The sequence below is a fragment of the Pseudomonas abietaniphila genome (assembly GCF_039697315.1).
Classification (GTDB): domain Bacteria; phylum Pseudomonadota; class Gammaproteobacteria; order Pseudomonadales; family Pseudomonadaceae; genus Aquipseudomonas; species Aquipseudomonas abietaniphila_B.
In genome coordinates, this window is sequence record NZ_CP155619.1 from 2,128,743 (window position 1) to 2,240,999 (window position 112,257).

116 protein-coding genes, 1 tRNA gene, 3 pseudogenes and 1 riboswitch (1 of these 121 cut by a window edge) are annotated in these 112,257 nt (G+C 58.1%); of the genes and pseudogenes, 60 read left to right on the plus strand and 60 right to left on the minus strand.

The annotated features are described in order from the left end of the window. Positions 1–38 precede the first annotated feature (38 nt). Both ABDX87_RS09380 and ABDX87_RS09385 read left to right on the plus strand, forming a co-directional pair. Positions 39–368: a DUF3509 domain-containing protein gene (locus ABDX87_RS09380; RefSeq protein ID WP_346832611.1), complete on the plus strand. Its 330-nt coding sequence runs from the start codon at positions 39–41 to the stop codon at positions 366–368. Between the two features lie 216 nt (positions 369–584). Beyond that, entirely contained in the window at positions 585–920 is a 336-nt protein-coding gene (locus ABDX87_RS09385) for a YXWGXW repeat-containing protein (protein WP_346832612.1), read from the plus strand. Positions 921–996: 76 nt separating this feature from the next. Here ABDX87_RS09385 and ABDX87_RS09390 read toward each other — a convergent pair whose 3' ends face one another. Further along, entirely contained in the window at positions 997–1,485 is a 489-nt protein-coding gene (locus tag ABDX87_RS09390; protein ID WP_346832613.1) for a phosphate-starvation-inducible protein PsiE, read from the minus strand. A gap of 254 nt (positions 1,486–1,739) precedes the next feature. On the opposite strand from ABDX87_RS09390, the gene ABDX87_RS09395 reads away from it, so the two are divergent. Continuing rightward, positions 1,740–2,000: a YebG family protein gene (locus ABDX87_RS09395; protein WP_074753647.1), complete on the plus strand. Its 261-nt coding sequence runs from the start codon at positions 1,740–1,742 to the stop codon at positions 1,998–2,000. A gap of 185 nt (positions 2,001–2,185) precedes the next feature. On the opposite strand, the gene ABDX87_RS09400 is transcribed toward ABDX87_RS09395, so the two are convergent. The 10 genes from ABDX87_RS09400 to ABDX87_RS09445 all read right to left on the minus strand — a co-directional run bounded on the left by ABDX87_RS09400 (position 2,186) and on the right by ABDX87_RS09445 (position 10,569). Continuing rightward, entirely contained in the window at positions 2,186–2,977 is a 792-nt protein-coding gene (locus ABDX87_RS09400; RefSeq protein WP_346832614.1) for a DNA-binding domain-containing protein, read from the minus strand. Then, positions 2,974–3,816 (minus strand): MNIO family bufferin maturase, encoded by an 843-nt coding sequence (gene bufB / locus ABDX87_RS09405; RefSeq protein ID WP_346832615.1) that lies wholly within the window; start codon positions 3,814–3,816, stop codon positions 2,974–2,976. The genes ABDX87_RS09400 and bufB overlap by 4 nt, the downstream gene beginning before the upstream one ends. A 139-nt stretch (positions 3,817–3,955) precedes the next feature. Further along, positions 3,956–4,231, minus strand: coding sequence for a BufA2 family periplasmic bufferin-type metallophore (gene bufA2, locus ABDX87_RS09410; protein ID WP_346832616.1), 276 nt, complete (start codon positions 4,229–4,231; stop codon positions 3,956–3,958). Between the two features lie 68 nt (positions 4,232–4,299). Continuing rightward, positions 4,300–5,076, minus strand: a complete 777-nt coding sequence (locus ABDX87_RS09415; protein WP_346832617.1) for an alpha/beta fold hydrolase — start codon at positions 5,074–5,076, stop codon at positions 4,300–4,302. Positions 5,077–5,137: 61 nt separating this feature from the next. Then, complete coding sequence (locus tag ABDX87_RS09420) at positions 5,138–5,578, minus strand: DoxX family protein (RefSeq protein ID WP_346832618.1); 441 nt, start codon at positions 5,576–5,578, stop codon at positions 5,138–5,140. Next, entirely contained in the window at positions 5,578–5,853 is a 276-nt protein-coding gene (locus ABDX87_RS09425) for a BufA1 family periplasmic bufferin-type metallophore (RefSeq protein ID WP_346832619.1), read from the minus strand. Before ABDX87_RS09425 ends, ABDX87_RS09420 begins: the two co-directional genes overlap by 1 nt. 369 nt (positions 5,854–6,222) lie before the next feature. Beyond that, a complete protein-coding gene (locus ABDX87_RS09430) occupies positions 6,223–7,329 on the minus strand; it encodes a dihydrolipoamide acetyltransferase family protein (protein WP_346832620.1) in 1,107 nt (368 codons plus the stop codon). An 18-nt stretch (positions 7,330–7,347) separates the two neighbouring features. Further along, entirely contained in the window at positions 7,348–8,352 is a 1,005-nt protein-coding gene (locus tag ABDX87_RS09435) for an alpha-ketoacid dehydrogenase subunit beta (RefSeq protein ID WP_346832621.1), read from the minus strand. Then, on the minus strand, positions 8,342–9,442 hold the full coding sequence (pdhA, locus tag ABDX87_RS09440; RefSeq protein WP_346832622.1) for a pyruvate dehydrogenase (acetyl-transferring) E1 component subunit alpha: 1,101 nt from the start codon (positions 9,440–9,442) through the stop codon (positions 8,342–8,344). The genes ABDX87_RS09435 and pdhA overlap by 11 nt, the downstream gene beginning before the upstream one ends. A 104-nt stretch (positions 9,443–9,546) precedes the next feature. After that, positions 9,547–10,569: a Glu/Leu/Phe/Val dehydrogenase family protein gene (locus ABDX87_RS09445; protein WP_346832623.1), complete on the minus strand. Its 1,023-nt coding sequence runs from the start codon at positions 10,567–10,569 to the stop codon at positions 9,547–9,549. Positions 10,570–10,775: 206 nt separating this feature from the next. Here ABDX87_RS09445 and ABDX87_RS09450 point away from each other — a divergent pair, with 206 nt between their 5' ends. Next, positions 10,776–11,579, plus strand: a complete 804-nt coding sequence (locus ABDX87_RS09450; RefSeq protein ID WP_346832624.1) for a SirB1 family protein — start codon at positions 10,776–10,778, stop codon at positions 11,577–11,579. A gap of 14 nt (positions 11,580–11,593) precedes the next feature. Here the strand turns inward: ABDX87_RS09450 and ABDX87_RS09455 are convergent, their stop codons facing one another. From ABDX87_RS09455 to ABDX87_RS09485, 7 genes are all read right to left on the minus strand, one after another. Further along, entirely contained in the window at positions 11,594–15,112 is a 3,519-nt protein-coding gene (locus tag ABDX87_RS09455; protein ID WP_346832625.1) for a dermonecrotic toxin domain-containing protein, read from the minus strand. Positions 15,113–15,367: 255 nt separating this feature from the next. Beyond that, positions 15,368–15,892, minus strand: coding sequence for a hypothetical protein (locus tag ABDX87_RS09460; RefSeq protein ID WP_346832626.1), 525 nt, complete (start codon positions 15,890–15,892; stop codon positions 15,368–15,370). Between the two features lie 190 nt (positions 15,893–16,082). After that, entirely contained in the window at positions 16,083–16,994 is a 912-nt protein-coding gene (locus ABDX87_RS09465) for an SDR family oxidoreductase (RefSeq protein WP_346832627.1), read from the minus strand. Positions 16,995–17,119: 125 nt separating this feature from the next. After that, positions 17,120–18,094 carry an alpha/beta fold hydrolase gene (locus ABDX87_RS09470; protein ID WP_346832628.1) on the minus strand — a complete coding sequence of 325 codons (975 nt, stop codon included), beginning with the start codon at positions 18,092–18,094 and terminating at the stop codon, positions 17,120–17,122. Beyond that, positions 18,094–18,855 (minus strand): class II aldolase/adducin family protein, encoded by a 762-nt coding sequence (locus ABDX87_RS09475; protein ID WP_346833478.1) that lies wholly within the window; start codon positions 18,853–18,855, stop codon positions 18,094–18,096. Before ABDX87_RS09475 ends, ABDX87_RS09470 begins: the two co-directional genes overlap by 1 nt. A gap of 177 nt (positions 18,856–19,032) precedes the next feature. Further along, a complete protein-coding gene (locus tag ABDX87_RS09480; protein WP_346832629.1) occupies positions 19,033–19,719 on the minus strand; it encodes an LrgB family protein in 687 nt (228 codons plus the stop codon). Further along, positions 19,716–20,105: a CidA/LrgA family protein gene (locus ABDX87_RS09485; protein WP_346832630.1), complete on the minus strand. Its 390-nt coding sequence runs from the start codon at positions 20,103–20,105 to the stop codon at positions 19,716–19,718. Before ABDX87_RS09485 ends, ABDX87_RS09480 begins: the two co-directional genes overlap by 4 nt. A 141-nt stretch (positions 20,106–20,246) precedes the next feature. On the opposite strand from ABDX87_RS09485, the gene ABDX87_RS09490 reads away from it, so the two are divergent. Then, positions 20,247–21,119, plus strand: coding sequence for a LysR family transcriptional regulator (locus tag ABDX87_RS09490; RefSeq protein ID WP_346832631.1), 873 nt, complete (start codon positions 20,247–20,249; stop codon positions 21,117–21,119). A gap of 18 nt (positions 21,120–21,137) precedes the next feature. Here ABDX87_RS09490 and ABDX87_RS09495 read toward each other — a convergent pair whose 3' ends face one another. Beyond that, positions 21,138–21,593, minus strand: coding sequence for a flavodoxin (locus ABDX87_RS09495; protein ID WP_346832632.1), 456 nt, complete (start codon positions 21,591–21,593; stop codon positions 21,138–21,140). 99 nt (positions 21,594–21,692) lie between these two features. Here ABDX87_RS09495 and ABDX87_RS09500 point away from each other — a divergent pair, with 99 nt between their 5' ends. After that, positions 21,693–22,139 carry a PAS domain-containing protein gene (locus tag ABDX87_RS09500; RefSeq protein ID WP_346832633.1) on the plus strand — a complete coding sequence of 149 codons (447 nt, stop codon included), beginning with the start codon at positions 21,693–21,695 and terminating at the stop codon, positions 22,137–22,139. A gap of 82 nt (positions 22,140–22,221) precedes the next feature. Then, the gene (locus ABDX87_RS09505; RefSeq protein ID WP_346832634.1) at positions 22,222–22,827 is read left to right on the plus strand and encodes a hypothetical protein; all 606 of its coding nucleotides are present in this window, start codon (positions 22,222–22,224) and stop codon (positions 22,825–22,827) included. Positions 22,828–22,908: 81 nt separating this feature from the next. On the opposite strand, the gene ABDX87_RS09510 is transcribed toward ABDX87_RS09505, so the two are convergent. Then, the gene (locus ABDX87_RS09510; RefSeq protein WP_346832635.1) at positions 22,909–23,856 is read right to left on the minus strand and encodes a MerR family transcriptional regulator; all 948 of its coding nucleotides are present in this window, start codon (positions 23,854–23,856) and stop codon (positions 22,909–22,911) included. A 219-nt stretch (positions 23,857–24,075) separates the two neighbouring features. Here ABDX87_RS09510 and ABDX87_RS09515 point away from each other — a divergent pair, with 219 nt between their 5' ends. The 6 genes from ABDX87_RS09515 (at position 24,076) to ABDX87_RS09540 (ending at position 27,500) form a co-directional block, all read left to right on the plus strand. Next, positions 24,076–24,645 carry an antibiotic biosynthesis monooxygenase gene (locus ABDX87_RS09515; protein WP_346832636.1) on the plus strand — a complete coding sequence of 190 codons (570 nt, stop codon included), beginning with the start codon at positions 24,076–24,078 and terminating at the stop codon, positions 24,643–24,645. A gap of 338 nt (positions 24,646–24,983) precedes the next feature. Then, entirely contained in the window at positions 24,984–25,694 is a 711-nt protein-coding gene (folM, locus tag ABDX87_RS09520; RefSeq protein WP_346832637.1) for a dihydromonapterin reductase, read from the plus strand. Positions 25,695–25,715: 21 nt separating this feature from the next. Then, entirely contained in the window at positions 25,716–26,276 is a 561-nt protein-coding gene (gene folE / locus ABDX87_RS09525; RefSeq protein ID WP_074753603.1) for a GTP cyclohydrolase I FolE, read from the plus strand. A 4-nt stretch (positions 26,277–26,280) separates the two neighbouring features. Further along, positions 26,281–26,652: a dihydroneopterin triphosphate 2'-epimerase gene (gene folX / locus ABDX87_RS09530; RefSeq protein ID WP_074753602.1), complete on the plus strand. Its 372-nt coding sequence runs from the start codon at positions 26,281–26,283 to the stop codon at positions 26,650–26,652. A 217-nt stretch (positions 26,653–26,869) separates the two neighbouring features. Further along, complete coding sequence (locus ABDX87_RS09535) at positions 26,870–27,166, plus strand: DUF1244 domain-containing protein (RefSeq protein ID WP_166597198.1); 297 nt, start codon at positions 26,870–26,872, stop codon at positions 27,164–27,166. Then, complete coding sequence (locus ABDX87_RS09540) at positions 27,159–27,500, plus strand: HopJ type III effector protein (RefSeq protein ID WP_346832638.1); 342 nt, start codon at positions 27,159–27,161, stop codon at positions 27,498–27,500. Before ABDX87_RS09535 ends, ABDX87_RS09540 begins: the two co-directional genes overlap by 8 nt. 231 nt (positions 27,501–27,731) lie before the next feature. Here the strand turns inward: ABDX87_RS09540 and trxB are convergent, their stop codons facing one another. Both trxB and ABDX87_RS09550 read right to left on the minus strand, forming a co-directional pair. Further along, a complete protein-coding gene (gene trxB, locus ABDX87_RS09545) occupies positions 27,732–28,694 on the minus strand; it encodes a thioredoxin-disulfide reductase (RefSeq protein WP_346832639.1) in 963 nt (320 codons plus the stop codon). 175 nt (positions 28,695–28,869) lie between these two features. Next, a complete protein-coding gene (locus ABDX87_RS09550) occupies positions 28,870–29,469 on the minus strand; it encodes a peroxiredoxin (RefSeq protein ID WP_346832640.1) in 600 nt (199 codons plus the stop codon). A 261-nt stretch (positions 29,470–29,730) separates the two neighbouring features. Here ABDX87_RS09550 and cysZ point away from each other — a divergent pair, with 261 nt between their 5' ends. The 4 genes and pseudogenes from cysZ to ABDX87_RS09570 all read left to right on the plus strand — a co-directional run bounded on the left by cysZ (position 29,731) and on the right by ABDX87_RS09570 (position 34,264). Next, positions 29,731–30,486, plus strand: a complete 756-nt coding sequence (cysZ, locus tag ABDX87_RS09555; protein ID WP_346832641.1) for a sulfate transporter CysZ — start codon at positions 29,731–29,733, stop codon at positions 30,484–30,486. An 84-nt stretch (positions 30,487–30,570) separates the two neighbouring features. Further along, complete coding sequence (locus tag ABDX87_RS09560; RefSeq protein WP_346832642.1) at positions 30,571–31,866, plus strand: site-specific integrase; 1,296 nt, start codon at positions 30,571–30,573, stop codon at positions 31,864–31,866. A gap of 96 nt (positions 31,867–31,962) precedes the next feature. Continuing rightward, positions 31,963–32,163, plus strand: a pseudogene (locus ABDX87_RS09565) (site-specific integrase); the annotation flags it as partial. 736 nt (positions 32,164–32,899) lie between these two features. Beyond that, positions 32,900–34,264, plus strand: a complete 1,365-nt coding sequence (locus ABDX87_RS09570) for a hypothetical protein (protein ID WP_346832643.1) — start codon at positions 32,900–32,902, stop codon at positions 34,262–34,264. Positions 34,265–35,230: 966 nt separating this feature from the next. Here the strand turns inward: ABDX87_RS09570 and ABDX87_RS09575 are convergent. Beyond that, entirely contained in the window at positions 35,231–35,608 is a 378-nt protein-coding gene (locus tag ABDX87_RS09575) for a hypothetical protein (RefSeq protein WP_346832644.1), read from the minus strand. A 167-nt stretch (positions 35,609–35,775) separates the two neighbouring features. Here ABDX87_RS09575 and ABDX87_RS09580 point away from each other — a divergent pair, with 167 nt between their 5' ends. Both ABDX87_RS09580 and ABDX87_RS09585 read left to right on the plus strand, forming a co-directional pair. Further along, entirely contained in the window at positions 35,776–35,934 is a 159-nt protein-coding gene (locus ABDX87_RS09580; protein ID WP_431061246.1) for a helix-turn-helix domain-containing protein, read from the plus strand. A gap of 560 nt (positions 35,935–36,494) precedes the next feature. Further along, entirely contained in the window at positions 36,495–37,217 is a 723-nt protein-coding gene (locus ABDX87_RS09585; protein WP_346832646.1) for a hypothetical protein, read from the plus strand. Positions 37,218–38,163: 946 nt separating this feature from the next. On the opposite strand, the gene ABDX87_RS09590 is transcribed toward ABDX87_RS09585, so the two are convergent. Continuing rightward, on the minus strand, positions 38,164–38,490 hold the full coding sequence (locus tag ABDX87_RS09590) for a hypothetical protein (RefSeq protein WP_346832647.1): 327 nt from the start codon (positions 38,488–38,490) through the stop codon (positions 38,164–38,166). Positions 38,491–39,172: 682 nt separating this feature from the next. On the opposite strand from ABDX87_RS09590, the gene ABDX87_RS09595 reads away from it, so the two are divergent. Further along, the gene (locus tag ABDX87_RS09595) at positions 39,173–39,799 is read left to right on the plus strand and encodes a recombinase family protein (protein ID WP_346832648.1); all 627 of its coding nucleotides are present in this window, start codon (positions 39,173–39,175) and stop codon (positions 39,797–39,799) included. A 361-nt stretch (positions 39,800–40,160) separates the two neighbouring features. Here the strand turns inward: ABDX87_RS09595 and ABDX87_RS09600 are convergent, their stop codons facing one another. Next, positions 40,161–40,688 (minus strand): hypothetical protein, encoded by a 528-nt coding sequence (locus ABDX87_RS09600; protein ID WP_346832649.1) that lies wholly within the window; start codon positions 40,686–40,688, stop codon positions 40,161–40,163. Further along, positions 40,685–41,635, minus strand: a complete 951-nt coding sequence (locus tag ABDX87_RS09605; protein WP_346832650.1) for a hypothetical protein — start codon at positions 41,633–41,635, stop codon at positions 40,685–40,687. Before ABDX87_RS09605 ends, ABDX87_RS09600 begins: the two co-directional genes overlap by 4 nt. A gap of 389 nt (positions 41,636–42,024) precedes the next feature. On the opposite strand from ABDX87_RS09605, the gene ABDX87_RS09610 reads away from it, so the two are divergent. From ABDX87_RS09610 to ABDX87_RS09625, 4 genes are all read left to right on the plus strand, one after another. Further along, positions 42,025–43,800 carry an NACHT domain-containing protein gene (locus tag ABDX87_RS09610; protein WP_346832651.1) on the plus strand — a complete coding sequence of 592 codons (1,776 nt, stop codon included), beginning with the start codon at positions 42,025–42,027 and terminating at the stop codon, positions 43,798–43,800. A 301-nt stretch (positions 43,801–44,101) separates the two neighbouring features. Beyond that, positions 44,102–44,365, plus strand: a complete 264-nt coding sequence (locus tag ABDX87_RS09615) for an EI24 domain-containing protein (RefSeq protein WP_346832652.1) — start codon at positions 44,102–44,104, stop codon at positions 44,363–44,365. 191 nt (positions 44,366–44,556) lie between these two features. Then, complete coding sequence (locus tag ABDX87_RS09620; protein ID WP_346832653.1) at positions 44,557–44,853, plus strand: hypothetical protein; 297 nt, start codon at positions 44,557–44,559, stop codon at positions 44,851–44,853. 36 nt (positions 44,854–44,889) lie between these two features. Continuing rightward, a complete protein-coding gene (locus tag ABDX87_RS09625) occupies positions 44,890–45,369 on the plus strand; it encodes a hypothetical protein (protein ID WP_346832654.1) in 480 nt (159 codons plus the stop codon). A 47-nt stretch (positions 45,370–45,416) separates the two neighbouring features. On the opposite strand, the gene ABDX87_RS09630 is transcribed toward ABDX87_RS09625, so the two are convergent. Further along, entirely contained in the window at positions 45,417–45,860 is a 444-nt protein-coding gene (locus tag ABDX87_RS09630; RefSeq protein ID WP_346833479.1) for a flagellar protein FlhE, read from the minus strand. A gap of 300 nt (positions 45,861–46,160) precedes the next feature. Here ABDX87_RS09630 and ABDX87_RS09635 point away from each other — a divergent pair, with 300 nt between their 5' ends. Continuing rightward, positions 46,161–47,327 carry a glycosyltransferase family 4 protein gene (locus tag ABDX87_RS09635; protein ID WP_346832655.1) on the plus strand — a complete coding sequence of 389 codons (1,167 nt, stop codon included), beginning with the start codon at positions 46,161–46,163 and terminating at the stop codon, positions 47,325–47,327. 196 nt (positions 47,328–47,523) lie between these two features. On the opposite strand, the gene ABDX87_RS09640 is transcribed toward ABDX87_RS09635, so the two are convergent. The 3 genes from ABDX87_RS09640 to ABDX87_RS09650 form a co-directional block, all read right to left on the minus strand. Continuing rightward, a complete protein-coding gene (locus ABDX87_RS09640; protein ID WP_346832656.1) occupies positions 47,524–48,627 on the minus strand; it encodes an NADH:flavin oxidoreductase in 1,104 nt (367 codons plus the stop codon). 291 nt (positions 48,628–48,918) lie between these two features. After that, positions 48,919–49,401, minus strand: a complete 483-nt coding sequence (locus tag ABDX87_RS09645; RefSeq protein WP_346832657.1) for a glutathione peroxidase — start codon at positions 49,399–49,401, stop codon at positions 48,919–48,921. A 134-nt stretch (positions 49,402–49,535) separates the two neighbouring features. Continuing rightward, positions 49,536–50,021 carry an FKBP-type peptidyl-prolyl cis-trans isomerase gene (locus ABDX87_RS09650; protein ID WP_062386835.1) on the minus strand — a complete coding sequence of 162 codons (486 nt, stop codon included), beginning with the start codon at positions 50,019–50,021 and terminating at the stop codon, positions 49,536–49,538. Positions 50,022–50,113: 92 nt separating this feature from the next. Between ABDX87_RS09650 and ABDX87_RS09655 the strand changes: the two genes are divergently transcribed. From ABDX87_RS09655 to ABDX87_RS09665, 3 genes are all read left to right on the plus strand, one after another. Then, a complete protein-coding gene (locus ABDX87_RS09655; protein ID WP_346832659.1) occupies positions 50,114–50,353 on the plus strand; it encodes a DUF3565 domain-containing protein in 240 nt (79 codons plus the stop codon). Between the two features lie 76 nt (positions 50,354–50,429). After that, positions 50,430–52,523 carry a phosphate acetyltransferase gene (gene pta / locus ABDX87_RS09660; protein ID WP_346832660.1) on the plus strand — a complete coding sequence of 698 codons (2,094 nt, stop codon included), beginning with the start codon at positions 50,430–50,432 and terminating at the stop codon, positions 52,521–52,523. A gap of 84 nt (positions 52,524–52,607) precedes the next feature. Continuing rightward, positions 52,608–53,507 carry an acyltransferase gene (locus tag ABDX87_RS09665; protein ID WP_346832661.1) on the plus strand — a complete coding sequence of 300 codons (900 nt, stop codon included), beginning with the start codon at positions 52,608–52,610 and terminating at the stop codon, positions 53,505–53,507. A 75-nt stretch (positions 53,508–53,582) separates the two neighbouring features. Here the strand turns inward: ABDX87_RS09665 and ABDX87_RS09670 are convergent, their stop codons facing one another. From ABDX87_RS09670 to ABDX87_RS09685, 5 genes and pseudogenes are all read right to left on the minus strand, one after another. After that, positions 53,583–54,281 (minus strand): OmpA family protein, encoded by a 699-nt coding sequence (locus tag ABDX87_RS09670; protein WP_346832662.1) that lies wholly within the window; start codon positions 54,279–54,281, stop codon positions 53,583–53,585. A 124-nt stretch (positions 54,282–54,405) separates the two neighbouring features. Beyond that, complete coding sequence (locus tag ABDX87_RS09675) at positions 54,406–55,050, minus strand: MBL fold metallo-hydrolase (RefSeq protein ID WP_346832663.1); 645 nt, start codon at positions 55,048–55,050, stop codon at positions 54,406–54,408. Positions 55,051–55,311: 261 nt separating this feature from the next. Beyond that, positions 55,312–55,719 (minus strand): CZB domain-containing protein, encoded by a 408-nt coding sequence (locus tag ABDX87_RS29160; RefSeq protein ID WP_431061247.1) that lies wholly within the window; start codon positions 55,717–55,719, stop codon positions 55,312–55,314. 9 nt (positions 55,720–55,728) lie between these two features. Beyond that, positions 55,729–56,397, minus strand: a pseudogene (locus tag ABDX87_RS29165) (methyl-accepting chemotaxis protein); the annotation flags it as partial. A 97-nt stretch (positions 56,398–56,494) separates the two neighbouring features. Further along, positions 56,495–57,307: a sulfite exporter TauE/SafE family protein gene (locus ABDX87_RS09685; RefSeq protein WP_346832665.1), complete on the minus strand. Its 813-nt coding sequence runs from the start codon at positions 57,305–57,307 to the stop codon at positions 56,495–56,497. A gap of 113 nt (positions 57,308–57,420) precedes the next feature. Here ABDX87_RS09685 and ABDX87_RS09690 point away from each other — a divergent pair, with 113 nt between their 5' ends. Next, positions 57,421–58,245, plus strand: coding sequence for an AraC family transcriptional regulator (locus tag ABDX87_RS09690; protein WP_346832666.1), 825 nt, complete (start codon positions 57,421–57,423; stop codon positions 58,243–58,245). Between the two features lie 256 nt (positions 58,246–58,501). Beyond that, positions 58,502–59,701: an HD-GYP domain-containing protein gene (locus tag ABDX87_RS09695; protein ID WP_346832667.1), complete on the plus strand. Its 1,200-nt coding sequence runs from the start codon at positions 58,502–58,504 to the stop codon at positions 59,699–59,701. Between the two features lie 49 nt (positions 59,702–59,750). Here ABDX87_RS09695 and ABDX87_RS09700 read toward each other — a convergent pair whose 3' ends face one another. From ABDX87_RS09700 to ABDX87_RS09725, 6 genes are all read right to left on the minus strand, one after another. Then, positions 59,751–59,882: a helix-turn-helix domain-containing protein gene (locus ABDX87_RS09700; protein ID WP_431061224.1), complete on the minus strand. Its 132-nt coding sequence runs from the start codon at positions 59,880–59,882 to the stop codon at positions 59,751–59,753. Between the two features lie 43 nt (positions 59,883–59,925). Beyond that, positions 59,926–62,691 carry a LuxR C-terminal-related transcriptional regulator gene (locus ABDX87_RS09705; RefSeq protein WP_346832668.1) on the minus strand — a complete coding sequence of 922 codons (2,766 nt, stop codon included), beginning with the start codon at positions 62,689–62,691 and terminating at the stop codon, positions 59,926–59,928. A gap of 419 nt (positions 62,692–63,110) precedes the next feature. Beyond that, entirely contained in the window at positions 63,111–64,475 is a 1,365-nt protein-coding gene (locus ABDX87_RS09710) for a DUF1329 domain-containing protein (RefSeq protein ID WP_346832669.1), read from the minus strand. A 15-nt stretch (positions 64,476–64,490) separates the two neighbouring features. After that, a complete protein-coding gene (locus ABDX87_RS09715; protein ID WP_346832670.1) occupies positions 64,491–66,413 on the minus strand; it encodes a DUF1302 domain-containing protein in 1,923 nt (640 codons plus the stop codon). Between the two features lie 377 nt (positions 66,414–66,790). Continuing rightward, positions 66,791–68,467, minus strand: coding sequence for a fatty acid--CoA ligase (locus ABDX87_RS09720; RefSeq protein ID WP_346832671.1), 1,677 nt, complete (start codon positions 68,465–68,467; stop codon positions 66,791–66,793). A gap of 293 nt (positions 68,468–68,760) precedes the next feature. Further along, positions 68,761–69,390 (minus strand): LysE family translocator, encoded by a 630-nt coding sequence (locus ABDX87_RS09725; protein ID WP_346832672.1) that lies wholly within the window; start codon positions 69,388–69,390, stop codon positions 68,761–68,763. Positions 69,391–69,478: 88 nt separating this feature from the next. Here ABDX87_RS09725 and ABDX87_RS09730 point away from each other — a divergent pair, with 88 nt between their 5' ends. The 3 genes from ABDX87_RS09730 to ABDX87_RS09740 all read left to right on the plus strand — a co-directional run bounded on the left by ABDX87_RS09730 (position 69,479) and on the right by ABDX87_RS09740 (position 72,355). Next, positions 69,479–70,444: a 2-hydroxyacid dehydrogenase gene (locus ABDX87_RS09730; RefSeq protein ID WP_346832673.1), complete on the plus strand. Its 966-nt coding sequence runs from the start codon at positions 69,479–69,481 to the stop codon at positions 70,442–70,444. A gap of 77 nt (positions 70,445–70,521) precedes the next feature. Then, positions 70,522–71,520, plus strand: a complete 999-nt coding sequence (locus ABDX87_RS09735) for a class I SAM-dependent methyltransferase (RefSeq protein ID WP_346832674.1) — start codon at positions 70,522–70,524, stop codon at positions 71,518–71,520. A gap of 39 nt (positions 71,521–71,559) precedes the next feature. After that, positions 71,560–71,681: riboswitch (yybP-ykoY riboswitch) on the plus strand. Positions 71,682–71,770: 89 nt separating this feature from the next. Further along, positions 71,771–72,355: a TMEM165/GDT1 family protein gene (locus ABDX87_RS09740; RefSeq protein WP_346832675.1), complete on the plus strand. Its 585-nt coding sequence runs from the start codon at positions 71,771–71,773 to the stop codon at positions 72,353–72,355. Positions 72,356–72,517: 162 nt separating this feature from the next. Here the strand turns inward: ABDX87_RS09740 and ABDX87_RS09745 are convergent, their stop codons facing one another. Beyond that, positions 72,518–73,336 (minus strand): M48 family metallopeptidase, encoded by an 819-nt coding sequence (locus ABDX87_RS09745; protein ID WP_346832676.1) that lies wholly within the window; start codon positions 73,334–73,336, stop codon positions 72,518–72,520. Between the two features lie 1,383 nt (positions 73,337–74,719). On the opposite strand from ABDX87_RS09745, the pseudogene ABDX87_RS29170 reads away from it, so the two are divergent. Beyond that, a pseudogene (locus ABDX87_RS29170) lies at positions 74,720–74,914 on the plus strand (HAMP domain-containing protein); the annotation flags it as partial. Between the two features lie 114 nt (positions 74,915–75,028). Continuing rightward, a complete protein-coding gene (locus tag ABDX87_RS29175; RefSeq protein ID WP_431061248.1) occupies positions 75,029–75,772 on the plus strand; it encodes a methyl-accepting chemotaxis protein in 744 nt (247 codons plus the stop codon). Positions 75,773–75,922: 150 nt separating this feature from the next. On the opposite strand, the gene ABDX87_RS09755 is transcribed toward ABDX87_RS29175, so the two are convergent. Genes ABDX87_RS09755 through ABDX87_RS09765 form a run of 3 tightly spaced genes read right to left on the minus strand, consistent with a single transcriptional unit; the run spans position 75,923 to position 77,055 of the window. Then, positions 75,923–76,552, minus strand: a complete 630-nt coding sequence (locus ABDX87_RS09755) for an SOS response-associated peptidase (RefSeq protein ID WP_346832678.1) — start codon at positions 76,550–76,552, stop codon at positions 75,923–75,925. 51 nt (positions 76,553–76,603) lie between these two features. Beyond that, the gene (locus tag ABDX87_RS09760; protein ID WP_346832679.1) at positions 76,604–76,864 is read right to left on the minus strand and encodes a DUF2007 domain-containing protein; all 261 of its coding nucleotides are present in this window, start codon (positions 76,862–76,864) and stop codon (positions 76,604–76,606) included. After that, the gene (locus tag ABDX87_RS09765; RefSeq protein ID WP_346832680.1) at positions 76,864–77,055 is read right to left on the minus strand and encodes a CPXCG motif-containing cysteine-rich protein; all 192 of its coding nucleotides are present in this window, start codon (positions 77,053–77,055) and stop codon (positions 76,864–76,866) included. Before ABDX87_RS09765 ends, ABDX87_RS09760 begins: the two co-directional genes overlap by 1 nt. 130 nt (positions 77,056–77,185) lie before the next feature. Here ABDX87_RS09765 and ABDX87_RS09770 point away from each other — a divergent pair, with 130 nt between their 5' ends. Beyond that, complete coding sequence (locus ABDX87_RS09770) at positions 77,186–78,349, plus strand: 1-acyl-sn-glycerol-3-phosphate acyltransferase (protein ID WP_346833480.1); 1,164 nt, start codon at positions 77,186–77,188, stop codon at positions 78,347–78,349. Between the two features lie 625 nt (positions 78,350–78,974). On the opposite strand, the gene ABDX87_RS09775 is transcribed toward ABDX87_RS09770, so the two are convergent. Then, positions 78,975–79,244 carry a hypothetical protein gene (locus tag ABDX87_RS09775; RefSeq protein ID WP_346832681.1) on the minus strand — a complete coding sequence of 90 codons (270 nt, stop codon included), beginning with the start codon at positions 79,242–79,244 and terminating at the stop codon, positions 78,975–78,977. A gap of 140 nt (positions 79,245–79,384) precedes the next feature. On the opposite strand from ABDX87_RS09775, the gene ABDX87_RS09780 reads away from it, so the two are divergent. Continuing rightward, a complete protein-coding gene (locus ABDX87_RS09780) occupies positions 79,385–79,588 on the plus strand; it encodes a hypothetical protein (protein ID WP_346832682.1) in 204 nt (67 codons plus the stop codon). Positions 79,589–79,657: 69 nt separating this feature from the next. Here the strand turns inward: ABDX87_RS09780 and ABDX87_RS09785 are convergent, their stop codons facing one another. Further along, complete coding sequence (locus tag ABDX87_RS09785) at positions 79,658–80,239, minus strand: YajG family lipoprotein (protein WP_346832683.1); 582 nt, start codon at positions 80,237–80,239, stop codon at positions 79,658–79,660. Between the two features lie 244 nt (positions 80,240–80,483). Between ABDX87_RS09785 and ABDX87_RS09790 the strand changes: the two genes are divergently transcribed. Further along, on the plus strand, positions 80,484–80,717 hold the full coding sequence (locus ABDX87_RS09790) for a hypothetical protein (protein WP_346832684.1): 234 nt from the start codon (positions 80,484–80,486) through the stop codon (positions 80,715–80,717). A 732-nt stretch (positions 80,718–81,449) separates the two neighbouring features. Further along, a complete protein-coding gene (gene mqo, locus ABDX87_RS09795) occupies positions 81,450–82,955 on the plus strand; it encodes a malate dehydrogenase (quinone) (RefSeq protein WP_346832685.1) in 1,506 nt (501 codons plus the stop codon). Positions 82,956–83,043: 88 nt separating this feature from the next. Here mqo and ABDX87_RS09800 read toward each other — a convergent pair whose 3' ends face one another. The 5 genes from ABDX87_RS09800 to ABDX87_RS09820 form a co-directional block, all read right to left on the minus strand. After that, the gene (locus tag ABDX87_RS09800) at positions 83,044–83,508 is read right to left on the minus strand and encodes a hypothetical protein (RefSeq protein WP_346832686.1); all 465 of its coding nucleotides are present in this window, start codon (positions 83,506–83,508) and stop codon (positions 83,044–83,046) included. Positions 83,509–83,759: 251 nt separating this feature from the next. Beyond that, a complete protein-coding gene (locus ABDX87_RS09805) occupies positions 83,760–84,047 on the minus strand; it encodes a PA4642 family protein (protein WP_346832687.1) in 288 nt (95 codons plus the stop codon). 68 nt (positions 84,048–84,115) lie between these two features. Continuing rightward, entirely contained in the window at positions 84,116–84,607 is a 492-nt protein-coding gene (locus ABDX87_RS09810) for a hypothetical protein (RefSeq protein ID WP_346832688.1), read from the minus strand. Positions 84,608–84,714: 107 nt separating this feature from the next. Continuing rightward, positions 84,715–85,167, minus strand: a complete 453-nt coding sequence (locus ABDX87_RS09815) for a hypothetical protein (RefSeq protein ID WP_346832689.1) — start codon at positions 85,165–85,167, stop codon at positions 84,715–84,717. A gap of 142 nt (positions 85,168–85,309) precedes the next feature. After that, complete coding sequence (locus ABDX87_RS09820) at positions 85,310–85,867, minus strand: hypoxanthine-guanine phosphoribosyltransferase (RefSeq protein ID WP_346832690.1); 558 nt, start codon at positions 85,865–85,867, stop codon at positions 85,310–85,312. 354 nt (positions 85,868–86,221) lie between these two features. Here ABDX87_RS09820 and upp point away from each other — a divergent pair, with 354 nt between their 5' ends. Both upp and ABDX87_RS09830 read left to right on the plus strand, forming a co-directional pair. Continuing rightward, positions 86,222–86,860 carry a uracil phosphoribosyltransferase gene (gene upp / locus ABDX87_RS09825; protein ID WP_074753556.1) on the plus strand — a complete coding sequence of 213 codons (639 nt, stop codon included), beginning with the start codon at positions 86,222–86,224 and terminating at the stop codon, positions 86,858–86,860. After that, complete coding sequence (locus ABDX87_RS09830) at positions 86,860–88,140, plus strand: uracil-xanthine permease family protein (protein WP_346832691.1); 1,281 nt, start codon at positions 86,860–86,862, stop codon at positions 88,138–88,140. Before upp ends, ABDX87_RS09830 begins: the two co-directional genes overlap by 1 nt. Before the next feature lie 116 nt (positions 88,141–88,256). Here the strand turns inward: ABDX87_RS09830 and hemH are convergent, their stop codons facing one another. Further along, the gene (gene hemH, locus ABDX87_RS09835; protein WP_346832692.1) at positions 88,257–89,285 is read right to left on the minus strand and encodes a ferrochelatase; all 1,029 of its coding nucleotides are present in this window, start codon (positions 89,283–89,285) and stop codon (positions 88,257–88,259) included. 14 nt (positions 89,286–89,299) lie between these two features. After that, the gene (locus ABDX87_RS09840; RefSeq protein WP_346832693.1) at positions 89,300–90,202 is read right to left on the minus strand and encodes a TIGR01777 family oxidoreductase; all 903 of its coding nucleotides are present in this window, start codon (positions 90,200–90,202) and stop codon (positions 89,300–89,302) included. Positions 90,203–90,502: 300 nt separating this feature from the next. Here ABDX87_RS09840 and ABDX87_RS09845 point away from each other — a divergent pair, with 300 nt between their 5' ends. From ABDX87_RS09845 to ABDX87_RS09900, 12 genes are all read left to right on the plus strand, one after another. After that, on the plus strand, positions 90,503–91,489 hold the full coding sequence (locus tag ABDX87_RS09845) for an NAD(P)/FAD-dependent oxidoreductase (RefSeq protein ID WP_346832694.1): 987 nt from the start codon (positions 90,503–90,505) through the stop codon (positions 91,487–91,489). Further along, the gene (locus ABDX87_RS09850; RefSeq protein WP_346832695.1) at positions 91,486–91,701 is read left to right on the plus strand and encodes a TIGR02450 family Trp-rich protein; all 216 of its coding nucleotides are present in this window, start codon (positions 91,486–91,488) and stop codon (positions 91,699–91,701) included. The genes ABDX87_RS09845 and ABDX87_RS09850 overlap by 4 nt, the downstream gene beginning before the upstream one ends. A 417-nt stretch (positions 91,702–92,118) precedes the next feature. Then, positions 92,119–93,099 (plus strand): YbgA family protein, encoded by a 981-nt coding sequence (locus ABDX87_RS09855; RefSeq protein ID WP_346832696.1) that lies wholly within the window; start codon positions 92,119–92,121, stop codon positions 93,097–93,099. Positions 93,100–93,111: 12 nt separating this feature from the next. After that, a complete protein-coding gene (locus ABDX87_RS09860) occupies positions 93,112–94,041 on the plus strand; it encodes a MerR family transcriptional regulator (RefSeq protein ID WP_346832697.1) in 930 nt (309 codons plus the stop codon). Positions 94,042–94,050: 9 nt separating this feature from the next. Then, a complete protein-coding gene (gene phrB, locus ABDX87_RS09865) occupies positions 94,051–95,496 on the plus strand; it encodes a deoxyribodipyrimidine photo-lyase (protein ID WP_346832698.1) in 1,446 nt (481 codons plus the stop codon). Next, the gene (locus ABDX87_RS09870; protein WP_346832699.1) at positions 95,489–95,914 is read left to right on the plus strand and encodes a nuclear transport factor 2 family protein; all 426 of its coding nucleotides are present in this window, start codon (positions 95,489–95,491) and stop codon (positions 95,912–95,914) included. Before phrB ends, ABDX87_RS09870 begins: the two co-directional genes overlap by 8 nt. After that, positions 95,911–96,687, plus strand: a complete 777-nt coding sequence (locus ABDX87_RS09875; RefSeq protein WP_346832700.1) for an SDR family NAD(P)-dependent oxidoreductase — start codon at positions 95,911–95,913, stop codon at positions 96,685–96,687. Before ABDX87_RS09870 ends, ABDX87_RS09875 begins: the two co-directional genes overlap by 4 nt. Then, positions 96,684–97,931 (plus strand): NAD(P)/FAD-dependent oxidoreductase, encoded by a 1,248-nt coding sequence (locus tag ABDX87_RS09880; RefSeq protein ID WP_346832701.1) that lies wholly within the window; start codon positions 96,684–96,686, stop codon positions 97,929–97,931. Before ABDX87_RS09875 ends, ABDX87_RS09880 begins: the two co-directional genes overlap by 4 nt. Then, positions 97,928–98,725: a DUF1365 domain-containing protein gene (locus ABDX87_RS09885; RefSeq protein ID WP_346832702.1), complete on the plus strand. Its 798-nt coding sequence runs from the start codon at positions 97,928–97,930 to the stop codon at positions 98,723–98,725. Before ABDX87_RS09880 ends, ABDX87_RS09885 begins: the two co-directional genes overlap by 4 nt. Further along, a complete protein-coding gene (locus tag ABDX87_RS09890) occupies positions 98,712–99,974 on the plus strand; it encodes a cyclopropane-fatty-acyl-phospholipid synthase family protein (RefSeq protein ID WP_346832703.1) in 1,263 nt (420 codons plus the stop codon). The genes ABDX87_RS09885 and ABDX87_RS09890 overlap by 14 nt, the downstream gene beginning before the upstream one ends. Beyond that, positions 99,967–100,482, plus strand: a complete 516-nt coding sequence (locus ABDX87_RS09895; protein WP_346832704.1) for a DUF2878 domain-containing protein — start codon at positions 99,967–99,969, stop codon at positions 100,480–100,482. Before ABDX87_RS09890 ends, ABDX87_RS09895 begins: the two co-directional genes overlap by 8 nt. Before the next feature lie 58 nt (positions 100,483–100,540). Continuing rightward, positions 100,541–100,858 carry a YkgJ family cysteine cluster protein gene (locus tag ABDX87_RS09900; RefSeq protein WP_074753541.1) on the plus strand — a complete coding sequence of 106 codons (318 nt, stop codon included), beginning with the start codon at positions 100,541–100,543 and terminating at the stop codon, positions 100,856–100,858. A gap of 111 nt (positions 100,859–100,969) precedes the next feature. Here the strand turns inward: ABDX87_RS09900 and ABDX87_RS09905 are convergent, their stop codons facing one another. From ABDX87_RS09905 to hemA, 6 genes are all read right to left on the minus strand, one after another. Further along, positions 100,970–101,488 carry an acyloxyacyl hydrolase gene (locus ABDX87_RS09905; protein ID WP_346832705.1) on the minus strand — a complete coding sequence of 173 codons (519 nt, stop codon included), beginning with the start codon at positions 101,486–101,488 and terminating at the stop codon, positions 100,970–100,972. A 113-nt stretch (positions 101,489–101,601) separates the two neighbouring features. After that, the gene (gene murI, locus ABDX87_RS09910; RefSeq protein ID WP_346832706.1) at positions 101,602–102,402 is read right to left on the minus strand and encodes a glutamate racemase; all 801 of its coding nucleotides are present in this window, start codon (positions 102,400–102,402) and stop codon (positions 101,602–101,604) included. 32 nt (positions 102,403–102,434) lie between these two features. After that, positions 102,435–103,187 carry a molybdopterin-synthase adenylyltransferase MoeB gene (locus ABDX87_RS09915; protein WP_346832707.1) on the minus strand — a complete coding sequence of 251 codons (753 nt, stop codon included), beginning with the start codon at positions 103,185–103,187 and terminating at the stop codon, positions 102,435–102,437. After that, positions 103,181–104,014: a peptide chain release factor N(5)-glutamine methyltransferase gene (prmC, locus tag ABDX87_RS09920; RefSeq protein WP_346832708.1), complete on the minus strand. Its 834-nt coding sequence runs from the start codon at positions 104,012–104,014 to the stop codon at positions 103,181–103,183. Before prmC ends, ABDX87_RS09915 begins: the two co-directional genes overlap by 7 nt. Further along, positions 104,015–105,097 (minus strand): peptide chain release factor 1, encoded by a 1,083-nt coding sequence (gene prfA / locus ABDX87_RS09925; protein WP_346832709.1) that lies wholly within the window; start codon positions 105,095–105,097, stop codon positions 104,015–104,017. After that, positions 105,094–106,371 (minus strand): glutamyl-tRNA reductase, encoded by a 1,278-nt coding sequence (gene hemA, locus ABDX87_RS09930; protein WP_346832710.1) that lies wholly within the window; start codon positions 106,369–106,371, stop codon positions 105,094–105,096. Before hemA ends, prfA begins: the two co-directional genes overlap by 4 nt. Positions 106,372–106,629: 258 nt before the next feature. Here hemA and ABDX87_RS09935 point away from each other — a divergent pair, with 258 nt between their 5' ends. The 7 genes from ABDX87_RS09935 to pth form a co-directional block, all read left to right on the plus strand. Continuing rightward, positions 106,630–108,357 (plus strand): tetratricopeptide repeat protein, encoded by a 1,728-nt coding sequence (locus ABDX87_RS09935; RefSeq protein ID WP_346832711.1) that lies wholly within the window; start codon positions 106,630–106,632, stop codon positions 108,355–108,357. 3 nt (positions 108,358–108,360) lie between these two features. Continuing rightward, the gene (lolB, locus tag ABDX87_RS09940) at positions 108,361–108,978 is read left to right on the plus strand and encodes a lipoprotein insertase outer membrane protein LolB (protein WP_346832712.1); all 618 of its coding nucleotides are present in this window, start codon (positions 108,361–108,363) and stop codon (positions 108,976–108,978) included. Between the two features lie 2 nt (positions 108,979–108,980). Next, positions 108,981–109,832 (plus strand): 4-(cytidine 5'-diphospho)-2-C-methyl-D-erythritol kinase, encoded by an 852-nt coding sequence (gene ispE / locus ABDX87_RS09945; protein ID WP_346832713.1) that lies wholly within the window; start codon positions 108,981–108,983, stop codon positions 109,830–109,832. Positions 109,833–109,867: 35 nt separating this feature from the next. Then, positions 109,868–109,942: transfer RNA gene (locus ABDX87_RS09950), tRNA-Gln, on the plus strand. Positions 109,943–109,989: 47 nt separating this feature from the next. Further along, on the plus strand, positions 109,990–110,931 hold the full coding sequence (locus ABDX87_RS09955; RefSeq protein WP_037018241.1) for a ribose-phosphate pyrophosphokinase: 942 nt from the start codon (positions 109,990–109,992) through the stop codon (positions 110,929–110,931). Positions 110,932–111,070: 139 nt separating this feature from the next. Next, positions 111,071–111,676 (plus strand): 50S ribosomal protein L25/general stress protein Ctc, encoded by a 606-nt coding sequence (locus ABDX87_RS09960; protein WP_074753531.1) that lies wholly within the window; start codon positions 111,071–111,073, stop codon positions 111,674–111,676. A gap of 75 nt (positions 111,677–111,751) precedes the next feature. Then, positions 111,752–112,257: the 5' portion of an aminoacyl-tRNA hydrolase gene (pth, locus tag ABDX87_RS09965; protein WP_074753530.1), read on the plus strand. Its footprint extends 79 nt past the window's final position; only the first 506 of its 585 coding nucleotides appear in the window; the start codon lies at positions 111,752–111,754; its stop codon lies beyond the right edge, outside the window.

Genomic DNA, 112,257 nt, shown 5'->3' on the forward strand with positions numbered 1-112,257 from the left:
CAGTCAATTCATGCAGATCGATAATCAGGTAACAGGCCATGGACAATCCTTTTCAACAGATCACCGATGCTTTTCACCCAGACTACCGGGTCAATCTGAGTATCCAGGGCCTCGACGGAACCATCATGCTGACACTCTCCAACGAGTCAGGTGTGGTCGCTAAACGCTTGATCAGCGCCGAACAACGTAATTCACCCAAGCGCCTGCGTCGCTTGATCGAAAGCGTGCAATTCGGCATCGCCATCGAACAAGGTCACAGCGCAATCAAGATCCTGGCCGCCATGACCGATGGCGACGTAAAACAACTGGCACCGCCGGCCGCCAACGCCCGCCTGCTCAACCGTTCAAATCAGGCAATAGGCCTCTGAGCAATGACGCGGACCTGACGGAGGCGACTCGATGAATCGCCTCCCCTTCGCGCCTGCTGTCCTGTCGCCATGCCGGTGATCGCTTCTCCGCTTTAACTTCCCGCCGATTCAGCCCTCAGACAGAAACGACCTGTTACAACAACTCTGTATCGAGCCCACACGCCCTGAGCAACGCAACGGGTGGTGGCCGGATGTGGACACGTTCGAGGTAGCGACATGTATTTACGATATTTAGCGCTGGCTGGCGTTCTGGTGATGGCCACCGGTTGCGTCGAAGAAAGGGTCGTGCATGAGCGGCGCGGACCGCCGCCGCGCGCCGAGTACGTCGAAGTCATCGCCCCGCAGGCGCCGCCGGAACGCATTATTGAAGAAGAACCGGCACCGCGCCCCGGCTACATCTGGTCCCGCGGCTACTGGCGCTGGAACGGCAACCGCTATGTCCCGGTTCATGGCCACTGGGAAGCTGTGCGGCCTGGCTATCGTTACCAGCATCCGTACTGGGAAAACCGGGGCGACGGCTGGCATTACCATGTCGGAGTCTGGGTGAATTGATCACCTGATCATCATGCAGAAAGAAAAATGCCCCGCATCGACGGGGCATTTTTCATTCAGGCCGGCAAAACGTCATTTATAACTCGCCCTTCTCGTCGATCACCGCCCCTTTCGTCTTGCCGTTAGGGTCCGGGACCTTCACCGACGGAAATTGTGAGGAGGCGTAACGCACCACAAGAATCGCGAACGCCAGCAGCAGAATCGCACCACTGAGGTACACAACACCCAGATCCGGCGGCGCATGGTGCGAAACGTCGGAGATGAGCAGACGGGTCAGCGCCGTGATCGCGACATAGATAAGGAAGCGCACGGGCATGTGGTTGGTCTTGAAATAGATCCCCACCATCGCACCCAACTCCAGGTAGATGAACAGCAGCAAGATGTCATCGACCGTGATGTGTCCTTTTTCCAGCATGCCCAGAAACGCCATGACCGCAGCCCACGCGGTGACCGCGCCGATGGCGAACAGCGCCAGGTAATGGAAGGTCTCGACGAACAGGTTGCCCAGCGACTCAGCGCAACTGTGTACGTGCTGACGAAGGGATTCGGCCCAGTTGATTTTCACGATGTACTTCCTTGAGTAACCCAGATCGGATGATGCCGCGTGCGCATGACGCTTGTGCGCACGCAATTGGCCAAGCATTTAAGGGGCCATTAGCTATGGTTGAGAACGTGACCGGATGTCGCAAGGCACAATCTGGCGTTAAAAATGCCTGTGAATTGCCACTACCCAAGCAGCATCGATTCCCTTATGCTGCGCACTGTATATAAACACAGTATCCGATAAAGAAACTATCGTGAAGGCATATGAGGTGGTAAATGGCCGTCGAAGTGGTATACCGCAGCAGCCGAGATCTGGAGCGCTTGTTCATGGATAAAGCCGAAGCTGACCGTCATGACAAAATGCTCGAACTCGCCGAGCTGCTGTCCAGCGTATTGAGTAAAGCCGTGCCTTCCCTGTCCGAAGCACAGGTCGAAGAGGCTGGCATCTACATGGCGAAGAACCGCGACGTCTTCGCGCGCGCATTCAAGAACCAACCCGATGCGTTGAATGAATTGCTGAGTGACGCGGCCGAGTAATCTGCTGCAATCCCGTGTGGGAGCGAACTTGGTTTGGGCCGCATCCGGACGAAGCCGCGGTCAGGACATCCGGATACGGCGGATGCACAGACCTCTTCGTCCAGATACGGCCCAGGCCAAGCTCCCTCCCACAGGTATAGGTTCCCTTACCTGGACCGTATTAACCCGGATTCCCCCTTCTCCCGTTACGCACCAACGCTGACGGCCTCGGCACACGCCTGCAGCACGTTGGGGCCAACACCAATGATCAACTCGCTGCCAAGCCAGCTCGCGAGCAACGCACCCGCCCTTGCCACGCCGTCCTGCTCACCCAGCCGAGCCACGAGCATCTCGCACAGGTCGATGAAGCTGCCGTTCTGCTGGAGCTGAACCAGCGCCAGGTATTCCAGGGCGTCGACCTCTTTCAGCCGCGACGTGAACCCACGCCGCCAGACGATCAGGCCACCCGCCTCTGCCAGCATTTCGCTGTCCGGTGGCGTACGCCCCTCACATAGCGCCGACCAGACCGCTTCGACGTTGGTGGTCATGACGTGTATCCGTAACGACGGCGTGAAACGCAACTGGGCGTGATCCCAGTCGACGGTCGCCAATGCGTCGGGGGAAAGCGGCGTGGCATCTTTCGCCACTAACGCCTCACTCAAGGCCTGTTCGATCCAGGCGAGCTCGTGGATGTCAGGGTTTTCGGGAAACCGTCGACGCAGGGTCTCGTCGAAATGCTCGGCGTAGGCATCAAGGGTCCAGGCGTAAGGAGGAAAGTGTTCGATATGGTCGATGGCCGTGTGACGGAAGGCTTCCTCGCCCAGCCAGCTGCGCAGTTGCGGGAAGGCATGTTTCAGGCAACTCACCAGCTGCGCCCGGTAGTTGTTCTGATACACCGCGAGGCCTGCAGCGGCGTGGACGCTCAAACGATCGGCCGCGTCTTCGGACGAATCGACCAGCCAGGACTGAAAATCACGCTGCATCTCGGCGAGATTCATGCGGCATCTCCTGCGCGGCGAACGGTTTCGGCAGTGCCCAATGCACGAGCGATGGACAGCTCCTGCAGCAGTTCGCCCAGGGGCGGAATATCGTCATCGCGTTCAATCATGGTGGCGACCGGCCCGAGCAACGAAATGGCTTTGGCGTACAGGTGCCAGACGTCGGTGCACACCGGGCTGTCGTGGGTGTCGATCAACAGATCGGGGCCCTGACTGTGTCCAGCGAGGTGAATCTGGCGCACGCGTTCGGCGGGAATTCCATCGAGAAACGCCAACGGGTCGAAGCCATGATTGCTGGCGCTGACGTAGACGTTATTGACGTCGAGCAGCAGTTCGCAGCCGGTGCGACGGGACATCTCGGCGATGAATTCCCATTCGGTCATGGCGGCGTCGGGAAAGCTCAGGTAGCTGGAGGGGTTTTCGAACAGCAGGGTCCGGCCCAACACGTCTTGAGCGTGATGAATGTTGGCGCATACCCGTTCCAGTGCTTCGTCGGTGTACGGCACTGGCAAAAGATCGTGAGAGTTGAAGCCGCCGATGCGCGACCAGCTCAGGTGATCGGAGACGAACAACGGTTCGATGTCGTCGACCAGGCTTTTCAGGCGTTTGAGGTAATCGGGGTTCAGCCCGTCCGCCGAGCCGATCGACATGGACACACCGTGCAGCACCACCGGATGACGCTCACGGACCTGACGCAGGATGTTGCGCGGCTGTCCGCCCTCGACCATGAAGTTTTCCGAGATGACCTCGACGAAATCCACCGGAACCTGGGTCTCCAGAAAGTCGCGATAGTGCTCGCGGCGCAGGCCCAGCCCGTACCCTGAAAAGACTGCTGACATGATGCGTACTCCGTTGAAGGGGCTGACGATGGTTGGCGTTCAGTCGACAGCGATGCAGCCGATCCAAAGCGACCGAACCGTCCCACGGCAGGTAAAAGGCAAAAAAGCCCGTCACACAGGACGGGCTCTGTCACCCGACTTATTTAGGCTCGGTCAGGGTGCCGCCGGCTTTCAGGCATTCGGAGGGGGTTTTGACGATCACGCCCTGGCCTTTGCAGCTGTTCAGGCCTTTGCAGTCGTTCTTGGCGGTCGCGCACAGGCTTTCGCCTTTGCACCCGTTGACGCCGTAGCAACGGCCTGGTTTTTCGGCGCTGGCATCGGCAGCCGATGCGCCAACGCTGAAGGAAGCCGATGCCAGGGCGATCAATGCGGCGGCGGTGGCGATGCTGAAGCGGGATTTGTTCGAAGCGATCATGGTGTTCTCCAGTTGCGGTCGGGATAAATCAATAAAGGTGTGTTGAATCGGTGGCGTAAACGCCGGCGTTACTTGACGGCCAGCGCGGCGTCTTCGATGACCTGAGCGACGGCTTCAGGCTGCGAGATGTACACGGAGTGGCTGGCCTTGATTTCGGTGACCCTGGAACCGGCGCGCTTGTACATCCAGCGCTGCAGATCAGGGCTTAGCGCGCGGTCGTCAGTGGCAACGATTGCGTAGGTCGGCTTGTTGTGCCAGGCCGCGGCCCAGGCTTGCGCACCGAAGGTGGCGGCGGTCGCAGCAGGCTGGGAAGCGGCCATGAAATCGGTGCGGTTGGTGGTCAGGTCCGCCGCGAAGTCGGCGTTGAATTTGGCGCGATCAAAAAACAGATGACCGTCGCGAGTCGGTCGCACGTCATCGCTTGGCGCCGGCATCGAGGCAATCAACTGGCCCATGCTCTCGCCCACTTCAGGTTGCAGTGCGGCCACGTAGACCAGTGCCTTGACCTTGTCGCGGATGCCAGCTGCGCTGATCACACCGCCGCCCGAGCTGTGACCGACCAGCACCACCGGGCCGACCTGCTGGTCAAGAATTTCGCGGGTGGCGGCAATGTCTTCGTCCAGGTTGGTCGCAGGCTGAGGCACTACGGTGACCTTGTAGCCCTTGTGAATCAGGATGTCGTGTACGACTCGCCAGCCTGAACCGTCAACGAAAGAGCCGTGGACGATCACGATGTTTTTCGCACCCGTCGGTCCTGCCGGTGCCGCAGCAGGCGTCGCCGCTGAGACAAAGAACGGAGCGGCCACGGCCATGACGCCGAGGGCAAGTTTGGAAACTGTACGCATGGTGACTCTCCGGGGGCTTGTGCAGCCCCGCTCAGGTTTCATTTTTTTGTGTGTTGCGAACTCAATGGCGGGCGGCGCGAGACCGTCCGAAAAACAGCTGATCCAACGACCAGCCACCGGCGCCATACACCACCAGCGGCAGGAGCAATCCGGCCCAGGTCAGGTGGGTTGGCCAGGCGTTCGGGTACACGAAAATCTCGATCACCGCCGTCATGCCCAACAGCGCAGCGGCAGCCGGTCGTGTCAGCAGGCCAAGCACCAGCAGCATCGGAAACAGGTGCTCGCCATAGGTCGCCAGGTGTGCTGCCAGATCGGTCGGGATCAACGGCAGCGCGTATTCGTACTGGAACAGCTGAAACGTCGACGGCTTGATCGTCAGCCAACCTGTGACCTTGGTGCGTCCCGACAGGAAGAACACCGATGCAATGCCGACCCGGGCGATCAACAGCAACGCACTGGGCATGGCGGCCCGCAGCGTCGGCGCCAGCATCGAGCTGCGCATCACTTCTGTTCCGTCAACGAGCCAAAGCCCTTGGGCGTCTTGATGGTGGTGCACGTGCCTTTGTCGACCAGCACCCAGGCATCGCCCTGATAGTCCGCGACCGCAGTGGCGGCGCACGACGTGCCTGGGCCGGCGGCGCAGTCGTTCTGACCGGCGAGGGACACGCCGTAGCATTTCTCCTTCGGGCTGGCCTGATCGGCGGCGGAAGCGGTGTCGGCCAGAGCGGTCAGTGACAAAGCAAGGGTCGCGGCAAGAGCGGCATATTTGGTGTTCATGGTCATCTCCAAAGCGTTAGGGATTGGGCCGAGTCCGGCATCCTTCTCGGGTTTCAACGTTGAAACCGGCGGCGCCTTTCGGTGAGGAGATTTAATCGCGGGCCTGTATCCCGTCTGTGTCGCCCTGCGCACTGAAGCCTGAGCAGATGTATCTGCCGGGCAGCCGTACACAGTCCGATACAAAGCCGGATGGAATAAAATCGAAATTGAGAAATGTTCGCGTAACGGGAGGGGGTGGATCACTGTAGGAGCGCGCTTGCCGTGATTGCCGTCTGCCTGAGCCACATCTATTGACTGACAGACCGCAATCGCGGGCAAGCGCGCTCCTACAAGGGTTTGCGGTGCGCAATACGTGCGCGGTACTTGTAGCTACTCCGGCTTTTCCAACTCATCCACCAACGCCCTGAAAAACCGTGCCGCTTCACCCCCGGTCACGGCGCGGTGATCGAAGGTGAGCGATAACGGCAGGATCGGGTGAACCACTACCTGCCCGTCCATGGCCACCGGCTCTTCACGAATGCCGCCTGCGCCGATGATTGCCACTTGCGGCGGCACCACGACCGGGTTGGCGTAACGGCCAAACAGCGTGCCGAAGTTGGACAAGGTGATCGTCGCCCCCATCATTTCCCGTGGCGGGATCGAGCGCGCCTTGACGTCTGCCCGCAGGCGCTTCATGCCCTCTTTCAAGTCAGCCGACTGACGATTTCCCACATCGCGCAGGACCGGCACGAACAAGCCGTCGGGCGTGTCCACGGCAATCCCCAGGTCCAGGTTGTCGTGATGCTTGATCGACAGCGACTTGCCGTCGAACCAGCTGTTCAATACCGGTTCCACCTTGCACGCCGCCGCCATCGCTTTGCCGATACGAATCAGCGGATCGCGCGCGGAACCCCAGCGATGCAGATCGGCGTCACCGAAAATCGTCACCGGGACCACTTCAGCGTGGGACTTGGCCATGTTCAGCGCCATGCTGCGCCGCACGCCGCGCAGTTTTTCGCCGCCAAACTTGTCGCGCTCCGCCTGGGAGGCGTTTTCGACATCGGCCCGGGTGATCAGGCCGTCACTGCCCGAGCCGCTCAGCGCGTTAAGATCGACACCCAGTTGCCGCGCCAGTTGACGGACCGCCGGTGTGGCGCGGGTCGACATGTGCTCACGGGTCGAAGGCGCAGCGCCGACGAAGAACTGGTCGTCCTGGCTGTTGCCCCCGCCCTCCAGACGGCCAACGACCGTGCCCGCATCGCCTTCGCCCTCGAACGCCATCAGCGGCTCACCGACATGCAGGATGTCGCCATCGCCGCCGTAGACCTTCGCCACCACACCGTCATACGGCGCGGGGATGTCAACGATGGCTTTGGCGGTTTCCACGGACACCACAAGCTGATCGGCTTTCACCGTGTCCCCGGCCTTGACGTGCCACTCGACGATTTCCGCTTCCTGCAACCCTTCGCCCAGGTCGGGCAGTTTGAAATATTTCATCGCAAGCCTCCTCGGCCGTCAGGCGAAATTCAGAGCGCTGTCGCAGGCATGAAGAATGTCTTCAACGCTGGGAATGTACAGCTGCTCCAACCGGTACAGCGGCGGCGGAATGTCCGGCGCGGTGACCCGTTGAATGGGCGCCTGCAAGTCCAGAAAGACACGTTCGTAAAGGCTTGCGGCAATGTCCCCGCCCAGCCCACCCGAGCGAGGCGCTTCGTGGACGATCACGCAGCGGCCGGTCTTGCGCACCGAGGCCTCCAGTGTGTCGAGGTCCAGCGGTTTGACGCACGCCACGTCGATCACTTCCGCCGACACGCCCTGTTCAGCCAAAGCATTCGCAGCCTGGAGGGTTTCGTGGACGCTCGCGCCCCAACTGATCAGGGTGATGTCGCTGCCTTCACGCAGGGTGAAACAGGTGTCCAGCGGCAGGCGCTTGCCATCGTCGACCAAGGTCTGCGGATTCATTCGGTAAAGCCGTGTGGGCTCCAGAAAAATCACCGGATCGGGATCATCGATGGCCGAAAGCAGCAAACCGTAGGCCCGGGCGGGCGACGACGGGATGACAACGCGCAAGCCCGGCACGTGGGCGAACATCGCTTCGGTGCTTTCGCTGTGGTGCTCCGGCGCACGAATCCCCGCGCCCATGGGTGAGCGCATGACCATGGGGCAACTCAGCCGACCGCGCGTACGATTGCGCATGCGTGAGGCGTGGGAAACCAGATGCTCCATGGCCGCATAGATAAAGCCCATGAACTGGATTTCCACCACGGGTTTCAGGCCTTGCGCGGCCATGCCGACGACCAGTCCGCCAAGCATGGTTTCCGCCAGAGGTGAATCGATTACGCGCTTGAAGCCGAAGGCATCGCGCAGGCCCTGCGTGGCCCGGAATACACCGCCGTTGACGCCGACGTCTTCGCCCAGCACCACGACGTTTTCGTCTTCGCTCATGGCCCGGTGCATCGCCAGATTCACAGCCTCCAGCAGGCTCAGCTTTTTATCGCCTGTGGGAATGTCATTCGCCATGACCGGCACCTCCATTGCGACGCGCCACGCGCTCAAGGAACCATTCACGCTGATCGGCCAGCGGCGCAGGCCACTTCGCGTACACGTGATCGATCACCGATTCGGGCGCCTGATTGCCTGCGCGTTCGAAGTTATCCACAGACTGCTGTACCAGGCCCTGGCATTCGGCGATCAGCGCCTGTTCGCGGTTTTCGTCCCAAACGCCCTGACTGGCCATGAACGACTGCAGACGTTTGATCGGTTCTTCCTGCCACGCCTGCTTCACTTCCTCGGCCGCCCGGTAGCGCGTGGCATCGTCGGCGGTGGTGTGATCGCCCAATCGATAACTCAGGCATTCGAGCAGCACCGGCCCTTTGCCCTTGCGTGCGCGCTCCAGCGCAACCTGCATGCGATCGTAAACGGCAAGGATGTCGTTACCGTCCACCTGCTCGCCATGAAAGCCGGCGCCAATGGCCTTTTGCGCCAGCGTCGGTGCGCCGCACTGAATACGCCGGGGCACGGAGATCGCCCATTGGTTGTTGTTGATCACGAACACGACGGGTAATTGCCAGGCGCCCGCCACGTTCAAGGCCTCGAGAAAGTCGCCCTTGCTGGTGGCGCCATCCCCGCAGGTGGTCACGGCCACGCGATGCTCGCCGCGAATCTTGAAGGCACTTGCTACGCCACAGGCATGCAGCGCCTGGGTCGCAATCGGGACACAGAGCGGGAAGTCCTGCGCCACGGCCGGTTCGGCGTAATCACTGCCGCGCTCGTCGCCGCCCCAATACAGCAGAATTTCTTCCATGCGCACGCCGCGCATCAACTGCACGGCCGTGTCGCGGTAATAAGGGATCAACACGTCTTCAGGGTGCATCAGGCTGCCGATGGCAACACCGATGGCTTCCTGGCCCAACGTCGGGGCGTATGTCCCGATGCGCCCCGTGCGCTGCAACGCGACAGCCTTCTGATCGAAGAGTCGGGTCAGCACCATTTGGCGATAGAGACGGGTGAGCAGGTTGAAGTCATCGGCCCAGGGAGGAAGTTCTCCGGTCAGGCGACCGTCGGGGGACAGATAACGGGTGTACGCAAGATCGATCTTGTTATTGGACATTGCACACTCCTGAGCACGCGGCGGCGCGTATGCGATGCACGCGTGATGGTCACCACTCGCCACTTGTGGTCGCGAGCTTGGTTCGAAAGGCGCCGGTAAGGCGCCTATTCGATATTCAACAGGCGTTCTGCCAATGCATCGGCTACCCGCGCGGGTGAGCGCTTCTCCGCCTGGGCATGGGCAAATACTTCAGTCAGCCGTGTCCCTATCTGGGACAGATGTGCGGTGATGGTGTTCTGGTTTTCTCCTTGATGTTGCAACGCGACGTAGATCAATCCACCGGAATTGATCACATAGTCGGGTGCGTAGAGGATGCCGCGAGATTCGAGCTGGTCGGCGATGGCAGGGCAGCTCAGTTGATTGTTGGCGCCACCGGCCACGGCCGCGCAGCGCAACTTGGTGACACTGTGGCTGTTGAGCACACCGCCCAGTCCGCACGGCGCCAGAATGTCGCAAGGCGTGCTCAGCAAGGCCTCGCTGGAGATGGGCTTGGCGCCCATCTGCTCCATCGCCAGTTGCACCTTGCCGCTGTCGAGATCGGCCACCAGTAATTCGGCGCCCGCCGCATGCAGTTGCTCTGCCAACGCGTAACCCACGTGACCCAATCCTTGAATCGCCACGCGCAACCCTTCCAGGTTATCGCTGCCCAGCCGCGCCATGGCGGTGGTGCGAATACCGGCGTACAAGCCCATGGCGGTGTAAGCCGAGGGATCGCCCGATTCAGTGGTGCTGGTGACGTGCTGGGTGTATTGAGCGATGCAATCCATGTCTTCGCTGGACGTGCCGCTGTCCATCGCCGTGATGTAGCGGCCATCCAGCGTCTGGATGAACCGCCCAAAGGCTTCGAACAACGCGGCGCGATCAGGTACATGCGCAGGCCGCAGAATAACGGCCGTTCCACCGCCCAGTGACAAGCCAGCCAGAACCGCCTTGTAGCTCATGTTCCTGGCCAATTGAATAGCGTCCTCGATGGCGCTCTCTTCATTTGGATAGGAAAGGTAGCGACAGCCACCCAGAGCAGGGCCCTTCCGGCTGCTATGGATCGCGACCACGGCTTTAAGGCATGTGTGTGGATCGACGATCATGTGCAGCGATTGAACGCGTGAGCTTTGCATGAGAGCGAACATAGGCAGTGCTCCCGTTTTTTTGTATTGCGAGTATAGGCGCTGGCAGAAAAAACGACGGGGCTTGTCGGACATATGCAGACAATCTGTCGGCATACGTTCGGCCGAGTGCTTCAGCCAACATTCGGCACTGGACGAACGTCGCCGCCAGGGCTACAACGGAGCATCCAGGATACTGTTTCAGACGCCTTATCCAATCGGAGAAGTCGATGAATCCACGCCAACACTGCCTCGACTGCCTGCAGCGCACGCCCCCGTCGACATTCGACGCAGCGCTGTGGATATCGGTCGAGCACGACGCCAGGGTCGACCCAAACGAAACACAAGAACTGATCGCTCAATTGCAGCGCAGAATCAGTGCCTCGCTGCCATTATTACCGGCTGCCGAACTGGCTCAGCCCCTGCTGCGGCAGATGGCGATGATCGGTTTTCAACAGGACGACGTTGCCCAGCCCAAACCTCAGGTGGCGTTGCTGAATAAGGTGGTGGAACGTCGGCGTGGACAGCCCTTGGGCCTGGCGATGGTTGCGCTGGAGTTGGCCCGACGTATGGAGATTCCGCTGGAAGGTGTGAATTTTCCGGGGCATTTTTTGCTGCGCGTACCCGGCGCCGACCATACGCTGGACCCATGCGATGGCCGCAGGCTGTATCCAAAGGATTGCCGCGAATTATTGCTGCGCCAGTTTGGACCGGACATGCCGCTCAAGTCCGAACACATGCGCAGCGCAACGCCTCAAGCCATGCTTCAGCGTCTGTCGCGCAATTTGCGGCATCTGCATCAGCTCAATGACGACTTGCTCGCGTCGCTCAAAGATGCAAACCGGGTGCTGGAACTCGGCCCGGCCAACACCAGCGATTACCTCGCCCGCGCCAGCCTGTATCAAAGCCTCGAATGCCCGCAGGCCGAGCGTTTCGACCTGGAGCATGCGTTGTTGTTGAGTGACGATCCTGTGCAGCGCCTGAGGCTGGAACAACGCCTCAAAACGCTGCCGTCGGCCAATGCGCTGCATTGACCACACGGGACCAGTCAGCGCACTACCGGGTTGAGCACGTCGATCACCGAGTTGAACTTGCGCTCCGCGCGTGCGGCGTTTTTCGCCTCAATCCTGGTTTTTCGCCATTTGATGTACTTGCGGGTGTGTTTCTGAGCCGCGAACGCTTCACTCGCAGCGCTGACCAGCAGCGCAAGGGCTTTATAGGTATACCCTGCGTCATAAGCCCGCTTGGCCCGTACGAGATCGACTGTCATGTGAGCCAGGTGCCAGATGACTTTCAACGGCAAAAACGGTGCGGGCAGGATTTTCACTACCCTTCCACCCCATTTCCTCACGTCCAGATACAGGTTGAGTGCGAACCGTTCCTTCACGGTTTCCGTCAAACGGTCTACGTCATCATGAATTTGCTGCAGGTAGTTGGTGTATGTCCAACTCCAACTGTCCCGGTAGCTGTTGTTTTTAAGGTCACTGACTTTGTGCACTTCATCGACCGGCACAGGCAGGCGGTCCCCCATCCTGGGCTTGCCTTGTCTTGAGTCCACAGATCCATGAGTCGCGATGTCGTGAAGCTTGCGAGCCATGGCCCCCCACTGACCAGATTCGGTCCTGTGATGGAAATAGGTCCTCATCTGCCCGCTGCGCAAGGCAATGATCACATCGCTGCCCCGCCGGATTTCAACGCCGTCTGGCGCGTCGGGCGTATAGGCCAGCGAAAAATCGGGATCTTTTTCCCCTTCGATGCTCAACAGATAGCAACCCGCGACCGGTACGCCTTTCACCAGACACAAAGGGGCGATGCGAGAGCCTCGGCGAGTCTGCGCGATGGAAGGGTCAGCGTCTTCGGAAAGGGTTCCGGTGAGCATACTGATCCATTCAAGCTGACTGGGTTTCAACCGCCCGGAAATATGCTCGGCCAGCGCGGCACGTTTAAGTTTGAATTTGAGTGATTGTACAAATATCGATTGTCTCTTTTGACTCGCCAACAACGTGAGATTCTGTTCGCCCTCGACAACACGCAGATAGTCGCTGCCGAAATTCGACTCGCGAATCATTTGATCCACAAACGTCGTCGACAAGTAGGAAAGGTCCTGCCCTACCGCCGAATACATGATGGCGTCGGTATTAAAGATGTAGTTGTCGCGTGAGAAACCCTCCATAAAGAGATCCGTTAGCGTTCGGTAATTGCCGTCGCTCTCGGCCGCCGGATCGTCTACGCGCGTTGCGCCTTTCCTCAGATCGAAGAACACGGTATCAGGGTCTATCTCGGTGGTGCCCCCTTGTTCCTCTACGTGCCTGTTAACCAGTTCCATGCACTTCTTGTGGGCCTGAACGGCGTAAGGGCGAACACTGGAGTGCCTCGAATACAAGGACTCCAGCCCCTCGATACGGTTATCGAGGGTAATCAACTCCTGGATAATCGACGGGCGCAGGACATAGAGTTTCGACGCAGAGACGTAACCACCCCGCTCGACCTGGCGGCTGATCTTGTGACGGGCGACATCGAGCAGGATGCTGTCGATATCACTGCCCTCAAATGGCTCGACAACCAGACGGTCATCGGTCCAGTCCGTGCGCGGCGTTGAAGTACGGCGCCTTAGATAGCCTGGCAGGTCGACCGTACTGACAGTGGTCTGGGCCCTCATGTAATCCGCGCCTTCGGTGTGTCGGGTCCAGCGAAAAACCGTACGCGACACCTGATTGAAATCGGAAAGCTCGAAAACACTTCTTTCCGGCGCGCCCGGTGCATAGAGAATCCATTGGCCCTGACCTTTAAGTTCTATGGTCAACACATCCTCAAAACGTTCGTCGCTCTGTTTCAGCCTCAACTTGCCCAGCACGATACTTTCCGGCATCACTTTGTCCTGAAACGCTCGCGCGACCTGCTCATAGGAGGACTCGGAGAGCTGTCCTTGCATCCTCGCCGCCAGCAGCGCCGACACCAGACCTCGACCGAAGAAATGGCCGATCGCCTGTTCTACTTCAGGTTTGCGATAAAGCGCCTCGAGTGCAGCGCCATAACGAACAGGAATATTTACTTTGCGCAGAAGATCTATGAAGAAACCGCCGTCAAACGCTGGATGCTCGTGACCTTCCGGCAACGTGACGCCCACGCTGCCGGGCGTCATGTAAGGCATTCCGTTTATTGCCAAGTCCAGCAGCGAAGCTTTACGAACGATCGCTTCCATACGAGGCTTCTCATCGCCCTTGCCTCTGAAATCAAACGTTTCCCTTAATTCGACAATGACCTCTGCCGGCTCCACCGTGTAATACAACGCGTTGTACATCCCCTGCATAAGCTGATGCCGCGCATAGTCCTGAATATGACCGACCTCTGCGAACAGTTCACTCATACCGGCTTCGGCGAGATCGTTTTGCTCGTCCAATTCGAAGTACTGCTTACGCAAGTCGTTGTCGGCACCCTTCAGCCATTCGGGTTCATTGTCGGATTGTGTTTCGCCGTACAACTTCGACATACGGCAAAAAACAACGTCTTCCAGGTCGCCCAGCTCGATCGCGTGATCGATCCGCGCCCACAGTGCTTCCAGCTCCTCGTCATCCGCCGTAGCCAATTCGTACTGGATGTCCGCTCGTTGTTTTTTGATGACCGTATCCAGAAACACATGATGAAACTCGTCTTCAAGCGGAATCAATTCCACTGCAATAGACGATTCATCGGCAGCCTCCAGAGCGGCAGCCGCTTGCGTAGGCAACGCGTTCATCAGGGCCTCGTGCAGTTCGTGGCCGCTCGAACAGTACTCCAGGACGGCCTGGATGAGCGCTTGACTGGACGGGTAACGTTTCCACCCGTGTGAAAGTTGAAACAGATAAACAGGCCCCGTCTCATCGGGCGCACACACCAAAGCGCCCATGACCCGCGAGCCTCCCGCATCGGCTATCCGCAGTTCAAGCGACGAGAAGCCGTCGATGCCGGAGCCTTTCAGCATTGTGGAACAGTGCTCGGCGTCTGCTTCATCAAACTCCCTGCGATCAAGAGCAATATCGATTTCCTGAAACAGGACTTGCACGTAGAGCCGTTTCAACACGCCACGCCGTGAGCCGGCCCAGTCATCCTGTTTATCCAAGGGTGAAAGGACGGTCACCGACTCGTCCCAAGTCCTCCCCACCGCATCCTTTATGCGCGCCCCGATGCGGGCGTACACGTCCTGCAGTTTCGCCAGATGGAAGTCGGGCTCCTCATCAATGCCACGTTTTGAATCCGGTCGCAGCGCAACTACCAGGTCAGAACGGTTGAGATAAGTGGGACCCTTGAGCAACGTCCCCATTAGCGCCTGCGTCGCCGTCATGGACGAAACCACATTGCCCTGAGCATCGAATTCATTAACAAACAATGCATCAGGATTTGACCGTTTTGCGGCCATCTGCATCTCTTCATTCAGAAAACGCCGAGCGATTTTGAACAGGGAGGGCGTACTCCGGATGATATCTATCATCGTGGCATGAAGCCTGCCCATAGTAGCGTCCGCGGTGACCTCCATTTTAATGTCAGGGGTCAGGTCGTGATCGGCAGGCAACCTGTATTTTTTAAGCACGTTAACATCTCCAATGTAACGACCACTGCGCTCGAAGGCATCCAGCCTTTCGACTTAATACGCCAGTGATCTAATGAATCCTCATTGGATACTGTGCACACTCGACAAGAGCGATAAATAATTATTCATCCTGTTCATCTACAAAGCACTGCCTGTAGGCTCATACAGTTTCGGCATGAAGGAAATTTTCTAGCGAGCAAGGACCACCGTGGCGCCACGTCATGGCGCCTTGCTGCATGGGTATAAATTGACCATTCACACTCGAATGTTCACCAACGATCGCTCCCGAGGCGCCTTGGCGTACTTCTCAAGTGCCATCAACACAGAGAGCGACGCATTGATCTCAATCAATTCGCCCTCTGCTGTTTCATTTCCTTTATAAACAGAGTCCGTCAATCGCTCGAACTGCGACGTCAAATAGTCATAGGCGTTCAATGCCGTATCCATAGAGATGTTTTCCCCGGACGCATCAAACTTTGCATTTAGATTGGAGAGTGAACGCACAAGATCGGTATCGATCAATCCTTGCTCAGCCAACAGCGTTCCGACTTCGAGCAATTGTCTGTTACTGGTGTTCCGCGGATCAAACCCGCTCAAATCGATGTTCAAACCTTCGAGCTTTTTGGATTCCGGTATGCTCTTGTCCGCCCAATACTGACGCACCCGCTGCTTCACCGCCTCTTCCTGAGGACTCAATCCCGACTTCACCTCAAAGCGTTTGTCTGGAACCGCAAAGTACGTTTTCAGCCGTTGATCAACCTTGCTCAAATTACCGATCATGCTGCCTCCCGAAGATAAATGTGGTCTTCAGGGATGTCGGACACGGGGGCAGGCAAGTTGAACGGTTGTTCTCGAAGACGGAATCATTGCCTTATTTAGAGAACAATCCTACAACCAACAAAATAAAACACTTACAAAAACGGCCAGATCGATCACTCGAACTGGCCGCTATCAACCACTCAGAAATGAATCAGCCGCCAAACTTCTGCAAGTTCGCCATCATCTCTTTCAAGGCCTCGACGTTGTCCGCCGGATGTGCCGCGTCGGTGAAGTCACCGATGGTGCCCCATTGCGCAGCAACGTCTTCCGGGGTGAAGCCAGTATGCGGGTCGAAACCGGCGCCGAGGCTGCGCTCCCAACGCACCTTGCCCATCCAGCCGCCGCCGACTTCGTAGAGGCCGGCACTGTCCTGGCACTGCTCGCTGCCCAGGTACACCACCAGCGGGCTTACCAGTTCAGGTTTGAGCAACTCGAAGACGCTGGCCGGAATCAGGCCTTCGGTCATGCGCGTGCCGCCGGTGGGCGCGATGGCGTTGACCAGGATGTTGTTCTTGCGGCCTTCAAGGGCCAGCGTGCGGGTCAGGCCGTAAAGCCCCAACTTGGCCATGCCGTAGTTGGACTGACCGAAGTTGCCATAGATGCCGGAGGTTGAAGACGTGAAGATCACGCGGCCATAGTTTTGCTCCCGAAGGTGCGGCCACGCGGCGCGGGTCACTTTGTAGGCGCCCTCGACGTGAACGCGGTAAACCAGGTCCCAGTCGGCGTCTTCCATCTTGGCGAAGCTCTTGTCGCGCAAGATGCCGGCATTGTTGACCACGACATCGATCCGCCCAAACGCATCCAGCGCGTTCTGTACGATCTTGTCGCCATCGGTGACTGAATCATGGTTGGCAACGGCTTGACCGCCCATTTCGCGAATTTCCGCCACGACACGATCTGCCGCCGAGGCATTGGCCCCCTCTCCATGCGCCGAACCGCCCAGGTCGTTGACGACAACGCGTGCCCCGTGTCGAGCGAACAACAGCGCGTGCGCGCGCCCCAGCCCGCCTCCGGCGCCAGTCACAATCACGACCTTGTCTTCGAAACGTACGGATTCACTCATGTTGCTCTCCCCGATGGTGGTGCTCGTTCTCCGCGCCCGGCTTGCGAGCGCGCTCTGGCTTGGCAGATGGATCAGGAACGCGCGAAACAGTCATCGAGTGTCAACCAGTCATGCGCTGGTCACAATCAACACGAGGCACTCTGAATGGTGCTCGATAACGCAACGGGATGATCGGGGGCTTTATTGGTCTGTACGGCACGAGGCGGCACGGTGCAAGGCCTGCGCTCGGCGATGTCTGCACGGAAACGCTGGTAATGACGCAGCACCAGCGCCGGTGCTTCGGTGTGTGGGTAGCGGCCGATATCAGGGATGGACACGGTATCGGGATCGGCAATCAGCTCGCGGTAACGCTCGACCATGTGCTCCCCGGAGACCGGGTCCGAGGCGCCGTTGATGAAGCGCATCGGCACCTGACTGCTCTGCATGGCCTGTACCCAGCGTTCGCGCCGAACAAGGCGTTCGGGGATGTAGCTGATCAGCCGATACATGATGTGGTGACCGCGATTGTTGGAGATCAGGCTCCAGAAATCATCCAGTTCGCTTTCGCTGGGGCGTGTCTTCGGCCCGAAAATACGGCTGAAGTCGCGGTCCAGGCTGCAGCGGTCAAATGTCCGCCCCACCAGCCAGCCCACGGGACTGAGCAAAAGCTTCTGCACCCACAGCGCGCGATGGGTTTCCGGGAACAGGCCGCCGTTGAGAAACACGCAACTGGCCATCGCGAAGCTGTTTTCACTGTGCCTGGCCATAAGCTCCTGGGCCACGCTGTCGCCGTAGTCATGGGCCAGAACATGAACCGGCTGCTGCACCTGCAAGTGCTCCAGCAACGCCTGTTGCAGGTCGGCCTGTTCCACGAGGTTGTAATCGTGATCGCGGGGCTTGGCTGAGTCACCGAAGCCCAGCATGTCGCAGGCAATGACCTGATACTGGCGGCTCAGCGGCTGCCACAGATAATTCCAGTCCCAACTGGCGGTAGGAAAACCGTGAAGCAACAACAACGGCTCGCCCTGCCCGGCCACCCAATAACGAATGGTCTGCCCGCGAAACACGAAGTCGTGCCCCTGCGTGCGCCAGACGCTGAGAGGGATCTCCGCCGGCCTCATTACTGCGAATACCCCGGCGAGCACTGATCGAGCTTACGCAACAGAGCAGGCCAGGCCAACGCTCCTCCCATGCCCTCGGCGCTGCGGGTCACGCCGGCGATCATCGCTTTGGCCCCGGCCAGGATCTGCCCGTCGATAGGGATCAGTTCAGCACCGCCGCCTTGGGCAAGCACCTGGATTTCGCAGGCACGCTGAAAGGTGAACATCATCAGAAAGGTATCGGCAATGCTGGAACCACAGGTCAGCAAGCCGTGGTTATTGAGCATGAGGAAGTTGCTGTTCCCCAAATCCGCTTGCAGGCGCGCTTTCTCTTCATGATTCAACGCCACGCCTTCATAAGCGTGATACGCCAGGCTTGCCAGCACGAACAGCGACTGTTGACTGATCGGCAACACGCCCTGCTTTTGCGCCGAAACCGCGACACCTGCGGCCGTGTGGGTGTGCATGACGCACACCACGTCGTGGCGAACTTCGTGCACCGCGCTGTGGATGGTGTAACCGGCGGGGTTGATGTCGTAAGGGCTGTCCATGAGCTTATTGCCCGACTGATCGACCTTGACCAGGCTCGACGCGGTGATCTCATGGAACATCAAACCGTAGGGGTTGATCAGGAAGTCTTCGGTGCCGGGAATCTTGGCCGAGATGTGCGTGAAAATCAGATCATCCCAACCATGCAGGGCGACCAGCCGATAACAGGCGGCAAGATCGACACGCGTCTGCCATTCAGCCGGGCTGACCTGATCTTTGACAGTGGAATTGATGGGGCTGACGGTATCGGCGACTGCCTGTGCGACTTTCACGTTAGGCGTTCCTCGGCGGTTATTCTGCTCTAGTTGATCAGCAGTCTAGACAGCCCTCGCCGTCGCGGTACTTGCCTTGGCAGCCACCTTAATGGCCCGGCGAGTCAGCAGCGCCCTGAAGGCTCTGGAACAGGGTTCTCAGAGCATCCAGACCAACAGCGGCGCTGCAAACAGATTCAACAATCCCGTCAGCACCATGACCAGTCCGGCCACTGAACCTTCTTCGCCGCCCACCTCCCGCGCCCGGCTTACGCCCGCGCCGTGCGCCCCCACGCCGAACAGAGCGCCGCGGGCGAGCGCAGTGCGCAATGGCAGCCATTTGAGCAACACACCACCCAGCGCGGCACCGAACACGCCGGTGCACATCACGAACACGGCGGTCAGCTCGGGAACCCCACCCAGATCATGCGCCAGCGGCATGGCAAAGGGTGTGGTAATGGAACGCGGCACCAGCGACATCGCCACCGAGGTGTCCAGGGCAAACACCCTGGACAGACCGAACGAACTGGCGATCGAGGCCGCGCTGCCGGCGAGCATGCCGATCAACAGCGCAGGCCAATGACGCGCCAGCAACGCGCGCTGCTGCCAGATGGGGATGGCAAACGCCACCGTGACCGGCCCGAGGACGAGCATCAGCCAATGGGTGTTGGTGGAATATTCGGCATAAGCGGTGTGCATCGGCAAGGCAATCGCCAGCAGCACGGTGGGCACCAGGATCAGTGGCGACAGCAGGTACCGGCCTGTGCGGCGATACAACCAACGGCTGGAAACGTAGGCGAGGACGGTGATCAGCAGCCAGAAGATTGGCATCGGCTCGAATCTCATGCCTTGCCCTCCTCTGAACGATCTCTGAGACGACAGACCATTTCGACGGTGAACGCCGTGACCACCATCACCATCAACGTGCTGAAACCGATCACCAGCATGATGCGCCAGCCCTCGGTGCGCACCAGCGCCCCGTAGTCCAACAGACTCATCAGCGGCGGAATGAAGAACAGCAGCATCTCGGCGAGCAGCAAGCCCGCACCGGTTTGCAGCGTTGAGGGTTTCACCAGGCCGCTGGCGAAAATCAGCAGCAACAAAGCGAGTCCGATCACACCGCCCGGGATCGGCCAGTTCAGCCAGGACGCGATCTCGCAGCCGACCTGATAAATCGCCAATAAGGCAACGAGTTCGACAGTAACGCGAGCGAGACGAGCTAAACGGTTCATGAGCTTTCAGTCCTCTGAGGATTGCAGTCTATCGAGCCCGCTTCCATCCCAAAAACGAATTGTCAGACTTTCAACTATTCCAATACGGAATTTCAAACGTCATACTCGCGCCATAACCATTACAAGCAGGCGCTCGATCCCATGGAATTCAAACAGCTGCGCAGTTTCGTCGAAGTCGTGCGCGAGGGCGGCTTCACTCAGGCGGCACGGACGCTGTTCATCAGCCAGTCTGCAGTGAGCAAACAGGTAGCTCAACTGGAGGAAAGCCTGGGCGTGACGCTGCTGGATCGGCACGGCTCACAGGTCACCCTCACGGCGGCAGGCAAGGTCGTGCACCACCGGGCAGAGGAAATGCTCATGTTGCGCAATGGCTTGCTACGTGAGCTGGACGATTTGAGCAACCTGGCGCGCGGCGAACTGCATCTGGGATTGCCCATGCTGGGCAGCGACACGTTGTTTGCCAAGGCGTTTGCCGAATACCGTCGGCTTTATCCCAATGTCACGATTCATTTGCTGGAAGGCGGCAGCCGGGCCATTGAACAGGCCGTGATGACGGGCGAACTGGAGTTGGGGGCAAGCCTCACACCGGATGATCCGGCGTTCGCGTCCCAGCCTTTTTGTGATGAACCGCTCGATGCGCTGTTACCCGCCGATCATCCGCTGGCTCATCTGAAGGAAGTCGAATTGAGCCAACTCGCCGACACGCCGTTTCTGCTTTATCAGCGCAGTTTTGTGCTCAACGACCGGTTGTTGCAGGCCTGCCAGCAAGTCGGCTTCACCCCCAAAGAAGGCGGGCGCAGTGGTCAGGCCGACTTTCTTGCCGCACTGGTGGCGGCGGGTCAAGGCGTGGTGCTGTTGCCTCAGGTGGTTGCCAAGGCGCTGGTCAGGCCCGGCGTCGTGCATGTCACCTTGAAGGCGCCGACCCGTCTTCGCTGGGACATCGCTTTTATCTGGCGTGATGGCGCTTATCTGTCCAAAGCCGCCCAGGCTTGGCTGGCGCTGCTGAGACAGTAAGCAGCGCCATCAGAGGCGTCAGGCGCCGAGCTTGCTGACGAAGTCAGCCAGCCAGGGTTCGGCGTCGCCTTCAGGGTTGACGGTTTCGCTGGCGTCCAGACGCAACATCTCCAGCACTTCGCGCAGTCCCAGCTCCATGAACAGCTCGCGCATTTGCTCGCCGCCACCACAAAAGGTATCGCCATAACTGGCGTCGCCCAGCGCAATGACACCGCCCGGCAAGCCGCGCCACGCGGCAGGCAATACGTCACGGATCTGCGAATACAGCGGCTGAAGGTTGTCCGGCAACTCGCCCAGGCCGGTCGTCGAGGTCACGGCCAGAAAGGCCTCCGGGGCGAACGCTTGCAGATCAGCCAGACTCGCGCGCGGATTGAACAGGACGTCGTGACCGGCGTCCTTGATGATCTGCTGGGCGTGTCGGGCAACTTCTTCGGCCGAGCCGTACACCGAGCCCGAAACAATGGCGACTTTCATTCTCTGATCCTGTGACTGAGTAAAATCGTGCGGCATTATGCCCCAAAAGGGCGCAATGTCTTAGAATGCCGGCTTTTCGATGCCCGCAGGGAGCGCCTCATGATCAACGCAAAACTGATGCAGCTGGTGGTCGACGCGTCGAGCGACGGCATCGTGATTGCCGAGCATGAGGGTGACGATAACATCGTCATCTATGCCAACAAGGCCTTCGAGGATCTGACGGGATTCAGTGCCGACGACATTCTTTATCAGGACTGTCGCGTTCTACAGGGCGATGACCGCGACCAGGTTGCACGTCGGGCGATTCGCGAAGCGCTGAAGAAAGGCCAGCCTTGCCGTCAGGTTCTGCGCAATTATCGCAAGGACGGGACGTCTTTCTGGAATGAGCTGTCGATCACACCAGTGTTCAACGATGCCGAAAAACTCATGTATTACATTGGCATCCAGAAGGACGTGACCGAGCAGGTGCTGATGCAACAAAAAGTTGTCGAATTGCAGGCCGAACTGGCGCAAGCTCGCACTGAACTGGCTGCGTTGAAGCGGTAACATCCCGTAACTGACGAACGGCAGCAACCAAAATCCGAATTTACTGTCTGCTTTTTTAATAACCGGTTAATCGAGCTTGACCATGCAGCGCGACACAATCCTCACGCAGGATGAGCTGGACTTCATCCAGAACATGCAGCACAACCCCAAGCTGAACCTGCGCGACAGCTCACGCAGCCTGGTGGTCAACGGAGGCGTTCAGATCCAGGATCTGCTGACGCGACTGGCCGCGCACGAACAAGTGACGATTCAAGCTCAGTTCGACAATCAACAGATGACCTTCCCGCTGCACCTGGTCGAAGACGAGTTTCACGCGCTGCACCTCGAATTGGGTGCGCCCAGCATCTTCGAAGAAGGCCCTCGGATTCGCCCATGGCGTCTTACCCTGCCAGAGCCCGTCGCCCTCGAAACCGAGAAAGGCTCACTGACCGCCTTGTGGGTGCACGAAATTTCGTTCAAGGGCATCCTGCTGGAAATCCGCAAGCAGACCAAACCGCCAAAATACTTCTCAGCCTGGTTTACACCGACCGGCCTTGCGCCCATCGCGTTGCGCGGTACGTTCGAACGCCTGACCGAGCAAGGCCTGGCGGCTTATCGCCTGAGTCAGAACAGCAAAGAAGACACCGAGCGCCTGCGCCAGTACATCCTTCAGGAACACCGCAAGATTCATCCTTCGATGCATCTGTAAAGCAGCGGCCCGTGCTGTAAGCCTCAGGCTGGACATCAGAGCTGTGGCGCCTTCACCTGCAGCTCAGGTTCGCAACGGCCTCTAGGTATCCATCCGCCCTGCCAGAAACTGCTGCAAGCGCCGCTGCATCACCAGTCCTTCGCTGCCTAGACATCCAATCGCCGACCCCGCCAGACTGTCCTGAATGACGTCAGCCATTTCGCCTGCCACCAGCAATGGGCACTCAAGACCCAGCCCGAGCCGTATCAACCGCTTGGGCACATCGTTCGCCGACACCTGAGTGGAGAACAGCACCAGCGCGTCGGGCTTCATTTTTCCGCAGACCAGACTCAATTCTTCCAGCGGCTGTCCCGGTGCCAGCACACTGACCGCTATCTGCGGTGTGGTCATCAAGACGCCGGCCACCCACAACTCCAGCTCGCGGCACCCTTCCGGCATGGCGGCCAGCAAGACGCGCTGTTGCGCCGCACTTCGCGTGAGCTGTACGCGCTGGAGGGTTCGCGCGCGCAGGAAACTGTCGAGGAATAACCACTCGCTGGTCTGACCGAACGCGTCGTGGCGCACCGTGAATTCACGCCAGACCGGCATGACCACATCTTCGAACACGACCGGCAGCGGATACGTCGAAAAAATCTGTCCATAGAGCTGATCGAGGCAGCGCTCGTCGAAATCGTTGACCGCCTGACGCAGTTGCTTCTGCCACGCTTGCTGCTCTGCACCGTCGATGACGCTGTGGAGCCCGCGCATGCTGCCGTCGAGGTCGCGGGTCCCGGCCAGAATCTTGCCGACCTTGCCTACGGCCACGCCACGGTCAATCCAGCCCCTGATGCTGTGCACGGTTTCGATATCAGCTGCGGAGTAAAGGCGGTGACCGCTTTCCGTGCGCGTCGGCACGATCAGTCCATAACGACGCTCCCAGGCCCGCAGCGTGACCGGATTGACGCCGGTCAGCCGTGAAACTTCACGGATGGGGAACAACGCTTGCTGATGGCCTTCGACGACCGAGGAAACGGGGAGCACGTGAGACATCGGGAAAAGCCTGTCGCCAAATCGAAAGAGGTGGTGATTGTACAACTGCCGCTGGGCGTCTGAGAGGGCTTGAGGGCCAAAGACTTCTGGCTTTATACACGGATTCAGGAATAATCCTTGCTTGCTTTTCTCAACGAAGCTGACGCGACGCCATCACCCCGGCGTCACGCCATGTGATTTCCCTACCCGGGAACCTCACTCGTTTATCGGAGATACACAATGTCTACCTCACCCGTCACGCTGATGGTTGCCCGTCGCGTCGCCCACGGCCGCTATCAGGAACTGATTGCCTGGCTGCATGAAGGCGAACAACTCGCTACCGACTTCCCCGGCTACCTGGGTTCAGGTGTGCTCGCACCGCCTCCGGGTGACGACGAATTCCAGATCATTTTCCGCTTTGCCGACGAAGCCACCATGCACGCCTGGGAGCATTCGGCCTCCCGACGCTCATGGTTGGTGCGCGGCAGCGGCCTGTTCGCAAAAAATTCCGTGCACCGCGTACGTGGCATGGACGGCTGGTTCGGCACCGTCGGTCAGCGCCCTCCTCGCTGGAAACAGGCAGTGGCCATCTGGCTCGCGTTCTTTCCCGTGTCGCTGATCTTCAACTATGTACTGGGCCCGCTGCTTGCGCAGTTCGATTTGCTGCCGCGGATCATGATCAGCACCCTGATTCTTACGCCGTTAATGGTCTTCTGGTTCATTCCGCTCTCAACGCACTTGTTGTCCGGCTGGTTGAACAGCAGCACACCTGCCACCACGCCACCTGCCGAATCCGCTTCGACCCGATGATGGACAGCGCGCATTCTCAAGCAAGCGCGCTACCACGGCGAATGGCGAACGAAAACGCGAATCGCATCTGTCCCGGCCGGCGCCCTACCCTGTAGGAGCGCGCTTACCCGCGAATGCGCCCGGCAAGACGCTGCAACCTTGACTGCCCCACCGCTCCAGCCTGCAACCGCCAAATGCCCCTCTTTGCTCAGAGTTGTACAGCACTGACCATTGGGTTAACTTTGCCACAGACGGTCGACCTCTGATGGCGCAATGAAACCAATTGCCGCCTGCGCTTCAGATATCGGCACGCCCGCGACCTCCCGGTTTTCTTCTCCCTGATAAGCGCGTGAGCTGCCATGGCTTCCTCTCTTGACCCTGTCCTCATCACTGGTGCCAGCCAGCGTATCGGTCTGCATTGCGCGGAACGGTTGCTGGACGACGGTTATCCGGTGATTGTCAGCTACCGGACCGAGCGGCCCGGCGTGCAGGCGCTAAGGGACAAAGGCGCCGTTGCGATTCAGGCTGATTTTTCCTCGCAAGAAAGCGTGATGGCGTTTATCGCGCAGCTCAAAGGCATCACCGACAGTCTTCGCGCAATCGTCCACAATGCCTCGGAATGGCTGGCCGAGACCCAAGGCGACGAAGGCGACGTGTTCATGCGCATGTTCAACGTGCACATGCTTGCGCCGTATCTGATCAACCTGCACTGCGCCGAACTGCTGAAGCGTTCTGCGATGGCAGACATTATTCACATCGGTGACGACGTCACGCGCAAAGGCAGCAGCAAGCACATCGCTTACTGCGCCAGCAAAGCGGGTATGGATAACCTGACCCTGTCGTTTGCCGCCCGGTATGCCCCAGACATCAAGGTCAACGGCATCGCCCCTGCCATGCTGATGTTCAAACCAGACGACGATGCGGCGTACCGCACTACCACCCTGGCCAAATCGGCATTGGGCATCGAACCCGGTCCCGACGTGATCTATCAAAGCCTGCGCTACCTGATGGACAACCCCTACGTCACCGGCACCACACTGACCGTAAACGGTGGACGGCACGTCAAGTAAGCCGCCCCGAGGAACCCTTTGATGACCTTGTCACTGCCACAACACTACCGTGAAATCCTTGTCGGCCTGGGCGAAGACCCGGAGCGCGAAGGTTTGCTGGACACCCCCAAGCGCGCGGCCAAGGCGATGCAATACCTGTGTCACGGCTACGACCAGACGCTGGAAGAAATCGTCAACGGCGCGCTCTTTGCGTCCGACAACGACGAAATGGTGATCGTCAAAGACATCGAACTGTATTCGCTGTGCGAGCATCACTTGCTGCCTTTCATCGGCAAGGCCCACGTGGCGTACATCCCGACGGGCAAAGTACTGGGCCTGTCGAAGATCGCGCGCATCGTAGACATGTTCGCGCGTCGCTTGCAGATTCAGGAAAACCTGACCCGCCAGATCGCCGATGCTATCCAGGGCGTGACCAGCGCTGCCGGTGTGGCGGTGGTGATTGAAGCCCAACACATGTGCATGATGATGCGCGGCGTGGAAAAGCAGAACTCGACCATGAACACGTCGGTGATGCTTGGCGCGTTCCGCGAATCGACCACGACACGGATGGAATTCCTGCAACTGATCGGACGGAGCAAGTAGTCCCATGGCAAGACTCGAACCAGGCACCGCACGCATCAGGGTCAAGGACCTGTGCCTGCGCACCTACATCGGCATCAACGAAGACGAAATCCTCAACAAACAGGACGTGCTGATCAACCTGACGATTTTGTATGCGGCTCAGGAAGCGGTCCGCGACAACGACATCGATCACGCCCTGAATTACCGCACCATCACCAAAGCGATCATCCAGCACGTCGAAAACAATCGCTTCGCCTTGCTCGAACGGCTGACGCAGGAAGTGCTGGACCTTGTGATGAGCCACGAACCCGTGCAGTACGCCGAAGTGGAAGTCGACAAGCCGCATGCCCTGCGCTTTGCAGAGTCGGTGTCCATTACCCTGGCGGCCGAACGCTGATTCCGACGATGGAGCACGTTCCGCTGCGGGACATGTTCCATTGTGGGAGCGAATTCATTCGCGACAGGCAGGCACATCCAACACCGGGATCGGATGTGCGACCACATCGCGAATGAATTCGCTCCCACAGGTCATGTGTCCGTTCGACGGACACCATTGCCCGCCCCGCCCTGCACTCTTATCATCCGCCCCATCATTTCTTCGCACAGAGCCCGTCATGACCGAGCAACAACGCCTCGAACTCGAAGCCGCCGCCTTCCGTCGTCTGGTTGCGCACCTGGACAGCCGCAAGGATGTGCAGAACATCGACCTGATGAACCTGTCCGGTTTTTGCCGGAACTGCCTGTCCAAGTGGTACAAGGCCGCCGCCGACGAGAAGCAGATCGACATCAGCCTCGATGACGCCCGCGAAGTGGTCTATGGCATGCCGTACAGCGAGTGGAAATCCCTTTATCAGAAAGAAGCCAGCGCCGACCAGCAGGCCGCGTTTGCCAAGGAAAAGAAACATGACTGACTTGAACACCCTGCGCGCCAGTCTCAACAGTGGCGAACACGTATTCGCCGACACCCTGGCGTTCGTGGCTGCGCACTACGACTACCAGCCGCAAGCGTTCAGCAACGGTCCGGTGGAGAACGCCGCAGGCCAGAACGAAGGCTCGTGCAAGACGCTGGGCCTGGCACTGCTGGAAGGCTTGAGCGACGAAGAAGCCCTGCTGGCCTTCGGTGAGCATTATCGTTCGGTCGTCGCAACGCCAGACGGCAGCGACCACGGCAACATCCGTGCGCTGATCGTCCATGGTTTGGCGGGCGTCACGTTCAGCGCGCAGCCGCTGACGCGCAAGGCCTGACACCCCTCGCCCTTGTAGGAGCGCGACTGTGTCTGGGCCGCATCCGGACGATCGGCGACGCAGTCGTCGTAGAATCAGTGCAATGCGGTATCGCTGATGCACCGCGTTATCCGGTTTTACTGCCGCTGCGCGCCAGATCGCGGGACAAGCCACGCTCCTACACGTGATTGCGGTCAACAGGCATAAAAAAACCGGCCCAATGAGCCGGTTTTTTTGTGTTGAAGCGGCCGATCAGAACGAGGCGTTCGCCAGGCCGTCCAGGTAACGCTCGACGTCCAGTGCCGCCATGCAGCCGGCGCCCGCCGAGGTGATCGCCTGACGATAGACGTGGTCAGCCACGTCACCTGCCGCAAACACACCGTCAACGCTGGTGGCCGTCGCATTACCTTCGCGACCGCCCTGCACCACCATGTAGCCGTCTTTCAGCGCCAGCTGACCGTCGAACAGCGAAGTGTTCGGGGTGTGGCCGATGGCGATGAACACGCCGTCGACTTTCAGCTCCGACGTGCTGCCATCGTTGTTCTTCAGGCGCGCACCGGTCACGCCCATGTTGTCACCCAGCACTTCGTCCAGCGTCGAGTTCAGCTTGAGCTCGATCTTGCCTTCGGCGACACGTGCGTGCAGCTTGTCGATCAGGATCTTCTCGGCACGGAAGGTCTCGCGACGGTGAACCAGCGTCACTTTGCTCGCGATATTGGCCAGGTACAGCGCCTCTTCAACGGCCGTGTTACCGCCACCGACCACAGCCACGGGCTTGTTGCGGTAGAAGAAACCGTCGCACGTCGCACAGGCCGAAACACCCTTGCCCATGAACGCCTCTTCGGACGGCAGGCCCAGGTAGCGAGCGCTGGCGCCAGTGGCGATGATCAGCGCGTCGCAGGTGTAGGTGCCGCTGTCGCCCTTGAGGGTGAATGGCTTGCCGGCCAGATCCACGGAGTTGATGTGGTCGAAGACGATTTCGGTTTCGAAACGCTCGGCGTGTTCGCGCATACGCTCCATCAATACCGGGCCGGTCAGGCCATGGGGATCGCCCGGCCAGTTGTCGACCTCGGTGGTGGTGGTCAGCTGACCACCCGCCTGCATGCCGGTGATCAGCAGAGGCTTGAGGTTGGCGCGTGCCGCATAGACCGCAGCGCTGTAACCGGCAGGGCCGGAGCCGAGAATAATCACTCGGGAATGACGTACATCAGACATGACACACTCCTATCGACCGGCCATCGTTACGTGTGGTCGGAGTTACTGAAAGCTGGACCGGCGCACCGGCTGAATTAAAAAGGACCCGCGAGCGCGCTTGGGGAAGGTTGACTCGCCAATCCTGAAATCTGGAAGCTGCGACCGAAGTCGCAGCGACGGTATTACAAGCTCTTCTTTACAAGCTCTTCGCGTTTTCAGCCAGGTAATCGGCAACGCCCGAAGCGTCAGCCTTCATGCCTTTCTGGCCTGGACGCCAGCCAGCCGGGCAGACTTCGCCGTGCTGCTCGGTGAACTGCAGTGCTTCGACCAGACGAACCATGTCGTCTACGTCGCGGCCCAGTGGCAGGTTGTTCACCACCTGATGCTGAACCACACCCGCCTGGTCGATCAGGAACGAACCGCGCAGCGCAACGCCGTCTTCGTGTTCGATACCGTAAGCGCGAGTGATCTCGTGCTTGATGTCGGCGACCATGGTGAACTGGACCGGACCAATGCCGCCCTTTTCAACCGGGGTGTTGCGCCATGCGGCGTGGGTGAAGTGCGAGTCGACGGAAACGCCAACCACTTCAACGCCCAGGTCGCGGAATTTAGCGATGCGGTTGTCGTGCGCGATGATTTCCGACGGGCACACGAACGTGAAGTCCAGAGGCCAGAAGAACAGCACGACGTATTTGCCACGCAAAGAGGACAGCTTGAAGCTGTCGACGATCGAACCGTCACCCAGGACTGCCGCTGCGGTGAAGTCAGGGGCTTGTTTGTTTACCAGAACGCTCATTGAGACTCCTTCGAGGTTCAAAGTGAATGGGAATAGGTCTAAAAGTTGCCCGCAAGCTTATCGGGGCGGCGAAGATTAAGGAAATATCGTTTCACAATCCAGCTCATAGACCGCACCTATTCCGACAAACCGTTTCGCGCGTCCTGCCGATAGACTTTACCGTCGCCAGAGTGTTTCGGCGAATGTCACGGTGCTGATCCGGCTTCCGCCGCCCACGCAAAGCCGGTAAGGTCGGCGCGTTTTCAACGATTGGAGGATCACATGCCCGCACCCGCTCTGTCCGGCCCGCAATACCTGCGCGAAGGCCTGAAACTGGTCCTCAGCCCCGGCCTGCGTTTATTCGTCCTGTTGCCCCTGACCATCAATCTGGTGCTGTTCAGCGCGCTGATTTATTTCGCGGGGCACGAATTCAGCCTATGGGTCAATTCGTTCATGCCAACGTTGCCCAGTTGGCTAAGCTTCCTTAATTACATTCTCTGGCCCCTGTTCGTGGTGCTGGTGGTGTTGATGGTGTTTTTCACCTTCACCATGATCGCCAACATCATCGCGGCACCATTCAACGGCTTTCTGTCGGAAAAGGTCGAAGTCGTCCTGCGGGGCACCGATGACTTTCCGGCGTTCAGCTGGGGCGAACTGATCGAAATGATCCCGCGCACCCTCAGTCGTGAAATGCGCAAGCTCGGCTACTTTCTGCCGCGCGCCATCGGCCTGTTCATCCTGTCGTGGATCCCCGTGGTCAACATCATCGCCGCGCCGCTCTGGCTGCTGTTCGGCGTCTGGATGATGGCGATTCAGTACATCGACTACCCGGCCGACAACCACAAAATGAGCTGGCAAGACATGCTCGCCTGGCTACGCGCCAAACGCTGGCAGAGCATGAGCTTCGGCGGCATCGTTTATCTGGTGCTGCTGATCCCGGTGGTCAACATCCTGATGATGCCTGCGGCGGTGGCCGGAGCGACGTTGTTCTGGGTGCGCGAGCGAGGGGCGGAGACGCAGGTGGAACGGGTTCGCTGATGCTTCTACTCCACTCGCCTGAGCGTCAGTAAGTAACGTAAGCATTGCCCCTTCCCAGCCAACTGATACACAAGGCTGGTACACATGGCATTGATAGCACAACCATTCAGGCACCCAGACTCAGGCATCTACTACCTCCGGCGTCGGGTGCCGGATGATCTCAGGCACATCATCGGCAAGACCGAAATACGTCGCTCGTTGAACACGCGAAATCACCAGCAAGCGAAATCGGCGTTTGCTGTCGCGTACGCGGAATCCGAACAGCTTTTTCATAATGCACGCCACGGCCTCAATTCTGAGCATCATAAGCTGCACGAGATCACGTCTCTCCCGCTCGCAGCACCAGCACCAGCCCCGGTGAAAATGGAAAGCCATGTACGGCTTTCGGAAGTACTTACTGACTACGTTAAGGCCATATCCATGTCGGACAGGCCTGCATACGTGTCCCGTCGTCACGGAGTTGATTACAGTCGAGCGGTCAATCGCTTCATTACGGACATGGGTGACAAACCCATAACGGCGATCCAGCCCTCGGACATACACGCGTTTGCTGCCAAACTACTCCAGCCGTCAAGTGATCAGGTCAAACCGCTCGCAACTTCATCCACCCGCCTGTTATTGGCGAGGCTCTCATCAGTGATGGCGTTCGCCGTCGACCACGGGCAGATCGAGACAAACCCAGTCACCGCATCCCGAATTCACAAACGCCTCGGATCAGGTAAGCCGAAACGCCGCCTGGACGATAATCGGGGGTATAGATGGGACGAACTGGTCACTTTGTTCAGCCATGCAGAGTTTCAAAAGCTCCGGACAGCGGAGGGACGACCGGGCTATGCATTGTTCTGGATACCGCTGATGGCGGCCTACACCGGAGGACGACGGGAGGAACTGGCTCAGCTATATGTCCGGGACATCCATCAACACGAGAGCGGAAGTTGGTTCATACGGATCATCGACGACCGCCCTGACAAGTCCGTGAAGACCGACAGTAGCCGCAGGGAAATCCCAGTGCATGAGGATTTGATCGCGCTAGGGTTTCTGACATTGGTGCAGGATCGGCAGCCAGAAGACAGAGTCTTCCCTCAGCTCATCAAGGTGTCCGATGGTTTCGCCGGGATCGTGACCAAGGCTTGGCGTCCAATCACAGCAAGGTGCGGAGTGTATCAGCCAGGCCGAAACCCGCTTCACGCGTTCCGACACAGCTTCAAGACACTCGCAAGGGAACATGGCATTCCGAAGGAAGTAAGCGACTGGATCACTGGCCATGCGACCGGACACATCGGAGACAGCTATGGTATTAACCCGCTTTCTCGAATGGCGCTGGAAATAAAGAAGCTGCCCAGTATCGCGAAGGCGGCAGGGCTGCTCGCGGACGCGTGAGCGAATCGTCTGGCACAACGAGCTTGCGGACAGGTATCAACGTAGCTCGCCGCTCGGCTCGTCGTACAGGTATCGGGGTGATGCCCGACACCGGGCGAGCTGAGCGTCACCGACCCAAGGAAAACGTTCCATAGCTTCCGCCACACGCTCATTGACGACCTGCGAGATGCTGGAGTTCAAGATTCACTGATCAAACGAATCGTCGGACATGAGGATGGGGCAGTCACGTTCAGCGTCTATGGCAGTCGCAGCCCATTGAAGGCGATGGCTGAGGCTTTGTCAAAGATCGAATTGTGAGTCTGGCAGCCCAAAACATGTCGAACATTTAGGTAATAAGTCGAACACTTAAGCAATAAGTCGCACACTTAGGCATTAAGTCGAACACTAACACTGAACAAATAAATACTAAAACCAGTAAATTGAGCCCCAACAGCGACAAGCTGCTAAAAAACGCCAGCAAATCGCACTCTAAAACCAATAAATCGAAGATTAATAAAAAATAAAAAATCAGCAAAAAAAAAACACAACCAAGAGCTATCTTTCGATTGACAGACTTGGAGAACGACTGGATGATTACTTCGAAAACGCAAACTGGCAGCTTGAGACTTATCAGGCATATCACAAAGCTCGGCAAAACCTGTTTGATATCGAAAAAACTTACCCAAAGAAAAAGCGTCGCGAGCGTATGGCCAAGATTGAACGACTGAGAAACCTGACTTAACTTTCCAGAATTGCAGCCAAGCCCAAGAGCAAGGGTTCACTTATCTAGCCTAGCTTCACAAGCTACCAGAGCGCTATTGAGACTTCACAAACTTCTAACCAAAGACTCACAGCTTTGGCAGTGCATTGCTAAACCATGAATTCAGTCGATAATTTTAAAGCCGAACCTATTATGAAATCTATCCATACATTAATTGCACCACCAGGAGCGGGAAAAACTTCTTGGCTAATTAACCGGATCACCACATCACTAGACCAGTATTCCTTACTCGTGTTTCCAACCAAAGCCCTTTCGGCAGAGGTACAACGCCGAATGCAGACCCAAAGTATGGACTTTAATGCCATCGACAGTAGCACTGTGGAAGGCTCTGTAGTCAAATGCTTAGAGGAGAGCCTGCTCAACCGAACACACAGAATTTTGATATGCACTCACGAATCACTGAGGCTGATCGCCCCTGAGACGCTAGATGGATGGAAACTTTACGTTGATGAAATCCCGGCTACCTGGGACTGCTCTACGTATATCTTCACCGACATATCCTACCGGAAGACATTTGATAAAATCACTACCATTGCCAAATCAGGCGACAAGAGTAAGCTGTATGCAAAGGACGATTGCCGTACGCTTATTGAAGGACTGGCAAATGGAGACGACTCAACTCTTGCCACTGATGCACGCGAAGTTCTTACGGCATTACTTGATAGCAGATATGCTGTTGAAGTTGATGACATTGACGCCAGGCTGAAACGGACAGTTAGAGTCATCGGGATTAAACATTATATCCCCGCATTCGAAGCAGCAGAGGAAGCAGTGATCATGGGGGCTGAGGTAGAAAAGACTCTTCTTGGAGTTACGCTCAAAGCAGCAGGCTGGCTCATCCGACCCATTGAGGCAGACATCGATTTTACGGGGTATGGAAACAAGGTAGAGATTCATCCTTTCTTCAACAACAGACCGTACTCCAAAAGCGCCGCACTTATGAAGGGAGGAAAGCTTTATCCTGACTATCAGGAAGATTGCCTGTTAGATGCATGGTTGAAAGTAGACGTATTCAGAATCATTGGGAACAGGCAAGCTATTCTAGTCGCCCATCAGTGGTGCCAACCCGAACTACCTATTCCACCACGCCATGACGATAGCAACATCAAATTCATCCCCATCGATAACAGGGGTATGAATGAGTACTCAGACTACAAAATTGCAATCTGCCTGCAGCATGGAAACATCACTCCAATTGAGGCTAGAAGTCTGGGCACGCTTGCAGAGCTGTTATCTGTAAAGAATGAAGTAAACCCCGAAGAAATCAAGAGTGCCGTAAAGTACGAACGATTTTATGAATCAACCCTGCAATCTGTTTGCAGAACTTCTCTACGCTCAAGAACAAGCACCTCCAACATATTACTATTCGTGCAAGACCTAGAAATTGCAAAATTCCTAGCAGAAAAAATAGGCAATTGCGAGATTAACGAAGAGTTCTCTGAGTACTATTTACCACCAGAATCAGTATCAAAAGCAAATAGAGACAATTTGAAGCAGAAGGCTATCGGCATGTGGTACCAGAAGCAGAGTATAGAAAACATAGCTAGGGAGATCGGAAAAACACCAAGAACGATACGCAATTGGCTCAGATCACGCAGGGAACTTAACCAATCTGAAACACCGGAAATTTCCTCTTAAAGCTCTTTAAGAGATTTTTTCCATCCAACACTGCATAGTGCATGAACTCGTGCCAAAGGGCACCACCGCACCCTCCCTAAATGTAGAACCGGGCAATGCCACTCTTCTCATTAAAACTCTTGAAACAATGTAAACTTACACATCAGCCCCCGTGACGAACGTCACATACAATCTGCCGAGTTAAGATCAAAAACAAATTGGGCTTTCCTGCCTTGCCCCACTATTAACTACCTGTGCCTTAAGCACAGATTACACTTAAAGAGTACAAAATACAGAAGACGGAGGAGCAACCAAGCTCCTTCTCGCTCTTGATCTTAACTGTAACGATAATCTGGTGGCCTCAGCCACGATTAACCCACTCTTGATAATAAGTTGTCACCATGATCAAACCTGCCCCCAGGGCACCATGTAGCACGAACCGGGACAGGGAGGGGTATACATCCCCACCCTCCCTCTGAACATGCACAGGCCTCATCCGTGCTCACAAGCACTGGCAATAACATTTAAAGCGAGTTATCCGTAACGGAAGTAGTTACCGATCATTGCTGCCCCATGGTGCGATCACGGCGAGCAAGAGAGCGTACGTGGCCCTAACCCACCCTAATGCATCTTAGACTTGAACATGCGGGGGTACACCACCCTCATGAGGCCATCGAAATCCGAGTGCAGAAATGCTGGATGCACGACACAGGCAAGAATGCGAGATCGCATCGCGGCCATGTCGACCAAGGTGATCCAACCGCGCTCTATCAAACTCGATACGGCTCGATCTACCCGCTCAGGTCTCACTGTTAGGAATTCAGGCAATAGATCAAGGTCGAGTTTCACGGTGCGATCACCGTCCATTCGGACCAAGAGCAGCAGCATTACCGCTACCCTGTCCTCGTTCAGCGCTGTCATCGCTGCCATCACTTCGAAGGCATATCGGGGGACATGAACCACTTGGTTATCAGGTGCCATCGCGACTCACCAGCGTTTCACGGAAGGTTCGCGAAGCTCATCTGGGACTTCTGCTCGGGCAAGAGTCGGATTCACCGTACAGGCAATGGGCTCACCAGACTCGGTACTGGATTGAACCGCTCCAATGAACCCAGCCCCCGCTAGATCAGCAATGGCCTTTGTGACGTCCTGCGGTGTGATCTCACAGTGCTGGGCTACTGCTGCGATGTCGAGCTGCACAGCGCCACGATCATCAATTTCGCCTACCAGCTTTAGCATTACAGAAACCGCGTTAGGGTTGGTCTGGTTCAAATTGCCCAGGTGTTGGAACAAAGCCGGGTTGTAGAACAAGCTTTCGCCGATTTCTTCAGTTGCTGCGGGTAGTGCCCCGATTCGGTTGCTCATTTCTCTGCTCCAAGGACGTCGCTAGGGCCGAACGCCTTCCACGATGTCACGATTAGTGTGTGTCAGGTCAAAGCATATCCCCGGACCATGGGCGGATGCCAGCACCGCCTCCATCTCCAGCTCTTCAACGTCAGTTCGGCCTTCGTGTCCGTGAGCTTCGACTTGCCATGGGCGTCAACCAAGAAGCATTTGCAGATAGGTGTGGTTTCGCCCGAACGTACATGTCTCGAATTGAAACAGGGGGTGCGAACCCGTCGATCAACGCGATCAAGGTTCTTGCCGATGCTCTTGGTGTAAGCATTTCTACTCTGTTCGAAGGGCTGTGATCGGATCCGCTTATCTACTGCCACATCTATCCGTTATCTAATACGTTTGCAGCGTCCGCTACAGGTGCAGTGTGATTTGTAGCACGTCAACCCCCCTATTTCCGGGCATTGGCGGTGACGGGGTTAAGCAAAGCTACCTCTTCTTCTCTGCCCCCAGAAATGGTGAGGTTAGCCACAGTGAAACGTCGCTGGAACAACGCCTGTTAAATCAAGCCTTACCACAGCCCGCTCTGTAGCGGGCTTTGTCGTATCTGGCGATCACGTTCGGCTCTTGATGATCGTTCCCATGCAATCCCACAAGCCACCAGATAATATGGTGCGACAAGGGCAATCATTATTCCAAAATCATGTGGCTTTGCATTGCCCCATAGAGTGGACCGCTCAACACCCCCGGAAAAATTGACAGGAATCGGTCTAGCTTATTTTCAGCGTAGAGAATCCAGGCTCTTAGAGAGTCGCATCTGTTTTTCGGCAAGGATTTGGTTTCAGCGAAATGGTTTGAGTGCGAGAGTCATGGGCCAACTGCTACTATCGCCAATCACCCCACAGGTTGGTCAGCAATGCACGATTTAGACTCCCCAGATTTCAATAAGGCACGCGGGTTCCTGATTGGGTACTCAGGGATCGTGCTGGCGCTGTGGTTCTTTGGGGCAAAGTTGGAGAAGTTTCAGCTTATGGGGACAGAGATTCAACTGGAGCAGAACGTTAGCAAAGCGTGGCTTACCCTGTGTCTCGTCAACATCTATCTCTGGTGGCGTTACTATCAACGGCTCCCGGCCCAGGCCCTCCTATTCGATGAGGCAATGCACGCGCTGTATGATGCAAGTCTCAGATGGGTCGCAATCCGCGTTAATAACCGTGCGATGAAGCGAAAGTTGCAAGAGATTTTTGCAGAAGATCCGAACGGTGCGGAGGCGGTCGAATTCTATAGGGGGCGAGGCGTTCTTACCTGTCACGCAAAGATCGAAGAAGAGAATCGTGCCCACCCTGATGGGACTGACATCCGATATGCGAACAGAGCGTTCCGAACTGAGGTTCGTCTTTATTTCGATTACCGCGTGCGGACGAAGGGGCAGTGGAACCCGTTCTGGCAGGAATACCATTTCGGGATTTACAAACCGCCCCTGATCTTTACTTGGCCCGCAAAGGTATTCACGGTTGTACGAGGCGCATTCGTAACGCCTTGGCTTACGGACTACGTTATTCCCCTAATTTGGGGCGCCGCCAGCACCATCGCTGCGTTCTGGATGTACCTGCATACTAATCACTACTTTTGTCTCTGAGCACTCACTGATGAGTCCCTGTGCGACTCTAACAAATCGGTTTCCAGTAGGTGGCAGCTTTGTCAAAGCCTGTCGGCTTCGGAGCCGCACCCATGGCAGACGAGCGAAACCACCAAGTCAGTACAAGCTTGGTGGTTGTGACTTACCCGCTTGCTCTTAACGAGGCCAGCTACGGTGGTGGTGACACACGTCCTCCCAGGTTCCGAAACGGAAACGCCTGTAGCGGCGAACCGGAACAGGTTTGGTGGTGGTGGCATGGCAGATGTAGCAGGTGCAAAGAGGCATGATAGCCGCTCCTGTATCGATGTGGATTAGATCGCACATGCCCAGAAACGACCGACAATCAGTAGATGATTGACATAACCATAGCCAGCTGGCTTAAATGGCGGCCTTCTCTGCACAAGTGCTAGCGCATGCGTCAGGGGTACGGGTAGTCGCGTTACGTTTGGCGACAGAGCGTGACTACTCGTAGACATCTTCAGCGGAGCCCACCTACATGGTGGGCTTTTGCGTTGGCTCAGAGGATATCCAGTTGCCACATCCCCTGCAACCGTTCTGTGAGCCCCGCCATCAAATTTTCTTCTTAAGGGTATCCTCGCAGCATACCCTGAACCCCAAAGGGCCTCATAAGGCCCTTAAGAGGCCCTAAAGAGGCCCTCAAAACCCAGCACCCACCGCCGTTTAAAATCACAGATGAAATCGCTTGTGAAAAGAAAACATGAGCGGAAATTGAAGCCAAACCCTACATCTAGCGTTAAAGCAGGTACGGCAGACACAAGATAATGTGTTTGGCACAGCAAACGCCAGCCACAGCCTGTGGATAAAGCTGTGCGAAATGGGGATATCGTTTGCAGCCTTCGCAACCGCTGGGCTGGGATCTCGTCGAAGTCGTTGATCTAATTTCATGCCTGAAGCTGACGATTGCCGCCAGCCTCTTCAGATAACGTCAAGTTTGCCCTGTCGAATCTGGCTCAGGCTTACGCCTCGCGAAGTGACCAATCTTCGCCGCCGCCTCCAATCCTTCCTTTAAGTAGATGTCTGAAAGCTGCCATCTCACCTTCTCGTGCTCTCGCTTCAGTGCAGCAAGTTCGTCCGACATGCTTGCATTCATGCGCACAAGCTTGGCGACATTCTTCCTGGATTGCCTTACCTCAAGCCATGCATCGTCTAGCTCGTCAATGAGTAATTTGCATTGCTGCTTATAGGCTTCGAGTAGGGAAGGCACGCCTAGGTCGAAAGCAGAATCGTCAGAAGGTAGCTTGTTTTCAGTCATAGTGATGCCACTCAAAGGAGTACATTTGTTCTCCTCGCAGAGTAGAGGCGACCACTGTATGAATCAACAGCGTTCTGATGAAGTGAGCAGTGACGAGGCCCGACACGAGAGCGGTTAATTGCAAAATGACGAGTCTAGCCGCCCCAAATCAACGACTTGTGAGGGCGCAATCTAATGGGGAGAAATTGGGATATGAATCCTCACTCATCCTCTAAGACCATCGAGGATGTCATGCAGCGCTATCCAAGGCAGGAGGTGATCTGGTTCTGCCTTGCACTCATGAGCGTGGGAGAATTGCTTCTCGCAGTCCTCCAACGCTTGGCTCTCCATGCAACTCGTGCAGACCACGCGTCCGGCAACGATCATCCACCGGGCGCTCCAGCGCTCAATCCGTCGTTCACTGTCCATTGTGTCAATTCCTTCCGGGTGGGGGGGCGTCCATATACCTTACGACCAGACGTAAGCTTAGCGGAACCCTCAAAACCATAACCTCGAACGAGGGTTGGCCCCTCTGGGGTTAATCCATTCTCGCTCTACCCCAGTGGTTCGCCGCTATCAGAGAACTAGACCTATCTGGTAGCCCGGCACTCAACCCAACTCAGCTCTCAATAAACTATTGCCGATATCTATATGATCGAGCTATCATAAGCCTATCACTATAGATGACAAAGGATAAAAACCGATGTACACCCACCTCTACCTGCGAGCATCATTCAAGGATCAGGACGCAAACCGGGCCAAGGTGGCACTTGAGCAGTTCGCCGTCGAGAAGCAGTTAGAGGTCGTGGGCATATATGCGGAAAACGTGAGCGGAACGAAGCTGAATCGCCCGGAACTGATGCGACTGCTGAACACGGCTGCCGCTGGTGAAGTGTTGTTGGTTGAATCCGTAGACCGTCTCAGCCGTCTTTCACAGGGCGATTGGGAAGCACTGAAAGCCACCATCAAAACCAAGGGGCTTCGCTTGGTTGTCGCTGATCTGCCTACCAGCCATATGCTGATTCAAGATCAGGGTATCACCGGGCAAATCATGGACGTGGTTAACGGGATGCTCATTGACCTGATGGCGACTATGGCCCGCTTGGATCAAGAGAAGCGGGTGGAGCGAATCCGCCAAGGGCTAGAGAACAAGCGAGCTGCTGAGCCTGACTGGAAACCTGCTGGTAAAGGCAAGAATGTCGTCAAATGGAATGCGGTCAAAGCTCTGATGCAGAAGCACCCAACCATGTCTGCTGATGACATCGCTACGCTTGCCAAATGCGGTGTCGCTACCGTCTACCGCATAAAGCGAGAAATGAGCCTCGCCTAGCATTCCGTAAATCGATATCAGCCGCCTTCGGGCGGCTTTTTCGTGGGCGTGATATTTCAGAATTTCCCGTTTTGTAGATGAACTGGCACAAGAATGGCTCTTAACACCTCTCTACATTGTTCAGCCATCAGCAAATTTCCAGACATGCACATGATATTCCTGTACAGCTTCACTGACCGACGCTGAACAGGGCCGATGGGCGATTCTCAAAATTCTGATTGGAAACGGTTTCGTATACGGCACGACCCGCGACTGCAACCGTATCAGTCCGCAACTACGGACGACTCATGACGCCTATGAAGCCTATGAAGCCTATGAAGCCTGATTGATGCAAATGCATCACGAGAAAGATCACGTTGCTTTATTTACTGTCATCAAGGTGTTCGAACATATCCTGCAGATTTGCTCTTATCAGATAAAGTGTCCAGGCCAACAGGGTGATCGAGCCAGCGGCAAACATCAGGCAAAGCAGAGATGCATAGAAGCTCTCGAACAAGCCAATGGTTAGTTGCATAACTGAAGTTGACAAGCAAGAAAGAATTGTCACGAAAAGCACATTGCTAAGCGCTTGCAGCGGCTCGTATCGACTCAGGGAAGGTTTGGTCATTTTCAACGATTCAAATCGCTTTATATAAGCAGCAGAGTCGTAGACTTCTTTTTTCATATTTACAACTATGAAAGTTTTGAGAGACATCAAAAACCCCCCAAGCGTTAAAAAGCCGGCGAAAAGGCTACCTCTGAGACTGACGGCGTAAAAAGACGAGAAGCTAGAAAACGCCACACACTTGTAGAATACATACATATCACAGATAAACTTAGACGCTATTACGCAACCGAGAGCTGTCAACAGAACTAAAAATACCAAACCCCAGATCAACGCCACTCTCATGACAAATCCGCCATAAATACTTCCGGGTATTCGGACTTGCATATAAGCTTCAGGTATCCAACTACCGCATGACTAGCGAAATCCTCCAGATCCAATCCATCTAATTCTGCAGCCAGAACATCATAATCGTGAAGACCAAAGTTGTCCGGCATATTGACCAGCCGCACAGACATCGGCTCGTCATCATCGTTCAGCACCGTAACTCTGGCGGTGTCCTTCAGGATCTGAGGCAGCATACCTGACACGCCTTCAATGATTTGATCCTTAGTGGATAGCTCATTGAACCTAACACGCTGATGAACCTTAGTGACCAGCCCCTTTAATGGCCTAGCAAAACTGCTTAAAGAGTCTAACGATGCGATGTCGTAGTCGAACGCAACGATCGTTTTGTAGCGATTTAGTATTTCCGGCACATCACCTGCCCTTACTAACAAGTTGAAAATCAAGCCCCCCCGATGGGCTGACCTAATACCTCTGATCAGTTTGCTTTTTTGGCCGCGTTTGACTTCAACCACTGTTTCCGCAGCATTCAGTTGCAATTCTTTAGAAGAGTCTGACAACTCCCTGAACTCACTAGTTAGAAAGCTCCCCATTGTGACTGCTGAGCACGAACCACGATAATACTGATAAAGACCAATACCGTTGCTTTTGTTGACGACAAAGAAATTGAACTCCATAATTCGATCATCGCCGGTCAAGTCCGTAGACTTTATCTTATATTTTCCTGCAACAGACGACATTTTCAAAAAAGACTTTTGATCTTTTGAGGTGACTATCAACCCACATACGAATTCGGCATCTGACTGATCATCTACATACATCATTCGCATGGTGCCAGGCGCCCCCACCTCACCCCCGCTTTTAGCCGCCAAGGAGTCAAACAACACTGCTAGCGGCACGCATTTGTTCTCACTTTCTAATGTGAAGCCGTAGTACGTAACCTGCATATATTAGCTATCCTAATAACTGTGGGGAAAGGCTACACGATCATTGTACTGGAGAATCAATAAATATTCTGCGATAGACGTTGCCCTTGAAGGCACTCGCCGCAAACCACCACTCGTATCACTAGGCTCCAGTGTCGAATCCGTGGGTCATGCTTGCTCGCCGGTCTAGAATTCTCCCTTCAAGCACCCAAGCGTACACCCAGGGTTGCCCGGTTGCCACGCTTGGAATCTGTATTTTGTCGAGCTAGCCGGATCCTAGGCAAATCACGCTACGTCCCATCGGATCTTGACGATATAGGCACATCGAACACTGACGAACAAAGAATGATGGCACTTAGACACTCAAAGCGATATATTTGTATGTCTTTTGAGCCCACAAGGAGTGTTGGATGTTAGCCGAAGCTGCTGTTGCAGGTTTTATCGCGAAGAACTACGATCGGATTATAACCGTTGCTAAGAGTTCTTTTGAAAAATTCGACGAAGATCTTCGCATCAAACTAAAGCTGGCCTATCGTGACTACCTTTCCAATACGATAGCCAAGTATTCAAAATCCAAGTCTTTCTTCATCCGAAATGAGCCGACTTCCCTTTATGATTACTATGTCCCAATCGGGATTTTTGCTAACAACTTAGCGCTTAACGAGCCTAACATATCAAACTGCTTAGAGCTTTCAAAGAGAATCATCATCGCAGGAACCGGCGGAACTGGTAAGTCGATACTGATGAAGCACCTATTCCTAGACTGCATCAGCTCGGAAAGATATGTTCCAATTATGGTTGAACTCAGAGACCTCAACGAAATTGATTCATCGCTAGACTCTTTCATCGAAACCACACTAGCAAACTACGGATTCAACACTACAGGAAGCTTCATAGAAAAAGCGAAAAAGTCAGGACACTTCTGTTTTTTCTTTGACGGCTACGACGAGGTAAACCACAACAAGAGGAAGAAACTGATAAAGGAAATCAAGCAGATATCGGACAAGTATCCCAAGTGCCCTATAATTTTATCATCCCGCCCGGACGAGGCATTCAATGGATTGGAGATATTTTCCATATTCAGCATTCTGCCGATGGACCTTGATACCGCAGTCACCCTTGTGAACAAACTACCTTTTGATCTCGACATTAAAAGCAAGTTTGTTAAAGCACTGCATGACAAATTATACAACGAACATCAATCATTCTTGTCTAACCCTCTCTTACTTTCGATCATGCTGCTAACATATGGAGAAAACTCTGAAATCCCTTCAAAACTGAGTATTTTCTATAATCAAGCTTTTGAAGCATTATTCCGCCGACATGATGCGTATAAGGGAGGCTACAATCGGGTTCGCCTTACGACGTTAGACATCCAAGATTTTTCAAGAGTTTTCAGTCTATTTTCTTTACAAACCTATGAGAAGCGCGAGTTCAAAATGTCTAGAACCGCGTGCATTACCTATATTGAAAAAAGCAGAAAAAGCTTAGGAAAAGACTTCGTCCCTGAGGCATATTTGCAGGACCTACTCACCGCAGCCTGCCTACTAACAGAGGATGGATTAGACGTAGCATTTTCACACCGCTCTTTTCAAGAGTATTTTGTTGCACTCCACATATCCGCAGCGGCCCCGGAAATACAGGAAGCTCTTATACTGAGATATTGGAAGAACATGAAGTCTGACGACGTGATAAAACTCCTCATAGAAATTAACCCTGAACTGGTAGAACGAGTATTACTCATCCCCGAACTGGACAAGCTTTTCAGCAAGCTGAAGGTAAACAAAACCGTTGGCGTCACTCATACCGCAAGATTCTTCAAACAGCAGTTCACACATATTAATATCGAACGTCGCGGGCTAACAGCAACGGCCAAAGATCAAGAGGCGACCGTATTTGATCTAGCCCAGTTTGTAGTACCTCATGGAGGATATATCTTCCCTGACTCAGATGTATTTAAAAGTTTTGATGAAAGAATGGTGGCCACATATGGCAACCCAGAAAAAGGGGTGATAAGATTCCCCACGTCCGGCATGACTTACAATACTCCAATTCTACATGACCTCTTGCATTTTGAAGGAAGATTTTCGATTAAATATTTTCAAGCTTTATTCCAAGGGTACAAAAGATTGAAGCTGAAACACACTAACAGATTAGAAAACCTAGACAAGCTACTTGGAATTTAGCTTACTATCCTCCAGCCTCATAAATATAAGATAGCAACATTTATGAGGCTACCCAGTAAGTTTACCAAGGAGATAGACATTAGGTTTCAGACCTTAGAGATTGCACTCCTGCAACTAGAGTTAAGTGCCAACCCTAGCTTTGCAGATGAACGTAAGCGAGAACATAAGTCGTCAGCCTGGCTCTACCCCCTCACTCAACGATTCGAGATAGCGTCTCAGCGGGGGGGAATGAACTTCATACAGCTTTCCCTCTTGACCACTTAGCTGATACATTTCTCGCTCACTCCCTGGGGAAGGGGCCGTGAAAGACGCGGCTTTCAGACGATATAGCACGCTTTTTCAGTACATCGACTACCCCGCCGACAACCACAAAATGAGCTGGCAAGACATGCTCGCCTGGCTGCGCGCCAAACGCTGGCAGAGCATGAGCTTCGGCGGCATCGTTTATCTGGTGCTGCTGATCCCGGTGGTCAACATCCTGATGATGCCTGCGGCGGTGGCCGGGGCAACCCTGTTCTGGGTGCGGGAGCGAGGGGCGGAGACGCAGGTGGAACGGGTTCGGTAAGCGAATATGGAAAAGGCCTCGATTGAGGCCTTTTTATTGTCAAAACGCTATCCGATCTACCGAGAACGTTCGCAGCATTCTGACAATAGAAAAATCAGGATCAGTCCTACAAAAATCTTCTCTACATCCCACGACCCACCTGTTTGACCATGGACCCACCCACTTCGGTGGCTTTCTTAACCGGGGGTTTCATGTCCATGGAAACAAATCGCATCGATCCTTCGAGTCAACCTGTCCCTACCCCGCTGAAAACAAAAACCAAATCAGATCCCTATGCGCCGCCGTTCATGCAGACACTTGTGCAGGCCATGGAAACGGCAACCTCCAAGACACTGAAAACAGAGCTGGCAAATCTAGCCAGACAGGTCAGAGCCCGTTGTCATGTGAGCCTGGTCGGCCTGAATCCGATGCAAGCCCATTACATCCCCGAAGCTGCGGTACTGGAGCGGATCAGCAAGTCGAGAGTTGTACCTTTCAAGATCGGCTAAAGCCTGCGCACGCACTATCAAACTGAGGAAATATTTATGTTTATTGAGAGCAGCCAACAAACCAGAGACAGCAATAACTTATTAAAAAAAACAAATACGCATAACGCGACCACACCATCGTTTTCAGAAATTCTAGATAGAACACTATCCTCAAGAACCGATTCAGGCCCTCGAAACCTCGCATTTACATGCGCAAAAAACGATATATTGACCATTGCACGGTCCGACCCTGAGGCCGCGAAAAGACTGGCGCATGATTATACATACAACTCTTTAGGATCTCCGCTGCTGGATCTTTCTGACCGGCCCAATATTCGCTACTCTTTAACAGGCGAGCTGGTGACCGCTGAAACAGCGAAATATTTTCAGCAAATCAGCCAGGCGATGCAGAAGCAATGCGAAACCCTTTATCGTCAAGAATTATCCAAAGGAACACCCGCCGTGGAAATTCTTGAAAAAATATTCAGCGTTCACGATGCTATGCCGACTCGTTTCAAAGAAATGCTGGGTATCTGAGAATGATTGTCCCCGCGGTGCATTGCGGGGACAAACCTAGGTTTTCATCACCAATTGACGGTGAGCTTACCTAATAGGCCTGCTACAGGCACCCGGCCCGGATCGGATAGCTTAAGCTCGTAAAAGAACGGCTGCGATGCATGGAACTGAGTGAACGTAGCCTTTGAGCCAACCCGTTGCCGGGAAACATCGATACATCGCGTAGATGTCTGACAGAGATATACTTGGAGCCCCCTCGGCCAGCCGTGCACATTCCAATTCCAACTTATGTTCTTAATAAAGCCTGAGCCAACTCCGGCGGGTACAGGCACGTGAGCAGTATAAACATAGTTTTTCGAGTGCAGCGTTGGTAATTGCACTGTGGACGTGTAGGTACCGGCCAAAGCATGAGATGAAAGAAAAACCGCAGTGGATACAAAACCTGCACGCAGAGCGACACCGTTCAACTTTCTAAAGTTTTTCATTTTTAACCCCTGAATAAACGAACTCATTAATCTAAGAATTAAGATCAAGATTGCTTTATCAGTAAGGCTCTCGCACAACGAGAACGATGACTGATAACCCGACGTTATTCAGGAGAGCTATTGAGTCAACCGAAAACCGCTTAGATAGAACCCTTTCAGAAACGTCTTACATGCCCCTCAGACAAAAAACGAAACGATGAGAACATTTTTTTGCAGACTCACTCCTTACCCCACTACTGGATAGTCATTACAAACAAATCGCCGTTGTCACAAATCCATCACTCAACCGCCATACAAGCGCAACGCCGGCCTCTGAAACTGGGCGTCATGAGTAAATCCCTGCACATCACCCTGATTACCGAAACCTACGCACCCGAGATCAACGGCGTCGCCAATACGCTGAGCAGGTTGTGCGACGGGTTGCGGCTGCGCGGGCATCGGGTGGAGGTGATTCGGCCTCGGCAGAACGACGACGAATTACGCGGGAACGGGGATGATCTGATGCTGTGTCGCGGCTGGCCGATTCCGGGGTATCCGGGGTTGCAATGGGGTCAGTCGTCGATGCACAAGCTGCTGCGTCGCTGGCAGCGCAATCGTCCCGATGTGCTGTACATCGCCACCGAAGGGCCGTTGGGGCTGTCGGCGTTGCGTGCTGCGCGACGGCTGCGCATTGCGATCGTGAGTGGCTTTCACACGAACTTTCAGCAGTACACACGCCAATACGGGCTGGGCTTTATTACCCGTCTGTTGACCTCTTACCTGCGCTGGTTCCACAACCGTTCAAATGCCACGCTGGTGCCCAGCGTCAGCCAGAAGACCGAGCTGGAACGGCGAGGCTTCGAGCGCTTGGCGTTGCTGTCTCGCGGGGTGGATTGTCAGTTATTTCACCCGTCCAGGCGTTCAGCCTTCCTGCGTGAAAGCTGGGGTCTGGAGCCTGGCGACACGGCGGTGCTGCATGTGGGGCGTCTGGCGCCGGAGAAAAACCTGGGTGTGCTCAAGGCTACGTTCGACGCCCTGACCAGCGCCTACCCCGACAAGAGACTCAGGCTGGTGATCGTCGGCGACGGTCCGGTGCGCGCCACGCTGCAGGAGCAACTGCCTGACGCCATCTTTTGTGGCACACAGCGCGGCGAGGCCCTGGCCACCCATTACGCATCGGGCGATCTGTTTCTGTTCCCAAGCATGACCGAGACCTTCGGCAACGTGGTCCTGGAGGCCTTGGCGTCCGGGCTGGGTGTCGTGGCGTACGACGAAGCCGCAGCGGCCCAGCATATCCGTCACGGGCACAACGGCGCCGTCGCAATGTCCGGCGATGAAGAAGGCTTTATCGACGCCGCGCGCTGGATGCTCGAAGACGACGAGAACCTGCGGCGCGTTCGTCTGAACGCGCGGCAACACGCCAGCCGTCAGGGTTGGGCCGGAATCATCGACTCGTTTGAAAACTATTTGCGCGCCGCGAGCGAGACGGGCGACGGGGTGGTGTTGGGGGTGTGATGCCATCGTCTGGCAAACATCGTACCTGTGGGAGTGAGCTTGCTCACGAAGGCGAAGTGTCAGCCCACATCGGGGTACCTGATCTACCGCATTCGTGAGCGAGCTCACTCCCACAGGGATTGCATTCATTCAGCCAGGCCACCGGGGTTATTCAGCAACCGGCGGCCGGGCTTCTCTTTGAAAAGAAGACGTCGGATTACTCCAGCTTGCCCAGCGCATCGCGGCTGAACGGCAGGATGTCTTCCTCGCGACCGTCACGCACTTTCACGGCCCAATCCGGATCGACCAGCAGCGCGCGACCGACCGCCACCAGGTCGAACTCGTCATCGCCCAGACGCTTGAGCAGGTTCTCAAGGCTTGCCGGTTGCGCGACTTTGTCGGTCTTGACCATGAACTGCAGGAACTCGCCATCCAGGCCGACGCTGCCGACGGTGATCGTCGGTTTGCCGGTGAGCTTGCGCGTCCAGCCCGCCAGGTTGAGGTCGGAGCCTTCGAACTCCGGCTCCCAGAAACGACGCGTCGAGCAGTGGAAAATGTCTACGCCTGCGTCGGAAAGCGGCTTAAGGAAGGCCGCCAGTTCGTCCGGCGTTTGCACCAGACGTGCGGTGTAGTCCTGCTGCTTCCACTGCGAGAAACGGAAGATGATCGGGTAATCGGGCCCGACCGCTGCGCGCACGGCCTTGATCAACTCGATGGCGAAACGCGACCGCTGGGCCAGATTGCCGCCGTATTCGTCGGTGCGCTGGTTGGTGCCTTCCCAGAAGAACTGGTCGACCAGGTAGCCGTGGGCACCGTGGATTTCAACGCCGTCCATGCCGATGTCCTTGGCATCTTTTGCCGCTTGGGCAAACGCAGCGATGACATCGTCGATGTCTTGCTTGCTCATGCCGTGCACGACGACGTTGCCATCCTTCAATTTTTCAGTTGGGCCGTACGCTGGCACCGTGCCGTCTGGCTCGGTGCCGAGACGGCGCACGGCACCCACGTGCCACAACTGAGGAACGATCTTCCCGCCTTCGGCATGGACTGCATCGACCACTTTTTTCCAGCCGGCAAGCGCGGCTTCGCCGAAAAACTGTGGGACGTTCGGATAGCCGTTGGACGCCTTGTGCCCGACGGTGGTGCCTTCGGTGATGATCAAGCCGACACCGGCAGCCGCACGACGACGGTAATACTCGATGACCTTGGCATTCGGCACGCCACCGGGCGAGAACGAACGGGTCATCGGCGCCATCACCACGCGCGTCGGTAATTCCAGGCTGCCCATGTGAAAGGGTTTGAACAAGGCTCTGACTGGCATGCAAGCGTCCTCGGCATCGGAAAATATTATGAAGGTCATACAGAATGAGCTGAACGCACCTCAATGCGAAGCACTATTGATTGCAGTGATTAAGGCTTAAAAGCAGGGGTGGATAGGTGAGTCTCGGATGATGGGCCAAGCAAATCAGCTGTGGGAGCGAATTCATTCGCGAGCCGTCGGTACAGCCGACAAAGCCTTGCTGAATGCGCCACCGATCGCGAATGAATTCGACCCACAAGAAATTCAGGGTTTACGTGAGCGCGTGGTAGACGGCTGCATCGAAGGGCGGCTTCAGTGAAGCGCTTTCTCAATTGCCTGAATGACCGCAGGATCATCCGGCGTCGTACGCGGCGAGAAGCGCGCCAGAACGCGACCGTCCTGACCCACGAGAAATTTTTCGAAGTTCCAGGTGATGTCTCCCGGAAATTCGGCGCCTTCGCCCGCCAGCATCTGATACAGCCTGTGACGATGAGGGCCGTTCACTTCAAGCTTGTCGCCCAGCGGAAAGGTCACGCCGTAGTTCAACGAGCAGAACGCCTGGATCTCTTCCTGAGTGCCCGGTTCTTGTCCGGCAAACTGATTGCAAGGCAGGCCCAGCACGCTGAAGCCTCTGTCCTTGTACTTCTGATAGAGGTTTTCAAGCGCGGCGTATTGAGGCGTGAGGCCGCATTTGGACGCCACATTGACCACCAGGACCACTTTGCCTTTGAGTGGCGCGAGAGGCAGTTCCTGGCCATCCAGAGCTTTTAATTTCAGGTCGTGAAATATACTCATGACGAACTCCCCTACTCACCATACAGAAAACAGCCTTGGCCGAAAAAGGCGCCCTGTCAGGCTGCGAAAACAAAATGTTTTTTCGCAAAGCCCGCGAGGACGCCTGGCCAGCTAATTGAGCTTAGCAGGACAAATCAGTGGTGATGGCCACCTTCGCCATGCACGTGGCCGTGGGCCATTTCTTCTTCGCTGGCATCACGGATGGCAACGATCTTGACCTGGAAATTCAGGCGCTGACCGGCCAGAGGATGGTTGCCGTCGACAGTGACGTCGTCGCCGTCCAGATCACGAATGGTGACGATCTGCATCTGGCCATCGGGCGCGGAAGCGTGGAACTGCATGCCGACTTCCAGTTCGTCGACACCTTCGAACATGCTGCGATTCAGGGTGCTGACCAGTTCGGCCGAGTATTCGCCGTAGGCGTCTTCAGGCTCGATGGAGACTTTCAGCTCGTCGCCGATGTCCTTGCCTTCCAGTGCCTTTTCCAGACCCGGAATGATGTTACCTGCGCCTTGCAGGTAAACCAGCGGCGCGCCGCCGGCAGAACTGTCGATGACCTCACCAGCGTCATTGGTCAGGGTATAGTCAATGGAGACAGCCTTGTTGGCGGCGATCGGCATGGGGCGAGACCTTTTGCAAATAGAGATATGAGCGAACAAGTCTAACCAAGCACTCGCGCGAAAGCGAACGCAACTCAGACGGACGGCCCCGATTGCACGACCCCACTTTGCCTGGAAGCGACACCACGATTATCGGCTTTCGCCAGGACGAAGACGGTCACTGGATTGCCGAGCTGTCCTGCGGCCACACCCAGCACCTGCGCCATCAGCCTCCGTGGCAGTCACGGCCCTGGGTGCTGGATGCCGCAACGCGTCAGGAAAAAATAGGTCAATCCTTTCGTTGCGGCTGGTGTGCGCAAGCGGCAGATAACGATAACCTTGTGCCCCGTTGAGACGCTGCGACTGAACAGCGTCCTGTTTCATCCGGTCCATCACGGCCTTTGCACTGCTCATTTTCGAGAAGCCCGCATGCAGACTTTCTTTATCGCGCCCACAGACTTCGGTGTGGGTTTGACGTCCATTAGCCTCGGGCTGGTGCGTACCCTGGAGCGCGCCGGACTCAAAGTCGGTTTTTTCAAACCCATCGCCCAGCCTCATCCCGGCGATCTGGGTCCAGAGCGCTCGACCGAACTGGTCGCCCGGACCCACGGCCTCAAGCCGCCCAAGCCGCTTGGCCTGGCCCATGTCGAACGCATGCTTGGCGAAGGCCAGCTCGATGAGCTGCTGGAAGAGATCATCAACCTGTACCAGGAGGCCTGTGTAGGTCGTGACGTGGTGATCGTCGAAGGCATGGTGCCGACCCGCAGCGCCAGTTACGCAGCGCGGGTCAACCTGCACATGGCCAAGGCGCTGGATGCGGACGTGATCCTGGTGTCGGCGCCGGAAAACGAGGTGCTGACCGAACTGTCCGGGCGTGTCGAGTTGCAGGCGCAGATGTTCGGTGGCCCGAAAGACCCGAAAGTGCTGGGCGTGATCCTCAACAAGGTGCGCACCGACGAGAGCATGGAGGTCTTCTCGGCGCGACTCAAAGAGCATTCGCCGCTGTTGCGCAGCGGCGATTTCCGCTTGCTGGGCTGCATTCCGTTCCAGGCCGACCTGAATGCTCCACGCACCCGTGATGTGGCGGATTTGCTCGGGGCTCAGGTGATCAACGCCGGTGATTACGAACAGCGGCGTATGTCCAAAATCATCATCTGCGCGCGTACGGTGCTCAATACGCTGCAACTGCTCAAACCGGGTGTGCTCGTGGTGACACCGGGTGACCGGGACGACATCATCCTGGCCGTCAGCCTGGCGACCTTGAATGGCGTGCCGCTGGCCGGTCTGTTGCTGACCAGCGACACCCTGCCCGACCCGCGCATCATGGACCTGTGCCGTGGCGCGTTGCAGGCGGGGTTGCCGGTGTTGTCGGTCAGCACCGGCTCTTACGACACCGCCAACCAGCTGAATCAGTTGAACAAGGAAATCCCGATCGACGACCGCGAGCGGGCGGAAATCATTACCGACTTCGTCGCCAGCCACCTGGACGCCAACTGGCTGCACCAGCGTTGCGGCACACCACGCGAAATGCGGCTGTCCCCGGCGGTGTTCCGCTATCAGCTGATTCAACGCGCGCAAGCCGCAAACAAGCGCATTGTGCTGCCAGAAGGCGCAGAACCCTTGACCGTACAAGCCGCCGCCATTTGCCAGGCCCGGGGTATCGCGCGTTGCGTGCTGCTGGCCAAACCGGAAGACGTGCACGCCGTTGCCCGCGCGCAAGGCATCGAGCTGCCGCCGGGCCTTGAGATTCTCGACCCTGAGCTGATTCGCGAGCGCTATGTGGCGCCGATGGTCGATCTGCGCAAGAACAAAGCCCTCAACGCCCCCATGGCTGAGCAGCAACTGGAAGACCCGGTGGTGATCGGGACCATGATGCTGGCGCTCGATGAAGTCGACGGTCTGGTGTCCGGCGTCATTCATTCCACCGCCAACACCATCCGGCCGGCGCTGCAACTGATCAAGACCGCGCCGGGCTGCACGCTGGTGTCGTCGGTGTTCTTCATGCTGTTCCCCGAGCAGGTGCTGGTGTATGGCGACTGCATCATGAACCCGCATCCGACCGCCCAGGAACTGGCCGAAATCGCCGTGCAGAGCGCTGACTCCGCGGTTGCGTTCGGCTTGTCGCCACGTGTGGCGATGATCAGCTACTCCAGCGGTAATTCGGCCAGTGGCGAGGAAGTGGAAAAAGTGCGTGAAGCCACGCAACTGGCGCAGGAAACCCAACGCAACCTGTTGATCGACGGTCCGCTGCAGTACGATGCCGCCGCCAACGAGAACGTGGCTCGGCAGTTGGCCCCGAACAGCCCTGTGGCTGGCCGTGCCAACGTGTTCGTGTTTCCGGACCTGAATACCGGCAACACGACCTACAAGGCGGTGCAACGCAGTGCGGACTGCGTGAGCCTCGGCCCGATGCTGCAAGGTCTGCGCAAACCGGTGAATGACCTGCCGCGTGGCGCCCAGGTCGATGACATCGTGTACACCATCGCGCTGACTGCAATTCAGGCGGCGACTCTGCCGCAATAAATGTCGGCCTGAAACATCGTCCACTCACAATAACGCCGCCGGGAACCCACCGGCGGCTGTCTTACCTTCGGAGTTCGATCCACCATGGATTTCTTGCCCGCCCCTTTGCGCGGCGTCATCGCCTCGCTGCTGTTGGCGCTCAACACGATTGTCTGCTGCACGCCGCTGTTCATCGTCGCGATCTTCAAACTATGCCTGCCCTTCCCCGCCGCACAGAAAGTCACTGACTGGCTGATGAGCCACATTCACGAAGCCTGGATCAGCAACAACAATGCCTGGATGAACCTGCTCGGCCATACCCGCTGGCACCTCAGCGGCCTGGAAGGTCTGGATTATCAGCATTCGTATCTGGTCACCAGCAACCATCAGAGCTGGGTCGACATCATGGTGCTGCAGTACGTGCTCAACCGTCGCATTCGCCCGCTGAAGTTCTTTCTCAAACAAGAGCTGATCTGGGTGCCGGTGATCGGGCTGGCCTGGTGGGCGTTGGGCTTCCCGTTCATGAAGCGCTACACCAAGGCGTATCTGGCCAAACACCCGGAAAAGAAAGGCAAGGATCTGGAAACCACCCGCCGCACCTGTGCGAAGTTCCGCAACAACCCGGTGGGAATTTTCAACTTCGTCGAGGGGACGCGCTTCACCAAGGGCAAACATGCCCAGCAGCAGTCGCCCTTCCGCTACCTGCTGAAACCCAAGGCCGGTGGCATCGCGTTCGTGCTGGACGCCATGGGCGAGCAGCTGGAGTCGATCGTCAACGTAACCATTCATTACCCAGCGGGCCAGCCGGGCTACTGGGACTTGCTGTGCGGCAAGGTGCGTGAAGTGGTCGCGCACTTCGAAGAAGTGCAGATTCCGCCGCAGTTCATTGGCAAGAGTTACGACCAGGACGATGCGTATCGCCTGGAATTCCAGCAGTGGATCAACCGCCTGTGGGAAGAAAAAGATGCGCTGCTGACGCGGATGCATGAGCAGTATCCACGCTGAGTCCTTATCCGCTCCCCACAAAAAAACCGGCATCAGGCCGGTTTTTTTGTGAGGAGCGGATGTTACGCCATCCGCTTATTGCTGCTGATACTGCTGGCCCGGAATCGGCTTGAGGTTGACCTCTACACGACGGTTCTGGGCGCGGCCGTTGACGTCGGCGTTGCTGGCGATCGGCGAGTCAGGACCGGCACCACGCACCGACAGGTGAGAGGCATCGACGCCTTGAGACGTCAGATAAGTCGCTACGCTCTGTGCGCGCTGTTGCGACAGGTCCATGTTGTGCTGACGGCTGCCGGTGCTGTCGGTGTAGCCAACAATCTCGATCACGTTCTGGTTGTACTGCTTCAGCGAGCCCGCCAGGTTGTTCAGCGGGGCATAGAAGCTGCTGGCGATCGCCGACGAATCGGTGGCGAAGGTAATGTTACCCGGCATCACCAGCTTGATGGTGTCGCCCTGACGCTGCACTTCAACGCCCGTATTGGCCATGCTGGCACGCAGCGCGGCTTCCTGTTTGTCAGCGTAGTAACCGTAACCGGCCGAAGCCGCGCCCACCACGGCAGCGCCGATCAGCGCGCCCTTGCCACGGTTGTTATGGTCGATGGCGGCACCGGCGACGGCACCGGCCAGCGCACCCAGACCACCGTATTTGGCAGTCTTGCTGATACCGCCGGAATTCTGTGCCTGCCCCTGATTGTCATAAGGATTTTGCGATGCGCAGCCCGAGAGCACGGCAAGTGCGGTGGCGGCGATGATCAAACGGCGAAAGGTGAACATCAAGGAGAGCTCCTGTTTTGCTTTTCTGTGGCGTGACGCTGTCAATGGAGTGACAAAGCCCCGGCCATGCAGGCGATTAGAGCACGACACCCGTTAAAAATTCCTTAACCGAACCTGAACAGTCCTACGCCCGGACGAAAGGGTTCTCACGCATCTCATCGCCCAGCCGCGTATCGGGTCCATGCCCCGTCACCACCGTTGCCTCCTCGTCCAGCGTGTACAGCCGCTCCTTGATCGAACGCACAATCGTCGCCTGATCCCCGCCCCACAAATCCGTTCGCCCAACGCCACGCTTGAACAGCGTGTCGCCCGCGATCAACAGCTTGGCGTCCTCGAACCAGAAAGACATCGACCCCGGCGTATGACCCGGCGTGTGCAAGGCCACTCCGCATCCGCACGCCAGTTCCTCGTCGTCCGCAAGCCAGCGATCCGGCGACGGTACCGGCACATACGGCACACGAAACACCTGACACTGGGTTTCGAGGTTATCCCACAGAAACTGATCCTCTTTATGCAGGTGCAACGTCGCCCCGGTCTTCTCCTTCAACTGCCCCGACGCCAGAAAATGATCCAGATGTGCATGGGTATGAATGATGCTCACCACCTTCAAACCGTGGGCCTCGAGCTTGGCGAGGATCAGCTCAGGATTACCGCCTGGATCGACCACAATCGCCTGTTTTGTGACGGGATCGCCGATGATCGTGCAGTTGCACTGCAACGGGCCGACGGGGAAGGTTTCGCGGATGAGGGCAGGTTTGGGCGTTGACATAGAGATCCTGAGCGGTTGGCCGGGCATAAACGCAGGTGGCTGACGAGTGTTCCTATGTTGGCGGTTACCTCATGCCGCAGGCAAATCCCGATGAAGATATATCGTATATACAGACGTCTTCGTCCAGATGCGGCCCAGATCAAGCTCACTCCCACCGGTCTTATGGTCAGCCAGGCATTGGTGCAAAGAATTCAGACCCGTGGGAGCGAGCTTGGTCTGGGCGGCATTCCGACGAATGCTGTCTCGACGATGAACCCTTGATCAAGACCCCAACCGACTCTTCAACAACACCTTCACCGCCTGCATCACAGTCACGTTCGCCGCTTCCATTTTTCCGACATATTCCAGGGTCTTTTCCAGCTCGCCTTGTGCGTGGGCATTGATGGCGGCCTGGCCGCTGCTGTGGACGAGTTGGTGCGGGACTTCGAGGCGGCGGAATTCGGCGGTGCGTGCCTGGTTCGGGTCTTGTTGCTCGTAATACCACTTGCCGAACAGGCATTCGGTTTCGTCGGGCAGGATCAGCGGTTCGGGGCGAGGGTTGAGGAGCCGGTCGTAGACGGCGACTTTCAGGGTGAGTTCTTCCATGTTGGCCAGTTCGACCCTGGACAGCAGGTGCGACTGGTCGATTTCGCGCTGCATGGTCTGCGCTTCGTCGTACATGCCGGCCATGGCCCGAGCAGTTTTGTCGATCACCGCCGAGAAAGCGCCGGACGCCCGACTTTGTTCGGAGATGGCCTGTTTGGCAATGTTGATGTCTTGCTGGATCGCCGAAGTTTCCTTGACGATTTCCTGGGTGGCCTGCGCAGTTTTTTCCGCCAGGTGACGGACCTCTCCGGCGACCACGGCAAAGCCGCGACCCGACTCGCCCGCCCTCGCGGCTTCGATCGCCGCGTTGAGCGCCAGCAGGTTGGTCTGACGGGCGATATCGCTGATCAAGTCGACAATGCGGTCGATCTCTCCCGCGCGGCCTACCAGATGATTGATCACCTGCTGCAACGCATCGACGCCCGCCTCCATGACCCGCGATTGCTCCTGCAAATGGGTGATCTGCTCACGATTATCGATGGCTGAACGGGCGACGTTGTCGGCGCGCTGGTGGTTAACCTTCAGCTGACGATTAAGGGCAGAAAAAGACTCGCTCACGTGGGAAAGCGAATTACCACACGTCAGCAGGTTCTCTGACAGCCCCCGGTAAAAATCGCGGTGACGCTGATCGTCCTCTCGCAACGCTCGCAGCTTGCGAAGCGAAGACGCTATTTCGTCAGGCGTCGGCCCGCTTGACGCCATATGAACCACTGGCGCATCGGATGCGACTGTCTTTTTCCGCCAAACGAAATTCATCTCCATCCTCCTGCACCCGACAATCGCGGGCGAAAGCGCGGAAACTAAGGTCCGGGCACACACAGGAAAAGAGCCAATTGTGTGATAAATGCGCAGACCGCCGTCACCGCACAAGCATGCTCAACAGCACCAGGACCAGCAGTCCGATATACACCCGTGCATGCCGTTGATCCGGGATGCGTCCTACCCACCGCGCCGCAAGCCACATGCCGAACCACGCCCCTACGGTCAGCACGGCAAACGCGATGAGATCGACATAGCCGACGTAGCCAGCCCCTAATCCTGTGGCGCCCGGATCACCGGCGAGCATGTAGACCGCCGTGCCGACCAGCGCAACGGGCAGGCTCAGCGGATTGGCCATGGCAGTCGCCTGCGTCATGCTCAACCCGCGACGACGCAGCAGCGGAACGGTCATGACGCTGCCGCCCACGCCCAGAAAGGTGGCGATGGCGCCTATGACGATGCCGCCGGATCCCGTGCCCCACCGATGGGGCGACCTGGGCTTACCGTCAGTCATGGGCACGATGAATCCACGCCGAAACAGGCAATCGGCAATCGTGATGGCCAGATAAACGACGAAGGCGACACGCAGCACCGTCCCGCTGACATCGCCAGCAGCCAACGCGCCGAGCAGCGAACCGACTCCGATGAACCCGGACAACGGCCAGAGCCAGACGGTGAGCAGCGTCCCGGCGCGCGCGGATCGGCGCGTACTCAAAGCAGCGTTGACGATCATTACGCAGGTTGAGGTGGCCACGGCTACGTGCATCGCGGCCTGCTCCGCCAGTCCACCCTCCGCTCCGCTCTTCAACACGCCATACAGCACGGGCACGACCACGAACCCGCCGCCAAACCCGAACAGCACGGTGGTCATGCCCGACAAACCACCGAACAGCACCAACAGCACATACGTCATCGCAACATCCTCACAACACAGAGGCGACGACGGTAGGCAGTTTTCGCTCGACGAACTTGAGCGTTCAAGCCAATGATGTTTGTGTTTCGGCCAAACGTTTGATGTGATCCGTCATGCGCAATTCTTCCATCGATACCCTGGACAGCACGCCTCGGCCGGTGATCGCGATCGGCACCGATTACCCGGATGGTTTCCTGTTACGCCGTCATCAGCATCGGCGGGCGCAACTGCTGTACGGCTCGACCGGCGTGATGAAAGTCACCATCGGGCAAGGCGACTGGGTGGTGCCGCCGCAACAGGCCGTGTGGATTCCCCCGCAGGTCGAGCATGAAGTGCTGATGCTCGGTGTCAGCACGCGTAGTCTCTATATAGAACCGTCAGTCGTGCCTGTTTCACGCGCTTCGTGCGAGGTGATCGGTGTGTCGCCCCTATTGCGGCAGCTGTTGATCGACGCCGTCGAGATGCCGTTGGCATACGAGGAACAAGGTCGCGACGGTGTGTTGGTGACGCTGGCGTTGCTTGAGATCGGCCAGGCGCAAGCGTTGCCGTTGCGCATTCCCCTGCCCCGGGATTCGCGCTTGCTGGCCCGCTGCCAAGCGTTTCTGCAGCGCCCGGATATTCATGAATCACCATTGGACTGGGCGCGAGATTTGTATGTCAGCGAGCGTTCGTTCAGCCGATTTTTCCGCGAACAGACACAGATGAGTTTCGGCCAATGGCGCCAGCGTGCCTGCGTGGTACTGGCCTTGTCGCGACTCTCCTCGGGGGAGTCCATTACGCGAATCGCCCTCGATCTGGGGTACGACAGCCCTGCAGCGTTTTCAACGATGTTTCGCCGCTTGATCGGGCAGGCACCCAGCTACTTTTCGAACAATGCGGCGACAGCGGGCAGTCGTCGAGCGCCGCAGCCCTCGCTTACGAACGACACCCGGCGTTGATGAGAAGCCCCCGATCATTTTGTTTTGTAATTAATCTTTCGTGTTTTTTTGAACAGTGCTAGCTAAGTGTTTGCGTGGCTTGAATAAAGGCAAAAACGCCTGATTTCTTCTACACATTCCGTTCATATATTTTTCAATACCCCGCTCATATACTGGCACTGCGCAACCATTGGAATGGCTGGCCTTCGGGATGATAAGACGTCGACTCGATGACCCTCGCACGGCAGCCAGACCTCATGCGTAAAGAGCACGCTCCATGCTAAGAAAAATCGCCGTTTCCGATCTGACACTCGGGATGTACATCCATGAGTTCTGCCGCCCCCGAATCAACGACCCCTTCTGGACCACCCATGTCGAACGCGAGTTGTGCGATGAGGCCGTTCTGCGGCGCATTCAGGAATCGACCCGCGAGGTGTGGATAGATACCCGGCTAGGCAGAAGTCCTGACGGGGCACATTCACCACAACGCCATAACGCGGCCTCGTGCCCGGACACCGACACGTCCCCGGCCACGATGGAGAAAGAGCTGGCGCGCGCCAAGCTGATTTGCGGTCGTGCGAAAACGGCAGTCATGACCATGTTCAGCGACGCGCGTATGGGACGTTCGATGAACACCGAAGACGTCGATCTGCTCGTCCAGGAAATCTCGACGTCCGTGATGCGTCACCCTCACGCATTGATCAGTCTCTCGCGCCTGAAAACCTCGGACGAATACACGTACATGCACTCGGTGGCGGTCTGCGCGCTGATGGTGGCGCTTGCGCGACAAATGCAACTGGACGAAGAACGGGTTCGCGAAGCCGGGGTCGCCGGGCTGATGCACGACGTCGGCAAGATGATGATCCCTCCTGCGATCCTCAATAAACCCGATCGCCTGACCTTCGAAGAATACGAGGCCATGAAGTATCACCCGCAGGCCGGGCTCAAGATTCTTCAAGGCAGTCAGCAAGTCACCCAGGCGGTGATGGATGTGTGCCTGCATCATCACGAAAAAGTGGACGGCAGCGGTTATCCCTACGGCCTCAAGGGCGAAGAAATCAGCGTGTTCGCCAAGATGGGCGCCATCTGCGACGTCTACGACGCCGTCACGTCCGACCGCCCGTACAAAAAAGGCTGGGACGCGGCCCGGTCCATCCGCGAAATGGCCTCGTGGAAAGGCCACTTCGACGAGAAGATCTTCCAGCACTTCGTCAAAACGGTCGGTATCTATCCGATCGGCGCATTGGTGCGCCTGAAAAGTGAACGTCTGGGCGTGGTCATCGAGCAAGGCGAAAAATCGTTGCTGCACCCCAAGGTCAAAGTGTTTCTGTCGACCCGAACCAAGATCGCGTTCCAGCCGGAAGTCGTCAATCTCGCCGACCCGATTGAACCCGATGCCATCGTCAAATACGAACTGGCAGAGGAGTGGGGCGTGCGGGACGTGGATGACTTATGGGCGGTCAGCTCGGCAAGCTGATCACTTCCCATGCCCAGGGTTGGCACGGGCTCACGGTGGGCGACCTGACTCACCCACGACGCAACGGCACAATGCCCACCCGCATGCCAAAAGGCTTGAACACCGCATTGAGCGTCTGGAGGGTCGGATTGCCTTCGTCCTGTTCGATCTGACGCAACGTGCGCAGTGAGATATTGCACATCCCCGCGAACTGTTCCTGCCGCAATCCCGTGACCTCGTTGCGATTAATTGGACCTGAACAGCCCCAATTCCTGAGCCTTGGCGACCGCCTGAGTGCGGCGCTCGACCCCCAATTTGCTGTTGATATGGCTCGCGTGGGTTTTAACGGTGTGCAGGGAGATGAAAAGCCGCTCGCTGATTTCCTGATTCGAGCAACCTTGGGCGATGAGCTGCAGCACGCCGAGTTCGCGGGCGCTGAGGGAATCGTTGCCGTGGCAGGCAGACGGCTCGCTGACGTCGCGCGCGCACGGCATGTCTTTACCGATGCTGGGCGGCAGTTGACTGAGCAGGTACTCGACGAGTCGGCACACAGGGCGTTTGAGCAGTTGTTCACGCAGCCAGTCCGGGTATTGGCGGATCAGGCTCAGGAACGGCAAAACCGCGCCGCCGGTCGCAGCCTGGAAGGCGCGCTCAAGCAGGCGCTGAGCCTTGGGTCGGTCGGCCATGTCCAGCGCCAGCAGGATGTGCTGATTCATCGCGTTCAACCCCAGCAGTCCGGCGCCCATGTGCTGTGCACGCTCTTCCAGTTGCGTCAGGCGCTGAACGGATTGCTCGGTGCGCCCTTGAATGGTGTCGAGCATCGCACGCAGCAATTCGATGTGTTGCGGCATTTGCGGAAGGCACTCCGGCGCCGCTGCGGGGTGATCGCCGCCATAGGTTTGCCCGAGACGCAGTAACCAGGCATCCGCCAGATCGATACGGCCCTGTGCCAGCCAGAGCTCGCACTTGGCAAGGGTGATCATCGCCAGGTAATACACCGGCGGCACGTCCCAGATGTGCATCAGTCGCTCGGCCTCGGCAAGCTCGGCGAAGGCTTCGGCGAAGCGCCCTTCCCGGCCTTCAAGCCCTGCAATCACGCAGTGGCCGATCAGCACGCTGATGTCGCGGCAGGCACGGGCCTCGGTCAGACCGGCGTTCAGTCGCGCACGCCCGGCGTCGGGCTGCAACAACTGCACGAGCAAATAACCCTCGTACAGCGTCAATCGTGCGCGCACTGCGTACAGACGCTGCGAAGACAGCCCGTTTAAACGGCGCAGCCCTTGGCGCACTTCATCGAGCGAACGTAACGCCTCGCCTCTGGCGTGCAAGGTGCGCGCGCGATCGTAATGCGCCAACGCTTCGAACAACGGATTGGCCACCCGTTGCGCCAGCTCCAGCGCCTCCCGATTCAACGCGCGGGCACGCCATAGATCGCCTTCGGCAATCGCCAGATTCGCCAGTGTCGACAAGCACAACAGGCGTTGCCCGTAACGTTTTTGCGGCAGGCTTGCCAGCGCTTCGCTGCAATAACGGTGTGCCGTTTCGCTGTCGCCTCGGCCTCGGGCGATGATGCCGCTGAGCGCCAGCCATTGGGCGAGCATGGATTTCTGCGCCGTGGCGGACGGCGCGGGCAGGAAACGGCTGAGGTGATTGCCCAGTTCTTCGGCGGCGTCCAGCTGGCAAGCCAGCCCCAGCGCCCAGGCATATAGCACGATCAGCCGCGGCGTGCTGACCAGCAGGCTGTCAGGCAGGTCCATTTTCCAGCGCAGCAACATGCCGACGTTTTGCTCGGCGAGCAATTGTTCTTCAGACAGGTTTTGTACGAGGTTGGCCGCCACATCCAGATGGCCGGCGCGCAACGCCTGCTCGATCGCCTCGTCGAGCAGACCCTGCTCACTGAACCAACGGCAAGCGTTCAGGTGCAATCGCCGTTGTTGCGGCGCAACGCTGGTGCCCGCGCGGGCACGCAGCAGATCGGAGAATAAATGGTGATAGCGGAACCAGCGCCCACTCTCGTCCAGCGGCACGAGGAAGACCTGATGCGCTTGCAGGAAACTCAGCATCTCAGCGCTGTCGTGGCTGTCCCGCGCAGCATTGCACAGCGCACTGCAGAAGCGCTCCAGGCAGGCCGTTTCGTAAAGGAAGGCTTGAACATCGGCAGGCAGGCAATCGATGACCTCCTCAAGCAGGTAGTCACGAATCAACCCTTCGCCGCCGTTGAGTTCCTGGGTCAGCGTGTTGCTGCCTGCCTCGGTGGCGGCCAGCAGCCAGAAACGCAAACCGGCCACCCAGCCTTCGCTGCGTTGAAGCAAGGTGTGCAGCGCTTCCTCGGTGAGGGAGCTGCTGTGATGGTCCAGTACGGCCAGGGATTCGTCGTCCGTCAGGCGAAGGTCTTGCTCGGACAGTTCCAGCAACTGCCGCGACAGGCGCAGGCGTGCCAGGTGCCAGTCCGGCCGCTGACGGCTGGTGACCATGATGATCATGCCCGCGGGCAAATGGTTGAGCAGAAATTGCAGACAGCGGTCGAGCACCGGGCCTTGCACCAGGTGATAGTCGTCGAGCACCAGCAACAGCGGCTTGCTCAACATCAGGTGCATGCCCAGTTCGTCCAGCAGGCTATCGAGCCACTCTTCAAAAGCAAAGGGCTGATGCCGCTGACGCATCTTCAGCAGGCCAAGTGCCTGACTGCCGAGTTGCGGGAAGAATTGTTGAAGGCCGGACAGAAGACGCTCCAGAAAACGCCCCGGATCACTGTCGCGCTGACTCAGGCCCAGCCAAAGGTTTTGCCATTGATCCGGCAGGCTCTGACAAAACTCCACGGCCAGCGAGCTCTTGCCGAAGCCGGCGGGCGCACTGATGAGCAACAGGCGGCCAGACAATCCCGCACTCAACCGCTCGCACAGTCGCGGTCGGGCGACATAGCCTTCGGGAAGGGGTGGGCGGAAGAAACGTCCTTCCAACGCAGTGACTGCGTGATTTGCGAATCCTTGCAAACGCGACAGATCAGTCATGGCCGGCTCTTGTTAGAAGTGCTTGTTATTCGGCGTTCAGATGTCGGGAGACTAGCGGCTAAGTCAGCGCTTTTGAAGATTGTTAGACGAAAGACTGTAAGAAAACATATCCAATCAACAGGGCGAATGTTGCTTTATATGTTTTGAGGAGGTGTTGCAGAGGCTCGTCCAGCCTGTGGGAGCGAATTCATTCGCGATGGAGCCTGAGGTCGATGCATCTAAGTCCGTGCAGGTTTTTTCGCGAATGAATTCGCTCCCACAGGGAAATCGTCGAAGGCCCCATTAAAAAACACCCCGACGAATCGGGGCGTTTTCTTTTTGCGCTATGGGGTTCAACCATAGGGTAAAGCGGCGGAGGACAACGGTGCGCAGTAGCTGTGATCAACGGTGCACGGCTCTCCGCCAATTCGATTACACGATCAGCGCACGCCTTCCTGACGCAGGGCGTTAGGCTGGAACTCGCTGGTGGAGGCCGTGAAGCCGAAGTCGTAAGCACGCTTCTCTTCGTTCTTCATGCCCAGCGCCAGGTAACGGCCCGATTGCAGGTCGTACAGGGTTTCCAAGGCATACCACGGCACTTGCTTGTCGTAGTAGTTCTCGGCATGGGCCTCGGCGACGCGCCACAGTTGACCACGACCGTCGTAGTGGTCGATCACCGCAGCCTGCCAGGAGTCTTCGTCGATGAAGAAGTCACGTTTGGCGTAGATGTGGCGTTGACCTTCTTTCAGTGTGGCGGTCACGTGCCAGACACGGCGCAGTTCATAACGCGCCAGATCCTGGTTGATGTGGCCGGGACGGACAATGTCGGCGTACTTGAGCTTCGGATCGTCCAGCTTGTAGCTGTCAGACGCGATGTACATCTCCTGCTTGCCGATCAGTTTCCAGTCGTAGCGATCCGGCGCGCCGTTGTACATGTCCAGGTTGTCGGAGGTGCGCAGACCATCTGCTGCAGTACCCGGCCCGTCATAGGACACTTGTGGCGCACGACGCACGCGACGTTGACCTGCGTTGTAAACCCACGCCGCGCGAGGCTCTTTCACCTGATCGAGGGTTTCATGCACCAGCAGCACCGAGCCTGCCAGACGTGCTGGCGCGGTCACTTCCTGCTTGAAATAAAACAGGATATTGCCTGGGTTCTTAGGATCGAAATCCTTCATCTTGTCGCGGAAGACGAATTGGTCCTCGAAATACACCGGGCTGAACGAACCGTTGGTTTGCGGCGTTACCTGCACCACCAGACGCTTCACACTGCCGCCGCGATAGCGGGTGATGTGGTTCCAGATCACTTCCAGGCCGTCTTTCGGAATCGGGAACGGCACGGCGGTTTCGAAGTTTTCCAGACCGTTACCGCCACCGACCAGCTTGGTGTTGACGGCGTTCTTCTTGATGGCGGCGAACACGTCAGCAGGCACGGTCGCGCCACGGTGCGACGGGTAGACCGGCATTTTGAAGCTGTCCGGGTAACGCTTGAACATCGCGTATTGGCCCGGCGCCAGGTTGTTTTTGTACTGCTCGACGTTCTGCGCGGTGATGATGAACAGCGGCTTCTCGTTGGCGTACGGGTTGGCAAGAAAGCCCTTGTCGTCCACGGCGCCCGCATTGGTGGGCAACGGGCTCCAGGCAGGGATGGTGTTGGCAGCGTTACCCGCCTTTTCCGCGCCCATTGGCGTCAGGGTCGTGCCCAGCTTGGCGGCTTCATCGGCAGAGACGGCGGCCATTACGCCGGTCGCCAGCAATGAAAGGCCCAGTACTCCGACGTGCAACAGACCCTTTGTTATTTTCATGTTCATAAGTCGTCCTTAGAAGTTCATACCGAAGCTGAGGGCCACGAAGTCGCGGTCATCCACTGTGGTGTACTTGCCGTCGAAGAAGTTGGTGTAGGAAAGGTTGGCGGTATAGGTGTTCTGATATTCCGCTTCCAAGCCCAGGCTGACCGCCTTGCGACCTTCTTCGAAGTTGCCGCCAGGACCTGGCGAATAACCGTCGACGTCATGGGACCAGGCCACGCTTGGCTTGAGGTTCACGCCAGCGAACACGCTGTTGTAGTCCCAGATGGCGCGAGCGCGGTAGCCCCACGAATCGGTGGTGGTGAAGCCGTCGTTTTCGCAGTAGCGGCTGAGGTTATTGAGCGGCGCGCCTGCCAGCGTGCTGGCGTTGAGCGTGGTGCACTGACCATTTGGCAGCGGGCCAGGGCCATAGCTCGGGTCACGGCCGTAACGCAGTTTCGACGTACTTTCCAGACCGCCGACGTGAGTCCAGCCCACCTCGCCGACCACGGTCAGGCGTTCGGCACCCATCACCTGATCAAAGAAGTGGGTGAAGGTGGTTTGCGCCTGACTGATTTCTTTGCGGCGATAACCTTTCTGATCGGCGCCCGGAGAGCCTTGCAGAAGCGCAACGCTCGGGTTCAGCGGCGTCAGCCCGGAGTAAAGAATGTCTGTGGTATTCAACTGAACCGGGGCATTCGGGCGATAGCTCAATTCACCGCTCCACGCGGTACCGGTAGGCAGCGTAGTGGAGAAGCTCAGACCGAACAGGTGAATGTCTTCAGGGTATTCGACGTAGTAACTGGAGTTAGCGGCGACCACCACAGGCAGCAAGGTCGGCGCAAGGCTGGTCGCCACTCCCAGAGGTACGCCCCTGCCTACCAGACCACCGACCAGGCCGGCAGCACTGTAGGCGCTGGCTGGGCCACCTTTGCCGCTGAAAATCGGCAGCCGGCTGTGGTAGTTCATGTAATAGGCACCGAACTCTGTGTCCAGCGGCTCGAAGTTGTAGTGCATCGCCAGACCGTACTGGCCGCTGTCGCGCGCATCGCGGTCAGGACCTCGGGCGACGATTGCGCCTTCGTCAGGATTGCCGAAGTTCACACCGCGTGCCGCCAGCGTTGCCTGCACCGGACCGCGAAGCGCGGCAGGCAAGGCTGCGTTCAGGCTGTTGCGGGTGCGCAATACCGCGAGGTTGTTCGAGCAACCGTCGGCGATCACGTCAGGCTGGGAGAAGAACGTGCCGCAGTTGTCGACGACGGTCTGGTCCCATTCCAGCTGGTAGAAGCCTTCAGCCGACAGGTTTTCGGTGAGGTTCTGCGACAGGTAGAACATGTTGACCGGAATCAGGCCTTCCTTGATTTCCGAGCCAGGACGACGGAATGCCGAGACGTCGATCGGGTTGATACTGTTGATACCACCGCCAATGAACGTGCTTTCACCCCAGTTGACGACTTGCTTGCCCAGACGCACCGAACCCGGTTCATCGGCAATGGAATAGTTGTGATAGACGAATGCGTCGAGCAGCTGGAAGCCGGAAGACTTGGCACCCTCTTTACGGCCCGAATCGCTGATGTCCTTGAACTCGCGACCTTCATCCTTGAGTTCGAAGTCATACCAGTACTTGCCCCGCATGAACACGCCGGTGTCGCCGTACTTCAGTTCCAGATCGTGAATGCCCTTGAAGATCTTCGAAAAGGTTTCCCCGCTTTTGAAGTTCAAGTGGCCGTCGTCGGAGGTTTGCGAAAGCCCATGTCCGCCGTTGTTGGAACCGATCAGGTTCTTGTTGGCGTTCTCGGTCGACCAACTGGCGCCGATGGAGAGCGACGAGTCGAAATTACCTTCGATTTCACCGATGTTGAAACTGACGCCGAATGCAGGACCGGCGAGCGTAGAAGCGAGGCTGACGGCCAGAGGCAGTTTTGCCCGGCGCCAGAACTGGTTTGCTGATGTCATCGACGCTACTCCATGTGCTTTTATTTTTATGGCAGTGGGTGCTTCCAGAAACGACTCAGGCGGACGGGTCCGCAGTGCCTGGGTGTCAACGCGTATCGGGCAGCCCATGTGAAGCTGCTAAACGATGTGGCGTTTTTCTCCGGTTCCAACCTACTGCCGACTATAGCCAGCAGGTGCTACTGCTTGATCCCTCTAAAGTGTGATTTGCAGCGTCAAAGCGTCTGGCACGCCGATTTCGACGCACTGACTGGCGCGGCAAAGGGAGGATGGCTGAATTTAAGGATTTGGCAAGGGAGAAGCCGGGCGAGAGCGGTCGCAGCACATTGCCATGACCGAAATCAGGGCAATGCGTGCGAATAAAATTGTCAGTGGGTGGATCAGAGGGAGGAGAGAAATGCGCTGTTAGTGCTCTGCCATTCGATGATGTCCAGACGGATTCGCTTCTTGTCGAGCTTGCCGACGCTGGTCTTGGGAATTTCGGTAACAAGGGCGATCTGGCTCGGGATCGCCCACTTGTTGATGTGCCCCTGCTCCACAAATGGCTTGAGGTGCTCCTTCAATGCTTTGGCATCGATGACGTGCCCCTCGTGCGCAACCAGCAGCGCAAAAGGCCGCTCGCCCCACTGCGGATCAGCGATCCCGACCACCGCCACTTCGCGCACGCCAGGATGGCGGCTGCAGAGGTCTTCCAGTTCCAGCGATGACACCCACTCGCCGCCGGTTTTGATCACGTCTTTGATGCGATCGCGGATGTCGATGCCGCCCATACTGTCCAGCGTGGCCACGTCGCCGGTGTGCAACCAGCCGCCCGCCCACAGCTCGGCGCCCTTCTCGGGCTCGCGGTAATACCCTTCGGTGAGCCATGGCGCGCGCAGCACCAACTCGCCTTGGGTCTCGCCATCGGAGGGGAGGAAGTTACCCTCGCCGTCGACGATCGCCGCTTCAACCAATACGCCCGGTGCACCGGCTTTGATCCGGTACGTGGTGCGTTCGTCTTCGCTGCCCGCCATCAACTCGTCGTTCAGGTGCGCAACCGACACCAGCGGACCGGTTTCGGACATGCCATAGGCTGCGGTCAATTGAATGCCCTTGGCCTTGGCCGCTTCGTACAACGAGCGGGTGAGCGAACTGCCACCAATGATGATGTTCCAGCCGGTGAAATCGACGTCTTTGGCCGCCTTGGCGTTGAGCACCATTTGCATGATGGTGGGCACGCAATGGGAGAAATTCACTTTCTCTTTGCGCCACAACTCGACCAACAGTTCAGGGTCGTAGCGGCCAGGATAGACCTGCTTCACGCCCAGCATGGTTGCCGCATAGGGGACACCCCAGGCATGAACGTGGAACATCGGCGTGATGGGCATGTACACCTTGTCGGTGCCCAACAACCCTTCGACGCTGCCCATGATCGTGGCGACTGCCATGGTGTGCAGGACCAATTGGCGATGGGTGAAGTACACCCCTTTTGGATTGCCGGTGGTGCCGGTGGTGTAGAACGTCGTCGCCACCGAGTTCTCGTCAAAGTCCTCGAAGTGATACTGCGGGCTTGCCGCGGCCAACAGGGTTTCGTACTCGCCCACCAGGTTTGGCAGGTCGGCGGTCTTGTCGGCGGTATCGGTGATCAGCAGGGTCTTTTCAACGGTGGTGAGCTTGCTCTCGAAGCACTTATAGAGCGGCAGGAACTCGCTGTTGACCAGCACGAGCTTGTCTTCGGCGTGGTTCATGGTGAACAGGATCTGGTCCGCAGACAGGCGCACGTTGATGGTGTGGATCACCGCGCCAATCATGGGAATCGCGAACATGCATTCCAGATACCGGTGGCTGTCCCAATCCATGACGGCCACCGTGTCGCCCGCTTTGACCCCGGCCTCCGTCAACACATTCGCGAGTCGGCAGATGCGTTCGTTGAGGGTCAGATACGAATAGCGTGATTGGTCCCGGTAGACGATTTCCCGCGTTTTTTCATAGCGGCTGCCGGACATCAGCAAGCGTTTGATCAACAGAGGGTACTGGTACGCGCCATCAGCTGGCGGAATCACGCGTGTCTGCAGCATAGGAATCCCTTTTCAAGATGCATGTGCGGTGCTGAAAATATGCACTCTAGAGCCATCACTCGCCACTCAAATCAGCCAAAGGGATGATTCGAATGACGAGTGACCATGCAGGCATTGCGCCATTTGAAAGGGCAAAACGGTCTTGGGACTGTGTGTTGCACTCAAAATCCAGCGGCGAAACTGAGCTGATTCACGAAGCTGAATCTCAGACGCTGATCATACAGCGAATCCACGGGCCTCTTCGTGTGCAAGCTCACTCCCACAGGACTGTGTGAGTCTCGAAGTGGGGTCAGTCAGCTGGCCTGAGTAAACGCCAGCTTCACACCCAACGCCACCAGAACTCCACCCATGGCGCGGTCAAACCAGTGGCCCATTCGGGCGAAGCCTGCGCGCACCCGTGGCTGGCTGAACAGACGGGCCACCAGGCAGAACCAGACACCCGTCGCCAGCGCCAGATAAACGCCATAACCCGCCTGAACCAGCATCGGCGTGTGCGGGTTGATCACCACGGTAAACAACGAGAGGAAGAATAACGTCGCCTTGGGGTTCAGGCCGTTGGTCACGAAACCGGCTGTGAAGGCACCACGCGCCGTGCGCTCACCGCGGGCAATGTCCACCGGCGCGTCCGACGCACTGGCCGGTTTGGCGCGCAGCGCCTTGATGCCGATGTACAACAGGTAGCCAGCCGCTGCCCATTTCAATGCGTTGAACAGCACGATGGATTGCGAAACGATCAACCCGATGCCCAGCAGCGAATATCCGACGTGCAGGAAAATCGCCGTGCCCACACCCATGGCGGTGTAGGTCCCGGCCTTTCGGCCATGGGTCACGCTTTCACGCACGACGACCGCAAAATCAGGACCGGGACTGGCGACCGCCAACAGGTGGATAAGGGCTACGGTGAGAAATTCCGTCCAATACATGTGGGGACTCCAGGCGTTTTTACGAGCGGCAGGCTCTGGTAGGCTCGCTACCTTACGCCTCCCCCTCACTGAGCAAAAGGTACAGCTGATGTCGAGTCAAAGCAGAGCAGTTTTCCTGGATCACACCTCGCTGGACCTCGGCGATCTGGACCTTGCCCCCTGGCGTGAAACCTTCAGCGAATTGATTCTGCACTCCAGCTCTACGGCGGACCAGGTCATCGAAAGGCTGCAAGGCGCGCAGGTCGCGATTACCAACAAGATCATGATCGATGCCGACGCGATCGCTGCATGTCCCGATCTGAAACTGATCCTGGTGACAGCGACCGGCGTCAATAATGTGGACCTTGAGGCCGCCCGCCAGCACGGTGTCGTGGTGAGCAACTGTCAGGGCTATGGGACGCCTTCGGTGGCGCAGCACACCCTGATGCTGCTGCTGGCGATGGCCACGCGACTGCCGGACTATCAGCAGGCGATTCATCAGGGCATGTGGCAGAAATCCCGGCAGTTCTGCCTGCTGGATTTTCCGATTGTGGAGCTGGAAGGCAAGACATTAGGCCTTCTGGGGCATGGCGAGCTGGGCGGAGCGGTGGCGAAGCTCGCCGAAGCCTTTGGCATGCGCGTTCTGCTGGGCCAGATCCCCGGCCGCCCTGCTCGCCCCGACCGCTTGCCGTTGCATGAGCTGTTGCCGCAAGTGGACGCCCTGACGTTCCACTGCCCGCTCAACGAGCACACCCGGGACATGATCGGCGCGCACGAACTGAGCCTGATGAAGCCGAAAGCATTCATCGTCAACACCGCCCGTGGTGGTCTGATCAATGAGCAGGCGCTGGCCGATGCCCTGCGCAACGGCCATCTCGCGGGCGCTGCGACCGACGTGCTGACCGTCGAGCCTCCGGTCAACGGCAACCCGCTGCTCTCGGGTGACATCCCTCGCCTGATCATCACGCCGCACAGTGCCTGGGGCAGCCAGGAAGCGCGGCAGCGTATCGTTGGCCAGGTGAATGAGAACGCGCTGGCGTTTTATGCGGGCAAGCCCATCCGAGTCGTCAGCTGAGGGCTGCTGATCGGGCAGGAGCGCGTGCTCTACCCCATTCTCCTGATAAACTTCGCTCTTTTTTCCAGGAGCCGAAGATGGACCCGCGCAGTGAAGTGTTACTCCGTCAGGCCGATTTGTTTCAGGGCTCATTGCTGCTGACCGGCCTGCCTGCCGACGACCTGATGGGCACGCTGCCCAACGCCCGAGGCTGGAGCTGGCATGCGGGTGACTTCGCAGCGCTGGACGCACGCTTTGCCGGGCGTACTCACTTCGGCACCGAGGCGCCGGTTGAAGCGTTCGACGCCGCCGTGTTGTTCCTGCCTAAAGCCAAAGACCTCACCGACTACCTGCTCAATGCCCTCGCCTCGCGCCTGCAAGGCCGCGAGCTGTTTCTGGTTGGCGAAAAACGCGCTGGCATCGAAGCGGCCGCGCGTCAGCTGAGCCCTTTCGGACGCGCGCGCAAACTCGACAGCGCCCGCCACTGTCAGCTGTGGCAAGTCACCGTGGAAGAAGCGCCGCAGGCGGTCGAGCTGAACAGTCTCGCCAAACATTTCGAGATCGACATGGAAGGCGGGCCTCTAAAAGTGATCAGTCTGCCCGGCGTTTTCAGTCATGGCCGGCTCGACCGGGGCTCGGCGCTGCTGCTGGAAAATCTCGACCGGTTGCCTACCGGTCATTTGCTGGATTTCGGATGCGGTGCGGGCGTGCTGGGCGCTGCGATTAAACGTCGCAGCCCGGACATGAACGTCACGATGCTGGATGTGGACGCGTTTGCCACCGCCAGCAGCCGGTTGACGCTGGCGGCCAATGGTCTTGAGGGTGAAGTGTTGACCGGTGACGGCATCGACGCCGCGCCCCACCATCTGGACGTCATTCTGAGCAATCCGCCCTTTCATACCGGCGTCCACACCGACTATGCCGCGACAGAGAATCTGCTGCGAAAAGCACGCGAACACCTGAAAAAAGGCGGCGAACTTCGATTGGTTGCCAACAGCTTCCTGCGTTACCAACCGATTATCGAGCAGCACCTTGGCGTATGTGCCGTCATGGCCGAAGGTCAAGGGTTCAGGATTTACCGCGCCAAACGTGCGTGAAAATTAGCGCTTGCCGAACACGATTCGTGTAGGCAGAATCCGCTCCGTCCTAGGGGAGTAGTCTCCCACGAGCGCCATGCTCGTCCGGCGCGCATCAACATACTTGGTCCTCAGACCATGGTGCGTGCGACCCCAGATCCGCTTAGACGGATCGGTGGTTTGACAAGACCTATGACACGAACATCCTGACCCGGGGCGGGGAGGTTGTACGTGTCATAGCCGTGTCGACCCGCCCCTTAGGAAAATCCTGATGCTGGAATCCCTGTTGGTCCCTACCGCGGTCGTCGCACTGGCCGAAATCGGTGACAAGACCCAACTTCTCGCGCTCATCCTCGCAGCCCGCTTTCGCAAGCCGTGGCCGATCATTGCCGGTATTGTCGCGGCTACGCTGGCCAACCACGCTGCGGCCGGTGCCGTCGGTGCCTGGTTCAGCAGTTTCTTCTCCGACGCCATGCTGCACTGGATCCTCGCCGCGAGCTTTACCGCCACGGCATTGTGGACACTGGTCCCGGACAAGATGGACGACGACGAAGCCAGCACCGCGCGCAAGTTCGGGCCTTTCATGACCACGTTGATTGCGTTCTTCATCGCCGAGATCGGTGACAAGACGCAGATCGCCACGGTGATGCTGGCGGCGCAGTACTCGTACCTGTGGCTGGTGATCCTGGGCACGACGCTGGGCATGCTGCTGGCCAACGTGCCGGTGGTGCTGGCGGGTAATTTCGCGGCGGAAAAACTGCCGCTGACGCTGATTCGTCGCTTGGCCGCCGGTGCGTTCTTCATCCTGGCGATCGTTGCGGTGTACAAGGCGATGCAGGTCAGCGGCTGGGTCTGATCCGGAGCTGAAAGACCGGCTTCCGCCTCGTGCTGCTGTACCTCTGTGGGAGCGAGCTCGCTCGCGAAAGCGTCAGATCAGATACATCAATGTCGATTGATGAATCGCATCGCGAGCAAGCTCGCTCCCACAGTCAGGTCTCACCGGAGCCGCTTCAAATACTCAAGACTTAGGCGCCTGCTCATACAGCGGCATCACCTTCGGAATGGCGGCCTGCAACGAGGCAATCCGGTTCGCCGAAGCCGGGTGAGTGCTCATGAACTCAGGCTGCGATGCTCCGGCTTGAGCTTCCATCTTCTGCCAAAGCGTAATCGCGGCATTCGGGTTGTAACCGGCACGTGCCGACAATTCCAGACCTAACAGGTCCGCTTCATTCTCGTTGGCCCGGCTGTTCGGCAGCGTCAGGCTGTAATTGACCACGGTGTCGGCCAGCGCGAGGCTGTCCTGGCCCAAGCCCAGCAACGACCCTGCGCCCTGCTTCGCCATCTGAATGCCGTACGCCTTGGACATGGCTTCGCGCCCGTGTTCGCGCAAGGCATGCGCGATTTCGTGACCCATCACTGCCGCCAGCTCATCGTCACTGAGCTTCAGCGTATCGATCAGGCCGGTGTACACGATGATTTTGCCGCCAGGGCCGCAGTTGGCGTTCAGCTCATCGCTCTTGATCAGGTTCACTTCCCACTGCCATTGCGCCGCATCCGGACGCAGCTTCGGTGCCTGGGCGATCAGGCGGTTGGCGACGTTCTGAACGCGCTTGGCCTCGGCGCTGCTCTTGTCCAGCACGCCTTTGGAGGTGGCCTCGGTAACGGTCTGCTGATAGGACTGGGCATACATCTGATTGACCTGGTCGGTCGAGAGCATGCTAAACATGTATTGCTTGCGCTCGACACCCACCGAATCTCCGCTGGTGGTGTTGACAGCCTGGCAGCCTGCAACCAGCAGCGCTGCGCTCAGCGCACAAAGAGCAAAGGTCTGACGCATTGTGTATCTCCCTGGAAACAAGGCGCCCATCCTAGGCGGTACGCCGTCCGAGTACCAGATGGCAGCCGTTCGCCATGCAACTAGACCTGTAAAAAACGCACATCCGTAACAGCTTTAAAACACTTCCCCTCTCTCTTTCGAGACTCATGAACGCCTTTAAATCCGGGCCACCCAGCCAACCTGTCCAAAAGCGACCCATAGGCATCAAAAACGGCCATTTCGTCGGTTTCATCTCATGGAAGCTCAGGGCGAGGCGATACCTCCTTCAGGCGTAATTCCACGTCCGGAGTTCCTATGAAGTTCAAGTCGATCCAGTTTTCAGTGGCCGCACTGGCCGGCGCCATCGTACTCAGCGTCGTGGCGGCACTCGTTCTCTACGCGCTTTTTTCAGGGGCGCGCACGCAGGCGCTGGTGGAGCAACGCACCACCGCCCAATTCGAGCAAGCCATCGAGCAACGCCTGACGGCCATTGCCCGAACGCAAGCCAGTGATATTCAGCGTGAACTGGAAGCTCCGCTCAACACAGCCGCCGGACTGGCCACGACCAACGCAGTCATCGGCATGAAGGACGCCAAAGGCGAGCCGCTGCTGAAGGTCAGCCGTGAGCAGTTGCTCAACGTCCTGCACGAAACGGTGGTGCGCAACCCGAAAATCCTGGGCGCCTACATCGGTTGGGAACATAACGCCCTCGACCACAACGACGCCGCCTACGCTGAAGCGCCGATCAACGGCGTCGACCCCAAGGACGGCCGGTTCATGGCCTGGTGGTACCGCAAGCCTGACGGCAGCTTCAATCTAGAGAAGCTGGCGAGCCTGGAAGACCAGAAAGTCCTGTCTACCGGCATTCGGTCCAGCGAGTACTACTTATGCTCGCGGGAAACCCGCAAACCCTGCGTGATTGATCCCGCGCCTTATCAGGTCGGCGGCAAGATGGTCATGTTGTCTTCGTTCATTGAGCCGATCATGCTGGACGGACAGTTCCAGGGCATCGTCGGCGCCGACCTGTCGGTGAACTTCATTCAGGACATGCTCGAAAACGCGGACAAAAAGCTCTATGACGGCGCGGGCGACCTGGCGCTGATCGGCACCAATGGACGACTGGTGGCCTACACCAAGGACACCAGCAAACTCGGCGAAAAAGCCAGCGAGATCCTCGACGCCAACGAAGTCGCGAACCTGACGAACCTGACCAAAGGGGATGTGCGTTACGACATCGACAAGGAGCACGGTCACATTGAGCTGTACCTGCCCTTCGGCATAGGCAACACCGACGCACGCTGGACGCTGATGATTCGCATGCCGGTCAGCGCAGTAATGGCCGACCTGCAGAAGCTGCAAAGCGACCTGGCGCATCAGCGCGACACGGATATTTTCGGGATGACCATGGTTGGCTTGTTGATCGCCGCGCTAGGTCTGCTGATCGTCTGGTTCGTCGGCCGTGGCATTGCCCGTCCGCTGAAGCAGATGGTGGCCATGCTCGACGACATCGCCAAAGGCGAAGGGGATCTGACGCGTCGCCTGACCAGCGATCGAGCCGACGAGCTGGGCTCGATCGCCAGCGGGTTCAACACCTTCCTGGGCAAGCTGCAGGTCATGATCAGCCAGGTCGTGACGTCGGTGCAGAAGGTCAGCGACTCATCCGAGCACACCGCCGACATTGCGATTCGCACCAATAACGGCGTGCATAAGCAGATGGCCGAGATCGAGCTGGTCGCGACCGCCGTGCACGAAATGACCGCGACCGCGCAAGACGTCGCGCGCAACGCGACTCAGGCCGCGCAAGCCGCCAACCATGCGGACGACGCCGCCAACCAGGGCATGCGTATTGTCCACAACACGTCGAACTCCATCAGCGAGCTGGCGGTGGAAATCGGCCGCGCGGTGAGCGTGGTGCAGACGCTGGCCAAGGACAGTGAGAACATCAACGCGATCCTGACAGCCATTCGCGGGATCGCCGAGCAGACCAACCTGCTGGCGTTGAACGCTGCGATTGAGGCCGCGCGTGCCGGTGAACAGGGACGCGGGTTTGCGGTGGTGGCCGATGAAGTGCGCAACCTGGCGCAGAAAACGCAGCAGGCGACCGAAGAAATCCAGACCATGATCCAACAGCTGCAAAACGGAACGCGGCAGGTGGTCAAAGTCATGGAAGACAGCCAGAGCAAGACGGACGAGAGCGTGGGTCATGCCGCCGAGGCCGCGCAGGCCCTGGAAAGCATTACCAAGGCCGTGTCGGTCATCAACGACATGAACAACCAGATCGCCAGCGCGGCGGAAGAGCAAAGCGCAGTCGCCGACGATATCAACCGTAACGTGATCAACATCGGTCAGGTGGCGAACGAAGTGGCCGGTGGCGCGGATGAGTCGAGTCAGGCGAGTGCGGAACTGACCAAACTGGCCGAGCAGCAGAGACGGTTGATCAATCAGTTCAAGGTCTGATGAGTTTCAGTAGGGCGCCAGCTTTCTGAGTGGGAGCCGGCTTGCTGGCGAATACGGGGTGTCAGTCAACCTATTCGTGAATGATGCACCGCATTCGCCAGCAAGCCGGCTCCCACAGGTTCAGCGCACAGCCTGAGACAGGCGCCAGTATTAAAGCGGCGTCAGGCATTCCGGCGCATTGAGCTTCGGATCGTTCACCAGATTGGCCAATGGCCGCTCGCGCAGCGGCGTCTGCGGTGCGGCGAGCAAAGACTGCAACGTCACCAGCGAGCTGTCAGGGTCCAGCCAGGCAGCCTGCCCCTCCGCATCGAGAATCAGCGGCCTGCGCTGATTCATCGCTGATTGCGTCACCACCGCCACGCTCAGATAGACATGCTCCTCCACCGGATAAGCCTCCCAGATCGCCGCGAAATACAGCGTCGAGCCCTCGGCCGGCGTCAGCCAGAACGGCCTTTTGCGCACCGTTCCGCGCCACTCGTAGAAGCCGTTGGCGGGGAGCAGACAGCGGCGCTCACGAAACGCCTGACGGAACATCGGTTGTTCAGCCAGCGTTTCCGCCCGCGCGTGGGCCGGCGTGCGTGACATATCGGTCAGCCACGGCGGGGTCAGGCCCCAGCGCGCTCGGGCCACTTCACGCCCGGCCTCGCCCTCCTCGCTCGCCCGGACCATCAGCACCGAATCATGGGGCGAAATATTCCACTGCGCCTGCTGGTCCGCTGGAAATCCGGGCAAGGCCGCAAACGCGGGCGTCCAACGAAACAGGGCATAACGTCCACACATGGGCTCAGGGCAACTCTTTTGAAAAGCGAATGAAGCGGCGCGGGACAAGCCTCAGCACAACAACACATCGGGATAGCTGTCAGGCTCTTCGCCCGGCAACGGAAAGGCGCCATTGTACTCAGTGATCAACTGTCGCGCCCGATCGGCCTCTTCATCCTGCACCGCCAGCCCCAGCAGGCCGAACACCGGCAACTCGCCGATCCCGCCCAGCAAGTGGCGTCCGGTTATGTGTGACTCGATGCCTTCGCTGGCGAGCATGGACTGCAACAACTCGCCTTCCATCATGTTTTCCGGTTCATAGATTTTGCGCATCAGTCGTTCTCGGCACGGACGTCCAGATCCCATTCCTGGCCATCGGTTTGCAGATGAAACTCGATGGGACGGCAGCACACATGACAGTCTTCGATGAAATGGTGGTCGCCTTCCGACAGATCCAGGACCGTTTCTCCCGGTTCGCCGCAATAAGGGCACTCGTAAGGCGCGGCAGGTTGTATTTCGTGCATCACAGTCTCCGAGAGCAGTTTTGCGTATAATCGCCGACTTGTTTGCAGGCCGAGCTTTATTTCTCACCATCCGGGCGTAAAACCGGACTCGACCTACCTTTACCCTAGCCGTTTCCAACAAGAGAGCATGATGGGCGAATTCGATGCCATCCGACCGTACGACGACACCGAAGTAAAAGCCGTACTCAACCGGCTACTGGGTGACGAGGCGTTCCTCGCGATCCTCACGCATTTCCGTTTTCCACGTCTGGCCGGCTCCCTCGGCTGGATCCTTCAGCCTGCGATCGCGCGCAAGCTGCGCCGCCAGTTCGCCGGCATCGACACCGTCGCCGCCTTGCAGGACAAGGTCGAGCATTACGTCGATCATACGATCGAACGGGCCACCGATGGTGTGACCTACACCGGCGTGGAGCAGTTCAAGTCCGGCGTGGCTTACCTGTTTCTGGCCAACCACCGGGATATCGTGATGGATCCGGCGTTCGTCAACTATGCCGTGTATCACGCAGGCTTGCCGACGCCGCGGATCGCCATCGGCGACAACCTGCTGCAGAAGCCTTTCGTCAGCGACCTGATGCGCCTGAACAAGAGCTTCATCGTGCATCGTTCCATCACCGGACGCCGCGAAAAGATGGCGGCGTACCAGTTGCTGTCGGCCTACATCAATCACTCGATTCGCAACGACTGCCAGTCCATCTGGATCGCGCAGGCCGAAGGCCGCGCCAAAGATGGCGACGACCGCACCGAGTCGGCGATCCTCAAGATGTTTCACATGAGTCGCAAGGACGAGCCGTTTGGCGAAGTCATTCAGTCGCTGAACCTGACGCCTGTCTCGATCAGCTACGAGTACGACCCGTGCGATCAGGCAAAGGCCCGCGAGCTGTACATCCGGGCGACCACCGGCAGCTACACCAAGGCACCGGGCGAGGACGATGTCAGCATCGCGCTGGGCATCACCGGCTATAAAGGCCGCGTCCACGTTAACTTCGCGCCGCCGATCACCGAGCTGTTCGAAGACACCAAGCAATTGGCGATCGAAATGGACCGGCAGATCCTCGGCGGCTACCGGCTGTTCCCGGTGCATTATCTGGCGTACGCGCAGTGGGCCGATGCCGATCCGAGCCTGAACGTGCCTGCCGCTGCGGACATTTTCCCGGCCGATGAGCTAGAGCGTGCGAAAGAAGAATGGCAACGCCGCCTCGACGGCTGCGCCGAGGAGCACCGTCCGTATCTGGTGCTGCAATACGCGACGCCGGTGCGCAATCAGTATCGGGTCAAGGCGGGATTGCCGCTTTAAACGCAGAGTTCGATCACTGTGGGAGCGAGCTTGCTCGCGAATCAGATGGTTCTGCACGCGATTCGGTGGATGACACGACGCAATCGCGAGCAAGCTCGCTTATATGGTGTGCATTTCCACTATCTGGGGTGACGCTGATGGTTTGGTTTGTCCTAACGGCCAAACTGTTCCGCCTTCGGCGGGTTACTTGATAACCCCAAGTAACCAAGGGTTTGCTCCCGGTTTGGCCCTCCTGCGTCGGGTACCCTCACTTCGGCGACGCTCCGTGGGCCCGCGCCGAACGGACATCCAAGTCCTGACGGCGCTCTCGCGGCATCCATGCCGCTCGGCCCACTCCGCATCGCCTGCGTTCAGCCTGCACCCAAGTCGCGCTTTGTGGTGTCAGGCCTGCTGCGGTATGAAGATCAAGATCAAGATCAAAAGCGAAGCGCGCTCTGCGCTTTCGTAGGTTTGCCGCATCACCTGCTGGCTGAACACAAAACCTGTGGGAGTTAGCTTGCTGACGAATGCGGTGCCTCATTCACCTTAATGAAACTGGCTCACTCCCATCGCGAGAAACCTGATGGTTCCCTCGCTCCGCGTGGTAACGCATTCAATGACGCTCTGGGTCATCCGGGCGTTGCGGTCAGATCTTAGTGCTCACCCACGACAACAGCAACGCGAACCCCAGGCACGCGGCGCCGATGCGATAGCTCAGGCGGATCATGCGCAGGGTGGGCACGTCCATCAGGTGCATGGGCTCGTCGATGGGCGCTTGCTCGGTGAGTTTGTGCAGATGCGTGGTTTCGCGCTGTTCGAGATTGCGGGTGGTGTGCAACAGCCAGATCCCGGGTCCGGCGGCCAGTAGCGCCAACCCGTTGAGGACCATTGCGGGGGAGTGCTGGAGGAGCGACATGGGGCCTCGATGGCGCCAGGTCAGGGGCGCCGCAGGTTCAGTTGGATCTGACGATAAAGGTACTGCGTGTCACCTTAACGTCACCTGAACCGTTCACTGTGTAGCACCTCGACTCGACCACCCCGGATACGGAGAGCGTCATGCTGCACGCCCACAACCAGGACCGCCTTTACCTTATTGCCCAGAGTGACGAGCAGGAAGCGCTTATCGACGCGCTGGCCTTCAACGTTCAGGACAGGCATTGGCTGGTCTACTGCGCACTGGGTGGCCACGCTCATAACGATCTGCCGGAGGTCGACCTGGAAACGGGTTACAGCTTTCTGGATTTCTACCAGGCGGCGTAAACCCGATACCCAACAAAAAGCCCCCGGCTTCTCACGAAACCGGGGGCTTTTGTCATACAGCCAGTCGAGTTACTGGCCCAGCGTGCGACCGATGGTCTGATCCTGGAACAGACGGGTCAGCGCATCGCTGAGCACGTCGCTGATCAGTTTGGTGTTCGTTTCCTCGTTCGGCGCCATGCCAAAACGCTGATCCAGCGACGCCGCGTAACGGCCGCTGTAGCTGCGACCATTGTTCTGCACGTCGGCGCGGAAGGTCGAACTGATGTTGGCTTCGGTCACGTACAGGCCTTCTTTGGGCGACTGATACTTGAGGTCAGCGAGCGTAATGGTCAGCTGTGGTCCGTTGCCACCCTGTACCGGCGTAAAGCCCAGCAGGCGCACGGCGGCTTCGGCCTGGGCCTGGAGCTGCGGAACCACCTGCTGGCTGTTGACCGTGATCGAACTGGTTTCAGGGTACAGACCACCGCGGGTGCCAAGGGTCTGCGACTGGCGACCGTCGACAACCCGAACCACCACCTGCTGACCGTGCCCGACAGGCGCCAGCTGGCTGTTCAACTTGGGTTGTGGGCTAAGCGACTGCGGGCTGTGGGCACACCCCACCAGCGTCAGACTGCCTACAGCAAGCAAACCGAACAAAACGCGACGCAACATGCTCATTTCTCCATGGGCCAAGGCACAAATTGTGCCGCAGTATAACGACCTCGCAAGGTCGCTCACTAGCGTAAAGATACGACAAAGTGCCATCGCACCGGTTCCCGACTCCACCGTCGTTCATGACAGCCAGAAGATCCGCGCCGACACCATTACGCAATGTGGACGTCATGGGGATGTCATCGCCGCACGCCATACTTTTCTCAAACGCCCAACAGCGCTTCCCACAGCAAGGAGTCTTCCCATGGACTTTCTCTGGTCTCTGTTCTCGCTCCGTCGCCGTCATCGCCACTATGCCCGCGTGGACAAGTACGGCATCTGCGTTTCGTTCAAGCACTGCGCCGTGGCGCCTCAGGGTCATGACTGGGTGGAAATAACCGAAGCCAATCTGAGCTGGCTGCACCAGCCCCTGCCTGCCAGCGCCCGCGTCAGTCCCCGCGCGCGTGCGATTACCGCCCGGCAATTGCTCAGCATCTGACCGAACGGCGAATAAAAGTCATTTTTTCTGGATCAATTCTGCGCGTTTCATCGCTATAATCTCCCCCCGATTATAAGGACGTCTCCTGATCGGGCCTCGCAGCATCGTTGATACCGCGTATCGACTCCTCCGTATCGCCCACAGAGAGCCTTCCACACAGACATGTGCAGCCCGGTGTGTCCGCTGTGCAGGCGCGAAAACGTCGATTCACTCGAACCTTTTGCGCACGCCAATGCCCACACTGTGTATGAACCTGATCTGCCAGAGCTGCCATCGCGCAGCCCTTTTTGAGGTTTGCGTCTCCAAAAGAGCGCGAAAAAAACGGGTTTTCACAACTTCACAAGAGTGTGGCGAGCAAATGAATAGTTACGCGTTTGTACATGCACCATTAGCGTCTGACCCAGCCCCCTTGCAAAGGACCGACTGCAGCGCAGCCTCCACAACCGGAGCCTGAAGCCTGTCCACTACGGATTTGGTTGCATAACCGGACGTCTTGACGATAGTCGAATGGCTGTTCGGGCCAAAAAATGCGTTCATGCTTGCACGACAAAAGCATCGACCAGGCCCCTGCGGTGGCGTCCGCTGAAGATGCAAAAAATTGCGAAGAATCGGACATGCCGATCCCGGCCGGGTTGTACGAGGCACTGCGCGAACCCCGCGCTGCCCGCACCCGGCAACTGACCTCGGGGTCCATGCCGTCAATTTGGTGCTGCAGATTTTGGAGACGCGTTAATGGCGCATAACGAAGCAGTCGATGTGGTACTGGTCGGGGCAGGCATCATGAGTGCCACCCTCGCAGTGCTGCTCAAGGAGCTCGACCCAAGCCTCAAGCTTGAGGTTGTCGAGCTGATGGATTCCGGTGCCGCAGAGAGTTCCAACCCATGGAACAACGCAGGCACCGGCCATGCAGGCCTGTGCGAGCTGAACTACACGCCGGAAGCGGCCGATGGCTCCATCGACATCAAAAAAGCGATTCATATCAACACCCAGTTCGAAGTGTCGAAGCAGTTCTGGAGCTATCTGGCTCGCAAGGGCACCTTCGGCTCTTCTCGCTCGTTCATCACCCCGGTGCCGCACCTGAGCTTCGTTCAGGGCGAAAAAGGCATGGCGTACCTCAAAAAACGCTATGAAGCGCTGCGCAAGCACCACGCCTTCGCGTCGATGGAATACACCGAAGACAAGGCCAAGCTGGCCGAGTGGATGCCGCTGATGATGCCCGGCCGTCCGGCCGATGAGCCGATCGCCGCCACACGCGTCATGCACGGCACCGACGTGAACTTCGGCAACCTGACCAATCAATTGCTCAAGCACCTGTCCAGCGCACCCGATGCGCAGGTCAAGTACTGCAAGCGCGTCACGGGCCTGAGCCGTAAAGGCAGTGGCTGGAGCGTGACCATCAAGGACGTCAACAGCGGTGGCACCCGCGAAATCGACGCCAAATTCGTATTCCTCGGCGCCGGTGGCGCGGCCTTGCCGCTGCTGCAGATGTCGGGCATCGAAGAAGGCAAAGGTTTCGGCGGTTTCCCGGTCAGCGGCCAGTGGCTGCGCTGCGACAACCCTGAAGTGGTCAAGCATCACCAGGCCAAGGTCTACAGCCAGGCTGCGGTGGGCTCCCCGCCGATGTCGGTTCCACACCTGGACACCCGCGTCGTCGACGGCAAGACCTCCCTGCTGTTCGGGCCTTACGCCGGTTTCACCACCAAGTTCCTCAAGCACGGTTCGCTCATGGACCTGCCGCTGTCGATCCGCGCCGCCAACATCGCACCGATGCTGGCCGTAGCCCGCGACAACATGGACCTAACCAAGTACCTGATCAGTGAAGTGCGGCAGTCCATGGAACAGCGTCTGGATGCCCTGCGTCGCTTCTACCCTGAAGCGAAAGCCGAAGACTGGCGCCTGGAAGTGGCCGGTCAGCGGGTGCAGATCATCAAGAAGGATCCGAAGAAAGGCGGCGTTCTGCAATTCGGTACCGAACTGGTCTCGGCCAAGGACGGTTCCCTTGCAGCGCTGCTGGGCGCATCGCCCGGTGCTTCGGTGACCGTGTCGATCATGCTCGACCTGATCGAACGCTGCTTCCCTGAAAAGGCTCGTACCGAATGGGCCGCCAAACTGAATGAGATCTTCCCGGCTCGGGAGAAGATTCTGGAAACCGACGCGCAGCTGTATCAGCGTGTCAGCGCCCAGAGCGACGAGAGCCTGGAGCTGGTCCCAAGCAGTCAGGCGGCAAGCTTCGCTTGATTCAGAGCCCGCTCTGAATCAGTGAGATTACTGAAAGCCCCGCCCACGCAGCGGGGCTTTCAGTTTTACCTTCCTCCCAGGTTTCGTGTTACTTCATCGAAAACCTGACCGTGTAACTCTCCATCGAATTCGTGCCTTTGGTCACTGAAGCACCGCACTCGGCAGAGGCCGTGCCGACAGACTTGGCCGTTGCAAATTTCTCAGGCGCGGGGCTTATACCGATCCAGCTGAACGTCGCTTTGTGCGAAAAGGTGAACTCGCATTTCTTGCCACCTGCCGCCGCATAGCGCATCGTCGCCGAATCACTGCGAGGGTTGGCCAGCGTCACGCTGAATCCCTTCCCGCTGTTCTCAGGCTGGATGTGATACGTGCTCAAACCAGTCCCCTGCGGCTTCCAGCTGGCATACGTCATTTGAAGGTTCTGCACTTCGTCATTCCATACCTCGACCGCGACCTTGATGCTCTTTGGGTAAGCCGCGAAGGCAGCAGGCACCATGGCCACAGTGGCAAGCAAGGCCACGAAGGCGCTCAGACTGCGATTGATTATGTTCATGCGTTGAATTCCTTTTCATTTGATTGCCCAAGCGTCCTGCCCGGGAAGTTGCGCCTCAAGGCACAAGAGCAAGTATGAGCGCGCCAATGGTTTTTAAAAGGAATGAACGCAGAGAGAACAGGTAGGAAAAAGCCTTTTAACGCGCAGTACGGCAAGCCCCTGCCAAGGTTTACGTGGACGCCAGTGGGCCTGCCAGCACTGTGATCATGACAACGGGCGCCGTTGCGTCGCCCGTTTAGTGTGGCTGCGCCTCAGCCGCGCGCCTGTTCGATCAACTCGATGTATTCCTCGGCGTTACGCTGATCCTTGATCAGTGCGACAAAGTCATTGCCGTGGGCGTCTTTGCCACCAAGGTCGTAGCCCGCTTCTTTGAAGAACACCAGAAAGCGCCCGAAGTCATCGATGCGCAGGCCACGATAGGCTTTGATCAGCTTGTGCAGGGACGGGGAAGTCGCGTCGACCGGCTCGAAATCCAGGAACAATTTGATCTGGGCATCGCCGATTTCATCGCCAATCACCTGCTTCTTGTCTTTACGCATTGCTGACTCCAACTGACTTGCGGGACGTTTTCACGGGCGGGCAGTTTACCCCTCGCCCGGCCACAGGCTCAACGCGCGCGTACACTGCCCGTGTGCACATCGGCCCAGACATGACCATTGGCGTAACTGAGGAACTGGCAATAGACCTTTTCGTTGCGCAGCAAATCGACGAGCACGCGGTATTGGTTGGCAGGGTAATACAGGGTCAACGTGCGGCTTGACGCGTCGTACGCGGGTTTTTTCAGGCTTTTGCTTTCGCCGTCAAAATGAATCAGCACCTCGGAAATCGTGGCGCCTTTGTTCATCGGCTTGCCCTTGAGGCGCAGGGTCAGCGGCGACGTCACGGGAATCGGCTGCTGATTGGACTGACGCTGGCTGCCCACCACCACTGAATAGTCGGTGATCTGCAGCAATTGCTGCTGCTCGGGTTCTCCCTCACGCACCGACAACTCATCGGGCGGCAGGTATTGGGCGTGCATGGGTTCGGCGACAACAGGCGCGGCCATCGGCAGGCTCAACAACACCAGCAAGGCAGCTCTACGGCGAAAGGACAAAGGCATGATGGCTCCCCGAAAAAACAGGGGAGCACTCTAGCATGGAGAAGGCGTGCCTCAGCCCAAAGGGCGCAGCACGTTTTCACGATTTGATACGTGGGCTTTCACGCGGGTCAATTCATCTCGACCTGGACGGCGTAACCGCGACCCGGCGTGTTGTTGAGGACCTTGGCGCGGCAAGTGGCGGGCTCGCTGCCTTGCGACTGAGCGTCGACCCAGTAGCGAGGGAGAAGGGTGATGTTGCCACCGCTTTGACTCGGTCGCATGTCGTGACCTAGGCGAAACAGGCAAACCTTGTGCGCGCTGCTGTAGCGAAACGAAGCCTGATCGACAGTGGGATTGGTCAACGGGATGTTCACGACCGCAAACGTGCCGGGCGTGACGCGATAATTTGCCGCCGACTCACCGGCCAGACTCCAGCTCGAGGAGGTCAGGTCCAGCGTGCGCTGGCCCTGATTCACCACGTCGACGGTGGCGATGAGTTGCGCGGCCTGAGCCGTTTGAGCGAGAACAATCGCCGAGGCGAGAGCGACGGCGAGGCCGGCGCTCAGGTGTTTCAGATTCATGTTGCTAACGTCCATTCAAGTAAAAAGGCTGTGTCCCGGATTGATCTCTGTCTCTCCGGGTACTGCGCCGAGTTTGCTGAAATGGAACGTTTACGAAATGTAAGAAAGCCGATTCAGGAAGTCAGACGCTTCCTTGATCCCCTTACATGCCCTTAACGGCGTAGATGCCGGCTGCATTGCGCCAGTAACCCTTGTAATCCATGCCGTAACCGAAGATGTAGCGGTCGATGCACGGCAGACCGACGAAGTCGGCTTTGAGATCAGGACGCGCCTTGCGGTCGTGCTCTTTGTCGATCAGCACGGCCGTGTGGACGGCGCTTGCGCCTGCATGCTTGCAGAAGTCGATGATCGCACCCAGGGTATGACCTTCGTCGAGGATGTCGTCGATGATCAATACATCGCGGTCAATGAACGACACTTCTGGCTTGGCTTTCCAGAACAGCTCGCCGCCGCTGGTTTCGTTGCGATAACGCGTCGCGTGCAGATACGAAGCTTCCAGCGGGAAGTTCAGGTGCGTCAGCAGCTTGCCGGCGAAAATCAGGCCACCGTTCATCACGCAGAATACGACCGGGTTACGTTCGGCCAACACACTGTTGATTTGCTGACCGACGCGGGCGATGGACGCCTCGACTTCGGCCTCGGTGTACAGGCAGTCAGCCTCGCGCATGATTTGACGGATATGCTCGAGATCAGCGGACATGACGCTCTCCAAGGGGGGCTGTGGAAGGAAAAGCGGGCAAAGGTACGCATCGGACAACGTCAGGGCAAGTCTTTCTGGACTAACGTTGCACAGACTCATCACGAAAAGTGGCTGCGCTCGTCCATGCTGCGTTAAAAACAGGCTCGCAATGCTCATTTAGGCCCCTAAAGTCGAACGCGACCCCGGCCGTTGCTCGCCTCTTTTTGCCTTGCCTGACCTTCGCTCGCCGACTTTATCGTGAAGAGTCTTCGTCCCATTAATGTAAGAAACGCGATCCTAACCGGTAAGACAAGTTACAGCTGAATAGATTAATCTAAGCCGTTTTTTTTGCCCGCCCGCTGGAGCCGTCCCCTTATGCCCATTCGTGAGATCCGCCATCCGCTGATCCGTCACAAACTCGGTCTCATGCGCCGAGCCGATATCAGCACCAAGAATTTCCGTGAACTGGCTCAGGAAGTCGGCGCACTGCTGACCTACGAAGCGACCAAAGACCTGCCGCTGGAAACCTACGACATCCAGGGCTGGGCCGGTACGGTCCAGGTCGAGAAGATCGCTGGCAAGAAGATTACCGTGGTACCGATCCTGCGTGCGGGCATCGGCATGCTCGAAGGCGTCCTCAGCCTGATTCCGGGCGCCAAGGTCAGCGCCGTGGGCGTCGCTCGCAACGAAGAAACCCTCGAAGCGCACACCTATCTGGAAAAGCTCGCCCCCGAGATCGACCAGCGGCTGGCGTTGATCATCGACCCGATGCTGGCCACCGGCGGCTCGATGGTCGCCACGATCGACCTGCTGAAAAAAGCCGGTTGCCGCGACATCCGTGCAATGGTCCTGGTGGCCGCGCCGGAAGGCATCGCCATCGTCGAGAAGGCGCATCCGGACGTGAACATCTACACCGCGTCCATCGATGAACGTCTGAACGAACAGGGTTACATCATTCCGGGCCTGGGCGATGCCGGTGACAAGATTTTCGGCACCAAGCAAAAGGACGCCTGATGAAGCAGGACGAGTTTAACGATCCACTCTGGCGCACGGTATTGTCGGGCGCGCAGATGCTCTTCGTGGCCTTCGGCGCGCTGGTCTTGATGCCGCTGATCACTGGCCTCGATCCTAACGTCGCACTCTTCACCGCAGGTTTGGGCACGCTGTGCTTTCAACTGGTGACAGGCCGTCAGGTGCCGGTATTCCTGGCCTCCAGCTTTGCCTTCATCACCCCGATCATTCTCGCCAAGGGCCAGTTCGGCCTCGCAGCGACCATGGGCGGTGTGATGGCGGCAGGCTTCGTCTATACCTTCCTGGGCCTGGCCGTGAAGATCAAAGGCACGGGTTTCATCGATCGGCTTCTGCCGCCGGTGGTGATCGGGCCGGTGATTATTTCCATTGGCCTTGCGATGGCACCCATTGCCGCCAACATGGCGATGGGCAGAACCGGTGACGGCGCGGCTGAGCTGATTCCGTACCACACGGCTATCGCGATCTCGATGGCGGCATTGCTGACGACGCTGATCGTCGCGGTGTTCGGCAAAGGCATCTTCGGCCTGGTCCCGATCATCTCCGGTGTGTTGGTGGGGTTTGCCCTGTCGTTCTATTTCGGTGTGGTGGATGTCGCCAAGATCGCCGCAGCACCGTGGCTGGACATCCCTCACTTCACCGCGCCAGAGTTCAACTGGCAGGCGATCCTGTTCATTGTGCCGGTGGCGCTGGCTCCAGCGATCGAACACATCGGTGGCGTGATTGCCGTCGGCAGTGTGACGGGCCGTGATTACCTCAAGAAGCCGGGCCTGCATCGCACGCTGCTGGGTGACGGCATCGCGACCACGGTCGCCGGCGCCTTCGGCGGTCCGCCTAACACCACGTACGCCGAAGTAACCGGCGCGGTGATGCTGACCAAGAACTACAACCCGAAGATCATGACCTGGGCAGCGATCTTCGCCATCGCACTGGCGTTCATCGGTAAGTTCGGCGCGCTGTTGCAGAGTATTCCGGTGCCGGTGATGGGCGGGATTCTGTGCCTGTTGTTCGGCTCTATCGCAGCAGTGGGCATGAACACGCTGATTCGGCACAAGGTCGACCTGGCCGAAGCGCGCAACCTGGTGATCGTGTCGGTAACCCTGGTGTTCGGTATCGGCGGCGTGCTGATTGGCACGGGCAACGGCCCGGATGATTTCGGGATGAAGGGCATTGCCTTGTGCGCGGTGACCGCGATTCTGCTGAACCTGATCCTGCCGGGCAACGATGCCTGGAAGAACAAGCACTTGGATGATCAGTTGCCTTAGGATCAATGGCTCTTTGTAGGAGCGCGCTTGCCCGCGATTGCGTCGGCACATCCAGCATCGATGGTGTCTGACGCAACGCAATCGCGGGCAAGCGCGCTCCTACAGGTACTGCGGGCCTAGACAACCATCGCTGGCGCCCGCTCACACAGCGTATTCAGGGCTTTCGCCCAGTTTGGATCATCATTGAGGCAAGGGATCAAAATCAGCTCCTCGCCCCCCGCTTCCTTGAACTGCTCCGCACCGCGATCCCCGATTTCTTCCAGCGTCTCGATGCAATCGGCGACGAATGCCGGGCACATCACCAACAGCTTTTTAACCCCCTGCGCCGCCAGCTCAGCCAGATGCGCTTCGGTGTACGGTTCGATCCACTTTGCCCGCCCAAGACGCGACTGAAACGAGACCGACCACTTGCCATCAGGCAGTCCCATCCGCTTGGCGAACTCGGCGGACGAGCGCATACATTGCGCGCGGTAGCACACGGCAAGGACTTCAGGCGTAGCGTTTTCACAGCAGTTGCCGCTCTTGAAGCAATGGTTGCCCGTCGGGTCCAGCTTGGTGATATGCCGTTCAGGCAAACCGTGGAAGCTCAGCAACAGGTGATCGAAGTCCTGTGCCAGATGCGGGCGCACGCTCTCCACCAATGCCTCAAGGTATTCCGGCTGATTAAAGAACGGCGGGACCAACGAAAAATCGAATGACAGCTTCTTGTCCCTGACAACCCGCTTCGCTTCTTCGATCACCGTGGTGACGGTGCTGTCGGCAAACTGGGGATACAGCGGGGCCAGAGTGACCTTCTTGATGCCCTGCGCCGCCAGGCGGGTGAGCACCGTTTCAATCGACGGCTCGCCATAACGCATCGCCAGTTCGACCGGACCCTGGGTCCATTCCTGGGTCATTGCCTGCTGCAGGCGCTTGCTCAGCACCACCAGCGGCGAACCCTCGTCCCACCAGATAGAAGCGTACGCATGGGCAGATTGTTCAGGACGCTTGATCAGGATGAGCGACACCAACAAACGCCGGACCGGCCACGGCAGATCAATAACGTAAGGGTCCATCAGGAACTGATTGAGGTAGCGGCGAACGTCCGCTACTTCGGTAGAGGCTGGCGAACCCAGGTTAACCAGCAGCAACGCGTGATCGGTCATGCAACACCTTGATGTCAGTGGCGGCCTAGAAGGTTTTCCAGGGCCGCGTGCAGATCGGTGAATCGGAAAGTGAATCCGGCAGCCTGTAACCGGCTCGGGCTGGCGCGCTGGCCGCCCAACAGCAATATCGACAACTCGCCCATCAGCACCTTCAACGCGAAAGCGGGCATGGGCATGAATGCCGGACGGTGCAGGATCCCGGCGAGCGTCCTGGCGAAATCGCGATTGCGAACCGGTGATGGCGCGCAGACATTATAAGGACCATGGGCGTCATCCCGGTTCAACAGAAAATCAATCGCCGCGATTTGATCGTCGATATGGACCCACGGCATCCATTGCCGTCCGTTGCCGATCGGCCCGCCCATGCCGAGTTTGAACGGCGGCAACAGGCGCTGCATCATGCCGCCGTCACGGGCCAGTACCAGGCCGGTTCGCAGCAGTACCACACGAATGCCAAGGCCTTCCGCCCGCTGCGCGGTTTCTTCCCAGGCGATGCACAGGCGACTGGCAAAGTCTTCGCTGACCGGCGCCGCGCTTTCATCAAGCTCTCGCTCGCCGCCGTCGCCGTACCACCCCACCGCAGACCCCGAGATAAGCACACGAGGCTTTTGCTCCCGTCGTTCAAGCCAGGTGATGAGTTGTTCAGTGAGGGTGATGCGGCTGTCCCACAACAGCATTTTGCGCTTACGCGTCCAGGGCCTGTCGGCGATCGGGGCGCCTGCCAGGTTGATCACGGCGTCAACCGTTTGATCGCTGAGATCGTCCGGGTGCGCAATTCCACGCACGCCAGCGCCGCAAAGACGAGGGACGTCTTCAGGTTTGCGGCTCAACACCGTCAGTTGATGGCCTTGATCGCGCCAGTGTCGACACAAACGACGACCTATCAACCCTGTACCGCCGGTCAGCAAGATGTGCATGTCTGTGTTCCTCGCGTGGCGTTCATCACAAATCGGTAGTCTATTTCTTCACAAGCAATGCGCTTGTGAACGAAGCGAATAGTGGAACCATAGGCCACGCTATAGAGAACGGCTCCTCACTCGCCCGTTCGATTGATCCATTCGAACAGTTGAACGATTCTGGTGAAACGTCAGACTCAACAATGAGCCTTGAGAAAGGTCACGTCCTGCGCGTCGAAGGACGATAAGTTATACCGAAAATCGGCATTGTACAGGTTTTAACTACGGCGTAGTCTGTGCAGACAAGGTAACGAGGCCCCTATGACTGTACCTATCGCAATCATCGGTACCGGTATCGCCGGACTCTCCGCTGCCCGAGCATTGCAAGCCGCCGGGCATGCCATTCACCTTTTCGACAAGAGCCGTGGCAGTGGCGGACGAATGTCCAGCAAGCGCAGCGATGCGGGTGCGCTGGACATGGGCGCGCAGTATTTCACTGCGCGCGACCGTCGTTTCGCTGCCGCCGTTCAGCAATGGCAGGCCGACGGTCACGTCGCCGAATGGACGCCTCTGCTCTACAACTTCCATGGCGGGCAGTTGAGCCTGTCGCCCGACGAGCAAGTGCGCTGGGTCGGCAAACCGCGCATGAGCGCGATTACCCGCGCCATGCTGGGCGATATGCCGGTTACGTTCTCCTGCCGTATCACCGAAGTGTTCCGGGGCGAAGAGCACTGGAATCTACTGGACGCCGACGGGCGCAGTCATGGCCCGTTCAGTCAGGTGGTGATCGCGATTCCGGCCCCGCAGGCGTCCACGCTGCTCGCCGCCGCGCCGAAGCTGGCCAGCGTGGTCGCAGGCGTGAAGATGGAGCCGACCTGGGCGGTGGCCCTGGCGTTCGACACGCCTCTGGATACGCCGATGGAAGGCTGTTTCGTGCAAGACAGTCCCATTGACTGGCTGGCGCGCAATCGCAGCAAACCGGGACGCGACCACAAAATGGACACCTGGATCCTGCACGCAACCAGTGCCTGGAGCCGTCAGCATCTGGACATGCCCAAAGAGCAGGTGATCGACCACTTGCACGGTGCATTCGCCGAATTGATCAGCTGCTCGATGCCGGCGCCTGCCTTCACCCTAGCCCACCGCTGGCTGTATGCCCGACCTGCTGGGGGACGTGAAGTCGGCGCTTTGTCCGATCCGGACCTGGGTCTGTATGTGTGTGGCGACTGGTGCCTGTCCGGTCGTGTCGAAGGCGCATGGCTCAGTGGCCAGGAGGCGGCACGTCGACTGCTCGAACACTTGAAATGAATCGCCTTAATCCACGCAAATTGCTGCTGTCGAAATGGACAGCAGCCCGTCCTCAGCACCGGGAAAAGCATTTCATGGTCACCGAGCTCTTCTGCGACGAAGAAGGCACAGTGCTGGAAATCGAATTACAGGCCGTGCTCACCAAGCGCAGCGAACGTCTGACCTGGCAGACGCTGCAGGATGAGCAGACGTGGCGGATGGGGTGGAAATAGTCCAGCGTACGCGGCCCTCCGATAATGATGCTCCAATGGTAGCCGGCTTGCTGGCGAAGTCAGTGTGTCATTCAATGTTGAGAGGTCGGCAGGCCGCATTCGCCAGCCGGCTACAATATCGGCATCATGCTCAAGCCTTTGGAACGCCGCGATTCCTGTAGGAGACTTCCGAGGTTACGAGGGCAGCGAATGCAGTGTGTCATCCACGTTTGACGCTGCTGACCCACCGCATTCGTCCGAACGCGGCCCGCACTAAGCCGGCTCCCACCGTTTGTGGGCATGCAACCCAGACTCCCAGCAAGTAAATACCTCAGGCAACCTTGTACAAATAATTTGACTTGTACAACCTTGAACCTATGATGAACACAAGTTGTACAGCCAAAAAAGGTTGTACAAGATGTTGATCGAGGTTTTGCCATGTCCACGCCACCGACCCCACAACAGCAATCCGCATCAAAACCCAAGCTGGGCGTCAGCGCCTGCCTGATGGGCGTCGAGGTTCGATTCAACGGCGGGCACAAGGAATCGCACCTGCTGACGCGTGCCCTCAATGAGTACTTCGATTTCGTGCCCGCATGCCCGGAAGTCGCGATCGGCATGGGCATTCCGCGCGAAGCGATTCGTCTCGTCGGCGACCCGGAGCATCCTCAAGCCGTGGGCACGGTGCGCAAGGACATGAATGTCACCCAGGCACTCGCCGAGTACGGCGAGCACATGGCCAAGGAAATGGACGACATCTGCGGCTACATCTTCATGCAGAAATCCCCGTCCTGCGGACTTGAGCGAGTGAAGGTCTACCGCGATAACGGCGCGCCGTTCGATGCCGGTGGACGCGGCATTTATGCCCAGGCGTTTTGCGCCCAGCATCCGGATCTGCCGGTGGAAGAAGACGGTCGGCTGAATGATCCCGTGCTGCGGGAAAATTTCATCACGCGCGTTTACGCCTACGCCGCCTGGCAAGCGCTGTTGAAAAACGGCATCACACGACGGGCGCTGACCGAATTCCACTCGCGCTACAAATACCAGCTGATGGCCAACGACCCGGTTCAGTACAAAGCCTTGGGCAATATGCTGGGCAGCATGGGCCGCAGCGACCCTGCCGAGATCGCGCCCCGCTATTTCAGCGAGCTGATGAACGCCCTGAAGAAACCCGCCACGCGCCGGACCCACACCAACGTCCTGCAGCACCTGTGTGGCTATCTGCGTGAAACCATCAGCGGCTCGGACAAGCAGGAAATTCAGGCCGTCATCCGTCAGTACCACCAAGGCATCGTGCCATTGGTCGTGCCGCTGACCCTGCTCAAACATCACTTTCGCCAACACCCCGACCCGTACATCGCGTTACAGGTTTACCTGCAACCGCATCCGGAAAATCTCAGCCTGCGTAACGCGATCTGACCGATGAAAAATATGACCTCCGAACCCATGGATGACGAACCTCAGGCCGATGCCGAAGCCTTCGAAGACGGCTGGTTGCCGATTCGCGAGGTCGCTCGCCTCACCGGCGTCAACGCCGTGACCCTGCGCGCCTGGGAGCGCCGCTATGGTCTGATCGTGCCTCACCGCACGCCCAAGGGGCACCGTTTGTACAGCACGGCGCACGTCGATCGCGTGCTGACGATTCTGACCTGGCTCAACCGCGGCGTGTCCGTCAGCCAGGTCAAACAGCTGATCGACAACGAGCAGGCACCGCCGCCCAGCGTTGAAAGCGACTGGGACCGTCTGCGACAAAACCTGCTGGAGGCCATCACCGCACTGGCCGAGCGTCGGCTCGACGACACGCTCAACCAGGCGATGTCGCTGTACCCGCCGCGCACCCTGTGCGAACAGTTGCTGATGCCGTTGCTGGCCTCACTGGAACAGCGTTGGCAGGGTCAGTTCGGCGCCCAGCTGGAGCGCGTGTTCTTCTATTCGTGGCTGCGCAGCAAATTCGGCGCCCGGCTCTACCACAACAATCGTCAGGTCAGTGGTGCTCCGTTGTTGCTGATCAACCATTCCGACGTGCCCATGGAACCTCATCTGTGGCTGACGGCCTGGTTGTTGAGCAGCGCCGATTGCCCCGTGGAGGTCTTCGACTGGCCCTTGCCGCCGGGCGAGTTGCCGCTGGCGTGCGAATACCTCAAGCCGCGCGCGGTGCTGTTGTACTCCAGCAAATCGCTGAACCTGGCCCAGCTACCTCGTCTTCTGAACAACATCGACTGCCCGACATTAATTATCGGACCCACGGTGCGCATCCATTCGGCCGAGTTATCCGTATCTGTCAGTGAGGTCCCCGGACTCACGCTTGCCGAAGACCCTTTGACCGCTCAGACCACGCTGCAAAGTCTGGGTCTTATCTAAGGAATGAACATGCAACTTATCTGGCTGCGCAGCGATTTGCGCGCACACGACAACACCGCATTGAGCGCTGCCATGGAGCAGGGCCCCACGTTGGCCGTGTACATGATCAGCCCCGAGCAGTGGCGCAGCCATGACGACGCGCCATGCAAGGTCGACTTCTGGTTGCGCAACCTGGCCGCGCTCAAAGTCGAACTCGAAGCGCTTAATGTCCCGTTGCTGATCGTGCAGGCCACAACGTGGGACAAGGCGCCCAAAGCGCTGCTCGATCTGTGCACGACTCACGGAATCGAGCAGGTTCACGTCAATGAGGAATACGGCGTCAACGAAACCCGACGCGATGAAGACGTCGCCGCAGCGCTGGAACAACAGGGCATCGGCTTTCACAGTCATCTCGACCAGTTGTTTTTCAAGCCCGGCAGCGTACTGACGAAAAGCGGCGGGTACTTCAAGGTCTTCACCCAGTTCCGAAAGGTCTGTTACGCGCGCTTGCACTACTCGGTGCCAGCGGTGGTGCGCCTGCCGAGGAAACAGTCGAAGTTGCCCATTAACAGTGACGATGTTCCAGAGCAGGTAACGGGTTTTGCCACCCCGCCCGACGCGCTGCGCGCGCTGTGGCCTGCGGGCGAAGCCGAAGCCCGTCGGCGCCTTGAAGCCTTCACCGACGAACAAGTGCACTACTATCAGGACGAGCGCGACTTCCCGGCAAAGCCCGGCACCAGCCAGCTTTCCGCGTATCTGGCGGCTGGCGTCGTCTCGCCCCGCCAATGCCTGCATGCCGCATTGCGCAGCAACAACGGCGAATTCGAAACGGGAAACGCAGGCTCGGTGACCTGGATCAATGAGCTGCTGTGGCGCGAGTTTTATAAACACGTGCTGGTCGGATTCCCTCGTGTTTCCCGCCATCGCGCTTTCCGTCCTGAAACCGAAGCGTTGAAGTGGCGTCACGCGCCAAAGGATCTGGAAGCCTGGCAACAAGGGCGAACCGGACTGCCGATCATTGACGCGGCGATGCGTCAGTTGCTGGAAACAGGCTGGATGCACAACCGTCTGCGCATGATCGTGGCGATGTACCTGACCAAGAACCTGCTGATCGACTGGCGCGAAGGCGAACGTTTTTTCATGCAACACCTGATCGACGGGGATCTGGCGGCGAACAACGGCGGTTGGCAGTGGAGTTCGTCCACCGGGACCGACGCGTCACCGTACTTCCGCATTTTCAATCCGCAGAGCCAGTCAGAACGCTTCGACCCGGAAGGCCGGTTCATCAAGACCTGGATTCCAGAGCTGGCTGACCTCAACAAGCGAGATGTTCACAACCCTGCCGCGCTTGGCGGGCTCTTTGGCGTTGCCGGTTATCCGGCACCGATCGTAGACCTCAAATCCAGCCGCGAACGCGCGCTGACCGCTTTCAAATCGCTGCCCCATCGACAAGCAGAGACTCAAGACCATGAGTGAATTCCTGCGCGATTACGCCCGGCGCTTTGCCGAACTCGACAAGGGGAACCTGCACCTGCTCGGCGAGCTGTACAGCGATGACATCGCCTTCGCCGATCCATTGCACGAGGTCCACGGGCTGCCTGATCTGCGCAAGTATTTCGAAGACCTGTACGCCAACGTCACCGACTTGCAATTCGAGTTTCATGCCTTCGATCAGGTACGCGAAGGCAAGGGCTATATGCGCTGGACCATGACGTACCGCCATCCACGCCTGAAGCAGGGTGAGCCGATCCTGGTTCAGGGCTGTTCGCACCTGCTGTGGACGGACAACAAGGTGTTTCAGCATCGCGACTTCTTCGACGCCGGAGCGCTGCTTTATGAGCATCTCCCCGTGATGGGCAGGATGATCCGCTGGCTCAAAGGGAGATTGGCATGAATCGACGTATCTGGCTGACCGGCGCCAGCAGCGGCATTGGGCTGGCGCTGGCCGAAGAACTGTTGAAAGCAGGCCATCAGGTCGCGCTGACGGCGCGCACCCTCGAGCCGCTTGAAGCGCTGGATCAACGCTTTGCACATCAGGTGTTGCTCGTACCTGGCGACGTCTCCGATCCCGAACAGGTAACCGCCATCGGCGAGCGCATCGCTCAAGTCTGGGGAGCGGTAGACACCGTGATCCTCAATGCGGGCACCTGCGAATACATTGACGCGAGCCGGTTCGATGCCAGCATGGTCGAGCGCGTGGTGAAGACCAACCTGATCGCCACCGCGTACTGCATTCAAGAAGCACTGGCGCTGTTGCGACGGGGTGAGCGCCCGCACTTGGTCGGTGTGGCTAGCTCGGTTGCCCTTCTGCCGCTGACCCGCTCCGAAGCCTATGGAGCGTCGAAGGCCGGCTTGCGTTACCTGCTTCAATCCTTGCGCATTGATCTGGCGCGCGAAGGCATCGACGTCACGGTCGTCAGTCCCGGCTTTGTCGACACCCCGCTGACCGCAAAAAACGACTTTCCAATGCCCATGCGCTGGTCGGCCCCCAAAGCTGCGCGGTACATCGCCGAACGCCTGGAAAGATCCCGTCGGCCGCTCGAAATTGCCTTTCCGTTCGTCTTCATTCTTGTGCTGAAGGCTATCGCTGCCCTTCCCGGTCGCCTGCAACTGGCGCTGTGTAAACGCATGGTGCGCGCCTCCGCCAAGACTGGGGAGGCCTCATGAAAATCGCGATCATCGGCAGCGGTATCTCGGGCCTGACCAGTGCCTGGTTGCTCAACCGCATGCATGACATCACCGTGTTCGAAGCCGATGACTGGATCGGCGGCCACACGCACACCGTCAACGTGTCCATGAATGGCAAACAGCACGCCATCGACACTGGATTCATCGTCTTCAACGACTGGACCTACCCCAACTTCATCAAGTTGCTGGGCAAGCTGGGCGTGGCGTTCAAGCCCACCGAGATGAGCTTTTCAGTCTGCGACCCGCACAGCCGTACCGAATACAACGGCAACAACCTCAACAGCCTGTTCGCCCAGCGCAGCAACCTGCTGTCGCCCACCTTCTGGGGCATGCTGCGGGACATCCTGCGCTTCAATAAACAGGCATTCGCCGATCTGCAAAGCCAGCGCATCGCCGCAGACACCACGCTCGGCGCCTACCTGAAAGCCGAAGGCTACGGCCGACGTTTTACCGAGCACTACATCGTGCCCATGGGCGCAGCGATCTGGTCGATGTCACTGGCGGACATGCTCGCTTTTCCGCTGCAGTTCTTCGTGCGTTTTTTCAAGAACCACGGTCTGCTCTCGGTCAGCAACCGTCCGCAATGGTGCGTTATCGAGGGCGGCTCCAGCCGTTACATCGAACCGCTGACCGCGTCGTTTCGCGACCGTATCCGTCTGAAATGCCCGGTCACTCGGGTCGAGCGTGACAAGGACGGCGTGACGATTCACAGCGCTCAAGGCAGCGAACGCTTTGACAAAGTGGTGTTCGCCTGCCACAGCGACCAGGCATTGGCAATGCTGGCCGAGCCGAGTGCCAACGAACGGGAAATACTGGGCGCCCTGCCCTATGCCGATAACGACGTCGTGCTGCACACCGACACCCGACTGCTACCCAGCCGCCCATTGGCCTGGGCGAGCTGGAACTACCGGCTGGGCGGCGCGGGCGATCAATCGGCCGCCGTAACCTACGCGATGAACATTCTGCAAGGGATCGAAAGCGATACCACCTTCTGTGTCAGTCTCAATCAGACGTCAGCCATCGATCCGGACAAGATCCTTGCCCGCTATCGCTACGCCCATCCGCAATACAGCCTCAAGGGGATCGAGGCTCAAGGGCGCTGGCAAGAAGTGTTCGGCGCCCAGCATACCTATTACTGCGGCGCTTACTGGGCCAATGGCTTTCACGAAGACGGCGTGGTCAGTGCGCTGCGCGTTGCCTCTGCCTTTGGGGAATCGCTGTGAACAGCGCCCTGTACAGCGGCTGGGTTAGCCATCGGCGCTTTTCCCCCAAAGCCCACGCGTTCACGTACCGGATCGGCATGCTCTATCTCGATCTGGAAGAGCAGGATGCCGTGATGCAGTTGTCGCCCTTCGCCGGGGTGAGCCGTCTGGCGCCGTTTTCATTTCGCCAGAGTGACTACTTGCGCGAATACACCGGGCGCGGCATCTCGCTGATCGGCGCCGTGCGCGACATTGTGCGCAAGGCGTTGGGCCATGCGCCGCTGGGCCGCGTATGCCTGCTGACCCAGGCACGGAGTTGGGGTTTGTCGTTCAACCCGGTGAGTTTCTTCTACTGCTTTGAACGTAACGGCAACCTTGCGGCGATTGTCTGCGAGGTCACCAACACGCCCTGGCGTGAGCGCTATCACTACGTGCTGCCGGCCGATGCCGAAGGTCACCAGCATTTCGCCGTGGCGAAGGCCTTTCATGTCTCGCCCTTTCTGCCCCGGGATCTGGAATACCGCATGAGTTTCAGCCAGCCGAGCGACCGGCTTGGCGTGCACATGGCGGACTGGCAAGGCGAGCACAAAGTATTCGACGCCACCCTCAATTTGCAGCGTCAGCCGATCAGTCGCGCCGCCCTGCACCGTCATCTGCTGAGTTTCCCGTGGATGACCGCCAAGACTTGCCTCGCCATCTACTGGCAGGCACTGCGGCTTTTCGCCAAACGCATACCGATTTTTTCCCATCAGGCCGCCGAAGGCTCGTACCGCAGTGCTGCCGTTGACAAGGACAGACGCCATGAAAAGCAGTAGCGCCACCGCCGGTTTCAGCACCAACAACCTGACCTCGAACCTTCTGCGACGTGGCGTGCTGCGGCAACTCACGCACCTTCGGCATGGACAGTTGGTGGTTTACGAGGGCAATGAGCGGCAGGTGTTTGGCACTGCGGGCGCTCTGCTTCTGGGCGAGATTCACGTCCAGGATCCGGCCGTGTGGGGCCTGGTCGCCAGCAATGGATCGATCGGCGCTGGCGAGGCTTTTATCCACGGCTACTGGACAAGCCCGGATTTGACTGCGGTCATCCGGGTATTCGTCAGCAATCTGGATGTGCTGGATGCACTGGAAGGCGGTCTGGCGCGTCTCAGTCGCCCTTTCGTGCAAGGCCTGCACTGGCTCAACCGCAATACGCGCAAAGGCTCGCAGAAAAATATCGCGGCCCACTACGACCTGGGCAACGACCTGTTCGAGCAATTTCTCGACCCGACCATGATGTATTCGGCCGCGCAGTTCCTCACGCCCGATGACACGCTGGAGCAGGCGCAGTTGAACAAGTTGGAGCGGATCTGCCAGAAGCTTTCGCTCAAACCCACCGATCACTTGCTGGAGATCGGCACGGGCTGGGGCAGCATGGCGATCTACGCCGCTCAGAACTACGGCTGCAAGGTCACGACCACGACCCTGTCCAAAGAACAGTTCGCCTACACCGAAAAACGTATCGCCGAGCTTGGTCTGCAAGACCAGATCACGCTGCTGCTCAGCGACTACCGTGACCTGACCGGGCAATACGACAAGCTGGTGTCCATCGAGATGATCGAAGCGGTCGGTCACCGTTTTCTGCGGACCTATTTCAAGCAGTGCACGCAACTGCTCAAGGACGACGGCTTGATGCTGCTGCAGGCGATCACGATCCGAGAGCAGCGATACGAGCAGGCAAAACGCAGCGTCGACTTCATCCAGCGGTACATCTTTCCGGGCGGCGCCTTGCCTTCCGTCACCCGAATGCTGGAAATCGTCAGCGATGACACCGACATGAACCTGCTGCACATGGAAGATTTCGGGCTGCACTACGCAAAAACCCTGCGCCTGTGGCACGACAACTTCCGTCATGCGACCGGCTACCTCACTGAACTGGGCTACGACGATTATTTCCTGCGCCTGTGGGAGTTTTATCTGTGCTACTGCGAGGGCGGCTTCATGGAGCGCACCATCGGCACGGCGCAATTGTTACTGGCAAAACCCAAGGCCATGCCCGAGCCGTTGCTGGGACGGTTCAATGCTTAAGAACCTGACAAATGCCGCGCTGTTTCAACTCGGCTGGTTCACCTGCGTACTGGGTGGGAACAGCGGCTGGCTGCTGATCACGTTCGTTATTCTTGTCATCCACCTGTTGCTGATCGGCTCATGGCGCAGTGAGGGCAAGCTGCTGATGACGGTGTTCGCGCTGGGCTGCGTGCTCGACAGCGCGCTGATCAAGCTGGGCGTTTTCGATTTCGGGGAAGCGGGCAGGGTCATTCCGTTGTGGCTCGCCTTGCTATGGCCGCTGCTGGCCACAACGCTGGGGCATTGTCTGGCCTGGTCGGCCACCCCCTGGTGGCTGGCAAGCATACTGGGCGCGCTTGGCGGGCCGGCTTCCTACATTGCCGGATCGCATCTCACCTATGTCCAGTTGCCGTTGGGCGTGTGGCCAAGCGCCCTGATACTCGGCGCGATCTGGGCGGTCATCTTCCCGTTGCTGCACTGGCTGGCCCGCTACTTTCGCGAAACCCGCTCCCATGAGGTCTCGGCGTGAAGGCTGCGTCCGTCAGACCAGCCACCGGCGTCTTCGACACTGCTTTACACTGCGGCCCATGACTTCCATCCCCCTGCTCCAACTTCCCGTAGAACCCGCCGAACCTGTGGTCACCTGCTCAACCTGCGCCGCGTGCTGCTGCCAGCTTGAAGTGATGCTGATCACCGACACGGGTGTGCCTGAACGGTTTATCGACACCGACGACTGGGGCGGCGAAGTGATGTTGCGCCTGGACGACGGCTGGTGCGCGGCACTGGATCGCGACACGATGATGTGCACGATCTACGACAAGCGGCCGTTGATCTGCAGGGAATTCGAGATGGGTGCGCCGGAATGCATCACAGAGCGGGAAGGGATTGCGACGGCGTATTTGTGATATCTGCCGCCCCCAGAATCTTCGCGAGCAAGCTCGCTCCCACATTGATCGCATGATTTCTGTGGGAGCGAGCTTGCTCGCGAATGGGCCGACGCGGACTGAGCTGAGGCGTCAGAACGGCATCGTGTAATGAATCGCGTAGCTTTCGATACCGTCGTTATCGGTGGTCATGCCACCGTTGGAGTAGTGAGTCGCGCGCAGGCCGACTTCATGACCACCGGCAAAGCGCAGACCGAAGCCCAGACGGTCTTCGAACTGGAATGCACTGCCCAGCTTGTTGCCTTCAACTTCCGTGCGCTGGAATACAGCCGCGCCGATACCGGCTTCGATGTAAGGCTTGACGCTTTCGCCGGAGAACTCGTAAACGAACACCGGAGAGAACGAGAGACTGTTGTTGCTGGCGTTTTTGTCACCTTCCCAATAAGTGTAGGCGCCACTCCAGTAGCCGGTCAGACGACCCACACTGGTCTGCCACCAGCTTTTGTCCCAATCAAATTGCGCGCCCAAACGATAGGTCATCGTCGACTCGCCAGTGTGCCCCACCGAGAACTCGACCCCATCCGCTTGTGCAATCGCACTTTGCCCCGTTAACGCAGCCGCAATCGCAGCCAAACAAAACAGTCGCTTCATCTGAAACATCCCATTTCCGAGTGCAGTTAGAAATTTTTTATATCGACAGACGTGCTGTAGAAATCTGCCCGTGAACAATAGTTCAGTCAAAAACAGCGCTATTCACGTTTTTTTCACGAACCGAAGCTTCGCACACTGTCAGATTTTTTCCATAGTAACGGTAGGATGTTTCTGAAATTGTCTGGATCACCGCTGGTCCAGAACTGCGCCGGTTGCGGATGGCCGCTGGCGAGCAAATCGCGCTGGCTGAGTAAACGCTGCAACTGCCGGGCAACAGCAGCGCCGGTGTCGATCAGGGTGATCGAGGCCGGGATCATCTCCCGCAGCAGCGGTTTTAGAAAGGGGTAATGGGTGCAGCCCAGGATGATCGTGTCACAACCTGCCGCCAGCAGTGGCTGAACATAACTGTGCAGCAGTTGGCGAATGGCGGGGCTGACCAGATCGCCCGTTTCAATCAGCTCCACCAGACCGGGGCAAGGCTGAGTGATCACCTGCACATCGGCAGCGAATCGGTCCAGCAGGGCTGCAAACTTGGCGCTTTGCAGGGTGCCGGTGGTGGCAAGCACACCCACCACACCGCTCTGGGTGGCGGCCGCCGCGGGTTTGACCGCTGGCTCCATGCCGACGATCGGCCAATCCGGATAACGCTCGCGCAAATCGGCAACTCCCGCCACGGTCGCCGTGTTGCAGGCCAACACCAAGGCCTTGGCGCCTTTCTCACGAAAGAACTCAGAGATGGCGACGCAACGCTGACGAATGAACTCCGGGGTCTTTTCGCCATAGGGAATATGGCCGCAATCCCCCACGTACAGCAGGGACTCGTTCGGCAATAAACGACTGATTTCGCCCAGCACCGACAAGCCGCCGACACCCGAGTCGAACACCGCAACCGGCGCGTCGTTGTCCCTAGCCATGCCTGATGATTCCCTTCACGGCTGAATTCAATTCAAGCCTCCGCGCCACAGACGCTGCAGCCCGGATCCCGCTTGACCTTGAGTTCGCGAAACCGGGTACCCAATGCATCGATCAACAGGAGGCGCCCTACTAATGGCTCACCAAATCCGGCCAGCAACTTCAATGCTTCGAGCGCTTGCAGACTGCCCACCAGTCCCACCAGTGGACCGATGACACCGGCTTCGCTGCAGGTGAGCTCGGCTTCGCTGCCGTGCCCGTACAGACAGTGGTAGCACGGGCTCTCGGCGCGACGCGGATCAAACACCGACAACTGCCCTTCCAGGCGAATCGCAGCGCCGCTGACCAGCGGTTTGCGAGCCGCCACACACGCGGCATTGACGGCTTCGCGGGTGGAGAAGTTATCCGAGCAGTCGAGCACCAGATCCACAGCATCGACCGCTGCGGCGAGAGAATCGACATCCAGCGCCGCGCGGTGCGGCACCAGCTTGATTTCAGGGTTGATCGCGGTCAGGCGCTTGATGGCCGAATCGACCTTGCTCTGACCCACGCTCTGAGTGTCATGAATGATCTGGCGTTGCAGGTTGGTGAGATCGACGCTGTCGAAATCCGCCAGGTGCAACTCACCGATACCGGCCGCCGCCAGGTACAGCGCGACCGGCGACCCCAGACCGCCGACGCCGACCACCAGCGCACGGCTTTGCTTGAGGCGCAGCTGGCCGTCGATGTCGACCTGCTGCAGAAGAATCTGCCGGCTGTAGCGCAGCAGTTCCTCATCGGTCAGCACGGTACGCGTCCGAAGGTAATACGTTCGTGGTCACCCAGATCGCGTCGGGTCTGGATCTGTTCGAAACCGTGACGATTGAGCAACTCACGCACGGCCGGGCCCTGATCATAACCATGCTCCAGCAGCAACCAGCCACCGGCTTCCAGGTGCGCAGGTGCCTGGGAAACGATGAGCCGCAAGTCGTCCAGCCCGTCAGTGCCCGACACCAGCGCACTGCTCGGTTCGAAACGCACGTCGCCTTCAACGAGGTGTGGATCGTTGGATGCAATGTAAGGTGGGTTACTCAGAATCAGGTCAAAACGCTGACCCTCCACGGCACTGAACCAATGGCTGCGCATGACGTGCGCATTGTCCAGGTGCAGTCGCTTGCGATTGCGCTCGGCCAGCTCGACCGCCTCGTCGACGCGATCCACCGCCGTGACGGTCCACTGAGGACGGTCCTTGGCCAGCGACAAGGCGATGGCGCCCGTCCCGGTGCCCAGGTCGAGCAAACGATGAGGAATCGCACTCGGCAACAATTCCAGCGCGGTTTCCACGAGCATTTCTGTCTCTGGACGAGGAATCAGCGTGTGCGTCGCGACTTCAAGGTCGATGTTCCAGAAACCCTGCTGGCCCAGAATGTAGGCAACGGGCTCGCCCGTACGACGGCGCTTCAGAAAACCATCGAATGCCTGCGCGGCTTCGGTGCTGACGATACGCTCCGGCCAGGTGTGCAAAAAGCTGCGCGGCTTGCCCAGGGCAGCCGCCAACAGCAGTTCGACATCCAGCCGGGCTGTCGGAGAGTCCGGCAGTTCAGCGTTTCTTAACAAGCTGGCGATGATGGTCATTTACTCACCCAGTGCCGCAAGTTGATCTGCCTGATACTCGGCAAGCAACGGTTCTATCACTGCATCGACTCCACCCGCCAAAACTTCATCCAGCGAGTACAGCGTCAGGTTCACGCGATGGTCCGTCACTCGCCCCTGTGGAAAATTGTACGTCCGGATACGCTCCGAACGGTCACCCGATCCCACCAGCAGCTTACGCTCGCTGGCAATGGCATTGGCGGCAGCCGCCGTCTGCTGATCGTTGAGCTTGGCCGACAACCAGGCCATGGCCCGGGCGCGGTTCTTGTGCTGGGAGCGCTCTTCCTGACACTCGACGACAATACCGGTCGGCAAGTGAGTGATGCGAATCGCCGAGTCGGTCTTGTTGACGTGCTGACCACCGGCACCGGACGACCGGTAGGTGTCGACCCGCAGGTCCGCCGGGTTGATCTCGATGGCTTGCTGCTCGTCGGGCTCCGGCAACACCGCCACGGTGCAGGCCGAGGTGTGGATACGACCTTGGGATTCGGTTTCCGGCACGCGTTGAACCCGGTGCGCGCCGGACTCGAATTTCAGTTTGCCGTAGACGTTGTCCCCTTCGACCCGGGCGATGACTTCCTTGAAGCCGCCATGCTCACCCTCGTTCTCCGACAGGATCTCAACCCGCCAGCCGCGACGCTCGGCGTAACGCGAATACATCCGGAACAGGTCGCCGGAGAAAATCGCCGCTTCGTCACCACCGGTGCCCGCACGAATTTCGAGAAACACGTTGCGACCGTCGTTGGGGTCCTTGGGCAGCAGCATCTTCTGCAGATCGCTTTCCAGGACTTCCAGCTGATCCTTGGCCTCGCGCACTTCCTCGACAGCCATTTCGCGCATGTCCGGATCGCTGTCCTTGAGCAGTGCCTGAGCACCTTCAAGGTCGCTCTGCACTTTCTGCAGCTGCTTGTAGGCCTGGATCACCGGCTCGACTTCGGCGTACTCGCGGGAGTAGGCGCGGAATTTGGTCTGATCGGAAATGACTTCGGCATCACCCAGCAGCGCGGTCAATTCCTCGAAACGGTCGCTGAGCACGTCCAGCTTATTGAGCAGTGAAGCTTTCATTGCGGGGGTTTATCCGTGGAGCCCTCATTGAGGGCAAAGAGTTCCTGGGCCATGGCCAGCGCATCGACGCGGCCTTCGGCGGACAGCTTTTTCAACTGCACGCTTGGCGCGTGCATCAATTTATTGGTCAGGCCTCGTGCCAGCGCCATCAGTACATCTTCGGCATTGCTGCCGTTGGCAAGCATGCGTTGCGCTTTTTGCAGCTCTTCATCACGCAGGCGTTCGCTTTGCTGACGATACGCCTTGAGCACGTCGACCGCCGCCAGTTCGCGCAGGCGGGACATGAAATCGTCGACGCCCAGACTGACCAGCTCCTCTGCTGCCTGGGCGGCGCCCTGCCGGCTCTTGAGGTTTTCCGCAACGACTTCGTGCAGATCGTCCACGGTGTAGAGGTAAACGTCGTCCAGTTCGCCGACTTCCGGCTCGATGTCGCGCGGGACGGCGATGTCGACCATGAAAATCGGTTTGTGCTTGCGCAGCTTCAAGGCACTTTCCACCGCACCCTTCCCCAGAATCGGCAACTGGCTGGCGGTGGAACTGATGACGATGTCGCTGTTGACCAGTTCGGCGGGAATATCGGCCAGCAGCACCGCATGCGCACCGAACTCTTCGGCCAGGATGCTTGCGCGCTCCAGCGTCCGGTTGGCGACAACGATACGCTTGACCCCCAGATCGTGCAGGTGTCGGGCGACCAGCGTGATGGTCTCGCCCGCGCCGATCAACAAGGCCTGGCTGCGCTGCAGGTCACTGAAGATCTGCTTGGCCAGGCTGACGGCGGCAAACGCCACCGAGACCGGGTTTTCGCCGATGGCGGTGTCGGTACGCACCTGCTTGGCCGCGCTGAAGGTGGCCTGAAACAAACGGCCGAGCAAGGGGCCGATGGTTCCTGCTTCCCGCGCCACGGCATAAGCGGACTTCATCTGGCCGAGAATCTGCGGCTCGCCCAACACCAGCGAATCCAGCCCGGAAGCGACGCGCATCATGTGGCGCACCGCCGCGTCCTCCTCGTGCACATAGGCACTGGCGCGCAGCTCTTCGATGTTCAGGTGGTGATAATCGGCCAGCCATCTCAGGACCACGTCGGCGGTGAGGTGATCCTGCTCTATATAAAGCTCGCTGCGATTGCACGTCGAAAGAATGGCCGCTTCGCGACTTTCGGTCAGGCGGCACAGCTGCTGTAACGCTTCAACCAGCTGCTCAGGGGTAAATGCCACGCGCTCGCGGACATCCACTGATGCAGTCTTATGGTTGATACCCAGAGCAAGAAAGGCCATTCAAGGTCGCTGATGGTGACGTGAAGCCGGCAATTGTCCTACTTCAATAGATTCAGGACAACCACCGCAATACATTCAGAACGACCAGGACAGTCTATTGTCCCTATAGAGATCCGCTTTGCCGCGATGCGCCTGCGACAAATTGTCCAAGCGCAGGCCGTAGATTAAGGGTCTTTAGTTTTCTCGTGGGCTGTGGGTTTGCTCCCTGCCTTGTGTCATGATGCTTTCAAACCGCAGGTAAGCCGCCCTCTCTTCTATATGAATAAATCCTCCGCGTTGTTCCTTGCCCTTGTCGTTCTTGGTGGCTGTCAGTCTACGGCCCCTGTTTCCACGGAGCCCGCTGCTCCGGCGAAAGAAACGACGCCCGCACCTGCAGCCAAGCCGCAGGTTTACGGTTCGTTCACCCAGGAAACGGTCGTCAGCCTGCTGACCGCCGAACTTGCCGGGCAGCGCAATCGCTTCGACATTGCGCTGGACAACTACGTGACCCAGGCGATCCAGACCCAGGATCCGGGGATTTCCGAGCGCGCCTTCCGCATCGCCGAATACCTGGGCGCCGATCAGGCCGCGCTGGACACGTCGATGATCTGGGCGAAAAACGACCCGACCAACCTCGAAGCACAACGCGCTGCCGCTATCCAGCTTGCACGCGCCGGACGCTATGACGACTCCATGCGCTATATGGAGAAGGTGCTGCAAGGTCAGGGCGATACCCACTTCGACTTCCTGGCGCTGTCCGCGGCAGAAACCGACTCCAACACCCGCAAAGGCCTGCTTACCAGCTTTGATCGCCTGCTGGCCAAGTACCCGAAAAACGGCCAGCTGATTTTTGGCAAAGCCCTTCTGTTGCAACAGGAAGGTGACAACGCGGCTTCGTTGAAACTGCTGGAAGACAATCCACCGGGCGAGGGCGAAGTCGCGCCGATCCTGCTGCGCGCGCGCCTGCTGCAAAGCATGAATCGCGGAAAGGAAGCGCTGCCGCTGCTGGAAAAAAGCATCAAGAAGTACCCGGACGACAAACGTCTGCGCCTGACGTACGCGCGCATGCTGGTCGAACAGAACCGCATGGAAGACGCGAAAGTCCAGTTCTCGAGCCTCGTTCAGCAGTACCCGGATGACGATGAGTTGCGTTACTCGCTGGCGCTGGTCTGCCTGGAAAACAAGGCGTGGGATGAAGCGCAAGGTTACCTGGAAGACCTGGTCGCCCGAGGCAGCCATGTCGATTCGGCCCATGTGAACCTGGGTCGCATCTATGAAGAACGCAACGACCCGCAAAACGCCCTGAGCGAATACGCACAAGTGGGCCCAGGCAATGATTATCTCCCGGCGCAGTTGCGTCAGGCCGATATTCTGATGAGCAACGGCAGCACCGCCGAAGCCTCGAAGCGGCTGGCTCAGGCACGCGCCGACCAACCGGATTACACCATTCAGCTGTACCTGATCGAAGCGGAAACCCTGACCAATAACAACCAGAGCGACCGCGGCTGGCAGGTACTCACTCAGGCGCTGAAGCAATACCCGGACGACCTGAACCTGCTCTACACCCGCGCCATGCTCGCGGAGAAACGCAACGACCTGAAGCAGATGGAGACCGATCTGCGGGCGATCCTCAAGCGCGAGCCGGACAACGCCATGGCGCTCAATGCGCTGGGTTACACCTTGTCTGATCGCACGACGCGTTACGCCGAAGCCAAGGAATTGATCGAGCGCGCGCATCAGCTCAACCCGGAAGATCCAGCGGTGCTCGACAGCTTGGGCTGGGTCAATTACCGCCTGGGCAACCTCGACGAAGCCGAACGCCTGCTGCGTGAGGCGCTGGAGCGCTATCCCGATCACGAAGTCGCCGCGCATCTGGGTGAAGTGCTGTGGGCCAAAGGTCAGCAGCGTGAAGCTCGAAAAGTGTGGGGCAAGGCCCTCGAACAGCAACCTGACAGCCCGGTCCTGCGCAGCACCCTCAAGCGCTTGACCGGCTCTGAGACTCTCTGATTTATGTTATTGCGCCACGTACTTGCATTCAGTCTGATCGCCCTGCTCGCCGGTTGCGCCGGCATCACGCCCCACGAAGCCGTTCAGGGCAAGGGCGACGCCAACAAATGGCGAGCCAACAAAGAACAACTCGCCAGCCTCGACGGCTGGCAAATCAACGGCAAGGTCGGCATTCGCGCGCCTAAGGACTCTGGCAGCGGCACGTTGTTCTGGCTGCAGCGCCAGGATTATTACGACATCCGCCTGTCCGGCCCGCTGGGTCGGGGTGCGGCACGCCTGACCGGCCGCCCGGGCGCCGTTTCGCTGGAAGTCGCCAATCAGGGCCGTTACGACGCACCGGATCCGGAAACCCTGCTCAAGGATCAACTGGGCTGGAAGCTCCCCGTTTCGCATCTGGTCTGGTGGGTCCGCGGCCTGCCCGCACCCGACAGCAAGAGCAGCCTCACGCTGGATGGTGACAGTCGCCTGTCCAATCTGGAGCAGGACGGCTGGCAGATCGAATACCTGAGTTACACCGAACAGAACGGCTACACGCTGCCTGAGCGAATGAAACTGCACGGTCAGGATCTGGACGTCACGCTGGTCATCAAGGACTGGCAGCCGCGTAAGTTGGGGCAGTAAGCATGTCCCAGCCGCTTCTGACCCTGCCCGCTCCGGCCAAACTCAATTTGATGTTGCACATTCTTGGCCGCCGGCCAGATGGCTATCACGAGTTACAGACGATCTTTCAGTTTCTCGATTACGGCGATGAACTGAGTTTCGCGCTTCGTGAGGATGGCGAAGTCCGTCTTCAGACAGAAATCGAAGGCGTTCCTCACGACAGTAACCTGATCGTGAAAGCGGCTCGCGCACTTAAAGAACAATCCGGCTGTGAACGGGGCGTCGATATCTGGCTGAAAAAAGTGCTGCCCATGGGCGGCGGAATCGGCGGCGGAAGCTCCGACGCCGCGACCACCCTGCTCGGCCTCAATCATCTCTGGCAACTGGGCTGGGACGAAGATCGCCTTGCGGCGCTGGGGCTCAAGCTCGGGGCTGACGTGCCGGTTTTCGTGCGTGGACACGCCGCATTTGCTGAGGGCGTGGGCGAAATCCTTACCCCCGTAACCCCTGAAGAACCGTGGTATGTCGTGCTTGTGCCGCAAGTATCTGTAAGTACAGCAGAAATTTTTTCAGATCCACTGTTGACACGTGACACGCCTCCCATTAAAGTGCGCCCCGTTCCCAAGGGAAACAGTCGAAATGACTGCTTACCGGTTGTAGCAAGGCGTTATCCAGATGTTCGTAACGCTTTGAATTTGTTAGGTAAATTTACCGAAGCGAAATTAACCGGAACTGGAAGTTGTGTGTTTGGGGCCTTCCCAAACAAAGCTGAAGCTGATAAAGTCTCGGCCCTTCTTACAGAGACCCTTACAGGGTTTGTAGCAAAAGGCAGCAACATCTCGATGTTGCACCGGAAGTTACAGACACTGCTCTAAGAGAACCGAGTGCCAGGCACTCGTGCTACAGATACAGGGGCGTCGCCAAGCGGTAAGGCAGCAGGTTTTGATCCTGCCATGCGTTGGTTCGAATCCAGCCGCCCCTGCCATTTTCCTATAGTCATCCAGGCATACCCTAAGCCTCCAGGTACTGCGCGTGTCCAAGATGATGGTCTTTACGGGGAACGCCAACCCCGATCTGGCTCGGCGTGTCGTACGTCAGCTGCATATCCCTCTCGGTGACATTTCTGTCGGTAAGTTTTCCGATGGCGAGATTACCGCTGAGATCAATGAAAACGTTCGCGGTAAAGACGTCTTCATTATTCAGCCGACCTGCGCTCCGACCAACGATAACCTGATGGAACTCGTCGTGATGGCTGATGCCTTCCGCCGTTCCTCGGCTACTCGTATCACAGCTGTTATCCCTTACTTTGGTTATGCCCGCCAGGATCGCCGTCCGCGTTCCGCTCGCGTGGCGATCAGCGCTAAAGTGGTTGCGGACATGCTCACCGTCGTCGGTATCGACCGGGTGCTGACCGTTGACCTGCACGCTGACCAGATTCAAGGCTTCTTCGATATTCCGGTAGATAACATCTACGGCTCCCCGGTTCTGGTGGATGACATCGAAGACCAACGCTTCGAAAACCTGATGATCGTTTCCCCGGATATCGGTGGCGTCGTGCGTGCACGTGCTGTTGCCAAATCCCTGGGTGTGGATCTCGGGATCATCGACAAGCGCCGTGAGAAGGCCAATCACTCCGAAGTGATGCACATCATCGGTGACGTCGAAGGTCGTACCTGTATTCTCGTCGACGACATGGTCGATACCGCCGGCACCCTGTGCCACGCGGCCAAAGCCCTCAAAGAACATGGCGCTGCCAAGGTCTTTGCCTACTGCACACACCCTGTGCTGTCGGGCCGTGCGATCGAGAACATTGAAAATTCCGTGCTGGACGAACTGGTGGTCACTAACACCATCCCGTTGTCCGCTGCAGCACAAGCCTGTGACCGTATCCGTCAACTGGATATCGCACCGGTAGTCGCTGAAGCGATGCGTCGCATCAGCAATGAAGAATCGATCAGCGCGATGTTTCGTTAAGGGCCCTGCCCTTTTCAAATACCGTTGACGAAAAGCGCCCCGCCCCAACACTTCCTGTTGGGGCGGGGCTTTTTTGCCCATACCGTGTCTGGCGCTGGTCGCAAACGCCGCTCGGTCATGGCTATTTTGGAGATACAAAATGACTGACTTTACTCTGAACGCCCAAGCGCGTACTGACCTGGGGAAAGGTGCGAGCCGCCGCCTGCGTCACGCGAAACAAGTTCCAGCCGTTGTTTACGGTGGTAACAAAGACGCTGCTTCGATCACCATCGAAGCCAAGGAAATGGCCAAACTGTTCGAAAACGAAGCTGCTTTCAGCCACGTTATCGAACTGAACGTTGATGGCGCCAAGCAGAACGTGATCGTTAAAGCGATGCAACGTCACCCTGCCAAGCAGTTCATCATGCACGCCGACTTCATCCGCGTCGTCGCTGGCCAGAAACTGACCGCTACCGTACCTGTGCACTTCATCAACGAAGAAGCACCGATCAAGAAAGGCGGCGAAATCTCGCACACTACCACTGAGCTGGAAGTGTCGTGCCTGCCTAAAGATCTGCCTGAGTTCATCGAAGTTGATCTGGGCGCGCTGGAAATCGGCGACAACGTTCACCTGTCCGACGTCAAAGCACCTAAAGGTGTTGAATTCGTCGCTCTGGCGCACGGCAAGGACCTGGACATCGCTAACGTCCACGCTCCTCGCGTCGTTCAGGAAGAAGAAGGCACCGCAGAAGGCGAAGCAGAGTAATCATTACTCGCTAGCCGGTTGAACCCGTGATGGTGCGCTGCACCATCACACTCGACCCAAGGAAGAGCCCCTGACGTGACCGCCATCCAACTGATCGTCGGCCTGGGAAACCCCGGCCCCGAATACGAACAGACCCGGCATAACGCAGGGGCTCTTTTCGTTGAGCGTATTGCCAGCGCCCAGCGCGTCAATCTGACCGCTGACCGCAAATATTTCGGCCTGACGGCTAAATTCAGTCATCAGGGCCAAGACGTTCGTCTGCTGATTCCCACCACCTACATGAACCGTAGCGGTCAGTCCGTTGCGGCACTGGCGGGTTTCTTCCGGATTCCTCCGCAAGCCATTCTGGTGGCCCACGACGAACTCGACCTGCCTCCGGGTGTCGCCAAACTCAAACTGGGTGGCGGACACGGCGGGCATAACGGCCTGCGCGACATCATCGCGCAGCTCGGCAACCAGAACGGCTTCCATCGCCTGCGGCTCGGCATCGGCCATCCGGGCGACGCCAGCATGGTGTCCAATTTTGTCCTGGGTCGCGCGCCACGCGCCGAGCAGGAAAAACTGGACGCCAGTATCGACTT

Coding starts and splice junctions, on each gene's coding strand:
- ABDX87_RS09380 (WP_346832611.1), top strand. CDS start 39: ATGGACAATCCTTTTCAACAGATCACCGATGCTTTTCACCCAGACTAC.
- ABDX87_RS09385 (WP_346832612.1), top strand. CDS start 585: ATGTATTTACGATATTTAGCGCTGGCTGGCGTTCTGGTGATGGCCACC.
- ABDX87_RS09395 (WP_074753647.1), top strand. CDS start 1,740: ATGGCCGTCGAAGTGGTATACCGCAGCAGCCGAGATCTGGAGCGCTTG.
- ABDX87_RS09400 (WP_346832614.1), bottom strand. CDS start 2,977: ATGAATCTCGCCGAGATGCAGCGTGATTTTCAGTCCTGGCTGGTCGAT.
- bufB (WP_346832615.1), bottom strand. CDS start 3,816: ATGTCAGCAGTCTTTTCAGGGTACGGGCTGGGCCTGCGCCGCGAGCAC.
- bufA2 (WP_346832616.1), bottom strand. CDS start 4,231: ATGATCGCTTCGAACAAATCCCGCTTCAGCATCGCCACCGCCGCCGCA.
- ABDX87_RS09415 (WP_346832617.1), bottom strand. CDS start 5,076: ATGCGTACAGTTTCCAAACTTGCCCTCGGCGTCATGGCCGTGGCCGCT.
- ABDX87_RS09420 (WP_346832618.1), bottom strand. CDS start 5,578: ATGCGCAGCTCGATGCTGGCGCCGACGCTGCGGGCCGCCATGCCCAGT.
- ABDX87_RS09425 (WP_346832619.1), bottom strand. CDS start 5,853: ATGAACACCAAATATGCCGCTCTTGCCGCGACCCTTGCTTTGTCACTG.
- ABDX87_RS09430 (WP_346832620.1), bottom strand. CDS start 7,329: ATGAAATATTTCAAACTGCCCGACCTGGGCGAAGGGTTGCAGGAAGCG.
- ABDX87_RS09435 (WP_346832621.1), bottom strand. CDS start 8,352: ATGGCGAATGACATTCCCACAGGCGATAAAAAGCTGAGCCTGCTGGAG.
- pdhA (WP_346832622.1), bottom strand. CDS start 9,442: ATGTCCAATAACAAGATCGATCTTGCGTACACCCGTTATCTGTCCCCC.
- ABDX87_RS09445 (WP_346832623.1), bottom strand. CDS start 10,569: ATGTTCGCTCTCATGCAAAGCTCACGCGTTCAATCGCTGCACATGATC.
- ABDX87_RS09450 (WP_346832624.1), top strand. CDS start 10,776: ATGAATCCACGCCAACACTGCCTCGACTGCCTGCAGCGCACGCCCCCG.
- ABDX87_RS09460 (WP_346832626.1), bottom strand. CDS start 15,892: ATGATCGGTAATTTGAGCAAGGTTGATCAACGGCTGAAAACGTACTTT.
- ABDX87_RS09465 (WP_346832627.1), bottom strand. CDS start 16,994: ATGAGTGAATCCGTACGTTTCGAAGACAAGGTCGTGATTGTGACTGGC.
- ABDX87_RS09470 (WP_346832628.1), bottom strand. CDS start 18,094: ATGAGGCCGGCGGAGATCCCTCTCAGCGTCTGGCGCACGCAGGGGCAC.
- ABDX87_RS09480 (WP_346832629.1), bottom strand. CDS start 19,719: ATGAGATTCGAGCCGATGCCAATCTTCTGGCTGCTGATCACCGTCCTC.
- ABDX87_RS09485 (WP_346832630.1), bottom strand. CDS start 20,105: ATGAACCGTTTAGCTCGTCTCGCTCGCGTTACTGTCGAACTCGTTGCC.
- ABDX87_RS09490 (WP_346832631.1), top strand. CDS start 20,247: ATGGAATTCAAACAGCTGCGCAGTTTCGTCGAAGTCGTGCGCGAGGGC.
- ABDX87_RS09495 (WP_346832632.1), bottom strand. CDS start 21,593: ATGAAAGTCGCCATTGTTTCGGGCTCGGTGTACGGCTCGGCCGAAGAA.
- ABDX87_RS09500 (WP_346832633.1), top strand. CDS start 21,693: ATGATCAACGCAAAACTGATGCAGCTGGTGGTCGACGCGTCGAGCGAC.
- ABDX87_RS09505 (WP_346832634.1), top strand. CDS start 22,222: ATGCAGCGCGACACAATCCTCACGCAGGATGAGCTGGACTTCATCCAG.
- ABDX87_RS09510 (WP_346832635.1), bottom strand. CDS start 23,856: ATGTCTCACGTGCTCCCCGTTTCCTCGGTCGTCGAAGGCCATCAGCAA.
- ABDX87_RS09515 (WP_346832636.1), top strand. CDS start 24,076: ATGTCTACCTCACCCGTCACGCTGATGGTTGCCCGTCGCGTCGCCCAC.
- folM (WP_346832637.1), top strand. CDS start 24,984: ATGGCTTCCTCTCTTGACCCTGTCCTCATCACTGGTGCCAGCCAGCGT.
- folE (WP_074753603.1), top strand. CDS start 25,716: ATGACCTTGTCACTGCCACAACACTACCGTGAAATCCTTGTCGGCCTG.
- folX (WP_074753602.1), top strand. CDS start 26,281: ATGGCAAGACTCGAACCAGGCACCGCACGCATCAGGGTCAAGGACCTG.
- ABDX87_RS09535 (WP_166597198.1), top strand. CDS start 26,870: ATGACCGAGCAACAACGCCTCGAACTCGAAGCCGCCGCCTTCCGTCGT.
- ABDX87_RS09540 (WP_346832638.1), top strand. CDS start 27,159: ATGACTGACTTGAACACCCTGCGCGCCAGTCTCAACAGTGGCGAACAC.
- trxB (WP_346832639.1), bottom strand. CDS start 28,694: ATGTCTGATGTACGTCATTCCCGAGTGATTATTCTCGGCTCCGGCCCT.
- ABDX87_RS09550 (WP_346832640.1), bottom strand. CDS start 29,469: ATGAGCGTTCTGGTAAACAAACAAGCCCCTGACTTCACCGCAGCGGCA.
- cysZ (WP_346832641.1), top strand. CDS start 29,731: ATGCCCGCACCCGCTCTGTCCGGCCCGCAATACCTGCGCGAAGGCCTG.
- ABDX87_RS09560 (WP_346832642.1), top strand. CDS start 30,571: ATGGCATTGATAGCACAACCATTCAGGCACCCAGACTCAGGCATCTAC.
- ABDX87_RS09570 (WP_346832643.1), top strand. CDS start 32,900: ATGCAGACCCAAAGTATGGACTTTAATGCCATCGACAGTAGCACTGTG.
- ABDX87_RS09575 (WP_346832644.1), bottom strand. CDS start 35,608: ATGAGCAACCGAATCGGGGCACTACCCGCAGCAACTGAAGAAATCGGC.
- ABDX87_RS09580 (WP_431061246.1), top strand. CDS start 35,776: ATGGGCGTCAACCAAGAAGCATTTGCAGATAGGTGTGGTTTCGCCCGA.
- ABDX87_RS09585 (WP_346832646.1), top strand. CDS start 36,495: ATGCACGATTTAGACTCCCCAGATTTCAATAAGGCACGCGGGTTCCTG.
- ABDX87_RS09590 (WP_346832647.1), bottom strand. CDS start 38,490: ATGACTGAAAACAAGCTACCTTCTGACGATTCTGCTTTCGACCTAGGC.
- ABDX87_RS09595 (WP_346832648.1), top strand. CDS start 39,173: ATGTACACCCACCTCTACCTGCGAGCATCATTCAAGGATCAGGACGCA.
- ABDX87_RS09600 (WP_346832649.1), bottom strand. CDS start 40,688: ATGAGAGTGGCGTTGATCTGGGGTTTGGTATTTTTAGTTCTGTTGACA.
- ABDX87_RS09605 (WP_346832650.1), bottom strand. CDS start 41,635: ATGCAGGTTACGTACTACGGCTTCACATTAGAAAGTGAGAACAAATGC.
- ABDX87_RS09610 (WP_346832651.1), top strand. CDS start 42,025: ATGTTAGCCGAAGCTGCTGTTGCAGGTTTTATCGCGAAGAACTACGAT.
- ABDX87_RS09620 (WP_346832653.1), top strand. CDS start 44,557: ATGTCCATGGAAACAAATCGCATCGATCCTTCGAGTCAACCTGTCCCT.
- ABDX87_RS09625 (WP_346832654.1), top strand. CDS start 44,890: ATGTTTATTGAGAGCAGCCAACAAACCAGAGACAGCAATAACTTATTA.
- ABDX87_RS09630 (WP_346833479.1), bottom strand. CDS start 45,860: ATGAGTTCGTTTATTCAGGGGTTAAAAATGAAAAACTTTAGAAAGTTG.
- ABDX87_RS09635 (WP_346832655.1), top strand. CDS start 46,161: ATGAGTAAATCCCTGCACATCACCCTGATTACCGAAACCTACGCACCC.
- ABDX87_RS09640 (WP_346832656.1), bottom strand. CDS start 48,627: ATGCCAGTCAGAGCCTTGTTCAAACCCTTTCACATGGGCAGCCTGGAA.
- ABDX87_RS09645 (WP_346832657.1), bottom strand. CDS start 49,401: ATGAGTATATTTCACGACCTGAAATTAAAAGCTCTGGATGGCCAGGAA.
- ABDX87_RS09650 (WP_062386835.1), bottom strand. CDS start 50,021: ATGCCGATCGCCGCCAACAAGGCTGTCTCCATTGACTATACCCTGACC.
- pta (WP_346832660.1), top strand. CDS start 50,430: ATGCAGACTTTCTTTATCGCGCCCACAGACTTCGGTGTGGGTTTGACG.
- ABDX87_RS09665 (WP_346832661.1), top strand. CDS start 52,608: ATGGATTTCTTGCCCGCCCCTTTGCGCGGCGTCATCGCCTCGCTGCTG.
- ABDX87_RS09670 (WP_346832662.1), bottom strand. CDS start 54,281: ATGTTCACCTTTCGCCGTTTGATCATCGCCGCCACCGCACTTGCCGTG.
- ABDX87_RS09675 (WP_346832663.1), bottom strand. CDS start 55,050: ATGTCAACGCCCAAACCTGCCCTCATCCGCGAAACCTTCCCCGTCGGC.
- ABDX87_RS29160 (WP_431061247.1), bottom strand. CDS start 55,719: ATGGCCGGCATGTACGACGAAGCGCAGACCATGCAGCGCGAAATCGAC.
- ABDX87_RS09685 (WP_346832665.1), bottom strand. CDS start 57,307: ATGACGTATGTGCTGTTGGTGCTGTTCGGTGGTTTGTCGGGCATGACC.
- ABDX87_RS09690 (WP_346832666.1), top strand. CDS start 57,421: ATGCGCAATTCTTCCATCGATACCCTGGACAGCACGCCTCGGCCGGTG.
- ABDX87_RS09695 (WP_346832667.1), top strand. CDS start 58,502: ATGCTAAGAAAAATCGCCGTTTCCGATCTGACACTCGGGATGTACATC.
- ABDX87_RS09700 (WP_431061224.1), bottom strand. CDS start 59,882: ATGTGCAATATCTCACTGCGCACGTTGCGTCAGATCGAACAGGACGAA.
- ABDX87_RS09705 (WP_346832668.1), bottom strand. CDS start 62,691: ATGACTGATCTGTCGCGTTTGCAAGGATTCGCAAATCACGCAGTCACT.
- ABDX87_RS09710 (WP_346832669.1), bottom strand. CDS start 64,475: ATGAAAATAACAAAGGGTCTGTTGCACGTCGGAGTACTGGGCCTTTCA.
- ABDX87_RS09715 (WP_346832670.1), bottom strand. CDS start 66,413: ATGACATCAGCAAACCAGTTCTGGCGCCGGGCAAAACTGCCTCTGGCC.
- ABDX87_RS09720 (WP_346832671.1), bottom strand. CDS start 68,467: ATGCTGCAGACACGCGTGATTCCGCCAGCTGATGGCGCGTACCAGTAC.
- ABDX87_RS09725 (WP_346832672.1), bottom strand. CDS start 69,390: ATGTATTGGACGGAATTTCTCACCGTAGCCCTTATCCACCTGTTGGCG.
- ABDX87_RS09730 (WP_346832673.1), top strand. CDS start 69,479: ATGTCGAGTCAAAGCAGAGCAGTTTTCCTGGATCACACCTCGCTGGAC.
- ABDX87_RS09735 (WP_346832674.1), top strand. CDS start 70,522: ATGGACCCGCGCAGTGAAGTGTTACTCCGTCAGGCCGATTTGTTTCAG.
- ABDX87_RS09740 (WP_346832675.1), top strand. CDS start 71,771: ATGCTGGAATCCCTGTTGGTCCCTACCGCGGTCGTCGCACTGGCCGAA.
- ABDX87_RS09745 (WP_346832676.1), bottom strand. CDS start 73,336: ATGCGTCAGACCTTTGCTCTTTGTGCGCTGAGCGCAGCGCTGCTGGTT.
- ABDX87_RS29175 (WP_431061248.1), top strand. CDS start 75,029: ATGGCCGAGATCGAGCTGGTCGCGACCGCCGTGCACGAAATGACCGCG.
- ABDX87_RS09755 (WP_346832678.1), bottom strand. CDS start 76,552: ATGTGTGGACGTTATGCCCTGTTTCGTTGGACGCCCGCGTTTGCGGCC.
- ABDX87_RS09760 (WP_346832679.1), bottom strand. CDS start 76,864: ATGCGCAAAATCTATGAACCGGAAAACATGATGGAAGGCGAGTTGTTG.
- ABDX87_RS09765 (WP_346832680.1), bottom strand. CDS start 77,055: ATGCACGAAATACAACCTGCCGCGCCTTACGAGTGCCCTTATTGCGGC.
- ABDX87_RS09770 (WP_346833480.1), top strand. CDS start 77,186: ATGGGCGAATTCGATGCCATCCGACCGTACGACGACACCGAAGTAAAA.
- ABDX87_RS09775 (WP_346832681.1), bottom strand. CDS start 79,244: ATGTCGCTCCTCCAGCACTCCCCCGCAATGGTCCTCAACGGGTTGGCG.
- ABDX87_RS09780 (WP_346832682.1), top strand. CDS start 79,385: ATGCTGCACGCCCACAACCAGGACCGCCTTTACCTTATTGCCCAGAGT.
- ABDX87_RS09785 (WP_346832683.1), bottom strand. CDS start 80,239: ATGTTGCGTCGCGTTTTGTTCGGTTTGCTTGCTGTAGGCAGTCTGACG.
- ABDX87_RS09790 (WP_346832684.1), top strand. CDS start 80,484: ATGGACTTTCTCTGGTCTCTGTTCTCGCTCCGTCGCCGTCATCGCCAC.
- mqo (WP_346832685.1), top strand. CDS start 81,450: ATGGCGCATAACGAAGCAGTCGATGTGGTACTGGTCGGGGCAGGCATC.
- ABDX87_RS09800 (WP_346832686.1), bottom strand. CDS start 83,508: ATGAACATAATCAATCGCAGTCTGAGCGCCTTCGTGGCCTTGCTTGCC.
- ABDX87_RS09805 (WP_346832687.1), bottom strand. CDS start 84,047: ATGCGTAAAGACAAGAAGCAGGTGATTGGCGATGAAATCGGCGATGCC.
- ABDX87_RS09810 (WP_346832688.1), bottom strand. CDS start 84,607: ATGCCTTTGTCCTTTCGCCGTAGAGCTGCCTTGCTGGTGTTGTTGAGC.
- ABDX87_RS09815 (WP_346832689.1), bottom strand. CDS start 85,167: ATGAATCTGAAACACCTGAGCGCCGGCCTCGCCGTCGCTCTCGCCTCG.
- ABDX87_RS09820 (WP_346832690.1), bottom strand. CDS start 85,867: ATGTCCGCTGATCTCGAGCATATCCGTCAAATCATGCGCGAGGCTGAC.
- upp (WP_074753556.1), top strand. CDS start 86,222: ATGCCCATTCGTGAGATCCGCCATCCGCTGATCCGTCACAAACTCGGT.
- ABDX87_RS09830 (WP_346832691.1), top strand. CDS start 86,860: ATGAAGCAGGACGAGTTTAACGATCCACTCTGGCGCACGGTATTGTCG.
- hemH (WP_346832692.1), bottom strand. CDS start 89,285: ATGACCGATCACGCGTTGCTGCTGGTTAACCTGGGTTCGCCAGCCTCT.
- ABDX87_RS09840 (WP_346832693.1), bottom strand. CDS start 90,202: ATGCACATCTTGCTGACCGGCGGTACAGGGTTGATAGGTCGTCGTTTG.
- ABDX87_RS09845 (WP_346832694.1), top strand. CDS start 90,503: ATGACTGTACCTATCGCAATCATCGGTACCGGTATCGCCGGACTCTCC.
- ABDX87_RS09850 (WP_346832695.1), top strand. CDS start 91,486: ATGAATCGCCTTAATCCACGCAAATTGCTGCTGTCGAAATGGACAGCA.
- ABDX87_RS09855 (WP_346832696.1), top strand. CDS start 92,119: ATGTCCACGCCACCGACCCCACAACAGCAATCCGCATCAAAACCCAAG.
- ABDX87_RS09860 (WP_346832697.1), top strand. CDS start 93,112: ATGACCTCCGAACCCATGGATGACGAACCTCAGGCCGATGCCGAAGCC.
- phrB (WP_346832698.1), top strand. CDS start 94,051: ATGCAACTTATCTGGCTGCGCAGCGATTTGCGCGCACACGACAACACC.
- ABDX87_RS09870 (WP_346832699.1), top strand. CDS start 95,489: ATGAGTGAATTCCTGCGCGATTACGCCCGGCGCTTTGCCGAACTCGAC.
- ABDX87_RS09875 (WP_346832700.1), top strand. CDS start 95,911: ATGAATCGACGTATCTGGCTGACCGGCGCCAGCAGCGGCATTGGGCTG.
- ABDX87_RS09880 (WP_346832701.1), top strand. CDS start 96,684: ATGAAAATCGCGATCATCGGCAGCGGTATCTCGGGCCTGACCAGTGCC.
- ABDX87_RS09890 (WP_346832703.1), top strand. CDS start 98,712: ATGAAAAGCAGTAGCGCCACCGCCGGTTTCAGCACCAACAACCTGACC.
- ABDX87_RS09895 (WP_346832704.1), top strand. CDS start 99,967: ATGCTTAAGAACCTGACAAATGCCGCGCTGTTTCAACTCGGCTGGTTC.
- ABDX87_RS09900 (WP_074753541.1), top strand. CDS start 100,541: ATGACTTCCATCCCCCTGCTCCAACTTCCCGTAGAACCCGCCGAACCT.
- ABDX87_RS09905 (WP_346832705.1), bottom strand. CDS start 101,488: ATGAAGCGACTGTTTTGTTTGGCTGCGATTGCGGCTGCGTTAACGGGG.
- murI (WP_346832706.1), bottom strand. CDS start 102,402: ATGGCTAGGGACAACGACGCGCCGGTTGCGGTGTTCGACTCGGGTGTC.
- prmC (WP_346832708.1), bottom strand. CDS start 104,014: ATGACCATCATCGCCAGCTTGTTAAGAAACGCTGAACTGCCGGACTCT.
- prfA (WP_346832709.1), bottom strand. CDS start 105,097: ATGAAAGCTTCACTGCTCAATAAGCTGGACGTGCTCAGCGACCGTTTC.
- hemA (WP_346832710.1), bottom strand. CDS start 106,371: ATGGCCTTTCTTGCTCTGGGTATCAACCATAAGACTGCATCAGTGGAT.
- ABDX87_RS09935 (WP_346832711.1), top strand. CDS start 106,630: ATGAATAAATCCTCCGCGTTGTTCCTTGCCCTTGTCGTTCTTGGTGGC.
- lolB (WP_346832712.1), top strand. CDS start 108,361: ATGTTATTGCGCCACGTACTTGCATTCAGTCTGATCGCCCTGCTCGCC.
- ispE (WP_346832713.1), top strand. CDS start 108,981: ATGTCCCAGCCGCTTCTGACCCTGCCCGCTCCGGCCAAACTCAATTTG.
- ABDX87_RS09960 (WP_074753531.1), top strand. CDS start 111,071: ATGACTGACTTTACTCTGAACGCCCAAGCGCGTACTGACCTGGGGAAA.